Origin of the sequence: Maribacter algarum (ex Zhang et al. 2020) (assembly GCF_005885635.1) — a bacterium.
GTDB lineage: Bacteria > Bacteroidota > Bacteroidia > Flavobacteriales > Flavobacteriaceae > Maribacter_C > Maribacter_C algarum.
The window spans coordinates 1-115,343 of record NZ_VATY01000006.1 but is presented as its reverse complement, the minus strand read 5'-3'; the positions used below and the strand labels follow the sequence as shown (position 1 = coordinate 115,343).

Sequence of the window (115,343 nt, the reverse complement as noted above, 5' to 3'; positions counted from 1 at the left end):
CGAGATATCATTAGTTTTCGGAATTTCCCGTGACAGTTTTAAATGTTTCTTGCTAACTTCGATTTCCTTTAATTGAATATCATTCAATTTTAATATTTCAAAATTGGGAAGTTGAAGAGGATCAAGCCCGACAGAGTTTAGCTCAGTAGCAATTTTATCCGAGATTAAAGCCTCTTTGTTTAATAATTCTGAAATATGTTTCGAGGACATTAAAAAGGATAATCTCGAAGTAATTATAATCTTAGACTTATGAGTAAATAATTTAGATATTTCTCCAAAAACACTAATAAAGTCTTTAATATCAAATTTATCAAAAACCTCGTCTAACCCGTCAAAAATTAGAATAAGTCTGCCGTAGTTATTTAAAAAATAAATAACATCAAATATTTCATTTGCCTGCAGGTCAAAATAGTTTGATGTATTACGAATTATGAAATCTTCTATTTTTTCGCCCAATGTCATTAAAGAAACATCGAAATAAATAGAATATTTGCTATCATTATGATTTGAACTGATTTTTTTTAATATGGATCTACAAATGAAGCTTTTTCCTCCCCCAGGTTTAGATAAGACAAATAAATTACCTCTTTCGGAATTTAAAAATTCTTCAAGTATGAGATTAATATCCGATGTAGATACAATTTTAAATTCTTGTTTGTCAGTGATATATGATAATAGTTCGCCAGAAAGTTCAACAAACTTTTCATCACCTAAGTTATAGTCTATTATTCTTAAATTTTCTAAATAACGATTATAGTCTAAATACTTGCTGACAAAGGAATCTAGGGTGAACACGTCCTTAGGAATTTGTTGAGCAATAGAATAATTATCCGTCAAGATAAAACTTGTTTTTAATGGGTAAGTAGTTTCTAAAATACTCTGTTTACTAGTTTGAATTCCTTCTAATACACGTAAATTATCAGAAATAACAACTTCAATATACTCGTGTTTGAGACCAGTCTTCTTTTCAAAAAGTAGGTAGGCTGATTCTTGATTAAATTCGATGAATTTAAATAGCCGAAATTTCAAAATTTCAAAAAATTCTACAAGAAAAAGTGTTTTTTTAGTTACGTTTTCATTTAGTCTAAAACTATCAGATTCTATAAGATTATTCTCAGATTTAGAAATCCATTTCAAAATTTCGATAAATTCAGAAAATACATCAATCGCTCCATCAACATCAATATTACCCCAATCCCCCTTTTTTTCGAGTATCTTCTTTTGAGTTTTTTCGAAAGATTTAATTATTGACTCAAAAGATGGGTATTTCTTGATTAAAACCGATGCGTTTTCTAATTGAAAATCATTAGGTAGTTCAAGGTTATTCTCAAATGTCCAATAGTCGAATAGTTTATTCAGAACATCATTGATCCAACCTACTGCGAACTCCGGATAACCATCCTTTATACTAGAAATAGGTCGTTGAAAGGATTGCCCTAAAACATCTTCTATTTTTTTATGCTTGGCTAACTCAATTTGCAAAGATTGTAATAGGTGGTTTGGTTTACTCATTATTCGTTTTTCTTCCTTTGACTACAACAAATATATCATTGAACTTAAGAATGTTTTCATTCTTATATTTACTTTCCATTTCATTAATTCCATTTTCTATTTCCGAATCAGTAAATTCTGATAACAGTGACATATATCTATTTCTAACCATAGCAAAATATTTTCCTTTTTCAATTTCTAATGGATACTCAACGAAACTTACTTCCGTAAGAAACCCAGATGTTTTCATTCCTTTTTCTATTTCTGAATAATGAGGTTGATTCTCTTCGTAATATTTGATTGCTTCTGTAAAAAGAGGGTATTCAATTTTGGGAGGTAAGAGTAAGATGATAAAAATGCCACTTTTATTTAAATTATTATAAATGTTATCATACAGCCTTTGCCTACCTCTTTTTACATGATGAATCATTTCCTTTATAAAAACTTTATCATATTGGAGTTTTAATTCTGAAAATTGAATGGCACCTTTATGAAATAAAGTATAAGACGGTCCATCATTAATTTTAGATAACATTTTTTCAGATATGTCCGTGCAAATAATAGGTTTTTTAAGGCTAACTTGCTGCCTTATTGCTTTCGAATATATGCCTGTTCCACATCCGAAATCCACAATAACATCAGTTTCCTTAATTTCTAAAAGAGAAATTATGTTTTTAGTAATTTCAGTGACAAAATCCTTGGAATAAGTCCATAATTCGTCATAATTATCTGATATACTGTCATAATGTTTTTTAGTTTTTCTGGTTAATTCGGGAGGGTAATCTTCAATGAAAATTAAGTCTTTTTCGATTTTAACAACATATGTTGCCAAATTTTTATCTGACTTTAAATCAGAAACAAACCGGATTTTATCTCCTATCTCTAATGTTCGAAAACCTTCCGTAAGAATGTGCGAGTAATTGCAGTAATATGTATTTTCATCTTCCCCTTTGATAGTATATTGGCTACCTTCATTATCCCTTAAATCGCGATTGACCACCTTACCATACATATATGGTGTATTGATTTTTTTTTCATTTTCTATTCTTTCCTGATTTTGCGTCTTCGATTTCTCCTTTAACAAGTCAAAAATCATATCAGTTGATATTTCATTTGGTTGAAAATCCTCCTTTTTAGAGTAATTTACTTTTGCTTGATAGATTTTTTTGATGATTCTATTTAGTTCATTTTCATATTTTTCCAACTCATCTTCCAAATCTTTAATTTTCCTTTTGCAAAGCTTTTTCTTATCCGGGGTATTCGCGATACTAAGCTCAACCCTCCAATCCTTTAGGTGAATGCTTAAATCATCCAATTCATGTTCGATACTCGCTTTTCTTCTTTCCCAATAATCCATTTAGTTATATTTTCCAATTCTTTGTTCGACTTCTAATATCATTTGATTTAATCTTTGAATTTCGAGTTTACAATGTTTTTTTTCACTTGGAATTTGGGAAATCGATAATTTTTGCTTCCATTCTGAAACAAGCTCTTCCAACTCTATCAATTCCTTATATGCAATTTCCTTTCTCCGAAGCTCACTTTTTGATTCTGATTTAGAAGTATTGGTTTCTGTTGGTACGTCTTTATATTTGGTAACAATTTCTCCTACGTCACTATTAGTAGCTGATTTCCTAGGTTTTTTTTCCTTGAATTTTTTCCGCTCCCATATGGGCCTCCATATTACTCCTTTTTGTTTTTCATTAAAGGTACTAGCCCAGATAATTGGTAATGTGTTATTAGGAGCATTGTGAGGAAAAACAAGTAGAGATTGCGAATTGTCATATCCCAATGGATGTTTCGGAAACAATATCGAGCCATATTTTTCACATAAGTTCTCTAACCTATTTCTTGTTTTTAGATCTTTAAAAACATAAGAATTACTTCCAAAAGCCATTTCTTCATCAGACAGAATTTTTGCTGAAAGTACTAGTTCAAAATTAGCATTAAGATTCAAGTATTCGAGCCCAGATTCAAAACCAAAAAGGGTGAAGTAATAGCATTTTGCTTTTTTATTGATAAGAAATTCGTTAAAAAATTTTGTTGCTTGACGTCCCGATCCGATAATATCGTCAATAAAAACAATTGAAATATCAGTATCTAAATAACTGATAAAACTGTCTTGTTTAAAGTTTTTAGACGTTAATCCAAGCGTTTTATAGTACTCATATAAATACATACTTCCGCTCGAGGCTGAAAAAGAGCCTAATGGAAAGAAAAGTACATTGTCAAAGTCCTTCCCAAATATATGGTCAATTTCGTTTGAAACAATTTCAATTAGGCCTTTGATTTTATGATACTGAATGTATTGTATTTTAGAGAGTATTAAAAGGGCATCCTTTAATTCCGATGGTTTAAAATTATCAAACCAAATAATAACCTCACTTATCCTAGAATTATATAAATCAGTTTTTTTTTGAAAGCCCCAGCTTCGAACAATTTGGCCAATTTGTTTTAAATTATTTCCTATGAATTCCTGATGTGGTGTCATTCGATTTAATTGAAAATTTTAACAAGTTAATTTTTTTCCCTCTTTTAAGAGTTAGGAATTTTTAAAATTGTTAACCCAACTATTTAATTCTACTGGAAATCTTAACCTTTTTAATTTAAAACTTGTTCATGATTTCTTGCATCAAATTTGACAATGCCGCTACTACGCTTTTTTGAAATAGACAGTAAATTTCATAATTCATTTAATTTTAGTATGTTCTGGAGTTTTTTTATCTCGTCTATGTTTTTGATTCCCCTTTCTAGGCTTACCCCGGTCATTAAATCAATCATGTTTGGTTTAACAAGATTAACGGAATGGAGAACATTATTCGTTGTTAAGCCGCCTGCAAGTACTACTGGGATTTTTAAAGAATGTAAATACCCAACCACTTCTTTACTAATATTCCAATTATGGGTTTTTCCTGATCCTCCTCTTGCGGAATCAAGCAAAAACGCATCTACCATTTTGGTAAATGGAAGTGCATTTAAAAGAATGGAATTAACATTATCTGTTTCCTGTATTTTAATTGTTTTAATAAATTCTACTTTGGTATAAGTGTGGAATAAAAATTTTAATGTTTCAGAAGAAATTAATGGATTTTGAAGCTGAATTGCATTTGGCTCTGTCTTTTCTATTATACTAATAATTTCTTCCTTATCAACTGATTTAATCAAGACCACCGAAGTCATATCATTTGGAACCAAATTAATCAGATTAGCTACCTCCATTAAGCTCAGTTTATCAGATGGATATCTTCCAAATCTATCTCCAAGCAAGAAACCAACTGCATCTATACCAAGATTGCTACAAGAAATTATATCTTGTGGACGGGTCACACCACAAATCTTAACCTTTAATTTATTGTTCCCCGCTTCGAATAAACCCACTTCTATAAATATTTACTTCAATTGTTTTTGATATTATTTTGCTTTAGGTCCGCTCTGCAATATTCGTAATAGCCCAATTTTCATATAACTTAACCTTTAGTTATTAACTCTTTACAAAAGGTGCAATTTGTAAAGAGTTGCCTTTTTTTAAAAGCCCCTTAATACTTCAAATTTTTATGTTTCCATTATACATAATGTAGAGGTCAGCTACAGAGTTATTTTAATCTAAACATTGCAACTTGCTTATAATCAAAATACAAAGTCAATTCTTTTGCTCGCTTAATGTTCTTCAGTTCGATTTCAAATTCCAGTTTATAATCTATACATTTTAAATCGCCTAACGGGTTTTGTTTCCTATCAATATCGTAGTCGACAGTATATGTCCCCGATTTACAACCAAAACTGAATTTTACAGTTTCTTGGCTTTTTTGTATGATGCCTTCCATAGGAGATATTAGCGAAAAGTCAGTTTCATATACAAGCGGAGCATTCAAAAAACTTTCTTTGCTAATTTTGTATTTTAGTAGGGCATCCTCATATTTTAAGGGATAATGGCGTTTAATAAACACATCAGGAGGTGTTAAATAAAATGAATTATCAAGGCCTTTTCTATATCCTCCATTGCCATATGTTCCAGCACCCCATGTAACATCAACTAAATACTGTTTTTTGTCAATTTCTACAATATTCCATGCATGGTCGGGATAAAATCGCTTTCCTATGTCTTTAAAAGTGGTTTTTGATACTCCTGAAACCACCTTAGAGTAAATGCCCAATTCAGTACAAACTTCTGAAAACAAGGTAGAATATCCTTCGCAAACGGCAATACCTTTCGAAATAACCCTTTTAGAAAGTCTATCATCATACTTTTTTTGCTTTCGAAGATATTCCTCCTTATCTGCATATTCGTAAGTGAACTTACCATATTCTTTTGAGTCGTATTCAACATTATCAGCAATCCAAAAAAACACGGCTCTTGCCTTATCCGAATCGGTTTTAAAATCATTAGAGATTTGATTGGCTAATTTTGCTGCCGAACTAAAGCGATTGGGATACTTTGAAACAATTTCATCAACTTTTTGATAGTCTTGCGCATAGATTACGCTCCCTGAGTAAAACAGAAGCAGCAAGACTATTCTTTTTACAATTAGCATTGGAGTTTGGTTTTCTATACTTATTCAAATATAATACCAAGTGTGAATAAAGTGTCTTTTCTTTTTTTCTTGATACGGCAAAGTATACTTTGAGCGAGCGGATGCAGCTGCGAAACAAAAAAATCAAGGCTTACAGATAATTTTGGAAACAATGTACGGCTCAGTCGCTATATTTTAGGATCCATTGTAACTCTTAAGACTGCTCTAAGGTTTAAATACTAATTCAACTGCAAAGAAAAATAGTAACCAGCCCCTTAAAATATGGCCGCTCCCCTCGCCTATTGTTTCACCAAAATTCTCTGAGGCCGAATTCCTTAATTAATATTTTTAGCATAAATATTTAAACTTCTATTATTGTTATTCTGAATGGCTCAATTAATTTATTAGTAGTCATTTTCCTATATTTATCATTTTGAAATTAAATGAGAATAGTACACCTATCCGACATACACCTTTCTGAAAACAACTTCGATGAGTTTCATGATAATTATCGTGACGCCTTGATAGATGACCTTATAGAGTTTAATTCACCAGATAAAATTGATTTGATTGTAATAACGGGGGATTTGGTTGATAGAGGAGGTCACTCATTAATGCAGATGTCAGAATTTACTGGTTTCAGTTCTCCATATGAAGTTTTTGAAGAAGTTTTTATCAAGCCTATTTCCGCGAAACTTGGTCTATCTAATAAGAATTTTCTATTTGTTCCGGGCAATCATGATATTGACGAGAACGACATTCTCTGGGTTGATGAAAAATCATTAAAACAAAATGTAAATAAGGATACCATAAAAGACCATTTAGAATCAAACCAATTCAATTTTAATTCAGCGAATTCACGAATAAAGCCATTCAAAAAGTTTGAAGAGAAATTTCATAAGGATACAGTAAATTATGACTGTACAAATAATGAATCCATATATATTTATCACAATGATTCAGATAAGAAGGTGGGTTTTATTTTGATCAACGATTCTTGGAGGTGCTCAACCTGTAGATTAGAAGAAAAGAATCTGAATAATCATTATTTCGGCGCAAAACAGTTTTATTGGGCAATTCAAAAACTTCAAGTTCTCGATGATAATCTAGATTTAACCGTTTGTCTTTTTCATCACTCGATTGATGATTTTACTGAACAAGAAGAAGTAAAGAAATTCTTGATTAACAAGGATGTAGATATGTTTTTATTTGGTCATCATCATAGTGTGAAATCGGAAAAAATTTTTAACCCCGTAGGAAGCTGTTACGGTTTTCGAGGAAGAGCTGCATTGAATAAGCCCGATGAAATTGAATCAAAATTCCAACCAGGTTATCAAATTATTGATATTGATTTATTGTCAAATAGGATACGCCAGATTCACCATAGAAAATATAATATTGAAGCACCACAATTTGTTCCCGATACGATTTCAGCTCCCCCTAAAGGAATTGACAACAATTTGCCTTTTGGGGGAAATGGTTATGAATTTCCAGGTAAGAAGAGTGAATCTAATTTAATTAAGGGCCTTAATGTAGATGATTTTAAACGAGACTAGATGGAGTTTTACGAAGAAAGACATATAACCAAATATAGCGGTACCGATATTGATTCTTACAATGATAATGAGAACGATATTACTTTGAGGAAGGCTATCATGTCTTTTGATAAAATAATTCTCCTTGGAAATCCTGGTGTAGGTAAAACTACTGAATTAAACGTGCTTTTTGACTTGCTTTGGAAAGAAAAAGAAGGCACAGGTATTATACCATTTTTAATCAATTTAAAATATTATAGAAAGAACATTTCTTTTGAAGAACTAATAAACAACGATGATTGGATAATATTTCCTCAGGTTATCTTTATACTTGATGGGCTTGATGAAATTGCGGACATTCAAGATTTCATATCTGGGTTCGAAAATTTTATTTCAAAGAATAAAAATAGAAGTATCAAATATGTAGTGAGTTGTAGAACAAATATTTATAGTAAGTATTTAGCTCAAATAACAGATTTTCAACCTTTTATATTAAAATCCATAAATATTAGGCAAGCTAGGTCAATCTTAGAAAAAAAGTTTGGTATAAAGAATTTAGAGGAGAAGTTCTTCGAGAATATTGATACTCCTTTTTTTCTTAACCTATTCGCTGAGTACTATGGCGATAACGGTAAGTTGCCACAGAATATATCTCAAATTTGGGAATTATATGTGTCCAAAGCTTTAGATAATCATAAGTCTAAAGTTATTAAAAGGACAGTTCTTAACAAACCAAAATCAATTAAGCTATTAAAGATGCTTTCATTGATTAATGAGTTGATGCAAAAGAATTATACGACAGATGAGGAACTTTACAGTGCAATTGGGGATGAATATGACAACTTTATCGAAAACCCTTTTATCATTAAGAATGAAGATTCTAATTATTGGGGATTCATACATAGACAAATACAGGAATATTTTGTTGCAAAATCATTAGTAGATAAGGATTTTACTGAGATACTCGATTTTATTAGAATTGAAGAGACAAATTTTATTCATCCTTCATTATTTAATTCTCTCACCTTTTTACTTGATATTATGGATGTCAATGATTCAGATTATGAGGAGCTATTGAATTGGATTAAGGCAAATCAAATAGAGCTATTATTTAAATCTGATTCCAATAGACTATCTAAAGAAGTTAGAATTAGAGCTTTTCAAGAATATTTCGAGGAAGAATGTATTAAAAAAACATTATGGATTAGTACAAATAGAGCCTTTGAAGTAAGTGAGATAGCCGATTTTGGAGATTTCAAGGAAAATGTTGATTACTTATTAGATAAAATATCCACCTATCCAATTTATCATGAGAGAGTTTTATTCTCAGCTTTGAAATTGCTGAACTTCTTTTCAGAATCTTCTTTTGACCGAGGAAAGCTAAAGTTATTTCTTTTGAGACATCTGAAATTAGAAGATTTCCCTATGAGTGCGAAATCTGAAATTATCCGAATTATACAAAAGCACAACTTGGTCTCCGATGATGAATCATTAATGACGGACATTTATAATCTTTTTAAAAAAGAAACACATAAGCAATTGAATAACAGCTTGTTATATCTTATTTCTGAAAAAACTGATATTGATAAGTATTATGAATTCATAAAACATGAGTATCTGTTGATTAACAATTTAAAAGAAAGAGTTGTTCCTGACGAAGTTCTAAGAGGTAATAGGTTTGTCTTAAACAAACTTATTTTACGTCTCAAAGATTCTAACAATTTTATCGATATAATATCTTGCTATTTTAATAATGAAATAAGGCCAGCCTATTCAAATGATTTTGAACCAGGATTACTTGATAAATGTGTAAACTTCATTAAAGACGAGCAAAGTTTTTTAATTAATCTACTTTCAAGGATAAAGGACAATTACCGTTTCTTAAGACATGATTCTATTGTTAAAAAAATAATTATTGCTAGTAACAAAGAAAAAGATGCTATAGATTATTTAATAAATAGTACTGAACCCGGAGACAGTAGATATTTTATATCACAATTTATTCAAGAAGATAATATCTCGGACCTAGTTAATCTATTATTGAAAAAAAACATATCCCATCAAGAAATTGAGTATTATCGCAATAACATTGGCAATGCAGGTAAAAGAAAACTAGCCGTCATGTTTAATAATTTAATGGAAGATAGAGGTGTTAAATTTAAAGAACCAGTTGTTACAGAAGAACAGTTTGTTCAATATCAAGAAGAATACAAACAACATACTCAAGATAATTTTGATATCCTTTTTGACAAAAAAAGACTTATCAAAAATATAGAAAGAATTTTCAAACTCAACGAAAATAGACTTACCAGAGCAAGACTAAATGAACTAAGAAGAGATTGGTATGACCAAAATGGACATGGAAATGAAATTGATGTCTCACTAAGTATTCTAGATAATATTTCCTATTCTCGAAATGAAAGTGTTTTATCTTTTGAAGAGGTTAAGGAAATCATTTTGAGGGATAACTTCAATATTGTTGATAGAATTAGAAAGACAATAGAAAAATACCAGAATAATGGTAGAAAGCTTATAATTTCTGATAAACAGAAAAATTTTATCTATGATTGGTCTCTTTCATCAGCAGAAAATACTGATTTTGATGCTATTGCAAAATCTTCAGGCCCAACCTCATTTCACTTCATAAAAAACAATTATAAGAAGGTTGACGTGATATTTTATTTTCAAAAAGTATTTGGATTTAAATTGCCGCAAGATTTTTTATTGAAAAGTATCGAATTTTATGAGATGGATAAAAGTGGTGTATTGGATGATAGCTTTAACTATCTAAAAGAGCTGATTGGTAATGATGAATTGTTTGATAAACAAATTGTTGATAATATAAATGATAGCAAGCTTTTAGGCTTATCAAAAATCAAGCATTTTGAATACGCATTGAAATATAATTTAAAAGACTCTTATCAAAGTATTCGAAAGTATCTTTTAACAGGGGAGTCTTTTTTTAATGAAAGGACTAGTCTTGAAGAATATGTAATCAAGGCCAACGATAAAGAGATTTTATTAGAATTATGTGTTGATGACGAAAGTTATATCTATTGGGCTTCTATACACCTAATGCTTAAACTTGATTTTGAAAAGGAATTTGGCACTCAAAAGGCTCTTCAATATTTGGAAAACAAAAAAGAACGGTTTAGAACTGATGCGTTCGCAATTTTAATAGAACAAAACCACGTTATGGCTTATAAATATATGATTGAGGGTTTAGCTGCTAACAAACCTTATCCAATGCATTCCATTAAGTTTTCTAATTATAAAGGAGTAAAACCTTTTAAAGATTTATTTAATATTTATTATTTGATATACAATGAAGAACTTGACGAGTTTGAATCTAGTTATTATAAAGAATTTTATAGAAGCCTCATAATGAATCTATCTTCAGGGGAAACTGATTTTAAGAAAGTACAGAAAGTGTTATTGGATATTAAAAAATCACTTGAGAAAAGTAAATCGGATTTGTTCTTTATTAATTTACTAATTGATGATTCTAAAGGTGCATATATTAGCTCAAAATCAACACCTTTTAACTTTAGAGAAGCAAAGAAAGTAGCATTGGAGTTTATTGAATAAATCCATTCCACACACATTACACTCCCCTCCTACCGTCGTATCGCATAATAAGTGTTCCATTATTCTTGTAGAAGAAGCTTTTAAGAAGAAGAATTTAAAGGAGATTAGGGCCAAATACTTTGCTTTACCCAAGCAAAGTGTTATAATCCAAGACATTATAGTACACATTACAATATGAAAAACTCCGGTAAGCTTTTCATATTGCCAAAGAGAAACTATGCAGCCGAGTAAACTGGTTAGGTTTTATACAAAACGAATGGTCACAACTCATTATCAATACGTTTTAATTCACTTTCAAGATTTTTAAGCTTATCCTCTTTAGTTTTAACACTCTGCCTATATAGTGCAATCAGATAATCGTCAATAGTCCGATTTTTATCTTTAAGTTTCGACTCAATAGCTTCTTTCTCTTCTGTAAGTATTTGTATTTCTTGTGATATTTTTCCCACATCAAATACCACGGGTTCTTTTCCATCATTATGTCTGGAAAAAGTTAATAATTCACGCGTTGGAATTATACTTTGACCTCTATCTAATCTTCTTTGGTTCATAAAAGCAGGAGATACAATTTCAATATTCTCCCTGTGAAGTTCATCAATTACACTTTCATTGAGTACGGATGTCATTTTACCCAGCTCCATATTATCATCCCAAAGTCCAAGAATCTTATACGAAATAGAGTAATCCCCAAGTTCGACAATGCGGACAAAAGGATCTTTCAGTCCTACGTTGAACGCCGCCATTTTCAATGTTTCCTTTACTTTGTCTTTATAGACATCATAACCTAAGGAAACTATTGTATCAACATGAATGTTTGTTTTTCGAACACGCTTTATGGGGTTTCTTATAATCTGAAGATTAGGTACCGTAACAAAATTACTGTCATCCGTTTGAATGGTTACATGAAATGGTTTTAACTCAGTAACTATCCCTTGGTATTGTTTATCAATAATCACATAATCTCCTTTTTTAAATCGTTTCATAGATGAATTAACTATTCCTGCTATTAGATTGCCTAAAATGCTTGTAGAACTAATCGTTATTCCAGCGGTGACAATTAAAGTCAAGTATTGTAATATTTGCTCTTCATTTGTAAGTTCGAGCGAAGCAACAAATAACATAACGCCTCCAATAGCTATTATAATTGATATAATGTACTTCACGGACCCCGGCCATAATTTTCTTCTTTCTATCCAAGAAAAACAATAGTAAGTTGCCATAATAACTATTACAGTAATAGCGAGTATTAAAGTTGGCTTTAGTGCATTAAGGTCTATATCCATGACGTTTAAATAAGTCTTTTCTATTTGTTATATTACTGATTATTTTGCTTTAGTATTAAGGCCCAAAGCCCTATTTTAATTCATTATATGGGTTTGCGGGGGCAAGTGGGAAATTGGTTTATCAAGAAAAGCTTTAACGGTCATTATCGACTTATCTTTTTCTTTATTCTTAAAGTTAAATAAAATACCCTTTCCTGAGTATTTTTACCATTGGGGAATTAAATGGTAAGAAGCAAACTTTTGAGGTAATTAAATGTAGTAAAAATTAACAAGAATCCAATTACGGTTTTCCGTAACTGATTTGTATTTGTAGTAAAATACCATTCCACACACATTGCCCTCCCTCCTGCCGTCGGTAAGTTAATAAGTGTTCCATTACCTTTTTTGAAGAAACTTTTTAGAAGAAAAATTTAAAGGAGCTGTAGTACCAAATACTTTGCTTTACCCAAGCAAAGTGTCATAATGCAAGACATTATGATTCAGAAAAAGAATCATAATTTGACGTTATATCAAATAGCAATAAGTTATTGGGTATTTAAACCAATTCATAGCCTAATTGTATGTAAGCTAGCGTCGTTTTGGGTATCTGGTCTTTTTAGAGGCCTCCAAGAACAATTTTATTTCGGAATCACTCAAATAGTCTTTCTCTTTTTCATGAGCGTTAGTTGACTTATTTTCAGTACTCTTTACATTACGCCTTTTGACCATGTTTTAAAAATTAGGGTTGACCTCCCTAGAATATACATCAAAAAAAGCAGCACTCTTTACAAAATCCGCTTTTTGTAAAGAGTTGAAATCTCTAACTGCATTTATCCCACCACACTACTCAGCTTAAACATCGGCAGATACATAGAAACCAATATCACCCCAACAAAAAGACCAATAACCACAATAATCAAGGGTTCCATAAGGGTAGAAAGCAGTTTTGATTTCTGTTGTACCTCAATCGCATACTGTTGATTGAGCCTTTCGAAGATATATTCCGTCTGATTGGTTTCTTCAGCTACTTTGACGAGGGATATCATTTTGTTGTCAAAGATTTTACTTTCCTTCATACTGGCGTTTAAGCTTGTTCCTGATAGGACACCTTTTTCAACCTTGTCCAGAGCCTCGTTCAACGGATAGAAATCAATCATTTTTCTAACCATCTGAATACTATTTAGCATCGGCACTTTTGAGGCGGTCAATAATGCCACTGCTTGTGTGAATTGCGCTAAGTAAACGGAACTAATAAAACTTCCTATGTAAGGTATTTTCAATAGCAGCTTATCCTTGCCTTGTTTGAACCATTGTTTTTGAGAAAAGGTTTTTCGAAGTGCAATGATTGTTCCCAAAGAGATTAAAACCAACCATCCGTAGTTTTTGATGAAATCGGAGGCATTGATTACCATTCTAGTAATTGCTGGTAACTCCACACCATTTTGATTAAAAATATCTTCAAACATAGGTACTACCATTCGTAGCATAAATACGACTACAAGAACGGCTGTACATAAAATAATAATCGGATAGGTCAATGCATTTGTCAGACTTCTTCGTTGCTCGTTCTTTCGCTCATAGAACTTTCCAAGTTCTTCCACGATTCGCGTTAGTGTTCCTGTTTCTTCGCCAATTTTTACCGAGTAGTATTCGTATTCTGAAAACTCAGGTCGTTCTTGTAGAAGTTCAAAAAAGCTACGACCAGATACCAGGGCTTCTACCATTTCACCATAGAAGGCTTTTTGTTTGTCTTTCTTTTGGTTTTCCTGTATCAGAGCCAAGGCATCCTTTAAATTGATTCCCGCTTTTAAAAGTACACCTAATTCGGAATAGAAATCTTCCTTCTTTTTGTTTCCGAAGGACTTCCCGAACGAAATTTCCTTTTGTAAAAGTTCGGATACCCAATCCTTTTCAGAATTGGCCTTCTGTTTTTGTTGGGGCAAGGTTTGTTCTAGTTTGAATCCGCTCATGGCTTATGATTTATATAGGTTGCTGGCGCGTTATCCTTAAAAACAAATATTTGTTGGTGCCCCGATTCTTTACTTGTTTTTAATTCAATAGCATCTATTTCGCCAATTTTCTTCTCATGATTTTTAAAGTAAAATGCCTTATGTTCCAATTGAACATTGAAGGTGTCCTTCTCTGTGAAAATCATGTCTTCAATGATTGTATAATTCTTTTCTTCCAACTCATTGCTGAAATATAATTGCCCTTTTCGTTCATCAAAATTGACATAGGAATACCGATTGAAATCAATCCAAAGGGATTGCCTCAATTTGTTAGCCTCCAACTTCACTTCATAGATATCTTCAATGCTACCCATCTGTCTCTGGACTAAATTCAAAACGGAAAAAGCCATCCCCACAACAATAGCGGTAATCGCAAGAACCACCATCATTTCTTGAATGGCAAAGCCTGGTATTTTTCCTCTTTTAGTCTTCACTGGTCATATAGTTCGTTACTGTAGCTTTTGTAACTGTGTGTTCAGCTTCTAAAGTCACTAATGAATATTGCCCTTGTTTTTGCTCGAAAATGGATATTTCCCATGATTCAAAATCTTCGTAATACGGTAGTTTGATTCCCTTATTCAGTACTTGATATTCTAAGGCATTTAGACGTTCTTCCGCGAGTTCAGTATTCTGCTTTATGTTATTGGCCAAAAGGTTGTTCATAATCATACTGGAAATCATGAAAATGACCACTATCAATACAGTAGCCACCAAAGTTTCCATCAAAGTGGATGCCTTTATTTTCTTCAATAGAGCCATTTCATCACCTTTTTGTTTTGCTCACGAGATTCCAATAAAAGTCCTGCATAAGAAGTATCCAGATTTTTACTATTAATTTGCCCATTGTACAAGTGGTTTTGATAGACACTTCCTTCTTCCAGAGCTATAAAACCATCTGTGCTCACATTTCCAGTTACTACTCCCTTAAGCTCTAAATTCTTATTGCAGTAAACTTCTCCAACTACTTTGGCATCCGGGTCTATTTTAATAAGCGGGGCATATTGTTGTTTTGTGGAAGCATCTAGTGCCATTACTATACCACCAACCCAAGAATAAGAGTCCATATAAATAGCCGGTTGGGTATTCAAAGTACCTGAAGAACTGTTATTTTCCGAATTGTTCAACGCTGCTTTTTTGTTCACAACCAAAACCGACGGATACGCCAACTCACATTTCTTTCCGACAGTTATTGATTTTGTTGCTATTGCCTGAAATTGTCCTTTTACCCAATTTTCAATACTAATTTCGGGAGCCAATAAGATGACATCCTGAAGGTTAGCATCCGCCTCGACAATGATTTTATAGGATGCGGAAACAATTATATTTCCAATTAAATTGGTGTTCTTTAAGCGAATAACTCTATCCTTTATAATTAAAGTTGGAGATTGAAATGAATTCTTTATTCCCTCTTTGGGAATGTTATCTATGATTTCACCTTCAGGTCGGAAATCATAACGCGTCAGTTTTGTTATTTGTGATTCAAGTTCTCTACTTAATTTTGGTAATAGTGAATCACTCTTTCTTTGCCTACCATACAAAAGTGAAGATCGATTATACATTAGACCCATAATATTTCCCATTTTCATGCCCTGAGCTGGCAAAAAGGCATCCCCAGTTATCTTTGCATTACCTGCCATAATTACTGGGCGTTGCTTATCATTTACATAAAGAGCAGGCATTTCTACTTCATCTTTTCCACCAATAAGGGCTGTTTTTACATATTTAGAATTTCCATGGGATGTAGTAACCGTTCGCTTTTCAAAAACACCCCACAAATCCCGTTGTACGGTAATGCCAATGTTTAGGTCATTTTCATTTGAAATTTCAATAGAACCACCCAAAGGAATTTCTTTTTTCAGTGAAGATTCCAAGCCAAAATCTGCACTTTTGATGACAGAAATTAGGACATCCGTTTTTTTGTCAAAATGGGTATGCGTAAAAGACAGCAACATAAAAGAAGCCAATAAAACAGCTACGACTGCACCTATAAAAAGTACAAACTGGAGTGCTCCCGCTTGTATTTTTTTAGTAATTATCATTCGGTTAGGGAGATGTTTTGCGTACGTCCGTCGTACTTCACTCGAATAGAAGATTTAGTTCCTCGAATCAATTTAACCTCTTGAAAAGTGTCATTGAGGGACATCATTTGTTGTTTACCATCAACTGTCACGAAGAAGATTTTTTGTTTTGAACTTTTGTCCGTTATAAAACCAGTATACTGTATCGATTTTGTAGGTACTACTTCTTTTTTTATGGTCGGCACCGATTTTCTTTTGACCACCTTTTTTTTTGGTGCTTGTACAGTTCCTAAAAAGGGATCTCTATAATCGGCCACAATTGAAAAAGTCTCTCGTTCTTTAATTTTCTTGGGAATGAAAGTTTGCTCAGAAGTAACCTGTGCAATTTCCTGTGTGGATGGATTCACGGCACTTAAGAATTTAAATCCTATGATGCCCCAAATACCAAGGACAACGGCCAACAACAGGTATGTTTTATGGTTTTTTTTCACCTAGAAAATTTTTTATTTTTCATTCCCGCAAAGGCGGGAATCTCTTAGTTGCCCGACGTATCAACACTGAATTTATGCATTGTAAATTCTGTCTCATACCCACTATTCTGGGCTCTAACACGCCATTCATAGTCGCTATCAGTCAGAACTCTATTAAAGCGTGGGCTTGCGAAAGTACTATCAACCACTATAAGTGTATCAACCACGATTTGAGCGGCATTTTCAAAACTTGGGGCAGCCACTTGCACATGGTATTGGCTCGCTTCATAAACCTCATCCCATGTAAAGTTCACGTTTGATTGTACAACCGTGGTGCTATCCGAAGGAGCTAAAAGTTGAACTGTTTCCATAGAAATATCCGGTACTTCCAAAAGGTCTTCACAACTTGAAAATAAAATCAGAACCGTAAGTATTAGCAACGTTTGTAGCTTTTTCATGATTATAATTTTAAAAACGATGTGGAATTGTCAAGTTTGTAGGCTTTTTTCTCCGTACCTCTTGGACAACTTTCACCGTTGGAGGACAATGCCTCTATTTGTTTTTTACCGTACTTGGTCTCACCCCAACAAAATCCAGAAACTTCATAATCGAAGACTTCCATTGTGGAAAGATTTATGAAGCTCCTATCTTGTCCCTTTAAGACTTCAAGAGTAATATTTCCATTCCTGTTATCAATCAAGGAAATCGCATCTGATTTCGTAAGCGCTGTCATGGTAGCTTTATCTGATGTTACCGCTATTTTTGTGATAATTGTATACTGATCATCATTTTCCAAATAGGTTTTCACTCCATTATTATGCGCGTAATTCAGGGCTTCTTTTATTCCAATTTTATCGGCGATTTCGACACAGAGGTATTTTGGTTTATTTGGTAGGGAATCTACGTAAGTTAATCGCGGTTTTTTTCCTTTGGCCGTTTCCATTTCCAAGTACTTTTTGAATTTCGATTTGGTGAAGGGAAATTCCATTACAGAAAGTGCAATAGGATCCTTCAAAGAAGGGGTTCCAACTTTGTGAAATGTGGAATGTACCAGTGATTTGGAATGCTTGCCTATGTCCCCAATCGAGGGCATGTGCTTCTCTTTGTTGCTCATTTCCCTAACGGGAGCGCAAGATACTATCAGCCAAGCAGATAGCAATAAGTATAGTCTAGTTTGCATAAGTAGGTTTCTTATCCTATTTAAACGAAAATAAGCCTCAAGTGTTGTATAAAAACGGTAAAAAATGGTGCTTTTTTAACGTTTCAGAGTGAAGTGTCCGGTGAAGACTTTTCCATTATCAAAAACATAACGAAACCAGTAGTCGGTGGAGGGTAATCTAAGCCCATTATAAGTGCCATTCCAGCCTCTATCGAGAGGCGAAATCTGCGCTAATAATTTACCTTGGCGATCATAGATGAACAACTGGGATTCTGGGTAGTTCTCAGCACCGATAATATTCCAAAATTCATGTCTTCCATCTCCATTTGGAGTGAAGAATTTTTGGTAGCCTAATGCGATAATATCTTTGGATAAAGTTCTGCATAAAAAGGCATCGCGCACATAAACGGTATATGCTCCAGGAAATACCTCAATTCGATTGTTATTTTGAAAATTCTCGCCGTCTACTGAATATTCGAAATCACCTGTTCCCTCCACATTTACTTCTATAATCACATTATCTGAAAAACCTTTGATCTCTGTTGTGAAATCTTCAGGTGCACCTGAGGATACCACTTGGAAATCAACCATCTTTTCGCAAACTGCTCCATTCAAGGTTTCCGTAACTGTTAGTGTATAATCTCCTAAAGCTACAATGTTGATATTTCTATTTGTAGAAAGTTCGCTTCCATTTTCATCCCGCCATGACCAACTTTCAAAATCGCCACCATCAATATCTAGTTGGGGCGTATCTGGACAAATAACATAGGTTTCATCCAACAAAGGTTGTGGTAAAGGATTTAATATGATGGAAAAAGAAGTAGTATCATAACAATCGGTTAGCCCGTTATTTTGAATTCGGGCATAAATAACTTCCTGGGGCAATGAATTGCTATGATCTTGTTTTTGTAATGGGTTTTGGTTGGCCACAGCATCGGCATCACTAGAAAAATAGGTAACCGAAAAAGTATTCGGGTCTTGTCCATTCAAAATCTCGATATCCTTGGTAGACAAATCAAAACTTAGGATTCCGGTTTCATGGATATCGCAAAGAACCATGTCCGTTGGAACATTTGCAATAGGTGTATCGAATACCTCCAAATCAAAACTATCAGTCAAAAAACAGCTTGGATTTCCAATATTCTCTATGCGATAAAAAACCGTTTGTGGACTACTGTTATTTTGAAAAATGCCAGTAATCGGGTTGATATTACCATCCGCATCGACTTGGTTTAAATAATATGATATATTGAACTGAGTTGCCGATTGACTTCCTAAAACTTCGGTGTCTTTTTGCGACAAGTCAAAACTTTGAATGCCATCATTGTTATCATCACAAACTTGCCAATCGGTTACGGTTTGTGATAGAGGTGAATCGTAAACCCGAAGACTGAAGGAGACGGTATTAAAACAGTTGGTATTACTATTGTTTTCTACTCTGGCGTAAATCGTCTCCGAATATGCCGTTGTGTTGGTATAGTTTGTTTTGTTCAAGCTATTTGAACCATTATCTGCATCTAATTGCGTGGTATGGTAACTGACACTAAAGTTAGATGGGTTCTGTGTTCCCAAAATGATAGCATCTTGAGTGGAAAGGTCAAAAGAGACGATTCCGTCATTGTCATCGTCGCAGATTTCTAAATCTGGAGGGTCTAAAGCCAAGACAGCGGCAATAACTTCTAAATTGAAACTGCCTGTTTCAAAACATTCTGGGTAGGTTGTATTTTCGATGCGAAAGAAAATTTGCTCTGGTGAAACAGTGTTTGTATAGTTTGGGCCTATGGCATTGATGTCTGCATTGGCGTCTGCTTGATTTAAATAGTACTTGACCGAAAAAGTAGTCGCACTCTGCCCATTCAATACTTCATTGTCTTTTTGGGTCAAATCAAAATCGAAAAAACCATCACCATCCGTATCACAGGCTACCCAATCTGTTACTGCGTTCAAAACTGGAGCTTCTTTGACTATCAAATCAAAGGAAGTGGTATCAAAACAGCTCGGGTTGTTCGCATTTGAAATACGGGCAAAAATGGTCTCAGTTGAATTCGTGTTGGTGTAAAGATTCAGCAATAAGTTCGTACCATTTTGCGCATCAGTCAAAGTCGGATAGTAACCAATTGAATAATCAGTCGCCAGTTGTGTACCTAGTACTTCAGTATCTTTAGTGGACAGATCAAATTCAGAGAAAGCGTTTTTGCTGCATACCTCAAAATCGCTGACGGTGTTGGCTGTTGGCACTGCATAAATCGTGATATCCTTACTTTCTGTTTTTGTCTCCAACGCAGTGGTAGCAGTTACACTCACGGTATAGGTGCCAGGAGTCGCATAGGTATGCGTTGGGTGCTCCAAAATAGAGGTGTTGCCATCACCAAAGTCCCAATTAATACTTGTTACTGCCCCACTTGTGGTCACTGAAAATTCGGTGGCGTCGCCATGGCAAAAGTTGTTTGCCAAAAGTCCTACTACGAAATAAGATTGTATAAAAGGCGGTAACCCCAGGCGGGAAAGTCTGCCCGATAATGAAACCCCATTTTGCACATAATTTGCTCCTATCCCTGCAACATTGGGGTTATTGATTACCCCCAAATGAGTTTGTTCATATTGATTTACATAAATTTTACCATCAATGCCTAATTGCAAGCCGCCCATCTGAATGGGTTGACTAGACAACATGACGGCAGAAGCTTCTATGGCAAGAGCATTGAAATTGGTCAAGTCAAACTGATATAATCTATTGTCTAAAACAGGGTAATTGACTACAATGGTACTTGCCACATATAGCTTACTACTATCTGACGAAAACTCTACTCCATATACCGAGGTGATTTTGGTTCCTGCTAATGTCGAATAGAAGCTTGATAGGTCTAAAAAATTACTGATGATACCAGTAGCCGTATCGAAATTATATAGCTGAAGATAATTTCCTGATGAACTTGCAGTAGCCAAAAACCTGCCATCGGGTGACAACTTGAGATATCCAACTGTATGTGAAGGTTGGGTTGCATTAAGCCCAATTGAAGAAACTACTGGTGCGGCGCTCACTCCAGTAGCCGTAACCAAATAGGCCACATACTCATTACCTGGGTAGCGATGGGCCAAAACCCAAATATCATTTCCATTGGCATGTACAACTGCCGTTAGCTTTTCCAAAAGTGGCGTCTCTAAAAGTATATTCTTAGTAGTTACATCACCCAAACCTCCATCCAAGGTCATATCAACAACACTATATTGAAGACCATCTGTCTCAGTGCCTTCATCTACAGTAAAAACGTAGTATACATCTGGGTTTCCTGGAGAAGGTACTATGATACCCGATTGTGTACTAGACGTATGTCCATTTAGCCCCATGCCATTTGGCATTGGGTTGTGGGCTCGATTCCAAATGGTAACACCATCTGTATAGAACAAGAGATTACCATTTACATCTGAAATCGTTGAGCACCCTTCTTGAGTCCAGAGTTGGCCATCGGTAAGCGGGACGGGTGCACCCCCATTAAAATCAAGGCCCGCATATTGACCAAAATACCAGTTTGCCGCTTCGTTTTGGGCATTCATATTGCCAATGCTAAAAAGTAGCACTAGTATAAGGCAGGTATTTTTCAAAGTTTGGGACATTGAAAATCAGGTATAGTTCAATACAGATATTATGGTTTATCTTTTCTACAAAATGAATTTTAGAACCTGACCCCAACGCCCACTTTAACGAGGCTGCCACGGTTGTTAAAATTTTCATTATTCACAAAACTGCTGCTACGATCAATATTGGCCCAATCATACTGGGCAATTACGAAAATAGAACTGGTGATGTCATAAGACGCCCCGATGTTTAGTATAAGGCCCTCATAATTTCGCTTTATTGTATCAAAACCGGCACCGGTAGTATCTAATGTGGAATTGAATTTGTTAATACCATAGCCAAGACCAGCTATAGGTCTAAAGGTCCCATCTCGGCCAAGTAAAAATTCGCCAAAAACTCTTGGGTAAATTAATGTTCCACTATACTTCTCTCCTTCAATTCCTGGGTTTGGTATTCCTATGAAACTGGCATTCGCCGAAACACCGAACCGTACGACCTCGAGATTCACAAAACTATATTGAAGACCAACATCAATGTAGCCGGTATAGTCGTTAAGAAAATTGTCTCCAATGGTCAAAGGATAGGAAAGGGTTGCGCTCAATTTTGAGTCTTGAGCAAGAATATTTGAGCCAACAAAAAGTAACACTAATACAAGGGCTAATTTTTTCATGATTTTAGAAATTTGGTTTGTAGTTATTTTCGTATTAATACAACGCTTTTTGAAAGAAAACCTTGCCTCAAACCAGCTGTTTTTTGATGTGTTTGGGTTATTCTCTGTGGTTTTTGAAAACAAAAATTGGGTGATAGCAAATAGTAAGATTATTTGTAGGGGTTGACCAATACTTAAAAATGTAAAACCCAAAGAAAATCTAAGGTGATTTTAAATGCGTTATATTTTCTAGGAATTTTCATAATGATAACCATTATAATAATTCATGTTTGCAGGCAATTCCAAATGACTGTTAACGAAGAATCAGTGCATTTAAGTAAATACTAAATTTTGGTAACACATAAATTATCAAAGTCATTTTTGTTTACTCGGATATAATAGTTTGCAGATGTTGCTTTGGAATAACCTTTGTATAATAAGTATTTTTTCCTCTGTTTAACAAAAGAAAAATCATTCATATTATAATTAAACAATTTTAATCTTAAAAACTGAATGAACGAATCTGGGTTATTCATATCCAAGTCGAAATCATTACTTATTTTTGTTAGGTAAAAATACCCGGATACATAAATAATACTCTTTTCTTTTCTATTAATACCTATTAACATTCTTCTAGATAATTGATCGACCTTCGGTTTGGAGTCAAAATATTCTTTACTGTTATTCACAATCTCTATTTCTCCATCGCTCCCAATACGTGAAAATTCGTAGTTGAAATTTGTTACTTCAAACAGATCTATATTAGGATTAGGATACCTTAATGGTATATTTGAAACATCCAATAACAAATCTTCACCTTTTTCAGGAAAAAGACGTAAAAGTTCAGTTTTAATTCTTGTAGAATTATCACCATGTTCTACTAATTTGAAATCTGTTCTTATTCGATAAGCTAAAACATTTTTCTTTAACTCAGAAATAAGCACGCTATCTGGTATCTTTTGAGAGAAAATTGCATTTGACACTATACCAAACCAAATTATTAACAAAATCGTTTTCATATTAAAAATCTCTAGGGCTGATGACCGTAGTCGGTGTGGCATCGTTACCTTGTTCTCTAAATATTGCATGTTCACCATTCGGGTTTCCTCTGGAGTGACCTCTCCAATAAAAATCCTCCGGTTCGATTAATGACCAAAGAAAGCCCAACCAGTCATTATCAATGCCAAATTCAATATGACCGAGTTCATGTGCAAGTATTTGCATTGTCATTCCAAAATTCTCGTCCAAGGTAAGCTCTGCACTTGTAATTAAAGATTCTGGGTCGTTGTCAAAAATTTTCTTTGCGTCCGCTGTTGAAATTCGCTGTCCTATGGCATGCTTTCCGCTCTTTTTATAATACATGAAATCTGGCTCTGTAGGGATTTTGGTAAAAACTATATTGCCATATCGATTTCGATACATATGGTCTTTAGTCTTTCTATGAAATGGCATAATTCGGTATCTATCTTTAACATTTGACTTCCCAAAATTTCTTTCAAGAGAAGATTCTCCTTGCTTTCTTAATGTACCCGCAGCTCCTAAATTCAAATCATCTACTTTAATACTTATTACAATCGAACTACTATGTAATTTCTGATAGAGAACTGGATAGGCAATCATGAATTGATTTACCACCGCCTGGGCTCTTGCATCAGTTACTATAATAATATCTCCCTTTTTATCTACATGATTTATTGGATTATTTCCAATTCCAAGATACGGAGAATAAAATTCATCCTCAGGGTCAGGGCTAATCCATCTTCCTATACTGCTATCCCACAACCTTAAATCGAAGGACTCTTTACCAGTTTCAATATCTTTTTCTTGTCCTTGAAAGGAATATCTATAATCACTAATTAAATTTCGCCCAGGCATCGAACCTCCAAAGGGATAATAATCAGAAGCAGAACGGGGAATGGCATCTGTATTTGATTTCATAAATGTAGCACGTACATTACCCAAATAATCCTTTATTTCATAAACGCTGGTATCATCTTGCTTATAATAAACACCAATTCGGTTATTCCCGTAAATAGGTTGTTCAACGAGTGTGTTTTCCGTATAAATGGCTAAAATTGAACCCGCAATATCTCGAACATAATTTGTAGTTTTGGCTATATCAAAACCATTGGGCAAATAAGATTCTTTTCTAACCCTTTGAAATCTATCGTTGTAATAAAACTTTACCAAATTTAAGTTATTCCTTTTAATTCCTATCAGAAGCCTATTTGAGTTATATTGATATGTTAGGTTTGCTGCTTTATTTTCTATTAATTGTCCAATACTATTGTAAACATAGTTTTGAGAATCTAACTGTGTTTCGAAGTCTTCTGCATTTGGCACATCACCATCGATATCAACAACCTGTTCTAGTTGATTAGTTTTTGTCTTATAATTGTAACTTAAGTCGTCCATCGCGTTTCCAGCACCATCGGAGCCTTTCTTCCTTCTCAGACTTAAGATATTGCCGTTGGCATCATAAGTCAGATTGGAGACATCATAATCACCTTCCATAATAGTAGTACCTCCTGCATCTTGCGTGATTCTAGCCGAAAACATACTGCCATCTTTGGCATGAAAACCTTCTCCTCCGTCATCTGCTAAAAGTGTGATGCTTTGACTCGCCTTTAAATCAAGAGTTTGATTATTTTCAACTACGGCAATTGATGTAACTATAGGCTCAGTTGTATCGCCCAAATCGCCATTACCATCAAAATCAGCACTTAGCAGCCAATTATTACGATTGTACTCGTATGCATACATTAGTTCGTTAGTCATACCTGGTATCGCGTCATTTTTCCAACGTACACCCTTAATATCACCATTCAACCTATCTGTGCCATATGTAGGAGAGGTTACGCTAGATACATCTCGTTTGTAATCATCGGAATGGTAATCGATTTGCATCCCGAATAAGTCGTTGGAATCTTTTGAAGGGTCATTATTGGAATCTAAGCTTGGATGGTTTATGCCCTTAATTAATCCGTTTAAATTATATATGTAATCAACACCTTGCACACCGTCAGCAAGCTCAGTGCGTTTGAGAGACCCATTTTCATAATATGAGTGATTAGCGTTTAAAATAAAAGTGCTATCATCCGTGGATGTTTCAACGGTGACGAGCTTGTCTGCCTCATTATAATTGTATCGGTGGATAAACCTTTCTGACGGGACATGCTTCTGATAGTAAATCTTGTAAATTTGTCCAGATATTGGATAATATTCATAATCAATTGTTTTGACCCCTAAGCCATCAATTTGTTGAATCACCCATTCTATCCGCCCATATATGTCATAACTATACCATGTACTGGAACTTGCATTTGTTTGAACTGTGTAAGTTTTACTTACATTACCGCTAAGAAACTTTTGAACAGGATAATTACTAGTTCCTATACCTTCAACAGACAAGGCATTGTGGAGTGCAGACGTATCGAGCTTATCATAAAGGGTAAATTTTTGCTCTTTACAACTAGCATTTGCTAGACCGTCCGTATCAAGGTTAATATCATCTAATTCGTTTTCTATTATGGAGTTTGAATTAACAAATGTGATTGAATCCTCAATGTAGACTCCACTTTCGACAAGACGCCCTGCAGAATCATAATTGAAATATGAAAATTCAGAATCGCTATAATCACCATCATCGTTTGGGTCTTTTTGCTTACTATCTTGAGAAAATCGGATTTGTCCATTCTCTCGGTATTTAAACTGGGTACTACCTTCATCTGGACTTGAAATCTCAATTAATTGGCCGAGAGCATCATAAATATATGTAGATACTGGTTTTTCAGCTATTATTGATGCTAACGGTTGGTAGGATTTAACTAGACGATCCGCTTCATCATAGACATTCAAGCTATAATCATAATAATTAACCTTATAACTGACATATATGCTGCCTTTGATAAAGTTAATCATATCATTGACTGCGACTCGATAAAAACCATTACTTAAATTTACAGTACCGTCAGTTTCTTTCTGCTCAGTAATTAAATTATAAATAGTTACCTCGCTAGGATTACTTACAGTAAAACCTGTAATTCCTTCCGGAATATGTATATCTATAAATCCCTGCTCTGGAATGTCGACATTTAACAAAGGTGATTCAGCACCCTCAGGTCCACTTCTTGCGGTTGCTAACAGTTTACCATCGGAATCGGTAAACTCAACATTTTCTACTCCATGAACATCACGAGAAATAGTTTTAGTAATTTCAAAGTCGCTGTATTTAACATCTCCGAATGCAGGTGTAAGCGACAATTCGTCCGAAGCTTTCATTGAGAAGGCATACTTTTGAGACCATTCTCCATTAATCTTATTACCGCCAACAATTCTCAACATCTTTCCTGGATTAAGGTCGCTATAAATACTCTTTGTGAATGGAAAATTCGTTACATCTTGAAACCCTTCACGAATGTTATTTTCACTGTAGTACCACCCCAAAGTTGCACTGGCTATGTTGTTAGGTACTTCATCGGCATCACCTACTGGTAAAGGTTCTTCTCTGTTGACCCCGTCGTAGTCGTCTAAAGCATAATCAGTAACATTATCAGCTTTTTTGATAAAACCTTCCTTAAACTCAAAATTACTACCTGGCTTTATCGGTGCCGAAAGTGTCTGCAAAGCAACAAATCCAAATTCATCATATAAGGTGGCAGAAGTCCAAATAGAATCTGACTTAATATCCCAGGCTTGAACCTGTTCTAATTTTCCAATTTCATCAAAGTAAAACTTGCTCCCTACAGTCAAATTTTCCCCTATATCATATGTCAAAGTCGTTACTGTATTCCTATTCTCTGGTGCCGTACCCGGTGGGCAACCCTGATTTTCCAAAGTTCCTGCCTCAAACGGACATAAATCGTTATTGTTTTTTACAAAACTGTAAGTTTCATCTGTTGGGGCATCACAACCACCTCTTGGCACTGCAGTGGCATCGCCTTGACCATCGCCATCTTGATCAGGGTACCATTCCATATCCAAACATGATGTCTGACTTATTCTAAACAAACCTAAGAATTCATCATTATCCAGTTTATAAATACCGATATAGGCAATTCGTGATTGTCCCGTATTATTATCTTGTGTGGTAAAATTGAACGTACTATTACCTACAGGTGCGTAGCTAAGCCAAGTTGACCATTCGGGAGTATCATTAGGGTTATTATAGTCTTTTAAGGTTATTTCACCAGCACAACCCAGCGGATCAAAAACGATTTGAATAGCCTTTGTATCGCTAGAAATTGGATAGTCAATATCAGTAGCTAAAGGTATATCAGTACCATCAACTCTAATTGTAGTCAAATCACATGTCGGAAATACGGGTGGGCCTGTCTGGTTAGCTCCTAGTATTCCTACCTGAATGCCATTAATAGCTACTCTACTTCCGGTTCCTCTGGAGCTACTACCATTGACCGAAACGAATTGCTCTACTTCAATGGCCATACTATTGGTTGCCGAATTGAAGGTGAATGTGGCCCACTCGTCAATAGGGTCTAAAAAGGTGATTTCATAAGGCTGTGTACAACTACCATTGGGAAAAACCAATTCGGCGTATGCGATGCCTCCAGCTTCTTGAAAAGAAAACTCTACTGGAACGTAATTGCCTGCTGGCGGTGGGTCATTGCTACCTGAAGGCCTAAAATATCCATCAGCACAATCTGGATCACAACCATTGGTTCCTGTTCCTGGAGCCGGTTGCAGCGGACACTGATCTGGTCCTTGAGGGGTGTTGGTCCAATTTCCAGCAGGCTGGGTACAAGATTGTTGTGTTGCCCCTCCTGGGTCTTCGTAGTTATCACCGTCAGTATCGGCATACCAGATGTCTGGCTCAGTCACCACTATAAGTCTTGATAGGGTTGTAGTAGTGCCACATTCGCTGGTAATCTCTACTGCTGCAATAGCGGTACCTGAAAAACTGGCAGGCCAATTAATGGTGGCCGAAGTACCGGAACCGTTAATCGTTGAGCTACCCGCATTGGTAAGCGTCCAACTATAGGTGTTGGCACTAGAACCTCCAGTCACATTGAGTGTGGAGGTACCTGTTTGTCTACATCTTGTACCAGGGTCGCTCAATACAGGATTACCAAGATTTGCTTTCTCGATTATAGGTAATGACCCATAAGTAATTGAGCAGTTGAGACCTGTCGATTTTGTGGCCCGAACCGAGTATGTACCACCCGAACTGACGTCCCAAGAAGTTCCACCTGGTTGCCCATTGGAGTCAGTAGTAACTTCAAATCCAGTGAAGATTCCATCTTTGAGTAGCTCATATCGCACACTGCTTTGCAATGGCCCTAAGCTTAGCATGACCTGATCCCCTGTACAGAATTCATTCATATTTGCTTGTAGGCCCGGGGTTGAAATCAAATCAAAACTTACACTTTTATTAATATTCGTCGTAGTTCCACACTCGGAAGTTGCTGTCAATCGAATGGTCGCAGTGCTAGTGGATCCATTCCAGGTCACAAGACCGGTGCTTGAATTTATGGTAGCAGGTCCTCCATTTAATATTGACCAGACATAGGTATTTGTACCATTGTTGCCTGAAATATTGAAATCGGTTTGAGCGGTACCTGAGCATAATTGGCTCGGCCCATTAATTGAAGGGTTCCCTAGCCCTGCATTCTCGTCAATGACCAAAGTTCCCCAAGTGTTAGAACAACCTAGACCACCTAACTGTGTCCCGCGAACAGAATAAGTCCCTCCAGAAAAAACATCCCAAGAGATTCCTCCAGGTTGTCCGTTGGAATTGGTAGTAACCTCTTGACCTGTTACTGTTCCATTTCTAAGCAACTGATATCTGACGCTACTTTGCAATGGTCCCATGGTAAGCGTTGCTTGTTCCCCGCTACAGATTTCATTGAGATTGGTCTGCAGGCTTGGGGTTGAAACCCCTACCACCGAGACGTTTCTTGAAGCTGTTGAGGTACTATTATTCGGCCCGTTTGCTGTAACTTGTACAATGGCAGTACCAATATAACTACTGTTCCATGTGACAGTTCCACTACTATTTATAGTTCCCGCGCCTGGTGTAAGGGTCCACGAATAACTCGATGCATTCGTTGCCGAGGCATTAAAATCCGAGGTGCCACTTCCACTACATCTTTGAGTTGGACCAGAGGTAATACTTACCTGACCTACAGTCACTTGTCCTGCTGCTTGGGAAACTGAAAATACACCTATTTGAGAACCATTTTTAACCAATTGAACGGTACCGGTACGAGCTCCTTGGGTATTTGCAGAAGCTATTACGGTAACAGATGTTGTTCCATTTGCAAAAGCTGAAACCCAAGATGGTTTTGATCCTATTTGCCACTCGTAGGTGGATCCATCGGAACAGCCTCCTTGAACCGCTGAATTTTGCGTGCCTCCTGAAGCTGGGAATGACAAGTTTGTCCCAGCTGCAAAACAACCACCTCCTTGTGCATTTATTTCACTCGAAATTCCGAGAAACATAGCAAGGACTATGATGATTCTTATTTTGGTGTGATTAGATAACTTCATCGTTTATTGGTATTTGTAGGAATACTTATTTTCACTAATTCTTTTAAAACCTCCAGAGCCAGGGCCATTAAAGTCCTCAACTTCCGTGTATGTTTTTGATAATCGGCCCGCTTGGTCGTACTCGTATCGCGTTGACATATTGTTGCCTCCGAGAATATGTGTCAATTCGTCCCATTCATTATAGACATAGGAAGTCATGGTAGAAGCGACGGGGTGCAATCTAAAGTCATCAACAAAAGCAGCACCGTTTTCAGAAGTCACATTGACTGTTTGTTGCCCATTGATATCAAAATAGAAGTTCAATTGTACCCATTCACCCGCACGCACTATTTCATTTGTATTAAAGGATATTGGTGCTCCACTATCAATTTGAAGGCGTACATTTTGATGCCCAGCAAATTTTGCCCAAAGGGATGCCTTATAGTTGTTTCGTTTACCCTCGGTAACCGAAACAAGGTACCCTGTTTGTCCTGAGCCTATCTCTAATGAAGCTTTTCCACTATGAACGTTGGATAAATTGGTTTCATGAGTTGCAGTACCTAAGCCTACTTCTCCACCAAAGACGCTGCCGTCAAGGTCTTCGGCACCAGAATAGAACAGTTCTTTGTAACCAGCATTGCCAGTTGCAAACACTTTTTCATTATTGTCTCCCATTTTCGTGGCCAAATAATTGTCATTGATATCCTTGACTTCCAAAGGTGATGACCAATGATTGTATCGTGTAGTTTCGGAAATTTTTTGCCACTGTGTATTCGGCTGCGAATCTCCATACCCCCAACTGAAATCACCACCATTTATAAGACTGCCGAAAGTACCATCAGCCGCTACATCATCTTTCCAAATAAAGGTTTGATGCTTTCTCCAGATGTTATCATCAGTCAATACATCAGAATCATCATAAAAGGTTCTTGGGCTCCATGTATTTACCGAAGCTGCTATTGTCTGCCAGCCAGAAGTCATATTTACATCGCTAATAGTCATGGCGGTTTGTGTCAACATGTGTTTGTTGTTGATATTGTCCGCTTTGCTGCCCATGTCGGTGTACTCTGTATACGCAGGCACTTGTCTTGTTCGGACTTCAGTACCATCCGCTCTTTTTGTTTTTGTAACTCTAAAAGCACCCGTTTGAGGGTCGGCATCTTCGTAAACTTCTGTATCGATAAAGCCACCTATTGTCGTTCTAACCTCAGATACTACACTTGTATAGTCTTCCTTTGTAGATACTGAAACCAGTCTATTTTTCAATACAGGGTTGGCATCATTGCCATCGGTTGAGAAAATAGATTTCATACTTTGGAAGGACTCCGTAACCGAACCTCGACCAGTAATGGCTTTTGCTTCTTCCCCACTCTTATAGAATTTCTGGGTTTTTGACATTAAATGGTTTTCCACATTAAAGGTTTCAATAGATCTAAATTGTCCCACCAATGAGGTGTTCACCTTCAAGTCAATCGACTTAGCATAAGTCTTATTTGCTGTGTCAAAATAATCACCATTACCAGGATCATTGACGTTAGATTCAAATATGGTAATCTCCTCATCTTCTACTTGACCCGTAGCCTGATTCACCTTTTCGGACATGTACTTTAATTTGAGGTTTGGATCAAAAATGTTAAATACAGCATCCAATGTATGAAAGCGATATCTCGTACTTCCCAATTCATTCCCGTTCGTAGATTCCGGTACCATTGTCACATATTCGTACATTACACCAGGACTAGGTAGTTCTGATTGATATGGAACATATTTGACCCCGCTTTCAGGTGCAAAAGATGTTATACCTGACGAAACATAATTTGGGTCATTCTTCTCTCTAGCAGTTCCAGGGTTGTTGTAGTAATATTTAGTCTTATATTCCCGGCCGTTTTCATCAGAAACAATAATACTTTTAGCACGAAGTCCACCACCCTGAATATCTTTGGGGACTTTGTTAGCAAGTAGCTTGTAATTCATTGAAAAACCAAATTGGTTTCCAGAAACCGATGGACATTCTCCTCTTGGTCTTGAAATGAATTGGCTTGAACTCTTGTCAAATTTTAAAAAAGAATGTGTTGGCTGATATGGTATTTCGTTATAAACTACTCTCCAATCATTAGTGTTTGAAAAAAATTCATTATTAATATTTTGAAAGCTCGTACTGAGGATTAGATTCTGTTGTCCCCCAATATTTCTTATATCTTTTACAATAAATCCAGCGTCAAAACCTCCCGGAATATCTATGCTTCCCAATTGATTACTTCCTTGCATGAAGCATAGAGAAAAATCAAAGAATACCCTTTGACCAATTTCAAAAAATTCATTAAAGTCTACAATTAATTCTGACCTTAAATCTTGTGAGTTTTCTATGTAAACTTCGTATTCACAAATACTGGATGAATTGTTACAATTAAAATCAGCTTGTGCAAAACTAATATTCAGATTACTCTGCCATAATTTTCTAGAAAATGCTTCTTGCTCATAGTCGTCTTCTTCATATTCTAATTTTATCTTTCCTCCTGTAGGCGTGGTAATTTCAGTAAGACTCCAATTATCCGGGCCATACTTTTCATAATCGGTTGATCCGTAAATTTGTTCGGCTACCTCTTTTTCATTAATAAAGCCCCAACCGTCTTTTGCTTGGTCTATTTGATAATTCGTTTCCGTAAATTTCTGAGTTCGAAGACCCGCTGGGTAATCCATTTCGTTTTTATAAGCAAAACGATACGGAGGCATATATCCATAATCTCCCTTACCTCTAAAGGCAACCCCAGTTAAAGTCAATTTGCCGCCACCGTAAGCCTCACAGAACAGGGAACTTGGCGTATTTCGAGCAAGTGAATAATTATAGCTAAAGTCAATTACTTTTTGTGCATTTGCGTAATCATAATTTTCAAAATCGGTGATATCATATACATTGCTTTCTTGATGAAGGTCATATCTATAAGAGGTACCGTAGGCACCAGCAAAACCCCCTGCTGAGTTAAACATGGGATTCCAGTTATTCGTATCATCATCATAACCTGGGAAACAGGACCCATCATCCAAGGCAAGAGCAGCATTCTCATTTCGATTAACTTGTACATTTTCGTTTGGCACTATTACTATCTTGTCCAACATGAGTTGATACTCCCTTTTATAACTTAAATTTTCCCCAACTCTTTCAGGATTCCCAGTGATGTCATTTTCAACAAAATCGGTAGAAAATGTATAATTATATGTAGTTTGATTTGTTGAACTGAGTTCATTTGTGCCGTGGGCACCAGTACTATCATAACGAAGATCCTTGACGAAGTAAGCAGTATGACTTCTAGAGACAATCTTATCTAAATAGTACAATTGTTTTCTACCAAATTGATAGTTTCCAAAATCTTTGGTTTCGATATCACCTGCCAAATTCGTGTTGTATTTTTTACCCCCGTAAGGAGAGCGCCATACATAACCATCAGACCATTTACCATGTTCTAAACTTATCCAATACCCATAATCATCATCATCAACTTTATTATCATTATCAACATCGACATAATCAGGTCCTGTTATTGCGGTTAATAGCCAGTGTGTTGCATATTCGGTGTATTGTCGTTTCTCATTTACGTGGTTCTGAGAATTATCTTTTAAAAGGTTTCGTTCAACATGTTCATAGTGGTATACCGGCAAGGAATAATGATAGGTTTTCCCATCAGGCGCCGTTATTTTATATGCACCGATACCATCTGCTGGCCAATTAGCATAATCTGCGTTGTGGGGTCTAGCTATTTTTACCGTAGTACCATCGGCAAGTTGTTGGTTGGTAAAAACTTCTACAAAATTACCCGAACGTTGACGGCCAATATTTGCATTCGTAGCCGACAAGTAATCTCCAAAATCATTAGCCGCACCAGCAGTCAATAGCCTTGAAGGTGTAGCTACATTATCGGTAAATTGTCCATTGAAGTAAAACTTAATGTCATTTGGACCATCTGTTGTAGAGGTCCCAAAGGTCTTTCCACTAGAATCAGCATTATGATAATAGACTCTCATATTTCTACTAGCGTCATCGGTATCATCCCCGGCATAACCTAAACCATATAAGGTCGCATTTTCAAATAGCTTTGGTTGCACCAAACCAGAGATTCCCGCAGCATTTACTGAGTATGAATCATAACTGGCAAAAGAAAAATTGACTTTTTCTCTTTCTTGCGCATAATCTTCTACAAATTCTTCTTCTTTTGCTGGAATTGCCTCTTCATACATATCCGTATAGCGATATCTATTTTGAAAGTCATTGAAAGCATCACCGCCTAAGTCCATATCTGGAGTATTCCCAAATGCATTGTTTGCGTATAGTCCACCATACCCGAGTTTCGGATATGCTTTATCAAGCTTGTAGGTTACTTTACGATATCCAAAAGACAAATTGAATATCCAAATTTGAACAGGGATGAAAAACCCTTTACTATCAATATCATAATCTCCGGAAGAGTAGCTTCCTAAAGAAAGTCCACCACCAGCACCGGCTTGACCCTTGTCAAAGGCAGTATTGTTGGCATAACCTCCAGAAAAAGAAAAAGATCCTCCAGATTCTGAAATACTATATCCCAGACTTGCACGAGCACCACTACTATGACCAAGTCCTACCCCAATATTTGTTGAAGTTGGCCCTCCATTTACATTACCTGACACTCCAATACCTAGTGAGCCTCCAAAATTTCCACCTCCAGCACTTAATCCAACACCAGCGCTATACGCGCCGTCTGTGGCAATACTAGCGTTTACGAACATAAAACTGCCGTAAACCGATCCCGAAAGACTTTTGTTCGATCCCCATGATATACCAACACCTACTTCAGCAGCTTGTGATATACCAACACCAACATTGATATTATAAAATTCCTCAGAGTCTTGGAAATAGATAAAATCTAACGATTTTCCATCGTTCCAGTCATCTGGGGTGCCGCTCACGCTTCGGCTAATAGCCCCCGCATTGACATTCCAACCTAGACCGGTCCAACTTGACTCCATATCAAGAGGAACACCTGCATGGTATGAAAGTGTTAATGGAAAACCTTGCATATCCATTAGTGGCAGAACGTAACTGACATCTCCACTCAATAGGTTTACCATATCCGTGGCGTCTACTGGCTCAAAAGAGGCCGCTTCAGGGGCGTTGGGTCCATTATTCGATGCAAACAAATAGTTTACAGGAAACATACTTGGCATGAACGTAAGGACTAAAAAAATCGCCATTACCTTATGTGAAAATTTGGTCTTTCTCATCTTTAATCGTTGGTTATTTTATTTGCATTCTTTATTGTAGAATGCCACTATTTGTTGAATATCTTTTTTTTTGTATTCCTTGTTTTCAATCTTTTGAACCAAAACCGGACAGTCTTTAAAAAACTCTGATACCGCCTTTTTGAAGTTCTTTGTAAATAATTGATTTGATCCCAAATGCGTAGGTAATTCATCATCTATAGATTTTACAAAAAGATGATTTATATTATTGGTATGGCCCATTGTCATTACCCCTCCACCACTTCCGGGCATTGTTGAAGGCGCATAGTAGGTTCTTACCAAACTATATAGGTTTACCTTACCTTTCTCCAATTGCCTAACGACTTGATAAAGGTTTTCCTCAAGTAATAAATACACATAAACCGCATTAATATTATCTTTCGACAAATCAAGTTTTTCCAATTCTGAAAAATGATATTTGACTTTTTTATCGTCTTTCGAGGTTCTGTACTTTATGATCTCGGTTCCATTGAATTTAATCTGGCCTTTTTTTACCTCTCCATTCTTAAAGTAAAGAGTTCCACTATTCCACTGAGCATTTGCTCCGAAATAGGAAAACATAAATACTACCAATGCTATTTGAGCTAGACGAGATTTCATCCTATTTAAAAACTTAATTGAGGTTCATTTTTAAGTATATCAGAAGGAATTTTAAAGCCAACTTCACCAGTCCTCATACCGATATCCTCAATGGTAAAATGAACATATTCACCAGTCAACAGTTTTTCATCCTTTGGATAAACGAACATGATATTAGTGGCTCCACCCATGCCATATTCTCGAGGGTAGATATAGTCCAAAAGCTCTACGCTATCCTTTTTCTGACTGAGTAGGTGTACTTTATCACTCATTCCAAAAGCCAATTGATTGACCATTGCTCCAAATTCAGCACGACTATTCGACATGCTACTCAACACTTCTTTGTTATTTTTGGACAACGATAAATTGAAATACAGGTATTGCTCATATCTCTGGCGTAAACTGTCAATTTCAGCCTTTGACATTTCCTCAGTCAGTTCTTGACTGACCAACATATCGGTTGGGCGATAGCTTATTGAAAAATCTATACCGTTGACCGATTTGTGTTGTGTATACCCATTATCAGTATCGGCTACATAAGCCATCAGTCCTTCTCTTGAATCGAAAGTTCTATTCGCGCATGATCCAAGAATCAACGAAAATCCAATACCAAGGAAGATGTGTTTGATATAGCTCATATTAATTTCCTGCGTATTGTGCGTTTAAACCAATCAACACTTCTGAAGTTAAATCAGATGCATCTTCAGCATACATGATGTTACCGCTACCACCTGCACCAAAAATGATTGGGTAGCCATGGTTTTTGCCATATTCTTTTACATAGTCATTAATATCATTGACAACCGTTTGGGTCATCTTTTGATCTTCTTCTTGAATTTGCTTTTGAATGGCTTGTTGGTAGTTGTTCAACTGCTGTTGCTTGTTATTTAATAACTCCTGTTTTAGTTCAACTTCTTTCTTTGACATCGAAGCCCTTTCCTTTTCATAAGCTTTCAATTCTGACTGCCAGTTGGTGACTAAACTATCTACATTCGCTTTTAAGACTTTAGTTTTTTTGGCAAAGGCTTCCCTTTCGGCCATAGTTCGGTTGTATCCTTCCAAAAGCTTGTTTACATCAACATAAACTAGTTCAGAATTTGATTGTAAAAGAAAATAAGATGCAACACTGGCTATTAGAGCCAATACCGCAATGGGTAATGCTAATTTGCTCATTTGAAATAAAAGTTTAGTTAGTAATTCGTAGTTAGTTAGAGACTACTGTTGGTTTTCCAATTCGAGAATTCTGGTTTCGAGTTCTTTCTGGTCTTTATTCTGTTGGATGATATACAGGGTCAATTCTTCAATTTTCTCTAAGAGCAATTTGTTCATTTCACCTAATTGCACTCCATTGGATTCTATTGCTTCAGCTGAAGGAATATTTATCAAATGACCCTTTTCTTTAATATGTCTTTCAACTTCTTCCAAAGAAGGCAAAACATAATCATCGGCAAAAACATAGTCAGCCCACCCTGTTTCTACTTTAATTTCTTTTGCACGAATGTTTCCGTTTACTGCCAGTTTCCAAGCACCAGGATTTCCTGTTCCAATACCTACATTTCCGTCTACATAATTCAAATCGCTTCCATCAACGTTCCAAACGGTATTTGCTGTGCTGACAGGGCTTAGAATCGAAGTAATCGATGGCATTTGGCTATTGATTTCATAAAGTGTGGGGGCGTAGAAAAAAATTTCATCTGCTGCATTCGCATTCTGTACTTGTATGTTTAAAATTCGCATTCGAACCGCGTTCGGGTCAAATTTGAAGTCAGTCAAACTTAGGCTTGTGACAGCATTACCAAATTGGTCATATACCATACTTTGGGTAGGGTTATTTGCTAAGTCATACGTACTTTCGTGAATAAAGCCAACAAAGAGATACCACTCATCCAAACTTGGTAAATCACCATTTACACAATAGGGTGCAGCTACCGTATTTCCGTTGGCATCCAAAACCATTTTGTTTGTGCCTGCGTCATATACCTGGGGGCCAAGTAAAACTTTTCCGTCAAACGAGTTTTGCTTTTTTACCCATACGGTAAAACGATATGATTTGGAAATATCAGGATTAAAGAATGCACTAATAGGTCCACCATCTTGGTTTTCACCCTGCCCAGTATTGAGATTAGCAACCCCTTTCCATAAAGTGACCATATTATTATGTGGCCCCATACCGATTTCAACGGTATTGACCGCACCAAAATTTGCACCGTAGGGAGCAAAATATCGAGGTAAGTTGGTACTAGGATTAATATCTCCCCAAGAGGAATTCTGTATTAGATTAGTTTGCCCAAATGAAAATAGGGTACATAAAAAGAGTGCTAATACCGCCAAAAGGCCGCTTAGATTTTTCATAATTCTGGTTTTAAAGTTGAAATTGAAGTTGGCGACAGCACCCAAAGTATTGGCTGCTAGATTGTTAAATAAGGACATTAGTTATTAGAATTTGGTTGATTGAAATATTTGAAATAATTCAAAAACAGATTTTCTTAATATTTACATAGTTAGGACGAAAAATCTGTAATTCAATTCAGCAATACTACGTTCTACTTTCAGAATTAGTATAAAAATGTTGTCAGCTAAGACGACTTTGTTGTGAAATCATAATTATTTGATGCGAACGAAAAATCGATAAACAGTACATAATATTCGATAAAATAAACAGTTATTATATGACTTAATTTAACCGAATTAAAGTCAAAAATATGAAGAAAGTCCCTTCTCTAAATTTACAGGAAACCCTTATCGCTCTCGCTATTGTCGGTATTCTATTGCTTCTAGCGCTTCCTAATTTAATGCCATTGATTACCAAAGCAAAAGCAGTTGAAGCTCAAACACAGCTAAAAGCAATTTATAATGCGCAAACCACGCATAACTATATGTATAGTAAATACTCGGTTGATTTTAACGAGTTGGACTTTGTTGCTCCCAAGACCGTAAAGGAAAATGGTACTGCGAATTATCGCTATGAAATTGTAAGTGCAGATAATGCTACTTTCAAGGCAAGGGCAGAAGCCGTTACCGACTTTGATGGCGATGGTGTACTGAACGTTTGGGAGATAGACGAACAGGGCAGCCCCAAGCAAATTATCAAAGATTGATACTCCTACTAAAAATAACATTGGTGCTTGTATGTGCCCTAATAGCATTCCAAGATTTTAAGGAACGAATGGTTTCTTGGATACTCTTCCCTGTGATTGGATTCTTACTTGGTTTGTTATATATATGGAATACGTCATTCGAACAATTCTACCCTTTCGTATTTACCAACATGCTTTTGATTACAGGAATTGTTTTGGCGCTTTTTGTATACACCAAGTATGTAGCACAAATGAAATTTCTTAACGTTAGTTTTGGTCTTGGCGACTTGTTGTTCTTCTATGCATTTGCCTTAGGTTTCCCTACCATAACCTTTCTCATCTTGTTTGTGGGAGCAATATTATTTTCATTAATCGTATTTCTAGTTTCTAAAGGAAAACAGGAAAAAGATACTATCCCCTTAGCAGGTCTCATGGGATCCTTTTTGATTGTTGTGACCCTAGTGAGTTTTTTTCCTAATACCCCATCTTTATACATAGTGTAGCCATGCAATTAGAAACCTACAACATACCTACTGACCTTCAACAAAAAATAACCGCTGAACAAGCGTTTCATTATCGCATCGTACCTATTATGGATACCGACGGAGGAATTATACTAAAAACGGATAGTGACGCACTTAAGGAATTATTGGCGGAATTAAAGATTGTTTTGGACACGCCAGTCGTTTTAGAAAAATGTGATAAGGAAGAATTGCAACGGTACTTGTCGTCTAATTATAGACAAACGAAACAAAAGACCAATACCCAGCTTACCTATACAAATGATTTTTTAGAAAAAATATTAATCGATGCCAAACAAGTAGGAAGCAGTGATATCCATTTTGAGCCCTATGAGAAGAGATGTCGTGTTCGTTTTCGATTGGATGGCAAGTTGATTGAACAGTTTACCATTCCACAAGAGGAATATCCTATGATAGTCAATAAGGTTAAGATCAAAGCAGATCTTGATATTGCCGAAAAGCGCCTTCCACAAGATGGCCGTATTTCGATAAATACAAATGGTAATGAGTTTGACATAAGAGTATCTACCTTGCCTATTCTTCATGGGGAAAAACTGGTACTACGTATTCTTAGTAAAGACAGTACCATCATTGACTTAGAACGAGTGGGGCTTTCCGAAAAGGAATTGCTGAACTATCGTGAGGGCTTGAAACAGCCCAGCGGAATTATCTTGATATCGGGACCTACGGGTTCAGGAAAGACCACCACACTATATGCAACATTAAAAGAACTCAATACTGAAGGGGACAATATCCTCACCTTGGAAGATCCTATCGAATATACTTTGGATGGCATCAATCAAGTTCAACTTAAAGAAAATATAGGTTTGGATTTTGTCCGAACCTTGAAGACTTTTTTACGCCAAGATCCCGACACCATTATGATTGGGGAGATTCGGGATGCCGATACTGCGAATGTCGCCATTCGAGCAGCTCAGACAGGGCATCTTGTTTTGTCCACTATACATACGAATTCTTCTTGGGGCACAATTTCCAGATTAATCGATATGGGTGTTCCATCGTTTTTAATTGCCAGCACACTTAACATGAGCATAGCGCAACGTTTGGTACGAAAGCTCTGCAATGATTGTAAAAAGGAAAGTGTGATTGACACCAAATTGTTTCCACAGGGTTTTGAAATTCCTAAGGACTTAAAATCTCATTACGCCGCCGTGGGATGCAATACTTGTCACCATACCGGCTACCATGGTCGAAAAGCGATTTATGAAATATTACCGATTAGCAAAGACCTTATGGTTCCTATTCGGGACAATCATTTGGAGATTGATAATCAGTTAAAAGAAAAAGGGATAATGACCCTAAAGGACAATGCCCTAAATCTTATAAAATCTGGGCTCACTTCTATTGAAGAAGTGTATTCATTACTAACCAACTAGGCCCAGAAAGGGTTTAAAATAATCGACCTGTTCACCAACAGACCCAACCAAAAATGAAAAACCTATTATTAATAATAAGCCTTCTGATAACCTTTAGCATCACTGCTCAGGAATCGCAACGCATTCAACAGATTCAAAACAATTTGGAACTATTGTCTGTTGAAAATTCAGAGTTAAAGGAAAATCTGAAGTTGGAAATCAACGTGAGCAATGTGACGTTACCAAACTTTTTGTTGGCTGTTTCTAAGGTCCATCAGCTCAACATGTCCGTTTCACCAGATATTGCAAACATTAGTATTGTCAACAATTTTTCAAATGTCACGGTTAGCGATTTATTGGTTTACCTCTGCAAAGAGTATCAGCTTGATATAGAATTTACAGGAAATATATTGTCCATAAAACAATTTTCACCTCCAATAGAAATTCCAAAGGAAAAGGAAATCTTGGTTACTTACCAACCAAGCGGGGAACTTATTTCTTTAGATATTCAGAACGACCCCTTAGAAAAGGTGTTTCGAAAAATAATGGATGTTACAGGAAAAAACTTGTTGTATTCCAACGGGCTTGAAATGAATTCCCTTAACGCTTATCTCTCCGGAGTTCCTTTCGATGTTGCCATGGAAAAATTAGCTTCCACAAATGGAATGGTTTTTTCAAAATCGAAAGATGGTTTCTATTTGTTCGATAGCTTTCAAGGGAGCTCGCAAAACTCCTCAAAATCTCAACGTAGACTTACAAGAAATAACACAGGTTATCAAGTACTGGATACTTTAAGAAAGGTATTGGATGTAGATTTTAAAAACAAACCGATAGCATCTATTATCAATGATTTACGATATGATTTGAAACTCGATATCTATACCGCTACTCCATTAGAACAGGCAGGAAATGTGACTTTTAACGCCCAAGGCATCTATTTCGATGACTTATTAGAACATATTTTTGCTGGGAAAGGGGCAAGTATACAAGCTCCTCAGAATAACGGTGGAAATAACTCAAATCGAAACTCCCGTCCAAATAATGCTCCAATAGCGCAAAGTTTACCAAGTAATTTCACTTATAAAAAGGAAAACAATATCTATTTCTTCGGTACTGCGGATCAACTTAGTCTTCGCAAAATAGAGGTCGTACAAATGATGCACCGCTCCGTAGAACTATTAGGTGATCCTTCTCAATCAGGGGGGACCCGAACATCAGGTAGAACCTCATCAGGTGGGGTGAATTACTTCGGAAATGGCTCACAAGGTGGGCAGCAAGGTGGCGTTGGAAATAATAGAAGATCAATAAATACCCAGTCATCGAATGGTTTTGGTGATTATCAGGATAATGCAGAAGCAATAGTAAGCATACTACCCGATGAGATTAAATCGGAACTAGATATCCGGGTAGATTATGAACTGAACAGTTTCTTTGTCAGTGGGCCTTCAGCCAACATCAATCGATTCAAGAAGTTCATAGAAAAAATTGATAAACCTGTACCTGTCGTGCTAATCGAGGTAATGATTATCGAAGTTAAAAAATCAGCTACGGTTGAAACCGGAATCAGCTGGGGTATCGGAGATGCACCGGTAAACACTTCTGGAAAGTTATTTCCCGATGCCAATGTCAATCTAGGTGCCAGCACAGTAAACAAAATAATAGGTGGATTTGATGGTTTTGGTTCTTTCAACATGGGTAGGGTAATTCCCGAGTTTTTTGCCAATATCAAGGCCATGGAGGAAAATGGAAATCTTAAAATCCGTTCTTCTCCCAAATTGTCAACTTTGAATGGACATAGAGCGAACCTATCCATCGGTGAGACCACTTATTATGTGGTGACCAATCAGAACTTTTTCGGTTCGCAGATTCCAACAACTTCTGAGGTCCGAAACTACCAGCCCATTGATGCCGAGCTTGCCATCAGCATAAAACCCCTAGTATCCGGTGACGGGCAAGTGACTTTAGACATCAATGTAATACAATCTGATTTTAATGGCGAACGTATCGAAGATGATGCCCCTCCGGGATTGACCTCTCGAGAGTTTAGTTCTATTATACGAATGCAAAACCAAGACCTAGCCATTCTAGGTGGGTTGGAAGAAAAAGTAAAAAACGACTCTGGGAATGGAGTACCCTTGTTAGCGAGAGTACCCGTTATTAAGTGGTTGTTTAGCAAAAGAAAGCGGGAAGATTCTAAGCAAAAATTGACAATCCTTATCAAACCCACTGTTATTTATTAATGGTAAAAAAACTACGTACATATCTAAAAGAAGGGTTTACTTATTCAGGTCTGGAGATTTCCGAATCTGAAAAAGGTGAAGCCTATTACCTTTTGGAACTTAAAAAAAGTAAAGGCGAACTGTTGATTACCAACAAAAAGGAGCTGGAATCCTTGGATGCACTTCCTTCCTCCATTCAAAAGAAATATCCCATATTTTTATGCATTAACACCTCAGATATTCTAATGAAAAAAGTAGACTTCAACAACAACACGAATGTTGAGGCGATTGTATATCAAGCATTTCCAAATATTGATTTAAACAACTTTTACTATGAAGTTATTCAGAAAGAAAAATCACCGGTTGTTACATTATCGAGAAGGGAATCTGTTGATTCCATTCTTAGGCAATTGCAAGAGTTAAAAGTCAAAATCTCTACCTTCTCTTTAGGAGTCTCAGCTTTGACAAATGTCATACCATATTTGGAAGAAGAAACCATGATTGTTTCTAACCATGAAATAAACATAATAAACAAGACGATTGAAAGCTTAACTCTCGCCAAAGCGGAAAACAAAAGACTTTATAAAATCAATGGTCTAGAACTATCAAGTTCCTATCTTTTATCTTTTTCCCAAATTCTTGGTAATTTGAATCAAAGTGCAAGAAGCACGAATTTTATTGAAGTTACTGAGAACCTCAAATGGGAGTTTAGGAACTTCCGGATATTTAATCAGGTTTTAAAATTTTCTCTGGTATTCTTTATTGTCTTGCTGTTAGGAAACTTCTTTGCATACAATTCCTATCATGAAGAAGTCGGCCATTTGAATGCCGCTATGGAAGCGACCAGTTCAAAAAAAGACGAATTGACGTTTTTGGACGCCTCGGTAAAAAGAAAACAAGAACGCGTTGAAACTTTAAGTAAATCTTCAAATTCTAAGGCGACTTATTATTTGGATTTATTCGCACAACGTATTCCGACTTCCATTTTATTAAGTGATATCAAATACCAACCCTTGGCCAAACCCGTCCGGGAAAACAAACCTATTTTGCTGGAAGAAGGAACTATGCTAGTATCCGGTATTTCAAAAGACGTAAATGCTTTTTCATTTTGGGTGGAAGAACTTGAAAAAGAAGAATGGATAAATTCCGTAGAGACCCTGGATTATGATTATGCAGGAAAGAGCACCTCGAATTTTTTAATCGAAATAGGATTCCATGAAGATAGATAATCGAAATAAGTTATTGTTTATCGGCATAGTGGTCTTGTTATTTGCAAGCTATTATCTTGCAATTAATAAAACCGTTTTGTTACGCAACGAATCGAAACGCCTCGATACGCAAGTGGAGCAGTTCAAGGATATTCCAAATAAGTTGGCAATACTAAGCCAAAAGGATGTACACTATGACTCCATACTAGGTAAAATGGATTTGGTTGATACTTCTATTCAGAACAACTTACTTCGTACCATTAACCAAGAAGCAAGCAAAAACAACATCAAAGTAATGGACTTCAACCAACCTCATCTTTATGAAATGGGAGAAAATAGCCTATATACTTATAGTTTCAATCTCAATGGGAACTATACCGACATCTTGAAGGTCATTCATACCATAGAACAAAAAGGTAACTTTGGGGAAATCGTTCATATTGACTTTCAGAAGAAAAAAAACTATAGATCCAACAAATACAATTTGGGCGCTACTGTTTTTGTACAGCAGGTGAAGTGATTTCGCAAACCTTTCTAATTCGAATTTTAATCGGTATTTTTGATTAAATAAGTTGTTCAATCAGCGTATACGATACCGTATACGGTTTTAATAAAAAAAGCGTCGAAAAGGCCTAAAACAGGGAGTTTTTTCAAACTCATAACCCGAAGGTCGCTGGTTCGAGTCCAGTCCCCGCTACTAATAAAGCTTCAAGGAAACTTGGAGCTTTTTTTGTTTGGTTCTAATCCGACTAACTTTGAATTGCAAAAAGTACTGTTAAACTTTTCGACCGTCCAAAAGATTAATAATCCTTGAACCATACGCCGCGTTTTGCTCAGAGTGTGTCACCTGAATAATTGTGACACCATCTTCCTCATTGAGTTTTTTGAAAAGCTGCATAATTTCCTCACTCTGCTGCGAATTTAGATTCCCTGTTGGTTCATCTGCCAATATAAGTTTAGGGTTTGCTACTAGCGCTCTTGCAACACCAACTAATTGCTGTTGCCCACCACTTAACTGCGAAGGAAAAAGATCCTTTTTGCCTACGATATTGAATCTATCAAGCATATCGGCCACTATAGCTTTTCGTTCTGAGCCTTTGAACTTTTTGTATAATAATGGCATTTCAAGATTCTCCTTTACGGTAAGATCATCTAACAAATGATAGGATTGAAATACAAATCCGATATATTCTTTATACAAATTTGCACGATGTTTTTCTTTAAGAGTGTGTACTGATTCGTGCAAGAAATTGTATTCTCCCTCATCAAATGTATCTAGCATTCCAATAACATTGAGCAGTGTAGATTTTCCAGAACCAGAGGGGCCCATAACTGAGATAAATTCTCCTTCTTCAACTTCAAGGTTAATGTCCTTTAAAAGGAAGATTCGTTGACCTCCTGAATTGACCCATTTGAAAATATTGTTTAGTTGTAGTAGCATTGTATTTTGGTATTAATTTCTGGAAACATTTCCAGATCCAGAAGTTTTTGTATTTATTTTTTTTGGATTTCCTTTATATCTAATATTACCGGAGCCTGAGACCCTTGACACAAGAGATTCGTTTACTGTAGTCTCCACATCAGAAGAACCAGATAGTTCAAAGGTGGCTTTATTTACCTCTAAATCAAAAGCTTTTACATTGGAAGATCCTGAAGAGCGTACCCTGAGTTCTTCGGAGTTACCCTTTACTCGAATATTGCTCGAACCCGATGTCTGAACCGATACATATTCAGTTTCTACTGTCAAATCTATATTTCGCGCACCTGATACCTGGATATCTAGTCTGTTAGTTCTTAGCGTTTTTTTTCCAATAAAATTTCCGGATCCCGAAAGCCGAATCAAATCTATTTCATCAACGGGAATAGTGATAAAAACCCCTTCTCCACGTGAAGGAATAAGCGTTTTATTTCTTATCGATTTTATATACAGTGTACCACTTTTGACCTCGGTTTCGATGTGGTCCAAAATGTTGTTTTCCCCTCTTAGGGTTAAATTTCCTTCTTGACCATTGACCAATTCTACCTCGTAAAAACCAGATACGGCAATACCGTCATAATCATTTGTGGTTCTTTCAATAGTCACGACGTTGCCGTTGCCCTTGATTCTTTTTTGGGCAAAGGTCGCTGTTATAAAGAGTAATGTCAGCAGTACCGCTGTTGCTTTTTTCATATCGTTCTCATTTATTTTTCCTTATTCATCTCTTAATGATTCTACCGGATTGGTAACTGCTGCTCTAAAACTCTGCCAGCTAACCGTTATCAAAGCGATAACTAAAGCTGTTGCTCCCGCAAGGGCAAACACCCACCAACTCATCGCTGTTTTATAGGCAAAGCCCTCCAACCATTTGTTCATGGCAAACCATGATATTGGGATTGCGATGATGAAAGCGATTCCGACCCATTTGACAAAATCTACATTGAGAAGGGATAGTATTTGAATAATACTGGCACCATTAACCTTACGCACCCCTATCTCTTTTTTTCTTTGAATGCAGCTATACGATGTTAAACCGAATAGGCCCATTGAGGCTATGAGAATGGCCATGATTGTAAAAATTTGGAAGGCCGAACCAAAAGCCCTGTCTTCATTATATTGAGCTTCGAAATTTTGATCTAAGAACGTATAGTTGAAGGTGCTTTTAGGGAAAATTTCTTTCCATTTACTTTCAATCTGTGAAATTGCGTTTGAAATATTTGCGGTTGACAAATTGCTTTGGTTGAGTTTTACAAGAAGATTGTCTCCGTTGGATTCATAACGCAAGAGCATGGGCTCTATATCAGTCTTTAATCCGAAATGGTGATAATCTTTCACAACGCCGGAAATGACCCAATCCGAATTAAAAAATTTTACCGTTTTATTAACCGCTTCCTCCATCTTGGAAATTCCCATGAACCGAACAAATTTTTCGTTCATGACAATCTGATTGCTATTACCTTTTGAATTTACTTTAAATGGTTCGCCAGCTACGAATTCCATATTCATCAATTCAAAATAATTTGGGTCAACGCTATAGTTATAGGTTATTCTCTTTTCATCTCGTCTTCCATCAGGGAACGTTATACCCACACTTGAGTTTAAATCATCGTATCCCCCACCAGGGTATGTTCTTGCACCTGCGGTACTTTCTACAAAAGGAAATTTTTCCAATTCATTTTTGAATGTTTTTAGCTTGCCAGCAAATAAGGAATCTGGCATAGTGTTCAATACCTGACCGCTTAGTGCAACAACTTGGTTCAGGTCGGCTCCAATAGGTTGGTCTTGTAAAAATTTGATTTGCTTTGTAACGATAATTGTGCTTATGAGTAGAACAATCGTGGCCAAAAATTGACCCATTATGAGTGTTTTTCTAATTGTAATACCGCTTCTTGAAGTACGTATTTTTCCTTTCAACGCTCTTGCGGGGGAGTAACCACTTAAAATGAATGCGGGGTATATTCCTGATAAAACGGTTCCGAATAAGATAAAACCTGCCATGGGAAGAAATTCTTTTACACTAACAAAACCCAATGACAAGGTTTTGTCAACATAACTGCTAAAAATGGGTAAAACCATAACCACAATAAAAATGGCAATAGTAATGGCTACTAAATTGAGTAATAAAGATTCTAGCAGTGATTGCAGAACTATTTGGGGTTTTTGCGCACCCGCTACTTTTCGAATTCCGGTTTCCTTGGCTCTTTCCAAAGACTTAGCTGTTGAAAGATTAACATAATTCAACCAAGAAAGAACAATAATAATCAACGCAATAGCTAAGAGAAAATTTATCCTACTTGCACTTCCGTTGGACTCAGCCTCATAAGGTTTGTCTGAATAGAGGTGAATGTCTTCTAGAGGTTCAATATTGTGTCTTTCAAATTGGAGACCATCTACTTTGAAGTCCATTATTTTCTTCTTCAAGAGATTGGCATCAGCCAAGGGGTCAAGTTGTAAGTATGTGAAATAGATATTCTGGTTCCAGGTGTAATCCCAATCACCTTCAAATGATTTCCATGTATAAAAAGTTTTAAAAGAGATTAAAAAATCATTTTTGATATGTGTATTCCGTAAGTCATCTTCTAGGATTCCGGTAACCGTAAATGCCGGACTGTCATTATCAAATACCTTCAAAGATTTGCCCATAGGTACTTCGGACCCAAATATTTTTTTTGCCAAAGACTTTGTCAGTACTATTGAGTAAGGTTCGGACAGGGCTTGATTAACATCTCCTTTTTCCAATTCACGATCGAAAATTTCAAAATAACTAGGATCCGACAAGGATCCTTTGTTTTCATCAAAAACAATGTTGTCACGCATAAGAACAACCCCGTTCATATGTCTTAGCCGTACAAAATCCAATACTTCCGGAAACTCCTCCTTGAGTGTAGGTGCACTTACGATATATGCGTTTGCGTCACCTTCTACCCATTCACCACCTTCCAAATAGTCCATATAAAGACGATGCACATTCTCAGAACCTTCGAACTTGTCATAGCTTTTTTCATGATTCACATATAGCATAATTAGAACAAAGGATGCAATTCCAATTGCCAATCCGAAGATATTGATGAAGGAATATAACTTGTTCTTGAGTAAATAGCGAGTAGCGATTTTTAAGAAGAGTTTATACATAGCATTATTTATTTATCTATTCCGTTCGTAAACTTTTGACCGGGTTCATTTTGGCCGCTCTTATTGCTTGATAGCTCACGGTAAGAAAAGCGACTCCCAATGCAAGAATGCCCGCAAGAGCGAAAATCCACCAAGAAATATCAATTCTATAAGCAAATTCTTGTAACCATTGGCTCATCGCATACCATGAAATGGGTATTGCAATACATAGTGAGATGAGTACTAATTTTAGGAAATCCTTTGAAAGCAGTGTTGTTATTCCACTCACGGTCGCGCCTAGAACTTTTCGAATACCGATTTCTTTAATTCTGTTTTCCGCCATATAACTGGCGAGACCAAATAAGCCCAAACAAGAAATAAAAATGGTCAACAAGGTAAATAGACTTACTAATTGCCCTGTTCTTTTTTCATCATCAAACTTCTTGGCGTATTCTTGGTCAACGAATTCATAATTGAAAGGGTATTCAGGATTGTATTTCTTAAAAATAATCTCGGTTTGCGCTAGACTTTCTTTTGTACTAGCATCTTGATTTAACTTGATATGAATTACATTGAACCAAGCCTTTGCTCCTTCAATAACCATAGGGTCCACTTTTTGAAAAGGTGAGTTCATAACAAAATCCTTTACTACACCAATAATTCGCCATTCGATACCATTGTCTTTAACCGTTTGTCCAATTGGTTCCTCAAAATTCATGAGTTCAACCATCGATTCGTTTACAATAGCAGCGGTTGAATCAGTCGGGTAGGCATTCAAATTGAAGTCTCGACCATTGATGATTTCAAGACCCAGGGTTTTTGTAACCGCATCGTCAGCAATAAGTCTGTGTACTAAAGTCATATTATCCTCACTCTTGCCTTTCCATTCAAAACCCCATGTATTACTCCAAGATTCTGTTATTGGAGAATTTGTCTTGGTCACTGACTCGGCTATTCCGGCAGCTAAAAGTTCTTCCTTGATTAGCATATAGTTTTTTTCAATATCACCTTCCATCATGGAATAAATCAAATTATTTTTTGAATACCCCGTTTGCCTATCTTGAACTTTATTTAATTGTTGTGTTACTATCAGACTTGCAGTAATTAAAATTATAGCAGATGAAAATTGAAGTACTACCAAAACTTTTCTGGGAGTCACAGGACTTTTCATCTTCATAAAGGTTCCCTTTAGAACTGCGGAAGGCCTAAAACCTGAAAGATATAATGCGGGGTAACTTCCTGCTAAAACTCCTGTAAACAATATCGTTCCTAAAGCCAGTATCCAAAATCGAATATCCATGATATTTAAAGACAAGGGTTTGTCAATAAGCATGCTAAAAGAAGGTAAGGCAAGTAAAACAATTAGTAAGGCCAAAATCGCGGCCAGGAATGAAATCAAAATGGACTCCCCCAAAAACTGTCCAACAAGTGCTTGTCTTTCAGCCCCAATAACTTTTCGAATACCTACTTCTTTAGCACGTTTTTCGCTTCGGGCGGTGCTCAGATTCATAAAGTTAATACAAGCTATTATCAAAATAATAATAGCGATGATACCGAACAAACGTATTACATCAATATGGCCTCCAACTTCTTTCCCGTTTTCGAATTCGGAGTATAAATGTCCTCTTGTATATGGATAAAGAAAAGTTACCATATCTGGTGAGTCTTTATCATAAGCACTGCGTAGCGTCTTTATTTTCTTGGAAAAATCTCCATAATTGATTCCTTCCTTTAGCATTACATAGGTAGCAATAGAATTGTTGCCCCAATTCTTATCATTCCAGCCTTTTTGTTGTAAGTAGGACCAAGGCATCAAAAATTCAAAATCAAAACCTGTATTATTTGGGAGGTCTTTTAATATTCCAGTAACCTTAAATGAATCTGCATTATCTACCTTAACCAATTTACCCACAGCCGGTTCATTACCAAATAATTTCTTTGCAAAAGTTTCGGTAATAACAACTGAATTTACATCTTCCAACACGGTATTGATATTCCCTTCAATTAATGGGAAACTAAACATATTTAAAAAATCAGGATCTACAATTGTACCTGTAGATTTTATCCTTTTGTCATCTACTGAAAACAAAAAAGTATCCTCATAATTATATCTTGAAACCCCTTCCACTTCAGGATAATCCTTTTTAATGGTAGGGCCCATTATCTTAGGTGTGGAGTTCCAAGTCCATATCTCACCATCGATTGGGTATTCATTATACACCTGATAAATCCGGTCTTTCTTTTCATGAAATTGGTCAAAACCAATTTCAAAGTTGATCCATATTAAAATAAGAGCTGTTACGGCCAGACCAATGGAAAGACCCACAATATTTAATAGAGAAAAACTCTTATTACGGAGTAAATTTCTCCAGGCGATTTTAAGATAGTTTTTGAACATGATTCTTTAGCTTTGATTGATGATGAACTATTCCGTTCGTATACTTTTTACTGGGTTTTGTAAGGCGGCTTTTATGGTTCTACTACCTACCGTCAATAAGGCAATGACAATCGCCAAAAGACCTGCAGCCACAAAAAACCAAACACCCAAGTCAATTTTATTGGCATAATTCTCCAACCATTGTCTAAGAAACCACCAAGCTATTGGAGTGGCAATAAGAAAAGCTACTATCACTAATTTCAAAAAGTCTTTTGTCAAGAGTACGGTAATTGAAGTAACACTTGCCCCTAACACTTTTCGAACGCCAATTTCCTTCGTGCGTTGTGCTACGATTAATAATGACATGGCAAATAGTCCAATACAACTCAAGGCAATTGCGACAATCGAGCCTGAAGTAATCATGGTTGCCATCTTCTTCTCCCTTCCGAATGTGTTATCGATGTTCTCATCTAAAAACGAGCCGAGAAATGCGGAGTTCGGTTCTATCTTTTTCCATGCGTTTTCTATTGCATCAAAAGAACGTGCCATGTTTACCGGCGCCACCTTGACGAAAGCATATGATAAACCAGATTCCCTATCCAAGAAAAAAGTCAATGGTTCAATTGCTCTTGAAATATCCTGAAAATTATAATCCTTTACTACGCCAATAATCGGAGAACGAAGACTATCGCCCATTGGAAGAAAGGCCGTAAGCGGGTCCGATTCTCCCAATTCTTTTGCCATGCTTTCGTTGATAATTACACTTTGGGTATCCCCGGTATTGCTTCTATCAAAAGACCGTCCTAGGATGAGTTCAAGACCCAAAGCCTCAAAGTAATCATAATCGACTGTCAAAGCATTAGTTCGGATACCCCTACCCTTGTAATCAAAACCCCAAACACTGGTTGACTGACTTCCATCTTTTCCCCGACCAAGGTTACTGTCTGAAGCTGTAACTGCTAAAATATCAGGGTTTCCAGCAAGTTCTTCTCTCAACAATTGAACAGCTTGATAACTGTTCTTCTTTCCATCTACAGGAAAGGAAAGCACTTGTTCCTTATCGAATCCTAAGTCCTTATTTCGCATATAATCTACTTGGCTCCACATCACCAATGTGCCACTTATCAACAAAATTGCAATACCAAACTGAAGAACCATTAGGGCATTTCGAACACGATTGCTCCCCGAACTTTCCAACTTTCCCTTAAGGGATTGAATTGTTCCCAACCGACTTAATAATAAAGCGGGATATCCTCCTACTAACAGTGTTATCAAAAATGTAGCTATAAAAATTCCGAAGAGCGCCAATGGGGATGTCAACATTTCTAAAGAAATACTCGTTCGAAAAATCGTTCTAAATTCATCGATTAACAATGAACTCAAAAGTATACCAATACCTAGTGACGCTGTAAATACAAAGAGGCTTTCGCTCCAAAACTGAAAGAACAAATGCTTTTTCTGAGCTCCAAGAGTCTTTCGCATACCTATTTCTTTCAAACGTTGCGAGCTTTTAGCTATGCTCATATTAATGAAGTTCACACCAGCAATCAACAAAATCAGAAATGCTACCCCGAGAATCAGATAAGGGGCAGCCCTAGTGACTTCTGCATATCCTTTTCTAAAACTGGTAAAACGAATATCCTTGAGCGGTAATAAGCCAATTTGAAAATATCTTCCATCAGCATCAACTGCAGCCCCATCCCTTTTAAGGTTTTCAATACTTTCTTGGTAGTGCAGGTCAACAAAAGAGCGTGTATTTTGTTCGAATTGTTGTGCAGCAACTCCATCTTCTAATTGCAAATAGACCTCGTGGTACTGTGCATTCCAAGTTTCTTTACTTTCTGCATAACCGGCATGATTTTCAAAGGGAATCGCCATTTCAAACTCTAAGCTGTTTTGTGTATTATGATTTCCTACCATAGATGCTACGGTAAAAGGCTCTTCCTTCCCATCAATTAAAATAGTAATGGTTTGACCAATGGCATCGGTATTACCAAAAAGTTTCTTCGCCGTCTCTTTAGTAACGACCACTGAGGATTTATCAGCCAAAGGGTTGTTTTTGATACCCTCTAGCGATGGAAAAGTGAACATCTCGAAAAAAGCAGCATCGACCCATACCGCATCGAAATTGATATCTTTCTCGCCATAACTTGTCAAGGCTTCATCTTCTAGATAACGGGTGATTCTTTCAACTCCGGGAACCTCAGTTCTCAATGCTTCCGCAAAGGGTGCCGCCTGACTAGTTCCTGCTTCGGGACCCTTAGAAGTTTGTTGGGTATTATACACTTGATAAATGCTATCTCCATTTTCATGAAAGTTATTATATGAAAGGTCAAAGAAAGCAGCCATAGACAACAAGATGGCAACTCCAAACGCAACTGAGAGTCCAACTACATTTAATCCAGTGAAAACTTTATCTTTCATTAGGTTTCTCCAGGCGATTTTGATATAATTCTTTAACATGATTGATGAATTTGGTCCCACCTCAAAAGGGAGGGGATTTATTTTTTACTTATTACTCGGTTCTTAAACTTTTTACAGGATTCACGGAAGCTGATTTCACGGCTTGAATACCCAAGGTAAAGCTGGTAATTAAAAAAGCAATTAGACCACTTAGAGCGAACATCCACCACTGTATCGAAATGCTGTAGGCAAAACTGCCTAACCAGGCATTCATGAGATACCATGCCATGGGAAAAGCAATCAAAGCGGCGATACCTACCAAAATGATATAATCTTTGGATAACAAGACAACTATTTTGAGTACTCCGGCCCCAAGAACTTTACGAATACCTATTTCTTTAATTCGTCTTTTTGCCATAAACGAAATCAGCCCGAACATGCCCAAACACGAGATGAAAATGGTCAACAAAGCCACTACATTCACCGTGGTCAGCATTCCTTCAATCAAACGATACTGACCGCTTACTTTCGTACTTAGATAAGCTTGCTCATAATTTCTACGGGAATCTATTTTTTCAAAAGCTGAAGCAATCATATTTTCAACCACTTTTTCCTGGCCTTCTATAACACGAACTGATAGAAAACGATGAGCACCCAAATCATTCTTTTCACGATAAAAATGTACCAAAGGTTCTACGGCATTCTGCAAATCTTGATAGTGAAAATCTTCCATCACTCCAACTATCGGATAACCTTCAAAGTCATCATTTTTAAACTTCAAACGCTTTCCTTCTATAGAATTCCAACCGAAAGCCTTCATCGCACTGCGGTTTATGATAACCGGATTATTCTCTTGATTGTCTAAGTTTTCATCAAAATTCCTTCCAGCTACTATAGGCACTTTCAGTGTTTCTAAATAGCCAGCATCAGCATGGGAGCGTCGAACACGTACATCTTTGCCCGTTTCAGTATCGTAGTGCGTAGTATAATTAAAAAAATAGTCGGATGGAATTGACTCACTTGTCGCAACGCTTTTAACGTATGGACTGGCTTTTAGATCATTCAATAAGGCTTCAAACTTAGAACTGGCCACCTTGAGGTTTTTATATTCCAAATCGATATTTCCAACGATTACGTTTTCACGTTCAAAACCTACATCGGCATTCTTCATGTAGCCGATTTGACTATTCAAGATAATTGCAATACAAATGAATAGAATAGCTATAGTAAATTGGAGAATGATAAAAGAATTCTTTAAAAAGAAATTACTCTTGATATCTTCTATTTTCCCTTTGATTCCCGTTAAAACCGGAACTGAAATAAAGCGTAGGGTGGGGAGTATCCCTATTACCAATGTTACCAGAAAACCCAGGGCAATAGCACCTATCACTACTGGATAATCATTTGCAAACGAAAAAGAAATCTTACCAAATTCAGCACCAAAAATATCATTTAGTTTGGGGCCTAAAATTCCTAGAAATAAAATACCGGAAATACATATCGAAGCAAAGACCAAAATGCCGTTTTCCAAACAAAATTGTGCAATGACATTCTGTTTAGTACCCCCCAATACCTTACGAACAGCAATATCTTTAGTTCGACGGAACATCGTCGAAGTATTCAAGTTCAACAAATTGACCAAAACTATAAGCAACACAAAAAATGAGGTAGCGATACAGCCGTTGATGATAATCTTGACCACGGGTATCATATCCATCCGTAATTCAGCATAGGGCATCGCTTGCAACTTGGAGATTATCGTAGGGTCAGCGTAATTTTCGCGCATCAGTTGATTGACATGGTTTTCCAATTGGGCGATGTCGGTATCTGGACTAAGTTTTAAAAAATTTGGTGAAAAACTATTTGACCAATTGATTTGCGAGACAAAATTTGGATCTTCTTTTAATAATTCGTTGGGCAAGACTACTCCCAATCGAAAAGAAGAGTACGGACTAATAGGCTCAAAAACCCCGGTTACAGTAAGGTTCAAAGAATCAGCTCCTATAAGCTTTTCTCCAACCGGATTCTTATCTCCGAAAATCTTTTGACTAACCCGATCTGTAAGGATGATAGAATATTTTTTTTCTAAAGCACTTTCAGAATCGCCATATTTTAATGGTAACGAAAAAACCTCGAAAAATTCTTGGTCCACATAGTGTGTTTGTTCTTGTAGTTCCTTATCACCCCGTTCCAACCAGATATTGTCCCATCCATGCAAATGAGTGCCTGCAATTACCTGAGGAGACGTCTCAACTATCTTGTCCATAAAAGGGTACGGACTCGATCTATAACTATCACCTCCGGAGGTAATTGTCTTGAAGTAATAAATATTCTCTTGGTCTTCAATATTAGCATCCGCAATGTAATAGGCATAAACTGAAAACATCAACGTCAGAACACTCCCAACTCCAATGCTCAATCCGAGAAGATTGAGCATTGACAGCAATCGATTTTTCCAAAGATTGCGAAGGGATAGCTTTAGGTGGTTTTTTAACATGACTGATAGCCTTTTGATTGATGTCATTCTTAACTAAGCGATTACCTTAGTAGACATTCGTCCCAGTTCTAATTCCATGCCACATATTTAACTATTTTACAATCAGATACTTATGCTGTTTTTGTTAAAATATATACACCTCAACTGTAAAATATTTTTACAAAAAGTGTCCATTATTTATACAGCAGTATTCATATAAATTAGACTTATTCTGTTCGTAAGCTTTTAACAGGATTGACAATAGCTGCTTTAATACTTTGATAGCTAACCGTAACTATTGCAATTCCAATGGCTAATAAACCTGCCAACGCTAAAACCCACCAACTAATTTCTATTCGATATGAAAAATCTTCCAGCCATTTATTCATGGCATACCACCCCAGAGGTAACGAGATTAGTATTGCTATGCCCACAAGTTTTAGAAAGTCCATTGTAAGACGATATGAAATTTGACTTACACTTGCCCCAAGCACCTTTCTTACCCCGATTTCCTTGGTTCTTTTTTCTGCATTGAAAGCAGCCAAACCAAATAAACCGAGACATGCAATAAATATTGACAGAAGCGTAAATACAATGAAAATACGCCCAAGTCTTTGTTCTGCTTGATACGTATTATTAAAAGAATCTTCCATAAAGCTGTAGGCAAAAGGTTGTTCTGGTATGTTCTTTTTCCATACTGATTCAATTCCCGCTACGGCACTCGAAAAATCACCTGCATTTAGACGTATTGCCATGTTGCCCGTTGAACTCCCTAGTCTTAGACTAAGCGCACCTATATCATCTCGTAGTGTTTCGAAATGAAAATTTTCAATAACACCAATAACGGTAAAAAATTCTCCATTTTCATCTCCTAGGTCACTTGAAACTCTCAATCCCAAAGCGTCTTCGGGACTCAATCCAAGAAGAGAAGCAGCAGTTTCATTTATGATTACAGCGGTTGAATCCGTAATTCGTTGTTTGCTGAATTCACGTCCCGCTTTCAGTTTTATATCTAAGGTTTTCAAGTAGTTATAATCGACAAGCCATCGTTGCATATTAACCGCATCTTCTTGATTCGGAAATCCCTCCTTAAAGTATGTATAGTCTGACCTTGAAGATGGGGTCGGCAGAAAACTGCTTATCGTAGCACTCTCGACCTGCGCTAACTTTTGCACTTCTTGCTGAAGTGCCTGACCTTTTTCTCCCGCTCCATAAAAATCTTGAACTACCAAAACCTGGTCTTTGGAGAAACCCAAGTCTTTACTTTGAATATAGTCAAGTTGTTTAAAAACAACCAGCGTGCCTACGATTAAGAAAACCGAGATAGCGAACTGAAAAACAACTAAGGAATTTCGAATATTACCACCTCCCACACTTCCTTTACCCAATCCTTTGAGAACCTTTACCGGAATAAATCGAGACATAAAAAATGCTGGATACCATCCTGAAAACAGACTAAGTACCAAGGCAGCGACAAGAAGAGCCAACCAAAATATTGGATTTGCGAAAGGAACGCCAATCTCCGTTCCAGCAAGCTCATTGAAGAAGGGCATGGCAACAATTGCTATTACAACCGCAACTATGAGTGACATAAAGGAAATAAGCCCAGATTCCGTAAGGAACTGCTTTACCAATCCAGATTTATTAGACCCCAAAGTTTTCCGAATACCTACTTCCTTTGCCCTTTTTAGCGAATGAGCGGTAGACAAATTCATGAAATTAACACTGGCCAATAATATCAGAAAGAGCCCAATAAATGAAAGAATATAAATATTCTGAATATCACCGTTGGCACTCAGTTCAATTCTTGCTTCCGAATATAAATGAATATCGGTAAGGGGTATTGAGTAATAGTTCACATAATTTCCTGTTTCTCTAAATGCCTCCTCTGTAATTCCTGGGTAAATATTTTGCACCCATGGTATCAAATAGTCTCCAACGATCCCTTGTAACGGTTCTTGAAAATCCTCAATTTGCGCACTGGGAATGAGCTTAATGAAAGTAAAGTAATTATGACTGCCCCATTCACTTTGCTGAGCATCTTCATATCCTGACATTGCCATTAGAACACTATGGTTTCTCAATAAAGAATTTTTAGGAAAATCGTCAATAATGCCTGTAACGGTATAGGTGTCTGAATTATCAAGTAATACCTCTTGCCCAACAGCATTGCTTACTCCAAAGTGTTTTTCAGCCGCAGTTTTAGTTAGTATCAAAGTGTTGGGTTCTTTTAAGGCCGTTTCAGGATCGCCAGCCAATAGGTCTAAACCGAACATTTCAAAGAAGTTGGCATCAGCAAAAGCAGAATTTAGTTCTTTGGTGTTGTTGTTTGTATTACTTCTTCGGATAAGTATGCTCCCTAGATTTCTAATTCGGGTAGCCATTTCCACCTGAGAAAAATCATTTTCCAATACTGCCGCCATTGGCGCAGCCGTTTCTGCAGATTTACTTTCATCTCCACCAAACTTTACGTCCGCATTTACCCTATGAATGCGCTCTGCATCGGCGAACATTTTATCATAACTCAATTCATTATGAATGTAAAGTGCGATGATTAATCCGCCCGCCATACCAATGGCAAGTCCGAATATATTCAGGAATGTAAAAAATGGTTGTCTTTTAAGACTTCTCCAAGCGATTTTGATGTGATTTTTAAACATGATTGATGATTTTGATTGATCTCTATCCGTATATTACTCTTTAGTAACTCTTAAATTTTTAAACTCCCCTTCTGAATTACTTCCTACCAAAAGTCCTATCCAACCGCTTCTACGTTTACTTAGTTGTTCGACTTCCAGAGAGGGTTCATCTGAATTATTTATATAAACCTGAACTGTAGGATGATTCACCACAATAGTTGCATGAAACCAGTCATTCGGGTCTAGAGTTGGATTTGGCTCATTTTCATATACTGCCGGATGTTCTTGACGTAACTTTTGCCAAGTGAATTCAGGAAGTGAAACATATTGGACCGAGTTACCCTTCTTCTCTGGACTCTTAAAATTGAAAGGTCGGAAGTAAACCAATTCAAAATTATTTCTGTTTAATCCGTGGAAAGCCATTCCAACAAAGCTTTGACCTCTTACATCTCTTCCTTTTATATCAAGGTCGATTGTTCCATTTTCAAAGCTTAGCGATTTCAACCATAGAATGCCATCTCCCTCACCTTTACTCAAATGTACTGGAGTAGTATTGATTATATCCCTATCATCAAGATTCCATAAAGTAGTGTCGTTTACTTTGGTTAAATCTGGAATAATTTCATTTTGCTGGGCAATTAAAACCCCTGTACTTATTAAGAAGACAAATAAAAATCTAATCGTTTTCATATCACAGGTTTTTAATACGTTCTATTATTCTGTTCGCAAACTTTTTACGGGGTTTTTAAGTATGACTTTTACTGTTTGAAAACTGGCTGTAAGTAGCGTAATACCCAATGCCAGCACCAGCGATATTGCAGGTATCCACCATTTTACAGAAGTTCTATAATCATAATTTTCAAGCCAATTTCCCATGTAAAAAATTCCTAATGGAATGGCAATACAAGCAGCAACACAAACCAATATCAAAAAGTCTTTTGACAATAAACTCAGAAGCTGATAATAAGACGCTCCTAACACCTTTCGAATACCGATTTCTTTTGTGCGTTGCTCCGCCATAAAGGCAGCGAGTCCGAAAATACCAAGACAGCTTATAAGAATTGCCATAAAAGAAAATATACTAGCCAAAGAGCCAATTTTCTCTTCTTCAACAAAGTTATTCGCGTAATCATCTTGGAGAAATCTATAATCAAAAATGCTTTGTGGATCATACTTCCCAAAGACATTTTCTATTTGGGCAATAGTTGAATTAGTGTCATTACTTGCCTTAAGTTTGATATTTACAAAATTTAAAAACCGCCCATAATGAAGGATCATCATACTCGGTTTCGCTTGTTCGTAAGGGGAAATCGTAACCATATCTTTAACCACACCGATAACCTTGAACAGCTCATGGTCTTCATCGTCTCCCCATTGAATTATTTCACCTATGGGATCTTTCAATCCCATGTAAGCAACGGCTGTCTCATTGAGAATCATTGCCAAAGAATCGCTTTTGAAATCGCGAGAGAAGTTACGGCCTCGCAAAATTTCCCAATCAACCATCTCTCCAAATCCATATGTTGCTCTCAACGTTCTAAATTCTTCGCTCATGTTGGGGTCTTTTCCTTTCCAGTTGAAGCCACCATTCGTTGTATAGGTTCCAGTAATTCTAACATCAGAAGCTGCCACCTCTTCAACACCATTTAACCCAACTAATTCTTCCCGTAGAGAACCAAAACTATTGATTACCTCAGCCGTATTGATTGGTACATAAAGCATTCTTTCGGTATTATAGCCTAAGGGTCTTTCCTTAGCATACTGAATTTGTTGATTAACAGTAATAGTCGCGATAATCAGCGCTATGGAAATTGCAAATTGAAAGACTACCAGCGACTTTCGAAAATTACCAGCCTTGGTACTGCGGGTTATTTCCCCTTTGAGCACTTTGGCTGGTTTGAATGAGGAAAGGTAGATGGCAGGATAAATTCCTGAAACAATGGCTGTAACAAGGATAAAAGCCATTGATAACAACCAAAAGTAAGAATTGGTCCAAGGTAGTCCCAAACTCTTTTCAATTAAGGTGTTGAAAAAAGGAAGCACGACTATAGTCAAAACAACTGATAGTATAAACGCCAGAAGAACAATGAGCAGAGATTCTCCGAAAAACTGAAATACTAGTTGTTTTCTTTGTGAACCAATTGTCTTGCGAATCCCTACTTCTTTGCTTCTCTTTACACTACGTGCTGTGGCCAAATTCATAAAATTGATGCAGGCCAGAAGCAAAATAAAAATACCAATAATGCTGAACAACCAAATCATTTCTATTCTTCCTCCAACAACAATTCCATTTTCAAATTCTGTATGAAGGTGCCATTGATCCATTGGATGTAAAAAAACCTCTGGTTTAGTACGCTGATAACTTGCATCAATGTTATCAAATTTTGCATTTTTTATTATCGCAGATATTTCTTTCATTGAACTTCCATTCTGAGTCTCTACAAAGGTTTGGAACCAATTATTACCCCAACCAAGTCGTTCCTCATAATTTTGGGTTGTTTTCAACAAATGCCATGGAGCAATGAAAGTAAGATCTCTAAAATCACTATTCATTGGTAAATCATCATATATGCCAGCAACTGTAGCTTTCATTGTCGTTCCTAGTTCTATGGTTTTACCAATAGGGTTTTCATCACCAAACAAGGCTTCCGAAGTTGATTTAGATAAGATTATAGAGCTAGGATCCTCGAGAGCTGTGTAGCTACCTTCCAGCATATTCAGACCGAGCATATCGGTAATACCTGGTTCCATAAAGTTGCCCGGTCTAGATATTTTATTCTCATTATAAGAAAGCAATCTATTGTTAGTAAAGGAACTAGTAACAACATGTTTAAAGTGGTCTCCGTATTTGTCTCTCAAAACAGGGGCAAGTTGCATTGGTTGATTATTACTAGTATTTATTTCCCCTGCAAAAGTTTGGTTCTGCATCACTTGGGCAATACTCTTGTAATTTGTAATTTCTTGATTATAGCTCAACTCATTGTAAACCCACATGCCGATTAAAAGCGTTGCGGCAATACCCAGACTTAACCCACCAATGTTTATGAACGAGTTGGACTGGTCTCTTTTTAGATTTCTCCAGGCTATTTTTAAATAGTTTTTAAACATGATTGAGAATTTTTGAACTCCTCCCTAGCCCTCCCCCAAGGGCAGGGAACTTGTTCGGAGTTATTTTTTATTCCGTTCGCAAGCTTTTTACTGGGTTGGCTTTGGCCGCTTTGATTGCCTGAAAACTTACCGTCAAAACAGTAACACCCATTGCCCCTACTACTGCGAGCAAGAAAATCCACCACTCTAAGATTACCCGATATGGATAGTCTTGCAACCAGCCATTCATTATATAATAAGATATGGGTATCGCGATAAAACAAGAAATAGTCACCAGTTTTAGAAAATCTTTCGAGAGCATGTTCCAGACATTGAACACAGATGCGCCTAATACTTTTCGTACCCCGATTTCCTTGGTGCGCTGTTCGGCTACAAAAGATGTGAGTCCAAATAAGCCAAGACAACTAATTAAGATAGCTAAGGCTGTGAAAATTCCTGATAAGCTGCCGATACGTTCTTCAGAAGCAAATTTTTCGCCATATTCCTCATCTATAAAATCATACTCAAAGGGTATATCTGGAAAATGTTCTTTGAATACCCGCTCAACAACCGCGATATTCTCGCTTGAGCTTTTCTCCGGATTCAACCTAAGGTTATAATAGCTAGAATTATTAAATCGGTCATATACATAAACCCCTTGTTTTACCGGCTCATAGGGAGATTGTGTAATCATATCTTGAACCACACCGATAATTTTTAACGGCGGACCCGGGTCTTCCTCATCATCATCTTTCAAAAATTTACCTACAGGATTTTGCATGCCCAAATACTTCTTCGCAGTTTCGTTGATGAGCACTCCCAAAGAATCGGTAGCGAATTCTCTAGAAAAATCCCTTCCTTCTACAATCTTTAAATTCAATGATTTTGCATATTCCGGAGAAACTTCGGTCCAAGCTAAATCTTCTTGAAAGCCTTCCGGTTTACCTTCCCAGGTAAAACCTCCTCGGTTCGACCAAATTCGCGTAGTCGGACTACTGGAAGATGACATCTCAACAACCGCATTGGAACTTAAAAACTCGGTACGCATCAAATCGTACTTTCCACTAAAATCTTGGCTAAAGGTAGGAATCTGTATTAATCCCTCCTTATCATATCCTACAGGTCTATTCTTGGCATGATTAATCTGTTCCATTACGATGACCGTACCAATAATAAAAGCGACAGATACCGTAAATTGAAGCACTACCAGTATTTTTCTTGGCAGACCAGCATAACGGCCAGTTTTAAAAGTTCCTTTGAGAACATCCACCGGTTTAAATGAGGATAAATACAAGGCTGGATAACTGCCCGCCAACAAAGCTGTAAAAAGGACGAAAAACAAAGAAATACCCCAAAAAACAGGGTTTGACCATGGAAAGGCAATCTCTTTTCGGGCCAACTCATTAAATCCGTTTAGGGATAGTAATACAATCACCAAGGCAATGAAGAAAGCAAATAGGACAACCAAGAACGATTCGCTTAAAAACTGATAAATCAATTGACCTCTTTGTGAGCCGATTGACTTGCGAATTCCAACTTCTTTGCTTCTTTTTTCGGATCGTGCTGTGCTCAAATTCATAAAGTTGATACATGCCAATAGAAGTACAAAAGCACCTATAAATCCGAATAGCCAAACGTATTTGATGCGACCACCCGTCTGTTTCCCATTTTCAAAATTGCCACGGAGATACCACTCTTCCATAGGGAAAAGGAAAATCTGTGGATTAAATTCCGCCGTATCCTCGTTCAAATCTTTCTTTACATTACGGATAGACTCGCTTGTTCTATCCATATTTGCATTGTCGGCCATTTGAACGAACATTTGAAAAGAATTGTTGCCCCAGCTATCCTCAGCATTTCTTACCCATTCTGTGGTGGCCAAATATTGTTCCCAAGGAATCAGATAATCGGTATCATTAAATGAATTATTTACCGGAATATCTTTGTATACGCTAGTGACCATCAAATCATATTGGTTACTTACCTGAACTGTCTTTCCAATCGGTTCTTCGTCGCCAAATAGCGCTTTGGCGGTGGATTCGGATAGCATAATCGAGTTGATTTCTCGAAGCCCATCTTTTTCTCCCTTAATAATTTGAAGATCCAATAGTTCAGGTGTTTCTCTTTGAGCACAATTACCTGTTCTTGAAAGATTGGTTTCTTTATATTTCAGGTAACGGTCACCTGTCCAAGTAACCATGACCAAATGCTTGAAATTATCACCGTATCCTTCTCGTAATGCTTTTTCCAAAGGTCTCGGAATAGCTGGTCCTGTTCCGGTTTCATTATTAAAGGTTTGCGATTGAAATACCTGTGCAATTTTGGTTTTGTTTTGGAAATAGCTGTTATAGGTAAGCTCATCTTGAATCCAAAGACCAATGATTAAGGTTACCGCCATTCCCAAGGCAAGTCCGCCAACATTTATAAGAGTATAACCCTTGTTCTTAACTAGGTTCCTCCAAGCGATTTTTAGATAGTTCTTAAACATGATTGACGATTTTGATTGATAATGATTTAAGTTGTTAGTCCGTTCTTATATAAAGAGTCATTTTATGCTCAATTGTTTCACTCCGTTCGTAAACTTTTTACTGGGTTGGCTAGTGCAGATTTTATCGATTGAAAGCCTACGGTAAGCAAGGTTATAACCAAAGCAAAGCTACCTGCCATAGCAAAAACCCACCATTGAATATCGATACGATAGGTGTATCCCTCCAACCAAAGTTGCATAAAATAATACGCGACAGGGGCAGCGATTAAAAAGGCAATACCAACGAGTTTAAGAAAGTCCTTCGTAAGTAATTTTATTACGGAATTAATGCTTGCTCCCAATACTTTTCGAATTCCGATTTCTTTTTTCTTCTGTTCTGCAACGTAGGAAATAAGACCAAACAAACCGAGGCAGCTAATTAGAATCGCCAAAAACGTAAATACTGCTGAAATTTTTCCCAGTCGTATTTCTTCTTCATAAAGTTTACCGACTTCTTGATCAACAAAGGCATAGGTAAAAGGAGTGTCCTTTACTATATTGTTCCAAGTATTTTCAAGGCTATTTAGTAGTTGTTGATAGTTGTCAGTTTTAGATTGTACGACCAGCCAGCCAGGATCATTATTTTTCGCCAGCATTAAGGGAGCTATTTTTTCTTTTAACGAAGTATAGTGATAATCCCCAACTAAGCCTACAATTTCAAATTCCTGTGTCTGCTGTTCATATGTAGATAATAGTTTGGATCCAACGGCATTTTCTTCGGATATGTTGAAGGCCTTTAGCAATGCTTGATTTACGATAATTTGATTATTGTCAGCTTCCCTTAGGTCACGTCCTTGAAGCAATGTAATATCCATAGTTTCAAAATAACCCTCAGTAATTAGATTAAGCTTTACCAAGGTTTTGTTTTCGGGGTTTTTTCCCGGTAAATGCAAACCCCGATCCATTAATATCATCTCAGATGGAGCATATAACGTCCCAGCAACTTTTGTAACCCCTGGAATGGTTAAAAACTGGGATTTCAAGGCACTAAAAGCGCTGGTTTCCTCGAAACGGTTTAACCGAACCGTTAAAAGGTTTTCTTTACTGAAGCCAAGGTCTTTGTTTTGGGTATAGCGAAACTGTTGGGTAACGATAATGACCGCAGTTATCAAGGCAATTGATATTACGAATTGAAAAATAACTAGTGCCTTTCTAAAATTACCACTTCCAGACTGCAAATTAATTGTGCTCTTAAGAACTTTAATAGGTTTTATTGAGGAAAGTACTAAGGCTGGATAAATGCCCGAGACAAAGCCAGTAAAAATTCCGAGGCCAAACAAAAGAGTACCTATTTTCCAATTCAATACATCGGTATAAATTATCTCTCCCTGTGTTATTTCATTTACAAAAGGCAGCAATAACATTGTAATGGGAATACTAAGTAGTACACTAAATAATGAAAGAAGAAGTGATTCTCCTAAAAATTGCCTTATCAAAGAACTTTTACCTGCACCTACCACTTTTCGAATTCCTATTTCCTTAGCTCTTTTACTAGCACGTGCCGTACTCAAATTAATGAAATTGATACAAGCTACTAGCTGAATAAACAAAGCTAAAGTCAATAAGAAATAAAGGTATTGGATATCCGATACTAAGTCTATTTGATTCCTTATTCCTTTGGAGTAAAGATGAATATTTGCAATACTTTGTAAAGTCAAAACTTTCTTGATTCCACTATCATCAAGATCTTTGCCTCCTCTAGCCCCTAAAAACCCAGCTAATTTTTGTTCCACTTCTTTACCATCGATGTTAGGTTTTAGTTTTACATAGCTGTAGGCAAAGTTCTCGGTCGCAAAGTTTGTTATTCCCCTCACATACCCTCCAAAACCTGCAGTATTTATACCAACAATGTAATTAGGGTTCAAATGTGATTTTTTATAATTTTCATCAAAAACCCCAGAAACTGTAAACGTCATAGGATTCTCACCAGCACCCCATAAAATGGTTTTACCCAAAGCCTTTTCATTTCCAAAAAGTTTATTTGCCAAGCCTGATGAAAGAACTAAATCTGCTGGTTCATCCAAAGCTGTTTCAGCATTACCTTCTAAAAATTTGTAGTTAAAAACATTGAAAAAAGTGGAGTCAGCCATATAAGCCCTAGGTTCGTAAGATCCCTCTTTGCTAGTGGCTGAGCGCAAAAGATTCGTAAAAAACAGATCCAACTGAATAACCCGGGTGACTTCCTCAACTTCAGGGAAATCCTCTTTCATTGCAAATGCTATAGGAGGCGAAGAAGTCGCAGTCACTATATCATCGGTATTTTGCTGCGACCCATCGAAAGAGGAAGTTATTCGATAAATAGACGATACATTCTCATGATGGTCATCGTAACCCGTTTGATTAAAAACATATAGTAAAATTGTAAGACAACTTACAGTACCCACTGTAAGCCCAAACAAATTGATTATGGTCTGTTGTTTGTTTTTTGTTAAGTTCCGCCAAGCGATTTTTAAATAGTTTTTAATCATGATTGATGATTTTTTTGATTGATGAATTATTCAGTACGTAGACTCTTGACAGGATTGGCAACTGCCGCTTTAACAGCCTGAAAGCTTACTGTCAGCATAGCAATGCAAATAGCTGCAAAACCCGCAACTGCAAATACCGACCAATTGATTTCTATACGGTACGCGAAACTTTCCAACCAATTTTGCATACCCCACCATGCTAGTGGAATCGCTACTAAGAGGGCAATCAATACCAGACGAATAAAATCTTTTGATAAAAGTTGTACAATCCCAGCCACGCTAGACCCTAGTACTTTGCGAACCCCTATTTCTTTTCTGCGTTGCTCTGCAGTGAAAGCGGAAAGGCCAAACAAGCCCAAACATGAAATGATTATGGCGAGCAAGGCAAAAATTTTCGAAAGGTTACCAATAAGTTTTTCACTTCTGAACATGGAATTAAAAGAATCATTTACAAAATCATATTCAAAGGGAAAAGCAGGGTTGTGCTTTTTCATCACTCCTTTCATGATGGGTAGAATTTCCGCTAATGCAATGTCTGGTTTAACTTTTACGTATACATGGTAGGTGTACTTAGGGTTATTGTAGAACATGACTGGGTCGCTTGTACCATACATGTCACCATATAAATAATCCTTCACCACTCCGATCACTGTGTAGGTGTCTTCGTCGTTACGAATGATTTTACCAAGGGCACTTCCTGGACCCATTAGCTTTGCAAAAGACTGCGTAACCAGCACGTTTGTGCTATCCACCCTAAAATTTTCATTAAATCCATGGCCCTCAATAATTTCTATCCCAGCCGTATCAAAAAAATCAGAACTAATATACCTTTGTGAAACGAGCACTTCCTCGGTATTTTTACCACCTTCCCATTCCAGACCCGATCTATTGTTGCCTCCATCAAGAATATTGCTATTCATTAGGGCAACTTTTTCAATCACGCCCGAAGCAATCATTTCCTGTCTAATAGGCTTGATATTTTTGATGATATCTCCATTTACATCCATTCTGAGGAGATTCTCTTTTTGATATCCTAAATCACGATTTTTAACATGTTGTAGCTGTTGATAGATAATGATAGTACTTATGATAAATATGATGGAAACAACAAATTGTGCGACAACCAGTCCTTTTCGAATTATGGTAGCACTTCCCCCTTTGGCTTTTACTCCTTTGATTACTGCTATGGGTTTGAACGAGGATAGGTAAAAGGCGGGATACCAACCCGCAAGTAGACCACATATTAGGGTAATTCCTAAAAGTGAAAGTAAATGTATTGGGTCAAAAAGCCGAAATTCTAATTGTTTTTCAATAAGGGTATTAAATTGAGGCAGCAAAATTGTCAGTAAAACTACGCTTACTATTGTCGCCATAGCTGCAGTAATCATTGCTTCAGCAATGAATTGTGTAATCAATCTTTTTTTGCCAGAGCCCAAAACTTTTCGCACGCCCACTTCTTTTCCTCTTTTTTCGCTTCTCGCTGTGGAAAGATTCATAAAGTTGATACAGGCAATGAGTAGAATGATAATTCCAATTAGGGCAAATAAACGTACGTTGGTAATTTGACCACCTACTTTTTTTCCATTCTTAAAACTAGACCGCAGATGCCAATCTTTCATTGGGTGCAAAAAGGCATATCTTTCACTAGGATCGTTTTCAACTTTTGAGGGAATAAGTTTTTGTACTTTGGAATCAACCGTTTCGAAATCGGCTTCCGGCGAAAGCTCCACAAATGTATCGGCAAAACCATTTCGATAATCTTTCATCCACTCTTTACCTATTGCATGTCTTTCAAATGGAGCGACCCAATTGAAACCAAAAGACACATTACTCGGTAAGTCTTCAAAAACCCCTGTAATACGGTAATTTGTATCGTTATTGACCAGAATTACCTTGCCTAAAGCACTCGTGTTTTGGCCATAAAGTTGAGCTGCCATTTTACTAGAAATAACAATAGCATCAAAATCTTTAAACGCGTTGGCCAAACTTCCTTCAACAAAAGAAAGACTGAATATGCTTAAAAAATCTGGGTCTACAAATCGTCCGTATCTATTAATCCCTTTATCGCCCATAGTAAACAAAAGACTTTCCCCCATTGTTCTGGAACTGCCAACAATTCCAGGAATCTCATCTTTCATTGCTTTTGCAAGGGGTCCAGGAGAAGACTCATAAAACGTACGCCATTCGCCATCAAATTGATTGTTTGTCGGTACATAGTATACTTGGTCATACTTAGGAAAAACACTATCAAAACTCACTTCGTCTTCAACCCATAACAATATCAAACTGGCACAGGTTATGCCTATAGCCAGTCCGAAAATATTAAGTGCACTATATCCTTTGTTCTTCCAGAGGTTTCGCCAAGCGATTTTTAAATAGTTTTTAAACATGATTGATGATTTTGATTGATTTTTTACGTATTATTTCATTCTGTTCGGAGGCTTTTTACTGGGCTCGTAAATGCAACTTTTAAGGTTTGGTAACTTATGGTAATCATTGTAATCAACATTATCAGAAGAACCGCGATGGCGAAGTACCACCAGTGAATTTCCGTTCTATAGGTATATTCTTGCAGCCACTCATTCATAAAATACCAGGTAACCGGAGTTGCAATTAAACCAGCTATCAATACCAGCTTTAAAAAATCAATGGAGAACAGGGCCAGTATACTACTTACGTTACTGCCCAAGACTTTTCGAATTCCAATTTCTTTTGTTCGCTGCCCAACAAAGAACAAAATCAGTCCGTATAGCCCCAAGCAACCTATGAGTATAGCAAGACCCGAAAATACTTTGGAAAGGGACAAATACCGCTGCTCTCGTTCATATTGCTCTGCAACACGGTCATCTAAGAAACGATATTCGAAAATGTAGCCATCAAAAGTTTCGGACCAACGTTCATCTATTTTGGATAGGGTTTGTTTTCTATTTAGAGGGTTCATTTTAACCGCAATCTCACCATAGGCATTGGTATATGGAGCGATGAAAATAGGGTTGATATCACTGGTAAAGTTTTGGTCATGAAAGTCTTTAACTACTCCAACAATAGTAGCCTTTATCGTTTCTCCATTAACTGCAATTTGCTTACCTAACATTTCTTCAGATGAATCAAGTCCTAACTTTTTCGCCAATTTTTCGTTGACCAAAACTTCATCCAATGTATCTTTTTTGAAAAAATTTCTTCCTGCAACTAGTTCTAGACCAAACGTTTCGATATAGTCCTCATCGGCAAGTTTTGCCTGAATATTGAACTCTTCGACCTCCGGTTTTGTATGAAATCGTATCCCTGTTCCCCAATTATTCTCGGCAGCACCCGGACTACTCAAACATCCGGAAACATTTTCTACTCCGGCGATTTGTTTCATCCTGTTCTTAAGGCTGTATAAATTTTCTTCTTCAATATCACTGGGAATGGGCAACATTACTATGGACTCCTTATTAAAGCCTAAATCTGAATTGACCGCATAATCAATTTGCTTTGATATTATTATAGTGGAAGCAATTAAAACAATGGATATCACAAATTGGGCTATTACTAAAAATTTCCGGGTGGAAGAACTTCCTGTGTCATTATGACTTAACTTGCCCTTTAGCGCCAATACCGGAACGATACGACTCATTAATAATCCGGGGTAACTTCCTGATAAAAATGAAACTACAACCAAGATTGTCAATATGTAAGAGAAGAATTGTACGCTTAACAAATCGCTTAGCTCGAGCTGAATTCTAAAAAGGTCGTTAAACATAGGTAGAAACAAAGCGGCAAATACCAATCCCAATCCAAGAGCAAAAAGACTTATTACAAAAGTTTCCGTTAAAAACTGCCAGAATAGATGCGTTTTAAAACTCCCTAATACTTTTCGTATCCCTATTTCTTTAGACCGATAAAAGGCTTGCGCGCTAGAAATGTTGATGAAATTAATTCCGGCGATTACAATAAGAAACAGTCCGACGATTCCAAAAATCCACAATAAATTAGGGTCAAGGCCACCATAATCAGGGCTAAAGTGAATATCACTTAAATTTTGCAACTTATAAAGATGCCTAGTTTTACTATTTGGACGGTGTTTTTTGGGAAGCTGCAATAAAGCCGTCTCGATATTCGCAATATTCTGATTTGGTTTTAATAGCGTATAGGTTTCCAAATTCGATGTAATACCTCCCCAATTTTCTCCTGCAGCAAATTCGAATATATCTATAAGGTTTTCAAAAGAAACAAACAATTCGTCTGTGAAATGAGAGGTCCTTGGAAAGTTCTTTAAAACACCCGTAATAGTAATCGTTTTGTCCTTTTCCAAAACGAATGTTTTACCAACCACATCCGATTGACCGAACATCTTGATAGCCATTGCTTCGGTAAGAACAGCCGTATTTGGTTCAGATAAAGAAACTTCTGTGCCCCCGTAAATTAATGGAAAACTGAATATGTTAAAGAAATCTTCTTCAGCATAGGCAACATCTTGTTTTAGTTTTTTTTGATATCCATTGTCATCGATATCAATTAGTAATCCACCTTGAAAAGCAATTTTTGCTACCCTTTCGGAATAATCATACTCCTCACGAAAAACATTGGCAAAAGCTGGTGGTACACTGGGATCATACTCAATATCATCTCTATGTTGCTCGGTATTTATGCGATATATTCTATCTCCATTGACATGAAAATTATCAAAGGATAGGTTATAATTCAAAAACAGATAAATCAATATGCTACTGCCAAAACCAATGGCCAATCCTACAACATTGATAAAGGTGAAAACCTTTCTTTTTAAAAGGTTCCGCCAAGCGATTTTTATATAGTTTTTAAACATGATACTTTTTTCTTAAATTATTCATCCCTGAGAATTTTCGAAGGATTGGTATTTACTGCCTTTATAGTCTGAGATCCTATCATTAGAAAAGCCAATATCAAAATAGCAAAGAAACCAATTGTCAATTCACTTAGTGCAATGGCTTTCGGATAAGCTATATTTGTCAAAATAAGTTTGTCGAAGATGATATAAGTAATGGGTATAGCAAGCAATGCCGCTATTGTAAGTAAAATCAAATAACTTTTACCCAGCAAATAGACAAGACTGCCTCCAGCGGCACCAAGCACCTTTCTAATACCGATTTCTTTAAGCCTAGTTTCCGTTGTAAATACGACCATGCCTAATAGGCCTAAAGATGATATGCAGATGGCCAAAAATGCCAGAAAACCAATTATCTTAATGAGCATTGATACCGCGCTAAAAGCCTTTTCTATGGAATCGGTATATAGTTTTGCTTCTAATGGGCGAACTTCATCCAACTCTTTCCACGCACTTTCAATTTGAGCTAGTGTTTCAGGTACATTATCAGTAATTATCTTGGCATTAATGTATCCCTTTGGCATCGAGGAAAAACGAAGGATAGTCGGTTTTATATGGCTTTCAGCTCTTTCATAATGAAAGTCTTCAAGAACACCGGTTATTACATGTTCTTTACCATTAACTATTACCGTTTCGCCAATGGCTTCGTTAGGATCATTTTCAAATATGCTGAACCTCTTTAATAGCTTTTCATTTACTATTACCTCGCTACCACTCGTTTCTTTAAAATTACTTCCAGCCAAAAAATTATGCCCGTGTAATGTTAAGTAGTTTTCATTTACCGTATTCTCCAATACCTCAGAAGAGTCATTCGGGTCATTATACTTTAAAAGAACCCTATTTTGTCGACCAAGACTTGTAACTATACTGGATCTTGACAAATCTTGGATAGCAGGTATCCTCTGGAGCTTTTCTGCCAAAAGATCCCCATTATTACCCTGCAATTCAATATTTAGGATATTTTCCGTATCAAAACCAAGATCAAATGAAATAAAGTTCTTGTACTGCGCGTAACCGATTACCGTGGTGGTTATGAATATAAGCGAAAAGACATATTGCACAACAATCAGTGTTTTTCTAAGGTTTACTCGCTTAAACAACTGTAAAGATGCTGATCCTTTTAGAACTTGTAGCACTTTTATTTTTGAGAAGAACAAAGCTGGAAATACTCCAGCAATAATTCCTATGATAATTGCCAAACACACAAATGACACTATCAATTTTGGCGATAATTCCATGACAGCCAGCTGATCTATATATGCATGTAACGCGATAAACTGCTCTCGCAAAAAAACAAATAGTACCACGGCTAAAACCAAGGATAAAAGGGAAATTACTACGGATTCAATAATGAATTGGGTTACTACCTGACTACGTTTTGCTCCGATTACTTTTCGAACACCAACCTCTTTAGAGCGTTTTAATGCTCGAGCGATAGATAGATTTGTATAGTTGAAACATGCCGAAACTATTACGACAAAAGCCAATCCGATTAAAACCCAAATAGCAAAACTATCGATTGTGGGACCTATTTCATTTGAAATGGAATCCGCAATAGAAATTTTGGTTAAAGGTTGTAGGGAAAGTGAAATATTTCGGTCATTAAGCTTGGCATTTTCAATTCTTGAAAGCTGGTCAAGACTACTCTGAAGAGTCATAGGATCGTATCCTTCTGGGAGCAAAACATATGTATAGCTTCCATAAAAATTATTCCAGTTAAAAAAATTACCATCTGTATGGGAAAATTGAACTTCAGCTGTCGAAAAGGAAACCAACACTTCAAAATTTAGATAGGAAAGTTTTGGAATGTCCTTTAGTATTCCGGTAACGGTATAAATATCATCGCCAAACTTTATGGTATTTCCCATTGCATTCTGCTTTCCAAACAGTTTGTTAGCTGATTTTTCGGTCAATACTATAGAATATGGATCTTTTAAAGCCGAAATAGAACTGCCTTCTATCAAAGGAAATGTGAAAACATTCAGAAAAGAGTTATCCGCCCAATAGGCCTGAACTGGTAATTTTTTATCTTCTATTTCAGCAACACCGTTGAAGCCCAGACTTAGTGTTGTGACATCTTCAACTTCATCAAGAGACTCTCTAATAAATTGGCCAGTCTTCACCGAAGTTGAAGCAAGTGTAAACAAAGGTTCATTTGGTTTTTGATCTGATGTAAGAACTCTATAAATATTGTCTTTGTTCTCATGGAAGTTGTCATAAGAAACCAAATCTGAAACAAAAGTGATTATCAAAAGACCAACAGACATGCTAATTGCAAGGCCAATCAGGTTGATTGCCGTAAACAATCTACTACGTACCATACCTCGTACTGCTATTTTGACATAATTCTTAAACATGATTTTCGTTTCTTGATTTGATTGAATTCTTCTCCTATCTCATTCTGTACGTAAACTTTTTACTGGGTTAACGGTTGCCGCCTTGATGGCTTGAAAACTTACCGTGAACATGGCAATACAAATGGCAATAAGACCTGCCAAAGCAAAATACCACCACTGCAAATCAATTGAGTATCCAAAATTTTCCAGCCATCTTAAGCTAGCCCAGTATCCAATGGGTATAGCTACTACTATTGCTATGAATACCATTTTCATGAATTCACTTGAAAACATTGTAACAATTCCCATTATAGATGAACCTAGGATTTTTCGAATTCCAATTTCCTTAGCTCTTCGTTCAGCGGTAAAGGTGGCCAGTCCAAAAAGTCCCAAACAGGATATGAGTATAGCCAAAATCCCAAAATAGTTCGATAAATCGGCGACCCTACTTTCTGCTTTATACAAAGCCTGATAATCTTTGTCTAAGAATGAATAATCAAAGGGGTAACCAGGATTAAACTCAGCGAATAAATCTTCCAATTTTGCCAAAGTTTCCTGTTCGGTACCACTAGCTATTTTTACCATAATATCTCTACCGTACTCCCTGAATCGGATAATGAGTGGCTCGACCTTTTTATGAATAGAACCATATTGAAAGTCTTTCACAACTCCAATTATTTCATGTTTTTGGGTATCACCCTTATCAAGTATTTTGCCAATCGGGTTTTCCAATCCCATTAATTTCAAAGCCGATTCATTGATTATGATTTTGTTGAAATCATCGTTGCGCTCTTTGGAAAAAGTCCGTCCTGCTAGCAATTCCATGCCAAGTGTTTCGATAGCGTTATAACTAAGTCGGGGTGCTTGAAACAAGATTCCTTTGTTGGATTCCTGCCCGTCCCATGACCAGCCGCCATTATTGTCAAGACCATCTAAAAAGTCTCCATTCATGGCACCAACATTAACTACACCAGCAATATTCTTAATTTCAGACAAGAAGGTTTCCGGGTGCTTATTATTACTTCCTAGTGTAAATCGTACCACATTACTCCTTTCATAACCGAGGTTTTTTTTCTGGGTAAATTCTATTTGTTTATTGACAACAACAATTCCAATAATGAAAATAATAGACAATGTAAATTGAAAAACCACTAGACCCTTTCTCATCCAAAACTCTCCAAAAGAGGTAGGTAATTTCCCTTTTAAAACCTCCACTGGCTTAAAACTCGAAAGACGGAATGCAGGGTAACTACCCGCAATTAACCCGGTAGCCAACACGATAGAAACCAAACCTATTATTTCGGGCCATTCCAAAGTAAATTCAATTGATTTTTGAGTCAATGCATTGAATTGTGGCAATAGTAGAATTACAAGAATCAAAGCCAAAATCAATGACATAAAGGACAATAGAACCGATTCGCTTAAATATTGAATGATCAGCGAGCCTCTATTTGCACCAACTGCCTTCTTTACCCCAACTTCCTTCATTTTTCTACTCGCTTGAGCTGTAGCCAAATTCATGAAGTTGATGCATGCGATCAATAAAATGAACAGGGCTATAATTACGAATAGGTTCACATATTCGATACGCCCGCCAACTTGTATGCCATTTTCGTATGGATTCTTTAAATATCGATCTGAAAATTTTTGTAGAAAAGAACTAAAAGTGAACTTACCTGCTGTTCTCTTGCTAACTAAATATCCTTCTATTTTTTTATTAAAATTATCAATGTCAGTACCTTCTTTGAGCAGTATAAATGATTTCGCATAATGCCCGTTCCAATCCCCTGCATTACGATCATCATCGATAAGCAAATCAGAATGTACCACATATTCAAATTGTAAGGTGGAGTTTTTAGGTGGAGTTTTGAAAACACCTGATACAGTAAGCTTGACATCGCCGCCACCATCCGACCATTCATAATTCCAATCCAACGACTTACCAATTGCATTTTTATTTGACCCAAACAGCTTGGTAGCCAAGTTTTCAGAAATGGCAAGACCATATTTATTCGATAATACCTGCTCTTTACTCCCTTCGAGTAACTGGAATGAAAAAACTTCAAAGAAATTTGGAGTCGCAAAAATGCCAGTTGCAGCCTGACTTACATCTCCATCAGAAAAAATACCCTTAGGGGTACAGAAATCAGCTCCTATTCCTGCAGCATCTTCTACTTCTGGGAATTCCTTGGTTATATTTTCAGAAACTAAAAACGGACTATTTTCTAAAGTCAATAGTTGATTATCCAAAGGCATATTTGTTATTAACTGAAACAACTGCCCTTCATTTTTATGAAACTTGTCAAAACTTGTCTCATCTTTTACCCAAAGCAGAATAAAAAGCACACAGGTAAGTCCGGAAGAAAGCCCAATGATATTTATCAAAAAGCTACTCTTATACTTCTTGAAATTTCGGAAGGCTATTAAAAGATTGTGCTTTAACATGAGTTGTGAATTTAGTTGATGACCTTAAGTTCCTCATTATCTAGGGTTCCTCTATCGCTATCCCCAGACTTTCTAATTTGCTGATCATTGGTTTTTCCTGAAATCTGCAAATCACCACCATTCATGTAAATAGATACCTTTTTTACATCTACTTCAAGGGTAGCCGCACCAAAATCACTCACTGTAATTTCTAGTTTTTCTTCAGTAATGCTTTTTGTGACATAAAATTCGGCTCTGTCAGCTACCACAATAGATGCTAGGTTTGGATTACTCACATAAAGCTCGACAACCTCATTTCTAGCCTCTCCTTCGGTATAGATTTCTAATCTCCCATTTGTAACCTTTCTTATTACTTGAGGAAAAGGATCACCTGAAAGTTTCATTGTGATCTCCTTGGCTTCCTCTTGTGTAAAAAATACTTTGGCTACTCCTGAGACAAATATTGAGTTGAATTCGGGTATTTCACCCAAACCTACTTTACTCTCCGAATCTTGATGAAGTGTAAAAGAGGAGAGCACTACGATAAGTAGGAGCAGAACTGCACTTTTGAACCCTGCCTTTTTATTAGCGATTCGATTTTTTAGATTTACCATGACTTAGATTTTTGATTGATGAATAAACTCTAAACCTTCTCCCTAAAGGGATTATCCGTCTACATTGTAGCACCGATTGCCCTATTCTGGCTTTCGGTAACAATTTGACCATCGAACAAATTCACTACTCGATGTGCATAATGCGAATCTCGATCGGAGTGTGTCACCATTACAATCGTTGTTCCTTCTTGATTAAGCTCGGTCAATAAATTCATAACTTCAATTCCGTTTTTGGAATCCAAATTACCCGTTGGCTCATCCGCGAGTATCAATTTAGGATTGGTTACCACTGCTCTTGAAATAGCAACACGTTGCTGTTGACCTCCTGAAAGTTGCTGTGGAAAGTGTTTTTCGCGATGTGCTATTTTCATTCGTTCCAATACTTTCATGACTTTTTCCTTACGCTCTGCCTTGCCCATTTTTAAGTAAATCAAAGGCAGTTCAACATTTTCAAAAACTGTTAATTCGTCAATTAGGTTAAAGCTTTGGAATACAAAACCTAGATTCCCTTTGCGCAGTTGTGTGCGTTGGCTTTCTTTGAGTCCGCCGACTTCATTGCCTGCAAAATTGTAACTACCTTCAGTTGGGTTATCCAGCATTCCTATGATATTCAAAAGGGTAGATTTACCACAACCAGAAGGCCCCATGATTGCGGTAAATTCCCCTTCCTCAACAGTTAGATTGACATTGTTCAGTGCCAAGGTTTCTACCTCCTCGGTTCTAAAGCTCTTTTTAAGGTTTTTAATTGTTATCATTTCTTGATTGATTTTACGTATTTATAATAATGACATCCGAACTTCGCCCGGTGTGACAGTTTTTAGAAATTTTATTTAAGTACTATCCTTTCTGCTTCACCAAAGGAATCATAATTGCTGGTAATTACTTGTTCTCCTGCATCCAATCCTTCTAAAACCTCATAGTATTTTGAGTTTTGCTTCCCGATTCTTATTGGTCTCTTTAATGCTTCATCACTACCTGGGGTGACAACGAAAATCCATTGGCCACCTGTACTTTGAAAGAAGCTTCCTTTTGGGAGTAACAGGGCGTCACTTGACTCACCGAGCTGTAACTTGATGTTATAGCTTTGACCAGTACGAATCGTTTCAGGTTTATTTTCAGTAAATACAAGATCTACACGAAACCTTCCATTTCTTACCTCAGGATATACTTTCCTCACCCTTAATGGGAATTCATTTCCATTTCGTTCTAAGACTGCAACTAAATCCCTTTTCACGCGATCGATATAATGCTCATCGATATCAGCTTCGATTTTATAATCAGTCAAAACATTTACTTGCCCTATACGCTGGCCTTGGGTAATATTCTGTCCAATTTCCGCATCTAAGAACCCTAATTGCCCATCTGCCGGGGCCCTAACATTCAAATGATCAAGGCGTTGATACACCATACCGAGCGTCTTTTGCATTCTGGCCAAATCGGTGTCAAGTCCAGTCAATGAAGTTTTTCGAAGTTCATCATCGGTTTCCGTTTGTGCTTTCACAATATCATATTGTTGTTGCGATAGCTCATAATTCTCTTTTGACAATTGATATACCTCCTTCGAAATCAATTCTTCATCAAAAAGAGCTTGATTCTGTTCATAATTTCTTTTTAAGCGCTGTAAATCAGTACTGGCTGTAGCTAATGAACGACGCCCTTCTACTTGTCTCGAATCGAAATTTAATCTAGTTGATCGAAGATCATTTTGCTTAAGGGCCAAATTACTTTCGCTGTTTAAAATCTGCTCATAAAGGTTAATGTTCTCTAGTTTGAGAATAATATCACCTTTCTTGACCATGGTTCCTTCTTCAATCAATTTCTCAGTTACACGGCCACCTTCGTAAGCATCCATATAAATGGTTGTAATTGGGGCAACATTTCCTGTAATGGTAATGTAGTCGTCAAACTTGCCAGCTGTTACGGCTGCTATTGAAAGCTTTTCCTTTTCTGTTCTAAAAGTGGAAACGGAAGTGTTAAAAAGCAATTGATAACCCACAAACAGAACCAACACGCCTAAAGCGATATAACCATAATGCTTAGGTCTTAGTCCTTTTTTCTTTTCGAGTTGTATGTCCATCTTTTGTATTATTCTTTATTAGTATAGGTTCTTTTGAACTTTTTTGTTCTTAAGCCCTAGAATTATATCTTTTATTAATTCTGGTATTGCACAATCTCAATTCAAATTTCATATTTTGAATTTCATATCTCTCTGCAATATCATTCCGTAGTATAGTTCTTGCCTCTTTCATTTCTAGTTTATATTAAAAACAGGTAGTCCTCGATAAAAGTCCAAAGTACACTTATTCACTTCTGACCGCAACTGTACCTGTAGGTTCGAATTCTGCGCATTTGCAAAAAGATTTTTTGCTGTAAATAATTCGATTCCATTGATCATCCCTTTCTCATATCGCTTTTGAGCAATGGTGAATGCCAAACGTTGCGCTTCCATATTTTGGTTGCTCTGATTGATTTCCACCTGCAACGAATTATATTCTTGAACCAATTGTTGAATGGTTTGAAAAAGTACCTGCTCCTGTACTTTCAAATTATTTTCTGCTCGAAGCTTTTCAATTTTTGCTTGCTTTACTTGAGAACGTGCAGACCATCCATTACTAATAGGAACATTTAATCGAACTCCTATAAACCGGGAAGTGTTATCTCTGAACTGCTCGCGGAAGGGAAGCGTATTATTAAGTGAATCTCGTGTGGTCTCAAAATAACCGGTTCCAATTCCTGCAAACATTGATAATGACGGATATAACCTTCCTCGAGAAACTGCAACTTGTTTTTTAGCAGCTTTTGCCCGAAGTTCCTGTGCCATGATTAGGGGTAAAAATTCCCTTGCTTTAGAATATACTGAATCCGATTTCATCTCCATTTCATTTTCAACCATCTGTATTTCTTCCAGCTCAGACTGAATGGCTATATCTGATACGTTTTCTAAATTCATCTCCTGGATCAAAGCCAATTTAGCGGCTGCCAATTGATTTTCACTTTGTGTCAGGTTTAGTTCATCTCCTAACAAAGCCGACTTTGCTTCGTATAAATCTGCCCCAGCCATTAATCCTAATTCAATTTGTTTTTCGACTAGCTGATAATTAGTTTTTGAAACTTCCAATTGCTCTTTGGAAATTTTTACCAGTCCTTCAAAAAACCGTATGTTGTTAAATGCTTCCATTACCCGAAAAGCCAAAAGATATTTTTGCTGCAACGTTTCTTCACTAAGCGCTTTATACAAAAACTTCGATGCTTTAATAGAATTCATTTTTTGAAAGCCTTGGAATAAATCTATAAATCCGTCAAGTGAAAATGGATTAGAGAAAAACTCTGTGGTCACAACGTCATTTGTAAAAGGGTCAGTACTTCGCCCAAAATTGACAGTGTAGCTAGTGCCTGCGTTCACATTGGGCAATAGATTTCGAATAGATTGTCTATAAGTCTCCCTACCAGAATCGGAAGTATACTTAAAATCCTTTAGTTGAAGGTTATGCTCAATCGCATGGGCAACGCATTCATCTAAGGTCCATTTCTCTTGCGAAAAAAGACTTGACCCTAAAAGGGAAAAGAAAATAAGTTGAAATGTCAATTTTAAATTCATGATATATTGATATGCCAAACTGTTTGCGATTTACATGCCAAGAATATAACTATTTGATTTTCATTGCTTTAAAAATAATCGTCTTTGTCAATGAGTGTGTAAGTGTAAAATAGTTATACATATATTGTCAAAAAAATGGACACTTGTTAAAATTTAATCTTTTCTTGTTGTAGTTTTAAAAACCAGTTTGAACCCACTGAATTCGGCATCTTTTGTCAACAATGATTTCAAATGCTATTCGTGGAATATTTTTTGTTACCGACAGATAACTACAATTCAATTTTATGTTAGACTCAAAAATTCTGGTCATCGATGACAACAAAAGTGTATTAAGCGCACTAGAAATTCTGTTGCAATTTGAGTACAAGACTGTTAAAACGATTTCCAATCCTAATCAGATTTCTTCTTTTCCTGATTTGACTGATTTTGACATTGTACTTTTAGACATGAATTTCTCAGCCGGGGTGAATACGGGTAATGAAGGCCTTTTTTGGTTAAGGGAAATTCGAAAAAAAGCACCTCAGATTTCTGTAATAATGATGACTGCCTACGGTGCCGTTGACCTTGCCGTTAAAGCTTTAAAGGAAGGAGCGACCGACTTTGTACTAAAACCTTGGAATAATGATAAATTGCTCGCGACTGTAAAATCTGCTTATGAGTTACGCAAATCACGAAAGGAAATCAAAAAACTAAAACAGAAGGAAGATAATCTGAAACAGGTTATCAATCAGAATAAAAATTACATCGTAGGGAATTCAAAAGCACTGAATTCCGTTCTTAAATTGGTAAGTAAAGTAGCTAAAACTGATGTCAATGTACTGGTAACTGGAGAAAACGGGACAGGAAAAGAGCTGATTGCCAGAGAGCTTCATGGTTCTTCCATCCGGAAAAATGAGGTTTTTATCCCAGTTGATATGGGTTCCATTTCAGAAAACCTTTTTGAAAGTGAGCTATTCGGACATTCCAAAGGTTCATTTACTGATGCCAAAGAAGATCGTGCTGGTAAGTTTGAGGCGGCAAATGGAGGAACTTTGTTTTTGGATGAAATCGGTAATTTGTCTTTACAGACTCAGGCAAAACTATTATCCGCTATTCAAAATAAAACCATTGTTCGTGTTGGTTCGAATAAATCTATTCCTGTCGACATTCGTCTCATTTGTGCAACAAATGAAAATTTGGATAAAATGGTTGCCGACGGACTTTTCCGTGAAGATTTGTTGTACCGAATAAATACGATTCAAGTTGAGGTGCCCCCTTTGCGTGAACGCGAAGGGGATATTCTAGTATTGGCAGATTTTTACTTGAACAAGTTTGTAAATAAATATGGTAAACAAGGACTTCGAATGAATCAAGCGGCCCAAGAGAAATTAATGGGATATAAATGGCCAGGTAACATACGGGAATTGCTTCATACTATGGAACGAGCCGTTATACTTTCCGAAGGAAATGTGTTGAAACCAACCGACTTTCTTTTAGAGGTAAAAGGTACAATCGTCTCAGAAAAAGGCCCAAGTACATTGGAGGAAATGGAATTATTGATGATAACAAAAGCGCTAAATCAAAATGACGGCAATTATAGTGCTGCAGCTGAACAATTGGGCATATCACGACAAACACTTTACAATAAACTCAAGAAAATAGGGAAATAATGGTAAGTAGAAACATTTATTTACAAATGGTACTTCGTATCATTTTTATTACCGTTTCGGCCGTCGCAGCGGTTTATTTCTTTTTTGAAAAACAGTATATAGCAACAGGTATTGCAACTATCTTGCTCATCGCCCAAACTTCTTCCTTAATATACTTTGTCAACCAAACCAATAGAAAAATCGCTTATTTCTTTGATGCTATTAAAAATGAAGATTTCACCCTACGCTTTCCTGAAAAACTAAGTGTAAAATCATTAGAAGAATTAAATCATAGTCTGAATATGCTCAATGCAATGATTCAAGATATTTATGTAAAAAAACAAGCTCAGGAACAGTATTATCAAGAAATATTAAGACAAGCTGACATTGGAATTTTCACGGTAAACCCTAAGGGACACATTCTTTATGCTAATCCTACAGTACAAGATCTTTTGAATTACCGCCCTCTAAATCATGTAAAACAACTCAAGATGATCGACAATGAGCTTTATGCGCTTTTCGCTGATTTAGCTCCTTTTGAGAATACTATTTACAAATTAGGAAACGAGAGAGGTAATCGAGAATTGAGTATAAAGTGTACTCCAATTAATATCGAAGAGAATACACTCTTACTAGTTGTTGTTCATGATATTCATAAAGAATTGGATGAGAAGGAAACAGATTCTTGGGTAAAACTCATTCGAGTACTGACACATGAAATCATGAATACCATTACGCCTATTACATCAATATCGGAATCTATATTGAGCTACTTTAAATCAGGTTCCAAATTAATCGAGCCTGAAAATTTTTCACAAGACCAGATTAATACCACAGCAAAGGGGCTAGAGGTTATTAAGAATCAAGGAAGTGACCTTATGAGTTTTGTTCAGTCTTATAGAACATTTTTAAGTATGCCGGAACCCGATAAAGAGTTAGTATCTGCTCTATCCCTTTTGGAAAAAATAAAGATTTTGTTAGATGAGCAAAAGGATTTGAAAAAAGTGAAAATTGAAATTTTAGTAAAGCCCGTAGAACTTGAGCTTTATTTGGACGAAAAGCAAATTACACAGGTATTGCTGAACCTAGGGAAAAATGCCCAGCAATCTTTAGAAAATCAAGAAAATGGAACCATTCAACTTATAGCCGGCATTAACTCCAACGATAAAAAGTACCTGAAAGTTCAGGATAATGGCCCAGGAATATCATCTGAACTTATGGATGAAATATTTGTGCCGTTTTTTACCACTAAGAACACTGGAACAGGAATAGGGCTTAGTTTGTCAAAACAGATTATGCGTTTGCATGGCGGTACAATAAAAGTTCAGTCGATTCCCACTGTCAAAACTTCTTTTGTTTTGGTTTTTTGACATTTTTTTATTCGATCTAATGTCGTTTATTTATTTTTAATTCAGCTTGAACTTGTTTGGTACCATGAATCTCCTTGCCATATTTCAATTCTATTTCATAATTGATATTATACAAATCTAGCACTTCGTCAAGTTTATCTTTGTTCCCTTTTGTGATTGAAAAATCATTTCTGAATTTGTTCAGGGGTCCAAATGCGAAAACCAGAACTACTAACCCAACAGCAATTACAATTAAAGGTGCAGTAGATATTACTCCCCCATCCCATGCGTATTTTCCAAGATAATACCCCGCAAATATGACTGCCAAGCTTATTACAGTGTAAATCAAAACATGGCCGTAAGTATCCGTCTTAGTTCTTTTTACGTTCTCAAATTCAATATTTATTTTTTTTATTTTTTGCTCAAATTTTTCATTCAATTCAATTTTCGGGCAGGTTCTGTCGAATACGGGTTTTTTATTGGTTAACCTACAAGTTGTTCCATCTTTCAAGTCAACTACTTGGTAATCGCATAACGCGCAATGTCTGGCTAAATCCATTTCTATTTTTATTAAACTCACCCTTATTAACGTGTTTCAAATACCATTTATTTGAACTTTAGTAAACTTAACTAGGGATGACCTGTCTCCTATCCTACTCTCTCGTCAAGGTATTGGCTTCACCCGCATCTGGTTCGTATTGTATTGCGGTATAGGATATGATTTCCCAATCGTTTGATTTTTTTACAAGGGTAACTGTTGCTTTTGCCAAACTTTCATCTCCTGAATTCGTAGTCCACTTCTGATCGAATGCCGCCCATGCCAGTTCAGAGTCACAGAAAATAAGGTAATTTGAGTTCTCAAAAGTGGAAGTAATTGGCTCAGGGTTTTCCACAAAAAAAGTTTCTATGTGAGCACCATTTTTCTCCCAACCTCTTGTTTGTGAAAAGCCTGAATCTGAAATATCCAATCGCAAGACCTCATCACTATGGTTCCAAAAAGAACTCCATTTTTGATAGTTTTTTTCCATATAGGCGAGAGTTTCTTGTGTCACTATTTCCTTGATTAGTTCTTTCTCAGCTTCTGAGGTCATTACTTGTTCCTCCATGCAAGAAAACAACAGAAAGACACAAAACCCGGATATATATTTCTTCATACTCCAAAAATATTTTATCAAAATTTACAATTTTTAAAAAGAACTGCTTAAAACGATTGCCGTTAGTAATTGATTAGCTTTGTATACATGAATATAAACCCAACCGAAATTGTAGGCTACCTCGCAAGTCTATTTGTATTACTTTCATTTTTCAACAAGGATATTCGTAAACTAAGAATCATTAATTCAATCGGATGCGCTCTTTTTGTAGCTTACGGAGTTATGCTTCCCAGCATTCCCGTGATTATTACAAATGTGGCCATTCTTTTGGTGAATGGATATTATTTATTTTGGAAGAAACCTCAGATAGAAGATTCAAAACTATAAGGTAACCTGCTGGCCCTTTTCTGAAGAACGATAGATTGCAGCAATGACTTCCACAGATTTCCTTGCCTCTTTACCATCTACCATAGGAGGCCTATTTTCTTTGATGGCATCAATCATATCTTGTATCACAATTTTATGATTTAAATGACCAATGCTTGTTGGGTCTGAAGCACCAGTTGTGGAATTAACGTTATGGACTATTTCCGGAGGAGATACACTTTCAACATTCCATTGCTTGATTTTTCCCGCCTCCAGAATTACGCTCCCTCTTTCACCGTAAATTTCCAACCTTTCAGGATACCCAGGATAAAGTGAAGTGCCAGCGGTAATGGTTCCGATAGCACCATTTTTAAAATTTAGTATTCCAGCACCTACATCTTCCCCCTCTATGTCATGAACCATGGTTTGCACATTGCCAAAAACGGAATGTACAGGGCCCATAACATTCAAAAGTAAATCTATCGTATGTATGCCTTGATTAATAAAGGCTGCTCCACCATCAAATTGTTTGGTTCCTCTCCATTCGCTTAGGGCATAGTAGTCTTTATTTCGATACCAATTGATATGGGCATTTCCCATTAAGAGTTTGCCCAAAGTTCCTTCTTTTACAACCTTGTACAAGGCTTGATAGTCAGAAGTGCAACGGTTTTGAAATACGCAGCCTAATATGACATTTTGGGCTTTGCAAATTTCAATAACCTCATCGACTTTTTCAGGAGTAACCTCTAATGGCTTTTCGCACAGAACATGTTTACCAGCCATAGCAGATTGCTTAATTGCTTCACCGTGGTTTCCACTTTCGTTGCAAACACATACAAGACTCATTTCTGAGTTATCAAGAAAAGTGGCCATATCAGAAAAAACAGTCACTCCAAACTGCTGTTCTATTTCACCGATACGATTGGAAGATTTAGTGAGAAGGGCAATCAAATCGACATGCTCTAACTCAGAGATACACTTTGCAAAAGTCTTTGCTATTGAACCCGTTCCTATAATTCCGATACCTATATTAGCCATACTATGATGCATTGTAGCTGACTAAATATACGGTGAAGATTTTAGAATTCTATATTCAACAACTGCCCCGTTAACTGAAGTAATTGTAATTCCGCCAGCTTAGCATCGTATTTAGCTAAATTCTTATTTGTCTGAGCATTTAAAAGGTTTACCTGGGCCTGACGGAATTCAATAGATGTAATGCGGCCCAACTGAAACTGTTCTTTTGAACGTTCAAAGTTGTTCAGATTGGTCAAAACATTTTGCTCCTGAATATTAAAAATGTTCAATCGATTATCATATATGGCAAGTGCATTTTGAATATCCCTATTAACTTCCAACTCTACTTGCTGTTTCAACAATTCCTGGTTTTCGTAGGCGATTTTTGCATTTTTGACTCGTACGGTAGTTCCTCCTCCATCAAATAAATTCCATGTTAGACTGGCTCCTAAACCAAAATTCCATGTTGTATTATTTGTTCCTGGAAAGAAGGCCGATGCAGCACTTTGATTTAAATTCCAACCATAGGATCCATTTAAGCCAATATTAGGTAGATATCCTGATTTATTAACCTTAATGTCGTATGCATTGATTGCTAAATTCCGCTCCGTCTGCAGTAGTGCCACATTATTTAACTTGGCTTGCTCCACAAACTCTTCCAATTGTAGTTTCGGAATGAAAGCAACCAGCGTATCCACCTGAAACTTCTCATTCAAATCTTGGTTCAAAACAACGTTCAAATCACGCTTGGTGTTGGCCAATTGCTGTTTTGTATTCAATAAATTGATGCTGTCATTGGTTACATCCACTTGAGCGTTTAAAATATCCAGTTTGGTATTCTGTCCATATTCAAATGCGTACTCGGCTCTTTTAATTCTTTGTGTAGAAATCTCGAGTGCTTGTTGCAATACATTTTGGTTCTCAGTTATCCGAGCAACCTCAAAATAGACACTAAAAAGTTGAAGCATTGTATTCTCTATGGTTTCCCTTGCCTGAAGCTCGCTTAATTGATATTGTTCTTTTAATCGCTTATAATTATAAAAACGACCCATACCATCAAAAAGCGTGTAATTCGCATTCAAGGTAGAGTTGTACCGCTGTGCTTCTGCTTTGTATATATCGACATCAGGTCTTGGACTACCATCATCACGGAATACACCTGGGAATTCAATTACGGAATCATCCCGATTGTAATTGGCAGTGGTCGAATTGGTCAAAGTTGGAAGGTAACCCGAGTTCAGTACACTCTTATTATTCTTTGCAATCTCAACTTGATTTCTTGCAACTTTGATTCCGAAATTATTTTCCAAAGCCAGCCTAACCGCATCTTGCTTCGCTAACAACTTATCTTGTGCAGAAAGCGAGGTGAATGCAAATATGAAAAGGATTGGGATAATACGTTTATTTTTCATTCTATCTTACCTTCTAAATTCTCATGAAGTTTCTTGAAGTGTTTTTGAGCTTTGGGAAATGTTATCCTGTAAACCATTTTGAGGTTTATTAATTTCTCCTTGTAAATTCAACTCCTCTTTTTGTTCTTTTATGGCCCTTTCTACTTCTTCCCTTGTAATTATATTACCAGTAGCTAGCCATTTGACTCCTACCTTCACTTTATTGCTGAAAGACAAAAATATAGGCATCATTATCAAGGTCAGTACGGTTGCAAAACCGATACCGTAGGCAATAGAAACTGCCATTGGTATTAAGAACTGAGCTTGCCTACTAGTCTCCAACATTAAGGGTGCTAGTCCGGCTATTGTGGTAATAGAAGTCAAAAAAATGGCCCTAAACCTTGACCGACCAGCCTCATATATGGCATTCTCAAAGGTCATTCCGTCCCTAAGGTTGATATTAAATTTACCAACAAGCACTAAGCCATCATTGACCATAATACCAATTAGGGCAATTATACCCAATAGCGAAAAAATATTAAGGGGTAGTCCATGTAACCAATGCCCCCAGCCCACTGCAGTAAGACTAAACGGGACCAATAAAATCAACAAAAGTGGTTGGCTAAAACTACGGAAGGCAAAAGCTATCGTGATATAAATCAAAGCCAAGACAGATAGCCCTACAAATTTTAAGGACTTTTGCAGTTTAATCAACTCGCGGTTTTGACCTTCATAGGAAGCAGAAACAGTTGGATACTTGGCTTGTATTTTGGGCATCACCTCTGTACGAAGCTCGGTCATAACATCTGTAGCGCTAACTACTTTTTCATTTTTAACGTCAGCAGAAATTTGAATCTCGCGTTGCCCGTCTAAGTGATTGACCGCAACATCACCGCGCTCAATAGAATAACTTGCTATTTCCTTCAAAGGAACTCTAATACCATTCGGAGCTAAGATGCGCATCTCATCCAAATCGTTGATTGAAGAACGATTTTCCCGGTCGTATCTTACCCATACCCGAATCTCGTCTTGCCCCCTTTGAAAACGCTGCGCTTGAGAACCGAAGAAACCTGCACGAACTTGGTTCATTACTGCTCTTAAGTCTAAACCCAGTAGGTATGCATTTTCCTTAAGTTGTAAGCGTATCTCCTTGATCCCAGCAGGGTCGTTATCAGCAATATCTTTTAGACCGGCATTGTTTAACATGTTATCCTTGAGCTCCTTTTTGGCGGCCTTGAGTTCAGTGATATCATTACCTAATAAAGAAACTGAAACGGGAGAACCTCCAAAATTTCCACCTGATCCATAGATAATACTTTCAACCCCTATAATTGGGCCAACCAATTCACGCAGTCGATTAGAAACAATGTCGGATCGCAAATCATTCGGGCGTTCTTCACCCGGTAATAGATTTATTGTCAAAGTAGCCGCCGAAGATCCAGGACCTACATTTCTGATGACGTTTTTGAAAAGGTTTTTATCATATCCTTTCATATATTCCTCGGTCAACTCCTGGTTTACTTTTTCTGCTTTCTCCTCAATTACGGTTATTATGGAATCTGTCACTTTTTCGTTGGTTCCATTTGGCATCAAGAGTTCTACTTGTATTCTGTCGCTTGCCAATCTAGGAAAGAATGCCCCACGAATAATACCGCCACCGGCGGCAGCCATAGTTAACATCAATGCAACAACGAAAAAAGAAAAAGTAAGAAATTTATATCTCAAGGCAAATCGTAAAACTGGGCTATATACCATGTCACGTAACCATACCATAATTCGTTCACCAAGTTTGTTAATTAAACGAAGCTTTCCGAATACTTTTGCAATTCCCGTTTTCGGACCTTCTTTAACAGGTTTAAGGGCTTTGGAATGTGCTAAGTGAGCTGGTAAGATAATTAAAGCTTCCACCAGAGAAACGACCAAGGTTAGAATTACAATTACAGAGACTTCTCCAAAAAATTCACCTATTCGGCCATCTAAAAACAGGAAAATTGAAAAGGCCAAAATTGTAGTCATAATGGCTGAAAGAATGGGTGGAAGAACTTCCATAGTACCATCAATCGCTGCTTGTATCGGAGACTTTCCTTTTTCATAATGCTGATAGATATTTTCCGCAATAACGATGCCGTCATCTACTAAAATTCCTATTACGATAATCATTCCGAATAGGGAAAGTACATTGATGGTTACATCAAAAAATCCGGCAAAAACAAACATCCCGAGAAAAGCTATTGGGAGCCCAAAAGCTACCCAAAAAGCCAAACGCGTATTTAAGAACAGTGATAAGAAAATAAGAACTAAAACCATTCCCATCCAACCATTTTTAACCAAAAGCTCTGTTCGTTGCGTTAATACTGTTGATTGATCACTGACAATGGTTAGCTGCACATTGTTATATTTCTGATTGAATTCCTCAATGTATTCCTTCACCTTTTCGGCCGAGCCAATTAAATCTTCTGTATTTGTACTTGAGATACCAATGTTAACTGCCAAATTGCCATTCAAATACGAGGCGTTCGGCGACTCGGAAAACCGATCTCTTATTTCTGCCACATCTTTCAATCGCACTGTTCTTCCCGAGGCGTCAGCACGAATAATTAAGTTCGAAAGTTCATCACCATAATAGGATCTATTGTTGGCCCGAATAAGATACTCTTCGGCACTCGTTTTAATGTTTCCTCCAGTCACTAATATATTGGCATTAGAGACGGCTTGGGAAACCTCAGTGAAAGACATTCCGTAGGCCAAAAGAGTATTTTCGTTTACGGCTATTTCAATTTCCTCATCGGGATAGCCAGTAATCGTAATTTGAGATATTCCCTCTATCGCCCTGATGTCATTTTCGACTTTTCTACCAACCTGTTTCAAAGTAGCAAGAGGAACCTCATCTCCACTTATTGCAAAATTTATAGTTTGACGAACAAATACAAATTTAGAAACGACGAGCGGCTCCATTCCAGTTGGGAAAGTAGGCACCCGATCCACGGCATTCTTTACTTGTAACAACATAAAGTCTATATCTCTTCCCTTCTCGATTTCAACATTGATACTACCGCTATTTTCACGAGATGTAGAGGTTACGCGCTCAACTCCTTCCAGACCCTTTAGGTTATCCTCAATTTTCAACACAACTCCTTCTTCTATCTCTAATGGAGAGGCACCAGGATAGACGATGTTAATAGAAATATTCTTAGAATCGCTCAATGGGAAAAAAGAAGATTTCAATGAAATCATACCCACTATGCCAAAGACAGCAAATGCTAGGATAATAACGTTTACCGCAACATGATACTTTATGAAATATGCTATGACATTTCTCATTATTTAGTTGTTTTAGCGGGAGTTTCACCAAAAATCTCTACCAACATACCGGCATAGGCGCCTACAACTGGCTTGGTGATTATTATAGTACCATCTGGCACTTCTTTTAGAACCACTTTCTTATCTGAAAAATACACCGGCTTTACATCAATAACATCTAAAATAGAATCTCGAACTATAAAGATTTTATCACTCTCTAAAAGTAAGGCTCTATCTATTTCAATAGCATCTGATTCCTCCTTAGCATCTAAATTTGCCTCTAAATACATACCTTCTCTCAAGCTGCTATCGTTCACTTCAATAAATGCCTTTATAGTTTGCGAAGCTTGATCCACACTCCCATTTATTCTTGATACCTTACCTGAATATGTTTTTGTCTTATCGAGATTTGATAGGGCTACCTTTTCACCTACTTTCAGCAAATCACTATAGACTTTGCTAACGGCGACCTCAAGTTCATAGTTATCTATATTTATAAACTCACCTAGTTTTTGACCAGAACGAACTAAGGTGCCTTCTGTAACCAAAGCTTCAGTAAGTACTCCTTTAAAGGGAGCAGAAATTCGATATTTGGATAAACGCTGTTCTAGGTTTTTAACGTTGTAGAAACTTGTTAAGATACCGCGACCGGAAATAAAGAACTTTTCCTTTTCGGTGGGCATTTCCGGAAGTTTTGGTGTAATCTTGTCCATATCAAATCCACTCAAATATGCCTGCCATTTAGGGAAAATATCAGGATAATCTAGTCGCAAATCGGGCATAATGGAAGTCAATTGATTGTAGAGGTTACTTTTTGCAGATTGTACACTTGCTGCATACTCCGAAGCATTGATTCGAATAATAGTCTCCCCTTTATTATATGATGTACCTGTCTTAAAAAGTTTTGAACCCCCTTGAAAAACTCCTTGCACTTCTGAATAGAGCTCTACGCGTCTTTTGGCCCTAAGATTTCCATTTGCTGGCACTACTATGTTGATAGTGCCGTTTTTTACATTTTCTGCAAAAACAGTTTTAACTACTTTTTCAGCTCTAGGTTTTCGCTTTGTTTTACTGTCGATAATCATTTTAGAGACAAAAACTGCCCCTATTATCAAAAGAATACCTAAAACGGATAAAATTATTTTTCTCATAATATGGTTATAACGATGCTACCTTTGCAGTAATACTGAATTGTACCTTCTTTAAGATTCCTATAATTTGTTGCTTTTCTTTCTTGGAGATATCTTGTTCCATAACATCCATAATCGACTTGATAACAGGACGTGTTCTCTTAAACATTTCTCGCCCTTCTTTGGTTAAAAAAACCTCGTTACTTCTTTTATCCTCTGCACTTTGCTTTCGAACGACATATTTTTTTGATTCCATCTTTGCCAATAATCTTGCAAGGGACGATTTATCCCGGTAGGTTAAAAAAGCAAGTTCATTTTGATTGAGTCCATCCTTTTCGTGCAACTTCTTTAGCACTATCATTTGTTCCTTCGTCAAATCTAGACCAGCATTTTGAAAAGCCTCCTGTAAATAATAGTCAACTATCTTAACCGTCTTTCCCAACCATGGACCAATAGACTTTTCAAAATCGATTAAATCAAACTCTTTCTTCACTCGGCGAAACTAGATAAAAAACAAATAGTTGCATATGCAACTATTGTTAAATAATTCTTAATTTTTGTTTAACTTAATAAAGCATTTTATTAAACATAAAAACACCACCTTTTATGGACTGTAGTGAATTCAATGTAAAAAGCCTCCCAGACTGGGGGGCTTTTTACCTATACTAATGAATTTACTTAATACTATAAATTCAACCTAAAAATGTTTTTACAAAACTCCGAAGACTGCCAGTCCGGTTCCAAATGCCACAACTACAAGTGTAGCTTTTAAAGCAAATACCGTAACTGAAAGAACTGCATCTAAAATTCCTGTTTCAAAATAGAAATCGTTCATAACTATAGTTTTTAATATTATATAATCTAATTTATAAATTGTAAGTAATATATTACTTTTTTTGTTGTTAAATTCGATGAAACTGTGGTTTTGGTCAATTATTTGTGCAGTTCATCGACAAAACCAGTAATTTATTTTAAAAAACACACAAAATTAAATCCCATTAGCTCCTTCTATTGATCCGACTAAAAAAAGTACCAAGTTGTTTTAATTAGACAATTTCTCACTGAAACGATTCGGAAAATACCCTTCTTATATTTCCTTCCAATTGTCCCACCTTTTTTAAACGATTAATACCACTATATTATCGAAAACACTTACAAAAACCCTAGAATACTTTCTCCCTTTTTTATCTTTGTGCAATGAAAAATCTAATAGTCCTCCCATTCCTATTTTTCTATCTACTTAATTTCGCTCAAGAAAAAATTGAATTTATCGATTATGATTCGGTTTACGAAGGTGTAAATGAAAGCTCCGAAAAAGGAGAGTACGAAAATGCTCTGAAATATCTAGATAAAATTAGCAAAAATGATTCTACCTATTGCTCTGTATTAGTTTCCAAATCGTATTACTTAATGCAGCTTAAGAGATATGATGAGACTATTGTAGTTACCGACCAAGGCCTCGATTCTGCATGTTATGATACACATTCCTCATTTTTTATAAATAAAACCGTTGCATTATTAAATCAAAAAAAGTTCCAAGAAGCCATTTCAGTTTGTGATGAAGGATTAAAGAGCTTTCCTCAGAACAAAACTCTATTGTACAATAAGGGTGTTTCTTTGGAAGAAACAGGTCAAATAGAAGAGGCGGTAAAAATCTACCAGAATGTAATTACAATTGATCCTTTTTATAGAAAACCGTATTTTCAACTAGGCAACATTTGCTACAAGCAAGAATTAATAAGTCAGGCCCTTATGTGTTTTAATATGTACTTATTAATTGAGCCAGATGCCGACAATGCATTTGCCATATTGAAATCATTAAATTCTACGGTTCAAAGTAAAAATCAAAATTCAAAAAACCCCGATATTAAAGTCTCTGTCGATGACGATTCATTCGAAGAAATAGACTTGATTCTTAATAACAAGATTGCGCTCAATGAAAAATATGATACGGGTAATGAAATAAATATTGCACTTACCAAACAAAATCATGTTCTATTAGAGTCTTTAAAGGACTATTCAGGTAATAGAGGTTTTTGGGGAGATAAGTTTGCCAAATATTATGAATGGATCAATGCAAATAATTTTTTCGACATTTTCACCTATACCATATCCTACTCAATTGAGAACGATGCGTACAAAAAAATAGTAACGAAGAAAGAAAAAGAAATTATAGAATTTTTTCAGTTATCTAATGAAAAATGGTCTGAGATCGTTAGAACTAAGAGCATTCAGAATAAAGAAAGCAAAGAAGATCTAACTTATTTTTATGAGGATGGATATGTAAAAGGTATTGGGAAAATGGAAGGTGATTCGTTCCTCGGACCATGGCAATTGTATAATGAACAGGGTAGATTGACTGGAAGAGGCATATTCAATTCAAATGGAAATAGGGATGGAAACTGGAGTCTTTATAACAATCAGGGGGGGATTCGAGAATCGGCTCAATACTTAGATGGGAAGCTAAACGGAGCTAATATTTATTACTATAACAACGGTAGGCAAAAAATTGTTTCGAATTACAAGAGTGATAATCTTGAAGGGGAATATCTATCTTATAACAAAAATGGAGCTTTACAGGAAAAGAAGTACTTCAAGGATGGAAAATTAGATGGTCCATATCAGGCTTATCATAATGTTGGCGAGCAGTTGATAAAGTCCCAAGCCGACTATAGCAAAGGAAACATAAAAGAAAGATATCAAAATTATGCGCCTACAGGTAAAATAAGTTCCATAGTAAACTTCAAAGATGGAAAAGCTAATGGTCAAGAGAAGCAATACTATTTAAATGAAGAATTGAGCTCAGATTTAAATAGCAAAAATGGATTAGTTGATGGGTATTACAAAAAGTTTCATTCAAATGGCAATCTAAAAGAGATAGGACAAACGTTAGTAGGAAACTATGTTGGTAGCTGGAAAACCTATTACAGCAATAATACCCTTGAAAGTGATTTTAAATATAGTGATAAAGGGAAGGTTGATGGTGAATATAAATATTATGATATTGACGGAAAATTGAACTACATTTTCGAATATCGAAAAGGCGAATTCATTGCCTACAAATACTATAATAAAGCTGGTGAGGTAATTCATGAAAATCGCAAAAAAGGAGGAGAATTTTATTATAAAGGGTTTTCCCCGTATGGGAAAATAGCTTCGGAAGGTTTATATGACATAAAAGGAGGCAAAAAGGGGAAATGGAAATACTATTCTTCTTATGGCACTATAACAGATGAAGGAGTTTATGAAAACAATATCTTGCAAGGTGATTATAAAACCTATTATGCAAATGGGCAATTGGAGTCAATATCGAAATACAAAAACGATACCTTGAATGGATACTATGTTGATTATCACAAAAACGGCCAGATGAAAAGGCAGGGCTGGCATAAGAACAATGATGCCCATGGAGAGTGGAGGGGTTATAACCCCGGAGGAACATTAATTTCAATAAACTTTTTTCATAAAGGACTGCTTCATGGTGAACAATCTACCTTTTCAGGCAAAGGAATTAGAATCAAAACAAGTGACTATAAATATGGAGATGAAGTAAAAGAAAGCTTTTACGACGGGGATGGAAATATTCTATATAGTATCAGTTATCAAAGCGATAAGAAAAAATATGAAATCACATTTGAGCACAATAATAAAAAACCAAGTACTTCAATAACGTATGTCAATGGTGTTAAACATGGCCCTTACACCTTTCACGATTTCTATGGTAAAAAACGAACTGCCGGACAATATTTAAATGGGAACTTACATGGTGAATGGACGTGGTATCATGATAACGGTACTGCCGAAACCAAAGCAAACTATATCTATGGAGAGCTAGAAGGCGATTACGTTTACTATTTTGAAGACGGAACTATTGACAGTAAGTATTTCTACTCTTTAGGAAAACTCCAAAAAGATGCAATTTCTTATCACGAAAATGGAACTATTAGAACTAAGTCGGGATACTATGATAATAAATTAAATGGCAGAAGAGAGTCTTACAGTTCAGATGGTAAATTACAACTTGTACGATTTTATGAATATGGAAGACTAGTTGGCTATAGTTACTTGGATACAAATTCAGAGGAGTTGCCCATGATTCCAATTGAGAATGAAACTGGTAAAATAATAGCCTATTATGATAATAAAAAAGTTTCAAGAGAGTTGGAGTATAAGCACGGTGAATTAATCGATGTTTATAAAGAATATTATGATTCCGGACAATTACGAGAAGTAATTCACTATGCCAATGGTGAATATGATGGAAAAAGAACCGTGTACTTTCCAGATGGTACCCTAAAAAAAGAACAAATCTATGAATTAGGTAATCTAAATGGTATTGCCAAAGAGTACTTTGAGAATGGAAACTTGAAAAAAGAGGAAACCTTCCTACATGACATCAAAGAAGGAGTTTCCAAGAAATATGATATTAACGGAAATTTAATAATTGAAGAAACTTACTCTAATGGTGACATTATCCACTCCGAGTCGAAATGAAAAGGGGTTGAAATTTTTATTTCTATTCTTACTTATCATAGGGCATATCTCTCATGCACAAATTTCATCTAATTACAAAAAATATATAGAGCAATATCCTAATTCACAAGCGGTAAGGCTAAATCAAGAGACCGTTTTGAATATTGGTTTAGAAGATGGTCAGTTTGTCATATCTAAAGAGGCATTTGAAGAAGACTTATATCTGTATGAAACGGCTAAATATGACGCTAAACAATCTTTAAGTTACTCTACTTTTTATGAGTTAGATGAAATAGAAGCTTCTTCCTTAATCATTAAGAATGATAAATATGAAGAAATAAAAGTTTCAGACTTTAAAGAAAAGGATGAATTAGATGGTTCATTTTATGACGATGTCAAATCAGTTAATTTCATATTTCCAGGTCTGGGTAAGGGAGCAAAAACAAAGTTAAAATACAAGCAGACCATAAAAAACCCTCGCTTCTTAAGCGCCTTTTATTTTGGGAATTTTTATCCCATTGAAAACAACAAATTCACCATTGTTGTAGATAAGAACATTCAACTAAGATTTCAAGAATTTAATATGGAAGGTGGCTCGGTGGAGTTTACTGAAAAAAATACGAGAAGAAATAACATCTACACTTGGCAAATCAAAAACGTGGATGAGTATAAGTATGAGGATAGATCCCCTGATTACAAAAGTATTTTACCTCACATAATACCCATTATAGTTTCATACGAACATAATGGAGAAACTGTAAAACTATTAGATAAGGTATCAGACTTATATAAATGGTATTATTCATTGGTCGAGAATTTGAATGGAGAACCAGCTTCAAAAGAATTGATTCAACTTGTTGATGAACTCACTTCCAATAAAGAAAATGAGCTGGAAAAAGTGAGGTCAATTTATTATTGGGTACAGGAAAATGTAAAGTATATCGCATTTGAATATGCTTTAGGCGGCTTTGTACCTAGAGAAGCGAATGAAGTATTTTATAAAAAGTATGGCGATTGTAAAGACAATTCAAGTCTACTACTAAAAATGCTTGAAATAGCTGGTATTAAAGGGAACTTAACTTGGATTGGTACTAGAAGTATTCCATATAGTTATACTGATGTTCCAACACCCGCGGTTGATAATCATATGATTCTACATTATGAATATCAAGGTAAATCTTACTTCTTAGATGCGACAGGAAGGTTCAACCCAATAGAAATGCCTTCATCATTCATTCAAGGAAAAGAGGCATTGGTTTCAATCGACCGTGATTCCTTTATGATAAAAAAAGTTCCAGTAATTGAGCCTTCTAAAAACTTCCTTAAAGACTATGCGGTTTTAGAGTTGAGAGAAAATAATATAAGGGGGAAAGGTAGGGTCGAATTATCTGGTTATGGAAAAATAGACCTGTTATACCGATTAGAAAAAAAAGAAACAAAAACAAAACTCATTGATTTATATAACTCTGTTTTTCAAAAAGGAGACAATAGTTTTCAAATCACAGAATTCGAAGAAATAAACAAATATGACTACGACAAAAATTTGATTGTTAATCATGACTTCCACATCCCTAATTATGCTAAAACCCTAGGGGATGAAATTTACATTAATTTGAACCTGAATAAGACTATTGCCTCCAACCTCAAAACGGATAAAGATCGTGCGGTTGCCCTTGAGCATAAATATTTGGATTCCGTATTATACGAATTCAAACTAATCATTCCTGAGGATTATGTAGTTGATTATCTGCCAAAAGGCATTAATTTTTCAAGCGAGTATTTTGATAGTAGTATTACCTATGAGCTAAAAGAAAATCAAATCCAATATACGCATGACTTTAAACTTAATACCATGATCTTTGATTCTAAAGAACTAAAAACAATAAATCAATTTGTTAAAAAAATTGAGGGGCAATACAAAGAAGTCGTTGTTCTAAAGAAAAAATAATTCAATTTGTTAATCATTATGAAAAATTTATATTTTCTAGTCATTGTTCTTTCATCAATTGTAATTCATGGACAGGCAGATCTTGTCGTATCAACTTATAATTGGGATGAATCTCCAAATTATGAATTGGCCGCTAACAGCGGTGACCCTATGATGGCTTTAAAAGAAAAGTACGTTGTTGAATTTGCTTTTTCAGATGACAACAGTTTCACAGAGCATTATCTTGAACACAAGGCCTTGTGGCTCAATAGTAATGACAAAATAGAGGACTATAATAAAATATATCTACCCTATTCCTCTAGTTCCGAATTGATTGAAAATAAAGCTAGGGTTATAACCAAAGAAGGGAAAATCATCAATTTAGATGATTCAAAAATCTTAACTGCCAAAGATGAAGAAACCGGAAAATCGTATAAGTATTTTGCCTTTGAAGGAGTTGAGAAAGGTAGCATCATCGAATATTTTTATATAGAAAAAACTAAGCCTAGCTATAGCGGGACAGCGTTTCGTTTGCAATCTGACTTTGATAAAAAAAATGTTGATTTCGACCTTTATTCACCATCCAATTTAGTTTTTCAGTTTAAAACCTATAATGGGCTACCAGATATGGTAAAAGATACTTTGTCAAAGGATAAATTGCATTGGAAACTAGCATTAAAAGACCTAAAAGGTTTACCAAAGGAAGAACAGGCACCTTACACAGCTTCTCGCAGTTATCTAGTTTATAAGCTTGATAAAAACTTAAGGACTAATAAAAGTGATCTTTCTTCCTATGGGAAAGTCGCTCAAAATATTTATAACTACTATTATACCGAACCAAGTAAGAAGGCGAAAGCACTAATTCAGGAGTTTGTGAATAATACCGCTAAAAAAAGCGATAGTATAGAGACAAAAATTAGAAGTGTCGATAATTTGATTAAATCAAGCTTTATTTTATCAGAATCAGGTGGTGATAATCTAAAAGATCTAGAGGAAATTCTAGAAAAAAAGGTGAGTAATTCAACAGGGCTAATCAAGCTATATGTTGCGCTCTTAAGACATCTTGAAATAAACCATGAAATTGTCATAACTACAGATAGAGAAAAACTAGTATTCGACAAAGACTTTGAAGCACATAATTTTCTGAACAACTTCTTGATTTATTTTCCAAAGCTCGAAACATATCTTTCACCTAACGATATGGAGACTAGGTATGGATACCCGCCTGTTGCTCTTACCGACAATTATGGACTTTTCATAAAAGAAGTAAGTGTTGGAGACTTTAAATCAGGGATTGGCAAGGTTAAGTATATCAAGTCTTTGGAGGCTGACAAAACTGTTGACAAAATGGTAATTGATGTTCAATTTGATGAAGAAAACATTACTTCAAACTCGATAAAACTTGAACGATCTTTCACCGGTTATTATGCCATGCCTTTTCATCCTTACATGAATTTGATTGTTGGTGACGACAGGGATAATATTATTAAAGGCTTGGCAAAAACCATGAACCAAAATGTAGAGGTACAGAAAATGGAAATTGTAGATGAAGACCCAAAATTGTTTGGAATCAAACCTATAAAATTCGTCGTAGACGTGAAGTCTGATGCATTTGTCGAAAAGGCTGGAAACAAATACCTATTTAAGGTTGGTGAGGTAATTGGACGTCAAATAGAAATGTATCAAGATAAGAAGCGTACATTACCTCTGATTGATGATTATAAAAGAAGTTACTATCGTACTATAAATATTAAACTTCCAAATGGTTATAAAGTTGCCAATTTGAAGGATATAAATATTGACAATACATACATCAAGGATGGTGAAGAACTTTTGTCTTTCAAATCTTATTATACAATGAAAGATAACCTTATAAGTATTACTGCCGATGAACACTATAGAATTAATACCATAAGTCCGTCAATATTTGAAGACTACAGAAAAGTAATTAATAGTGCAGCAGATTTCAACAAAATTACATTGGTTTTAGAGCCAGCAGACTAATTTTGCTCACCGCATAATAATGCATATGTTTTACGTCTTATGTCAAAAGTAAAAGTCATTTATGGCATAGCTTTATTAGAATTATGTATCCTAACGTCCTTTGTCTTCACAAATAAGAAACTAGAGGCCTTGCTTAATTCCTTATTTTTCCAAGATTCTAAACAAGTTCGACCTTTGCATAAAATAAAGAACCACGCCGAAATAGGCGTGGTTTCTTGAGTGAAGTGATGGCACTAGGATTCGAACCTAGGACCGCCTGCTTAGAAGCTTTTTCAAATGGGGTTCTTCAAAACATAAAACTCATTGTAATTTATTGATTTTAAGACACTTAAATGAGTTTTGATTTTAAATGATATCGTTTGATATCATTCATTTGTTTGCAAATTGTTTGCAAATTGTTTGCAAATTTTTTTATTATCTTGAAGAATATGAGGACTTATATAACCCTTTTATTGGACACTAGGAGAGCGAAAAAAGATGGTTCATTCCCTATCATTTTTCGTCTTACACACTTGCGAAAAACCACTTCGATTTCGACGGGCTATTCAATATTAGAAAAATATTGGGATTATAGAAAATGTTCAGTAAAGAAAACCTACACCAAAGTGGCTTCAATTGCAACATTAAATACTTTGCTACTTAAAGAAGAAGCCAACGCAAATGATATCATCAACAAACTTAACGATAAAGGGCAGTTAAATTTTATGTCCATTACGCAAATCAAGAATAGAATTACCCGAAAAAGTAATTATGATTCATTTTATGAATACGGAGAATCTTTGGCTGAGGATTTAAAAGTAGCGCAACGTTTTGGTACTGCACGGAGTTACAGAGGAATCGTATCCATTTTGAAAACTTTTACCAAAGGAAAGGACTTGAAGTTTAATGAGCTTAATTACGATTTTATCAAAAAATTTGAAAAATACCATCTTGCCAAAGGGAATAGTATCAATAGCCTTTCGGTATACCTAAGGGCCATCAAGGCAATTTACAACAAGGGTATAAAGGCAGGATTGGTGGAAAGAGAAGCTTATCCCTTTGCTTACTATTCCATACGTCAAACACCGACGGAAAAGCGCGCATTGAAGATTGAGGATATTAGAAAAATAATGATATTGAAACTTCCAAAAGATATGGCGATATTCCGTTATCGTAACTACTTCATATGTTCATATCTATTATATGGTATGAATTTTACCGACATGTGCTATCTAAAGTTAGAAAACATTATCGATGGTAGAATTAAATTTCGAAGAAGAAAAACTTCTAAACTCTATGATATTAAGATAACAGAGCAACTTGCTCAAATACTTGATATCTACTTGGAAGGAAAGGCAAAAAACGACTATATCTTTCCTGTTATTAAAAGAGAAGATCCTGCAATTCAGGAACGAGAGATTTCTTGGGAGCGTAAACGTTATAATAGAGGGCTAAAAAAAATTGGAGAATTATGTGGTATTGAGCAAAAACTAACTACATACGTCTCTCGACACAGTTTTGCTACTCAGGCTATGTTAAATGATGTCCCCCTCCAAGCCATTTCTGCCATGCTTGGTCATACTAAACTGAATACAACTCAGATTTATCTGAAATCACTACCAACCAACATCTTGGATAGTTATAATCAAAAGCTGATTGCGGCGATTTAGTTTTAAACTTCTATATCTAATACTAAGAAGAAGTATCCCATAAAAGGTGAATTAACGAAACTACTAAAAGAGACCATGTTTGGGACACTTTGAAAAAGATTCTATGATTTGCAAAAGCGGTAATGTAAAACGGCCGTTTTATGAAACTTAATGTCTGCAAAAGCATTTTCAGGATGCCAAATCTTTTTATCGAATCTCCTAGAATAACTTTGCATCCGGCCTAAATCCTTCAGGTTAGTTTCCGAATAATTCCTAGTTTAAAAAGGTTCTTTATGCGTTTTTCGCCTTACAATTGAATTGAGAATCAGTGAGGTAGTCAATTCCCCATAAACAGCTAGTCTAGCATTTAAATTCTCTAGATGCTTTGGGTCACGCACAAAGCCTTTCATGAGCATACAATCATGACCCGTCAGTTTATGGCATTCACAAATCTCAGGAACCAAGCCAATGAATTCCTCAAAACGTTGTACCTGACCAAATCTTATTTTGATGGAGATATATACACCTAATGGATATCCAGCCCTATCCATATTTAAGTGAGTAGTATAGCTTTCAATCACGCCAGCTTCTTCCATTTTCTGAATACGCTCAGCTACGGTAGGAGATGATAGGCCGACTTCGGCGGCGATATCCTTTAACGCACTTCTAGAATTATCTTGAAGTATTTCTAAAATCTTCCAGCTAATTTCATCTATTTTCATTTATTAGGATTTAAATAATAAAAACATTCAAAAATAAAATATAAAGTACTATATACCTAATTATATAAATACAATCTATTGTTATGTGTTATAATTTTGGATGTAGAAACTTAAAACTATGACAATCAAAGACCTAAATGAAAATGAGTTTGATCCGTATTACGGAAGATATATCCATAAGTTATCCGAACATATTGAATTGACCGAAGGCTTTCAGAATGGCAAAACTAAAGTCTTTCAATTTTTTAATTCCATGCCCGAGAACAAGCTTTCCCATCGTTACGCATCTGGAAAATGGAGCATCAAAGAAATTCTACAACACTTAGTAGATACCGAACGTATTTTCATGTATCGCTGTTTTCGAATAGCGCGAAATGACAAAACCCCCTTGGCTGGTTTTGATCAAAACATTTATATGAGTCCTTCCGGGGCAGATAATAAACCAATAGACCTTTTACTTAATGAATTTACTGCGACAAGGTATGCTTCAATCGCCCTATTGGATAGTTTATCAGCGGAAGATTTAAACTGTATCGGTAAATCAAATGGGGGAGCTATGTCAGCTAGAGCAGCGGCCTTCACCATAATCGGACATGATATCTGGCATATGGATACCATAAAGGAAAAATATTTGTGATGCTAGAGCTAAGACCAAGTTGCGAGCAGTGTGGTAAAAAATTACCGAATACATCTACCGAAGCAATGATTTGCTCTTTCGAGTGCACATATTGTAGAGACTGTTCGCAGAACTTGTTCAGGAATGTATGCCCAAGTTGCGGGGGCAATTTTGTGGAAAGACCCGTAAGACCCAAAGCAATGATTCGGAAGTATCCAGCTTCGACACTTGATGTGATAAAGCACAAAGACATTACGGCAATCAATAAGATGAAAGATAGATATAAAGACCTAAAACCAGAAGACAGATGACAGCGGTATTTGAAAAATACAAATCTCGGAAAATCAAGTTCTCAGAGTTATTGAATATTAATGACTGGTCAGTAAAGCTCTATTCCATAACAAATAAAGACGATTTCCATTCTTTTGAAATCCTAGAGAACATCAAAGAAGCATTGCCCGTTTGGTTGTCAGACGTGGAACATTCTCGTCTTACAATCTATAGGAAATCTTTTTTAATCGTGCATGAGGCCAGAGAGGGTGTTTGGGTGTTGTTGAATTGGTGGACAGGCGGTGAAATGATACAAACAGAGGTGTTTCTGATTGAATATGATAAACCGGATTTTATCAAGAAATCTCCCTACACAAAAGGGTCATTGCTATGTGTTTGGGAATTGGAAGTTTTCGCCCATGAAAGAATGTCATGGATAAAACATGTCTTGAAAAAGTCAGAAGCGCCGAAGTTTGATGATTACCTAAAGGATGTTTTGAAAAATGACTGAAGAAATCTTACAACAATTTGCAAAGGCTTGGCAAGAAAAAAACCTGGAAGAAGTGATTTCTTTTTTTACTCATGATTGCCACTATTGTTCATCTGTGGGAATGGAACCTGGAACCTCATTCCTTGGCAGAACAGAAGTACGAAAAGGAATCCAAGAGATGATGTCACATGATATGGTAAAAGATGTTTCACTTAGCAATATAAAAATTGATGGAGATTTTGGGTTTTGGGAATGGACCTATTTTTTGAAAAATGGAAAAATAGAGCTTGGGTGCGATGTTTTTGAATTTCAAAATAATAAGATAAAATCAAAGAATGCCTTTAGAAAAGTACTGCTGAACAATTAAAATGATGTTGGATGATGAATAGATTTAAGTCTTGTATAGTTTTGTGTTTGTTTTTTTGCCCCTGTTTGATGTTTGCTCAGGATACTATCGCAAAAAGAATCTACAATACACAATTCATTGGAGAAATGGAATCCCCAAAAATTGACGGAATCATAAATGATAAGGCATGGGATAAGGTGGAATGGAGTGGAAACTACATAGAATGGAGTCCCGAAGAAAATACAGAGCCAATTGAACAAACACAGCTTAAGGTTTTGTACGATGAAAAAAACCTTTTTGTCGCCTTTAGATGTTTTGATAAAGACCCTAAGGGTATCGTAAAACGACTTTCTCGTAGAGATGGTTTTGATGGGGATTGGGTCGAAATCAATATTGACAGCTTTCACGATTTACGAACAGCGTTTTCGTTTACCACCTCCGTGTCGGGAGTAAAAGGCGATGAATTTATCTCTAATGATGGCGCTACCTGGGACAATACGTGGAACCCCATCTGGTACACCAAAACGAATATTGATGAAGCAGGATGGACTGCAGAAGTTAGAATACCCTTAAGCCAATTGCGATTTAGTAAAGACGAGGGTCAAGTTTGGGGCATTCAGTCAACACGTAGATACTTCCGGGACGAAGAGCGGTCGGTATGGCAGCGAAGCCCTATCAACGCGCCCGGTTGGGTAAGCAGTTTTGGAGAACTGCACGGACTATCTGAACTAAAACCGCAAAAACAATTGGAAATTCAGCCTTATGTGGTTTCATCCTTGACCCGATATGAAAGCGAAGATGGCAATCCATTTAGAGATGGTAGTGATTTCAAGTTAAATGCAGGTCTAGATGGAAAAATCGGAGTGACAAATGATTTAACGGTTGATTTTACGATAAATCCAGATTTTGGGCAGGTTGAAGCGGACCCATCGGCCATTGCTTTGGACGGATTTCAAATTTTCTTTCCGGAACAACGTCCATTCTTTATTGAGAACAAGAATATTTACGATTACTCTTTTTCGTCAACAAAAGCTTTTTTACCAACCGGTGGTATAGACAATCTGTTCTATTCTAGGCGAGTCGGAAGATCTCCCCAAGGATTTGCTCCTACCAACGCTGAAGAATTTTCTACTCAACCGTCCATCTCCACGATATTGGGAGCGGCCAAGTTTAGTGGCAAAACCAGAGACGGTTGGTCGATAGGGGTTTTAGAGAGCGTTACTTCGGAAGAGGTGGCAGACATCTCAGATGGAACCAATGAGCGAAATGTGGTTGTAGAGCCCTTGACCAATTATTTCGTCAGTCGGGTACAAAAAGACTTTAACAACAATAATACGTTTGTAGGTGGAATTTTTACAGGAGTGAACAGAAATCTTTCCGAGAACGTTGATTTTTTACACAAATCTGTGTACACCGGAGGATTGGATATCACACATCAATGGAAAAGCAGGGCATATTATTTAAAAGGGAACTTGGTTTTCAGTACAATTAACGGAAACCAAGATGCCATTGCCAGAACGCAGCAATCCATAACGCATTTGTTTCAAAGGGAAGATGCCGACCACGTAGCTGTGGATACTTCAAGAACGAATTTGACGGGAACCGGCGGCACATTTATGCTTGGAAAGGCATCGGGGAATTGGAGATTTGAAACCGGCGGAACTTGGCGGTCTCCAGAGTTGGAACTCAATGACATTGGTTTTCAGCTAGTAGCAGATGATATCAAGCACTTTACTTGGGTACAATACAGAACTACCAAGCCGAAGGAAGAAGTGCGTTCTTATGCCATAAATTATACCCATGTTGGCACATATGATTTTCAGGGTAACTTCAACGACCTGACCTTTCGAGTCAATGGTTGGGTAAATTTGAATAACAACTGGTGGATAAATGGTGGTACCATAATAAGTCCACATCGGTATTCAAATGCGGCGTTAAGGGGAGGCCCAAGGCTTAGACGTCAACCTTGGTTCGATTATCAGGTAGGATTGATTTCCGATAGTCGTAAAAAAATGAGGTTCAATATGAATTTCAGGGATTTATATGACATCAACGCCGATAATAATTATAGGGAAATCAATGCTACCTTAACATACCAACCCACAAATGCTTTACAAGTTTCTTTGGCCCCTTTTTATTCCAAAAATAGCAAACAATTACAGTATGTTTCCACCACCGATTTTGGGAACGCATCAAGATATATCAATGGAACTATTAGCCAGCAAACCCTACGCTTTCCGTTGCGGATAGACTATACCATTACTCCTAATTTGAGCTTGCAGTATTGGGGGCAGCCTTTTATTTCCAAAGGGGTTTACAAAGATTTTAAGTACATAACTGATGCCAAGGCTGAAAAATTCGAAGACAGATTTTCAACATTTACGACACCCCAACTGAATCTAACGGAAGGTACATTTAATGTTGATGAAGATTTAGATGGCAACATGGATTATAGTTTCTTAGATCCTGATTTTTCCTTTGTCCAATGGCGTTCGAATATGGTATTGCGATGGGAGTATATACCAGGATCGGAACTTTATTTGGTTTGGTCACAAGACATTGCCCAGTTCGGCGACGTTAATGATGGACTTTTTGAGGGCCTGAACAATAATATCTTGAATAAAAAGCCTGAGAATATATTTCTCATCAAGGCCACATATCGATTTGCTAAATGAGAATAAATTCAAAAATACGCATCGCTGGTCCTGACGATATTCCACAGATTATGGAATTATGCTGCCTACACGCTGAATATGAAAAGGCTGCATATTCCATAAAGAATAAAAAAGAAAGACTCTTAAGAGACCTATTTGCAACCGATCCAAAATTATATTGTTTGGTAGTTGAAAGTAATGCTGAATTAATAGGATATGCGACATACATGAAACAATATTCCACATGGGATGCCGAAGAGTACCTCTATTTGGATTGCATCTATATTAAAGAATTCGCCCGAGGTCTGGGAATCGGTGAAAAATTGGTGAAGACCATTGAAAAACAAGGAAGAAAATTGGGATGCAGTTTAATCCAGTGGCAAACACCCGATTTCAATATCAGGGCGATAAAATTTTACAGGCGTATTGGGGCAGTATCAAAAAACAAGGAACGCTTCTTTCTAAAAATTTAAACGATGAAATCAAAAATGTACAAACCATTGTCTACGGTTTTCCTAGCTGTATATCCTTTCATATTTATGTTTTTTTCGTGCAAAGACAAAAAGGAGATATCGTTAGCTGTAAGTGAAAGGGTAAATCAAGAACGAATACGGAAAATCGATATGAAACACCAAATACTGGATTTGGAATTCGATTGGAACCAAAAACAAGTAAAAGGTTCAACCAGCATAACATTCTCGAATCTTACAACCTCTGATACCCTCTATCTCGATTCAGGATTGCTTTCTATTCATACTGTTCAACTTGCAAATGGAACAAAATTGGATTTTGAGTACGATGGTTCGGACGAAGAGAATGGATTAAAAATCGTCTTGAATAAACCATACCCCCCAGATGAAGACCTTACGGTGGAAATAGACTATCACTCCAATTGGGTAAATCAGTCCGACCCCAGCAATATCTGGGGAAGTTTTGGAAAAGGTATTCGTTTTTTTGAACCCAGTCTAACTGAAAAAGAAAGAAGAAGGCAAATTTGGGCCGTCGGAGAGGCACGAACTAATAAATATTGGTACCCCTGTTATGATGCCCCGAATGACTTTCGAACTACCGAGTTCATCGCTACTGTTGCTAAACCCCTTATGGCCATATCCAATGGAAAATTAATTGACACTAAAGATAATGAAGATGGAACCAGAACCTTCTATTGGAAAACCGATACCCCTCACGCGAACCATCTGACCTCCTTTGTAATCGGGGAATATCAAAACTACCAACAAACCTATGGGAATATTGAATTAAATAATTATGGCTACCCTGACGAATATATTGGAACTAAGGAAAGTGTAATAAGATTACCAGATATGATGGAGTTCTTTTCGAATCTTACCGACCGAGAATACCCGTTTGAGAGCTATTCTCAAATTTTTGTTCAAGATTTTGGAGGGTGGAAAGGCAATATGATGACTTCCACAATTACAGAGAACATGATCGACGATAAAACCACACATGAAGATTTTCTATATCTGTGGGATATTACCGAAAGTGAAGCCCTGGCACATCAATGGTTTGGAAATCTTATTACCGTTAAGGATTGGAGCCATTCCTGGCTCAGCAAAGGGTTTTCGCGACATCTTGCTGCTATGTACAATGAACATAAGAATGGGCGAGAGGAATTTTTGCTCTACCAGCAATCCCCAGATATGAATACATACCTCAATGATTGGAATTCGAATACGAGAAATCCAATCGTCACAGATGACTATGATGATGTCGAAGCTTTTGTAAATGGTAATTCTCCATATATCAAAGGAGCTCTGGTCTTAAACATGTTACGTTCAGAATTGGGAGAAGAAAAATGGAAAAGGGTAATCAAAGAATATGTCAGTACGTATGCCGGAAAACTAGTTTCCACGCAAGACTTCATTGCCATCGTAAATCAGGTCAATAACCAACAATTGGATTGGTTTTTTAATCAATGGGTTTACGGTATAGGACATCCGGTTTTTAAAGTGGAGCACGTGTTCGATAAAGAACAAAAGCAACTTAAATTACATGTTGACCAAATCCAGAAAATGGATTCCGTTTCACACTATAAACAAACAGAATTTTTTCAAGGCAAAATGAAGATAGAGATTGATGGAAAAGTTGAAGAAATCCAACTTCAACCTATAAAACGGAATAGTTATGTCTATAATCTTGAGAAAAAACCAAGGTTCGTCAATTTTGATTTTGAGGATGTTTGGATAAAACAAGTAAGGTCAAAACCATCGCAAGAAGAATTGATCGCCGAACTTAAGGGTAGTAAGGACGTATTGGGCAAGGTTGCAGCTATGGGAAAATTATCGACCATTGCTAAAGGTTCGACTATCTCTAAAGAATTGAGAACGAAAATTAAGAATGAGCTTCGAAAAGTCATTTTAAGCAAGCAATATTGGCGGACAAGGTTGAACGCTTTATGGCAGTTTCAAGGTCTTCTCCCATTGACATCCACTGACGGGGTCATTGCAATGGAAAATGAAACCATTGAAATGCTTAAAAAATTGATAAAAGAGGAGAAGTCTTGGTTGAAATCCAACGCCATAAATGTACTTGGCCTGACTCGCGATTCAACTTATAATCCAATATATTTAGAAGCATTACACGACTATAGTGACAGGGTCGTAAATACGGCCGCTATTGCCATTGGCAAGACCAAGAATTCAAAAGCCTTTGACGCTTTGATACGGCTCAAGGATAAACCGTCATGGAAAAATCAAAGCTTAATCAGTGCACTCTATGGTTTGAAAGAGCTTGAAGATCCAAGAGCCTATGATTTGGCCATTCAATCACTAATTGATTCGCACAATCCACATTGGAACTTGGGAACGCCCATCTGGGATCATCGTTTGGCTGCAGCACACACCTTAGTTGCCATTGATAAGGCAGATAAGGGATACCCTGCAATTTATGCACAATTTCAAGATGCTTTAAAAAATGAAAACGTAAACGATATTTTTTACAACGCCTTGCAAGTGTCAATTCTAGGTGACCCACGAGGGCAGGTGGTATTTGAAGAACTTTATAAGAAATTCAGTAATAATAAGAATGCGCTAAAAGCAATAGAACAACTGGAAAACACCTTTAACAATTCCATTAAAAATTAAAAATCATGAAAAACATAACCTTATTCTTAGTCGCGGCATTTTTCAGCATTCATCTTGTTAATGCTCAAAGTAGTAATAAACGGACTGAAATAGAAAAAATCACGGAGACTTTGATCGATTACATTGAAGGCTCAACAAATGGACAACCGAATCGATTAAAAAAAGCTTTTCATCCCGATCTTAAATTGTACTACATAAAAGATGGGGAATTGGCAACATGGGGAGGTAAGGATTATATTAAAGACACAAAGGAAGGAGAACCTACTGGCGAAACGGGAAAAATAATTTCAATTGATTATGAAAATGATATTGCCGTTGCTAAGGTTCAAATATCACAACATCAGAATAAAGCTCCTTATATAGATTATTTTATGCTAACCAAAATAAAGGACAAATGGAAAATAATTCACAAGATGTTTACGAAAAGGGTGAATGGTTAATACGAGTATTTAAAGAAAATAATACTTGCCAACCTATACAATGGTCAAACTCAATTCATTAAAATCATAACACTAACTAAAGGACAAAATATGAAGTCAAGATTTTTTATCCTAGCATTTATTTGTTGTACACAATTCCATGCTCAAACGGATATTGAGGTCGAGGCGATTGTCTCAAAATACAGGAATAGTTATAAAGTACCAGCAATTGTAGCTTCGGTAATCAAATATGATACGATTTTCTATGGTACTTCTGGAGTCAAAAAAGTAGACTCGAACGATGAAATTCAGCTAGATAGCAAATTTCACTTAGGTTCCAATACAAAGGCTATTACTAGTATGGTGGCGGCTAAACTGGTTGATGATGGTATCCTAGATTGGGATATCAGGTTGTTGGATGCCGTTCCTGAATTAAAGAATAGAATAAATGATACCTACTTAAATATCACACTGGAACAGTTGCTTTCACACCGAGCTATGATACATCCTTTTGAAGATGATAGTAGTAAGGAGTGGCGAAAAATGCCTGTTGAATCGATCAAGTCATCTCAAGACCAAAAAATGGCATTCGCCAAATATGCGCTCAATTTAAGTCCAGCGAAAAACATAAAAACGAACCATTTATATTCCAACGGAGGATATATCATCGCAGGTTTGTTATTGGAACACCGAACGGGCAAAACTTGGGAACATCTGGTTTCCGAGCTATTCGAGGATGTTGGAATCGGACATTATATAGGCTTCCCAAGTCAAAATGAAATTAATGATACTCACGGTCATGTAAAAAAAGGCAAAAGCTATAAATCCGTTGCTCCGGATAAGGAATATGCCACTGGAAAGTATTTTGGTCCCGCGGGCAACCTTTCGACCAGCATAACCGATTTTTCGAAGCTTATGCGCTTGCATTTAAGAGGATTAATGGGAGAAGACAATCTGCTAAAACCTGCAACGTATCAAACAATGCATTTCGGATTAGATAAATATTCCTTAGGATGGTACAATGGCAATATTGGCGAGACGGAGCAAAAGTTCAGCTATCATGGAGGAAGTCTAGGAACCTTTTCCTCAGCTGTAATCATAAGTGCCGATAGAAAAATAGCGATTGTAATTTTGATCAATGCGGATAACAAAGATGTAGACCAACTTAAGAATGAACTTCGTGTCGAGCTCTGGGACAAATATGGCGAGCGGGACCAATAAGCGTTTAATAGTAATCTACATTTATTAACGCAATAGTAAAACAAGAAAAACACCATAAAAATGAAAACAAAATTAATAACGCTTTTGGGGATAGTGGCTTGGCACATTATACCTCTCAATGCCCAAATAGATTCAAAGCCTAACCAAGAATTAATTCAAAGACTGGAAGAAATCCATAATTCAGATCAGGAAAGCAGGGATGAACTGATGACCGTTTTAGAGCAAAAGGGAAAGGACTCAGGTGAGTTCAGGGCAATGAACAAAAAAGTAAGTCAAATAGATTCAGTTAATACAATCGAAGTAACCCAAATATTGGATCAGAATGGCTGGTTAGGGGAAAGCACTATTGGAAAACAAGGTAATATCACCCTGTTTCTGGTTATCCAACATGCAAGTTTACAAATACAAAAGAAATACCTACCTATGCTTGAAGAGGCAGTTAAGTCCGGCAACGCGAAACCGAGTTTTCTAGCCATGCTCCAAGATCGTATAGCCATGCTGGATGGAGAAAAACAGATTTATGGTAGTCAATTGAACACAAACCAGGAAACAGATCAACTATATGTCCATCCCATCCTAGATTCCGAAAATGTAGATAAAAGAAGAGCGGAAGTAGGCTTGGGCAAAATATCCGATTACCTCGCTATGTTTGGCATTAAATGGGATATCGAGGAACATAAACGAAGGGTTATAGAATTTGAAAAAAACAATGATAAGTGAACTTTAGATAAATGAAAATCACGAAGACTTTTTGCAACATATTAAAGATATACCTGTTCATTAGACGTCTCAAATCGTATTTGAGACCATTAAATAAGAATTTGAGCCTTTAAAGATTCATTAATATAGGAGCTTTGTCCTATTGAAAATATTAAATATGAAAACTAAATTACATACATTATTATTCGCATTTTTAAGCATAGTTTGTTTTGCCCAAAAAGAAGTAACCTTTGAAGTTTCCGATATTCCTGCAGAAGGTTCACAATATATAGGTATACGAGGGGATACTACTCCTTTAAGTTGGGAGAAAACAATATTTCTTAACAAGAAAGACACAAACTACGCGAAAGTTTTAAAGTTCGATACAGGGATTGAAAGCATTGAATATAAGTTCGTTTTGGACAATGGTAAGGATGTTCAATGGGAAGGTATTCAAAATCGTAACGAAAGTATAAGAACGGGGAATCATTTCTTTAAAAGTAAATGGAACCAAGAAAAGTTTATCGATCCGAGTACCTTACCGAAATTGCCGGTAAAAGACTTAATGGAAGATTTTGAAGTGATTCGCAATACAATACTAAAAGTGCATCCCGGATTATATCGATATAATGATACTGTAACGCTTAATAAAAACTTGGCTGTTCTGAAAAATAGTTTTCAAAAACCACTTACGTATGATGAAACCTTTCTGGCAATGTCAAAGTTTATCGCAACTATTCAATGCGACCACACTTTGGTTTCAGCGTATAACCAAGAGGGAATTATTACATCTCTCATCCATCGGCAAAAAGATAAAGTCCCATTTGCGTTTAAGTGGATAGACAATCGAATGATAATAACCCATAACGCTTCTGATTCCGATAAAATAAGGAAAGGTTCCGAAGTACTTTCAATGAATGGAATACCAAGCTCCGATATTCTGGAAACATTATTGCCATACATTACCGCTGACGGTGCGACAGTTCAAAACAAGATTACTAAGGCGCAAGTGGATGGATACCTGTTTCGATATAATGCGTTCGATGTTTTGTATCCCCTTATATTTCCGATTCAAAATAATGAAATCAAGTTGGTAATTAAGAATCCAGACCAACAAAATACTTTTGAGGTTTCGTTAAAATCAGTAACAAGAAAAGAGCGAAATGAACGACTTGTGAAACGAAATAAAGATTTTCCAAGAACACCCGAAGATTTATGGAAGTTTGAAATATTGGAAAATAATATAGGATATCTAAAAATCGGAAGCTTTGCCACAGACGATTTCAAGACCGATTGGAAATTTATGCTCAAGGATGCTTTCAAAGAGATGAAAAAAAAGAAAGTAGAAAACTTAGTATTGGACATCAGAGAGAACCAAGGAGGTTTGGATGATGCTTCCTACGAGTTGGAAAAGTATATCTATCAAAAAAATGTTGTTGCCGACGGCTTGGAAAGTCGGTCAAGGTTTTTGGAATTTCCAGAAGAAGTAAAACCTCACATTCAAACATGGGACTATTGGTTCTATAATCTAAAGGAAGATGAAAATTATAAAAAAGGTATATATTATGTCTTTCCAAGAAATAGAACTAAAAAGAGCATCAAACCCTCCAATACTACATTCAAAGGCAATATTTACATGTTGACCAGCGCCAATAATGTTTCTGGAGCCTTTTATTTAGCTAGGTTGTTTAAGAAAAGTAAAGGTGGTATATTAATTGGTCAGGAGACTGGAGGTAATCAAAATGGCATAAATGGTGGGGCAATTCTGTTTTTTAAACCACCTAATTCGCGTATCAACATTAATTTACCGGTAATGGGTTCTTTTTCGACTGAGCCACTTTCTAATAGCGGTATCATCCCCGATGTTATTGTTGATGGAACAGTTGAAGATTTAATAAACAATATAGATTCAGAATTGGAAAAAGCGATTGAATTAATTAACAAAAATTGAAAAGTTCCAATCGCTGGATGTTCACATATATAAATGAAAAAACCCTCAACGAATTGAATCAGAAAATGAATAGAATTTTTATAGCATTTAGTATCATCCTAATGGTTTCCTGCTATTCAGAAAAATCAGATTCAGATTTTAAGATTACTTACAAAAATGATAACGAAGGAAATTCCATAATAGGGAGTAAAGAAGAGTTGATTAATCACGTTAGAGGGGGAGCTACAATAAAAATTGGATGGGGTTCTAAGGGAAAAACTCATAGTATCGAGCATTTATCCGAGCCCATTTGGATTGCTGTATTGGATGAATCAGAAGTAATTGCACATTTGGATGCTCAGGTACTTTCAAAAATAGATTGGGTTAGCTTAAGTGCAAATTATGCTGACAGCACATTGTTAAACCAAGAATGGAGAGTTGTAATTACCACTAAAGGGGAATTCGATGCAGTTTGGTACGACAGAAAAAATAATGAAATATTAAAAAGAAGACCGCAGAATCATGTAATAACATGGTTTGTAAAAAACAGTAGCAAAGATAATAGTCCATTGTTTAAAACAAATTGAAACCAAATTGCCTTACTCCTTTTACCGCCGCAATTCCTATAAGGTTAATGTTAATTTCTATCCAAACCAGTTTTAGCACCGCCCGAATTGGTCGTTCTAAACGATAACGAATATGACATTCGTCGGTTTAAGAGAAGTAAATTAAAATTGAAGGTGTCATAGAACTAACGTTTTTTAGGACAATGGATGCTGGAATCTCTAACGTCGCCCCAAATCTTACCCAAAACTTTGCGCAAGGTCCCTGTCCTGTTTTTGTAGTGTTCAGATAGATAAGCGTTAAGCAAAAACAGGATAGGGCGCATCCTACTATTTGTTCTTTAAAATATCCTTTAGGGCGTATTCAAAACTTGGGAGTGAAACGGAGAAGATTTGAATAGCAAGAGGGCAACACGCTAAAGCGATGTTGCTAGTTTAGATACTTCATTCATATGACTGAAAATGAGTGGTTTACGCCTTTAAATTATTGCATTTTTAAAATGTGTCGTTAAAAAGTTTACTGTAAAAACGCTGGAAACCCCAGTAAACATTGAAAAAGTTTGCTGTAAAACCTATAATTTTCCATTAAAATAGTTATCACTCGTAAG

77 protein-coding genes (1 of these 77 running past the window's edge) are annotated in these 115,343 nt (G+C 36.4%); 27 read left to right on the top strand and 50 right to left on the bottom strand.

Annotated elements, in window-relative coordinates; translation table 11 throughout:
- The 5 genes from FEE95_RS21030 to FEE95_RS21010 all read right to left on the bottom strand — a co-directional run.
- Window positions 1-1,137, bottom strand: the start of a protein-coding gene (locus FEE95_RS21030) for an SUMF1/EgtB/PvdO family nonheme iron enzyme (RefSeq protein ID WP_171037108.1). 1,227 nt of this gene lie to the left of the window's left edge; the window shows 1,137 of its 2,364 coding nt (coding positions 1-1,137); it begins with the start codon at window positions 1,135-1,137; its stop codon lies off the left edge, out of view.
- A gap of 367 nt (window positions 1,138-1,504) precedes the next feature.
- Window positions 1,505-2,848: a class I SAM-dependent DNA methyltransferase gene (locus FEE95_RS21025; RefSeq protein ID WP_138660015.1), complete on the bottom strand. Its 1,344-nt coding sequence runs from the start codon at window positions 2,846-2,848 to the stop codon at window positions 1,505-1,507.
- Window positions 2,849-3,982: a phosphoribosyltransferase-like protein gene (locus FEE95_RS21020; RefSeq protein ID WP_138660014.1), complete on the bottom strand. Its 1,134-nt coding sequence runs from the start codon at window positions 3,980-3,982 to the stop codon at window positions 2,849-2,851.
- Window positions 3,983-4,173: 191 nt separating this feature from the next.
- On the bottom strand, window positions 4,174-4,869 hold the full coding sequence (locus FEE95_RS21015; RefSeq protein WP_171037107.1) for a phosphoribosylanthranilate isomerase: 696 nt from the start codon (window positions 4,867-4,869) through the stop codon (window positions 4,174-4,176).
- A gap of 215 nt (window positions 4,870-5,084) precedes the next feature.
- Window positions 5,085-6,023: a transglutaminase domain-containing protein gene (locus FEE95_RS21010; RefSeq protein WP_138660012.1), complete on the bottom strand. Its 939-nt coding sequence runs from the start codon at window positions 6,021-6,023 to the stop codon at window positions 5,085-5,087.
- Window positions 6,024-6,445: 422 nt separating this feature from the next.
- Here FEE95_RS21010 and FEE95_RS21005 point away from each other — a divergent pair, with 422 nt between their 5' ends.
- Both FEE95_RS21005 and FEE95_RS21000 read left to right on the top strand, forming a co-directional pair.
- Window positions 6,446-7,558, top strand: coding sequence for a metallophosphoesterase (locus FEE95_RS21005; protein WP_138660011.1), 1,113 nt, complete (start codon window positions 6,446-6,448; stop codon window positions 7,556-7,558).
- Entirely contained in the window at window positions 7,559-11,125 is a 3,567-nt protein-coding gene (locus FEE95_RS21000; RefSeq protein WP_138660010.1) for an NACHT domain-containing protein, read from the top strand.
- A gap of 260 nt (window positions 11,126-11,385) precedes the next feature.
- Here FEE95_RS21000 and FEE95_RS20995 read toward each other — a convergent pair whose 3' ends face one another.
- From FEE95_RS20995 to FEE95_RS20915, 17 genes are all read right to left on the bottom strand, one after another.
- Entirely contained in the window at window positions 11,386-12,408 is a 1,023-nt protein-coding gene (locus FEE95_RS20995) for a mechanosensitive ion channel domain-containing protein (RefSeq protein WP_138660009.1), read from the bottom strand.
- 809 nt (window positions 12,409-13,217) lie between these two features.
- Window positions 13,218-14,357: a type II secretion system F family protein gene (locus FEE95_RS20990; protein ID WP_138660008.1), complete on the bottom strand. Its 1,140-nt coding sequence runs from the start codon at window positions 14,355-14,357 to the stop codon at window positions 13,218-13,220.
- Window positions 14,354-14,830 carry a PulJ/GspJ family protein gene (locus FEE95_RS20985; protein WP_138660007.1) on the bottom strand — a complete coding sequence of 159 codons (477 nt, stop codon included), beginning with the start codon at window positions 14,828-14,830 and terminating at the stop codon, window positions 14,354-14,356. Before FEE95_RS20985 ends, FEE95_RS20990 begins: the two co-directional genes overlap by 4 nt.
- Entirely contained in the window at window positions 14,820-15,155 is a 336-nt protein-coding gene (locus FEE95_RS20980) for a hypothetical protein (RefSeq protein WP_138660006.1), read from the bottom strand. The genes FEE95_RS20985 and FEE95_RS20980 overlap by 11 nt, the downstream gene beginning before the upstream one ends.
- Window positions 15,143-16,435, bottom strand: coding sequence for a hypothetical protein (locus FEE95_RS20975; RefSeq protein ID WP_138660005.1), 1,293 nt, complete (start codon window positions 16,433-16,435; stop codon window positions 15,143-15,145). The genes FEE95_RS20980 and FEE95_RS20975 overlap by 13 nt, the downstream gene beginning before the upstream one ends.
- Window positions 16,432-16,905: a hypothetical protein gene (locus FEE95_RS20970; RefSeq protein WP_138660004.1), complete on the bottom strand. Its 474-nt coding sequence runs from the start codon at window positions 16,903-16,905 to the stop codon at window positions 16,432-16,434. Before FEE95_RS20970 ends, FEE95_RS20975 begins: the two co-directional genes overlap by 4 nt.
- Window positions 16,906-16,949: 44 nt before the next feature.
- The gene (locus FEE95_RS20965; RefSeq protein ID WP_138660003.1) at window positions 16,950-17,342 is read right to left on the bottom strand and encodes a hypothetical protein; all 393 of its coding nucleotides are present in this window, start codon (window positions 17,340-17,342) and stop codon (window positions 16,950-16,952) included.
- 2 nt (window positions 17,343-17,344) lie between these two features.
- Window positions 17,345-18,064 carry a hypothetical protein gene (locus FEE95_RS20960; RefSeq protein ID WP_138660002.1) on the bottom strand — a complete coding sequence of 240 codons (720 nt, stop codon included), beginning with the start codon at window positions 18,062-18,064 and terminating at the stop codon, window positions 17,345-17,347.
- Between the two features lie 75 nt (window positions 18,065-18,139).
- Entirely contained in the window at window positions 18,140-21,598 is a 3,459-nt protein-coding gene (locus FEE95_RS20955) for a T9SS type B sorting domain-containing protein (protein WP_171037106.1), read from the bottom strand.
- A 119-nt stretch (window positions 21,599-21,717) separates the two neighbouring features.
- Complete coding sequence (locus tag FEE95_RS20950) at window positions 21,718-22,290, bottom strand: outer membrane protein (RefSeq protein WP_138660000.1); 573 nt, start codon at window positions 22,288-22,290, stop codon at window positions 21,718-21,720.
- Between the two features lie 323 nt (window positions 22,291-22,613).
- Window positions 22,614-23,288: a hypothetical protein gene (locus FEE95_RS20945; protein ID WP_138659999.1), complete on the bottom strand. Its 675-nt coding sequence runs from the start codon at window positions 23,286-23,288 to the stop codon at window positions 22,614-22,616.
- 1 nt (window position 23,289) lies between these two features.
- The gene (locus tag FEE95_RS20940; protein ID WP_138659998.1) at window positions 23,290-29,775 is read right to left on the bottom strand and encodes an RHS repeat-associated core domain-containing protein; all 6,486 of its coding nucleotides are present in this window, start codon (window positions 29,773-29,775) and stop codon (window positions 23,290-23,292) included.
- Between the two features lie 3 nt (window positions 29,776-29,778).
- Window positions 29,779-35,010 carry a hypothetical protein gene (locus FEE95_RS20935; RefSeq protein WP_138659997.1) on the bottom strand — a complete coding sequence of 1,744 codons (5,232 nt, stop codon included), beginning with the start codon at window positions 35,008-35,010 and terminating at the stop codon, window positions 29,779-29,781.
- 18 nt (window positions 35,011-35,028) lie between these two features.
- Complete coding sequence (locus FEE95_RS20930) at window positions 35,029-35,628, bottom strand: hypothetical protein (protein WP_138659996.1); 600 nt, start codon at window positions 35,626-35,628, stop codon at window positions 35,029-35,031.
- A 5-nt stretch (window positions 35,629-35,633) separates the two neighbouring features.
- Window positions 35,634-36,245 carry a hypothetical protein gene (locus FEE95_RS20925; RefSeq protein WP_138659995.1) on the bottom strand — a complete coding sequence of 204 codons (612 nt, stop codon included), beginning with the start codon at window positions 36,243-36,245 and terminating at the stop codon, window positions 35,634-35,636.
- Between the two features lies 1 nt (window position 36,246).
- Window positions 36,247-36,780, bottom strand: a complete 534-nt coding sequence (locus tag FEE95_RS20920) for an OmpH/Skp family outer membrane protein (protein WP_138659994.1) — start codon at window positions 36,778-36,780, stop codon at window positions 36,247-36,249.
- A gap of 42 nt (window positions 36,781-36,822) precedes the next feature.
- The gene (locus FEE95_RS20915; RefSeq protein WP_138659993.1) at window positions 36,823-37,959 is read right to left on the bottom strand and encodes a hypothetical protein; all 1,137 of its coding nucleotides are present in this window, start codon (window positions 37,957-37,959) and stop codon (window positions 36,823-36,825) included.
- Window positions 37,960-38,309: 350 nt separating this feature from the next.
- On the opposite strand from FEE95_RS20915, the gene FEE95_RS20910 reads away from it, so the two are divergent.
- The 6 genes from FEE95_RS20910 to FEE95_RS20885 are packed head-to-tail and all read left to right on the top strand — an operon-like array spanning window position 38,310 to window position 44,528.
- A complete protein-coding gene (locus FEE95_RS20910; protein WP_138659992.1) occupies window positions 38,310-38,705 on the top strand; it encodes a general secretion pathway protein GspG in 396 nt (131 codons plus the stop codon).
- Complete coding sequence (locus FEE95_RS20905) at window positions 38,702-39,187, top strand: hypothetical protein (RefSeq protein WP_138659991.1); 486 nt, start codon at window positions 38,702-38,704, stop codon at window positions 39,185-39,187. Before FEE95_RS20910 ends, FEE95_RS20905 begins: the two co-directional genes overlap by 4 nt.
- A gap of 2 nt (window positions 39,188-39,189) precedes the next feature.
- Complete coding sequence (locus FEE95_RS20900) at window positions 39,190-40,602, top strand: GspE/PulE family protein (RefSeq protein ID WP_138659990.1); 1,413 nt, start codon at window positions 39,190-39,192, stop codon at window positions 40,600-40,602.
- A 53-nt stretch (window positions 40,603-40,655) separates the two neighbouring features.
- Window positions 40,656-42,821 (top strand): type II secretion system protein GspD, encoded by a 2,166-nt coding sequence (locus FEE95_RS20895; RefSeq protein ID WP_138659989.1) that lies wholly within the window; start codon window positions 40,656-40,658, stop codon window positions 42,819-42,821.
- Window positions 42,821-44,029, top strand: a complete 1,209-nt coding sequence (locus tag FEE95_RS20890) for a hypothetical protein (RefSeq protein ID WP_138659988.1) — start codon at window positions 42,821-42,823, stop codon at window positions 44,027-44,029. The genes FEE95_RS20895 and FEE95_RS20890 overlap by 1 nt, the downstream gene beginning before the upstream one ends.
- Window positions 44,016-44,528, top strand: a complete 513-nt coding sequence (locus tag FEE95_RS20885) for a hypothetical protein (protein ID WP_138659987.1) — start codon at window positions 44,016-44,018, stop codon at window positions 44,526-44,528. Before FEE95_RS20890 ends, FEE95_RS20885 begins: the two co-directional genes overlap by 14 nt.
- Window positions 44,529-44,783: 255 nt before the next feature.
- Here the strand turns inward: FEE95_RS20885 and FEE95_RS20880 are convergent, their stop codons facing one another.
- The 19 genes from FEE95_RS20880 to FEE95_RS20790 all read right to left on the bottom strand — a co-directional run bounded on the left by FEE95_RS20880 (window position 44,784) and on the right by FEE95_RS20790 (window position 80,394).
- Window positions 44,784-45,449, bottom strand: coding sequence for an ABC transporter ATP-binding protein (locus tag FEE95_RS20880; protein ID WP_138659986.1), 666 nt, complete (start codon window positions 45,447-45,449; stop codon window positions 44,784-44,786).
- Window positions 45,450-45,461: 12 nt separating this feature from the next.
- Window positions 45,462-46,178 carry a head GIN domain-containing protein gene (locus FEE95_RS20875; RefSeq protein ID WP_138659985.1) on the bottom strand — a complete coding sequence of 239 codons (717 nt, stop codon included), beginning with the start codon at window positions 46,176-46,178 and terminating at the stop codon, window positions 45,462-45,464.
- Between the two features lie 21 nt (window positions 46,179-46,199).
- Window positions 46,200-48,617 (bottom strand): ABC transporter permease, encoded by a 2,418-nt coding sequence (locus FEE95_RS20870; RefSeq protein WP_138659984.1) that lies wholly within the window; start codon window positions 48,615-48,617, stop codon window positions 46,200-46,202.
- A gap of 16 nt (window positions 48,618-48,633) precedes the next feature.
- Entirely contained in the window at window positions 48,634-50,994 is a 2,361-nt protein-coding gene (locus FEE95_RS20865) for an ABC transporter permease (protein WP_138659983.1), read from the bottom strand.
- 27 nt (window positions 50,995-51,021) lie between these two features.
- A complete protein-coding gene (locus FEE95_RS20860) occupies window positions 51,022-53,436 on the bottom strand; it encodes an ABC transporter permease (protein ID WP_138659982.1) in 2,415 nt (804 codons plus the stop codon).
- A gap of 52 nt (window positions 53,437-53,488) precedes the next feature.
- Entirely contained in the window at window positions 53,489-55,873 is a 2,385-nt protein-coding gene (locus tag FEE95_RS20855; protein WP_138659981.1) for an ABC transporter permease, read from the bottom strand.
- 206 nt (window positions 55,874-56,079) lie between these two features.
- A complete protein-coding gene (locus FEE95_RS20850) occupies window positions 56,080-58,512 on the bottom strand; it encodes an ABC transporter permease (protein ID WP_138659980.1) in 2,433 nt (810 codons plus the stop codon).
- A gap of 33 nt (window positions 58,513-58,545) precedes the next feature.
- Entirely contained in the window at window positions 58,546-59,181 is a 636-nt protein-coding gene (locus tag FEE95_RS20845) for a 3-keto-alpha-glucoside-1,2-lyase-like domain-containing protein (RefSeq protein ID WP_138659979.1), read from the bottom strand.
- 24 nt (window positions 59,182-59,205) lie between these two features.
- Complete coding sequence (locus tag FEE95_RS20840) at window positions 59,206-61,599, bottom strand: ABC transporter permease (RefSeq protein WP_138659978.1); 2,394 nt, start codon at window positions 61,597-61,599, stop codon at window positions 59,206-59,208.
- Window positions 61,600-61,666: 67 nt separating this feature from the next.
- Complete coding sequence (locus FEE95_RS20835) at window positions 61,667-64,066, bottom strand: ABC transporter permease (protein WP_138659977.1); 2,400 nt, start codon at window positions 64,064-64,066, stop codon at window positions 61,667-61,669.
- A gap of 77 nt (window positions 64,067-64,143) precedes the next feature.
- Entirely contained in the window at window positions 64,144-66,573 is a 2,430-nt protein-coding gene (locus FEE95_RS20830) for an ABC transporter permease (protein ID WP_138659976.1), read from the bottom strand.
- 26 nt (window positions 66,574-66,599) lie between these two features.
- Window positions 66,600-68,963: an ABC transporter permease gene (locus FEE95_RS20825; protein ID WP_138659975.1), complete on the bottom strand. Its 2,364-nt coding sequence runs from the start codon at window positions 68,961-68,963 to the stop codon at window positions 66,600-66,602.
- A gap of 35 nt (window positions 68,964-68,998) precedes the next feature.
- Entirely contained in the window at window positions 68,999-71,383 is a 2,385-nt protein-coding gene (locus FEE95_RS20820; RefSeq protein ID WP_138659974.1) for an ABC transporter permease, read from the bottom strand.
- A gap of 17 nt (window positions 71,384-71,400) precedes the next feature.
- Window positions 71,401-73,779, bottom strand: coding sequence for an ABC transporter permease (locus FEE95_RS20815; protein ID WP_138659973.1), 2,379 nt, complete (start codon window positions 73,777-73,779; stop codon window positions 71,401-71,403).
- A gap of 39 nt (window positions 73,780-73,818) precedes the next feature.
- The gene (locus tag FEE95_RS20810; RefSeq protein ID WP_138659972.1) at window positions 73,819-76,203 is read right to left on the bottom strand and encodes an ABC transporter permease; all 2,385 of its coding nucleotides are present in this window, start codon (window positions 76,201-76,203) and stop codon (window positions 73,819-73,821) included.
- 11 nt (window positions 76,204-76,214) lie between these two features.
- The gene (locus FEE95_RS20805) at window positions 76,215-76,796 is read right to left on the bottom strand and encodes a GIN domain-containing protein (RefSeq protein ID WP_138659971.1); all 582 of its coding nucleotides are present in this window, start codon (window positions 76,794-76,796) and stop codon (window positions 76,215-76,217) included.
- A gap of 59 nt (window positions 76,797-76,855) precedes the next feature.
- Window positions 76,856-77,551 (bottom strand): ABC transporter ATP-binding protein, encoded by a 696-nt coding sequence (locus tag FEE95_RS20800; RefSeq protein WP_138659970.1) that lies wholly within the window; start codon window positions 77,549-77,551, stop codon window positions 76,856-76,858.
- Between the two features lie 71 nt (window positions 77,552-77,622).
- Window positions 77,623-78,873 carry an efflux RND transporter periplasmic adaptor subunit gene (locus FEE95_RS20795; protein WP_138659969.1) on the bottom strand — a complete coding sequence of 417 codons (1,251 nt, stop codon included), beginning with the start codon at window positions 78,871-78,873 and terminating at the stop codon, window positions 77,623-77,625.
- A gap of 174 nt (window positions 78,874-79,047) precedes the next feature.
- A complete protein-coding gene (locus tag FEE95_RS20790; RefSeq protein ID WP_138659968.1) occupies window positions 79,048-80,394 on the bottom strand; it encodes a TolC family protein in 1,347 nt (448 codons plus the stop codon).
- Window positions 80,395-80,678: 284 nt separating this feature from the next.
- Between FEE95_RS20790 and FEE95_RS20785 the strand changes: the two genes are divergently transcribed.
- Window positions 80,679-82,043, top strand: a complete 1,365-nt coding sequence (locus FEE95_RS20785) for a sigma-54-dependent transcriptional regulator (RefSeq protein ID WP_138659967.1) — start codon at window positions 80,679-80,681, stop codon at window positions 82,041-82,043.
- A complete protein-coding gene (locus FEE95_RS20780; protein ID WP_138659966.1) occupies window positions 82,043-83,392 on the top strand; it encodes a sensor histidine kinase in 1,350 nt (449 codons plus the stop codon). The genes FEE95_RS20785 and FEE95_RS20780 overlap by 1 nt, the downstream gene beginning before the upstream one ends.
- A gap of 16 nt (window positions 83,393-83,408) precedes the next feature.
- Here the strand turns inward: FEE95_RS20780 and FEE95_RS20775 are convergent, their stop codons facing one another.
- Together FEE95_RS20775 and FEE95_RS20770 are read right to left on the bottom strand one after the other, a co-directional pair.
- On the bottom strand, window positions 83,409-83,882 hold the full coding sequence (locus tag FEE95_RS20775; RefSeq protein WP_171037105.1) for a hypothetical protein: 474 nt from the start codon (window positions 83,880-83,882) through the stop codon (window positions 83,409-83,411).
- Window positions 83,883-84,024: 142 nt separating this feature from the next.
- A complete protein-coding gene (locus FEE95_RS20770; RefSeq protein ID WP_138659964.1) occupies window positions 84,025-84,525 on the bottom strand; it encodes a hypothetical protein in 501 nt (166 codons plus the stop codon).
- 87 nt (window positions 84,526-84,612) lie between these two features.
- Here FEE95_RS20770 and FEE95_RS20765 point away from each other — a divergent pair, with 87 nt between their 5' ends.
- Complete coding sequence (locus tag FEE95_RS20765; RefSeq protein ID WP_171037104.1) at window positions 84,613-84,852, top strand: YgjV family protein; 240 nt, start codon at window positions 84,613-84,615, stop codon at window positions 84,850-84,852.
- On the opposite strand, the gene FEE95_RS20760 is transcribed toward FEE95_RS20765, so the two are convergent.
- The 6 genes from FEE95_RS20760 to FEE95_RS22440 all read right to left on the bottom strand — a co-directional run bounded on the left by FEE95_RS20760 (window position 84,847) and on the right by FEE95_RS22440 (window position 92,504).
- Window positions 84,847-85,869, bottom strand: coding sequence for a Gfo/Idh/MocA family protein (locus FEE95_RS20760; protein WP_138659963.1), 1,023 nt, complete (start codon window positions 85,867-85,869; stop codon window positions 84,847-84,849). The two genes, FEE95_RS20765 and FEE95_RS20760, sit on opposite strands and share 6 nt — an antisense overlap.
- Before the next feature lie 41 nt (window positions 85,870-85,910).
- Window positions 85,911-87,260, bottom strand: a complete 1,350-nt coding sequence (locus FEE95_RS20755) for a TolC family protein (protein ID WP_138659962.1) — start codon at window positions 87,258-87,260, stop codon at window positions 85,911-85,913.
- 21 nt (window positions 87,261-87,281) lie between these two features.
- A complete protein-coding gene (locus FEE95_RS20750; RefSeq protein ID WP_138659961.1) occupies window positions 87,282-90,560 on the bottom strand; it encodes an efflux RND transporter permease subunit in 3,279 nt (1,092 codons plus the stop codon).
- On the bottom strand, window positions 90,560-91,690 hold the full coding sequence (locus tag FEE95_RS20745; protein WP_138659960.1) for an efflux RND transporter periplasmic adaptor subunit: 1,131 nt from the start codon (window positions 91,688-91,690) through the stop codon (window positions 90,560-90,562). The genes FEE95_RS20750 and FEE95_RS20745 overlap by 1 nt, the downstream gene beginning before the upstream one ends.
- A 7-nt stretch (window positions 91,691-91,697) precedes the next feature.
- Window positions 91,698-92,162: a MarR family winged helix-turn-helix transcriptional regulator gene (locus FEE95_RS20740; RefSeq protein WP_138659959.1), complete on the bottom strand. Its 465-nt coding sequence runs from the start codon at window positions 92,160-92,162 to the stop codon at window positions 91,698-91,700.
- 216 nt (window positions 92,163-92,378) lie between these two features.
- Window positions 92,379-92,504: a hypothetical protein gene (locus FEE95_RS22440; protein ID WP_262710916.1), complete on the bottom strand. Its 126-nt coding sequence runs from the start codon at window positions 92,502-92,504 to the stop codon at window positions 92,379-92,381.
- Between the two features lie 362 nt (window positions 92,505-92,866).
- Between FEE95_RS22440 and FEE95_RS20735 the strand changes: the two genes are divergently transcribed.
- The 4 genes from FEE95_RS20735 (at window position 92,867) to FEE95_RS20720 (ending at window position 101,722) form a co-directional block, all read left to right on the top strand.
- The gene (locus tag FEE95_RS20735) at window positions 92,867-96,163 is read left to right on the top strand and encodes a toxin-antitoxin system YwqK family antitoxin (protein ID WP_138659958.1); all 3,297 of its coding nucleotides are present in this window, start codon (window positions 92,867-92,869) and stop codon (window positions 96,161-96,163) included.
- Window positions 96,132-98,090, top strand: coding sequence for a DUF3857 domain-containing protein (locus FEE95_RS20730; RefSeq protein WP_138659957.1), 1,959 nt, complete (start codon window positions 96,132-96,134; stop codon window positions 98,088-98,090). Before FEE95_RS20735 ends, FEE95_RS20730 begins: the two co-directional genes overlap by 32 nt.
- An 18-nt stretch (window positions 98,091-98,108) precedes the next feature.
- Window positions 98,109-100,073, top strand: a complete 1,965-nt coding sequence (locus tag FEE95_RS20725; protein WP_238474635.1) for a DUF3857 domain-containing protein — start codon at window positions 98,109-98,111, stop codon at window positions 100,071-100,073.
- A gap of 428 nt (window positions 100,074-100,501) precedes the next feature.
- A complete protein-coding gene (locus FEE95_RS20720; RefSeq protein WP_138659956.1) occupies window positions 100,502-101,722 on the top strand; it encodes a site-specific integrase in 1,221 nt (406 codons plus the stop codon).
- 257 nt (window positions 101,723-101,979) lie between these two features.
- Here FEE95_RS20720 and FEE95_RS20715 read toward each other — a convergent pair whose 3' ends face one another.
- Complete coding sequence (locus FEE95_RS20715; RefSeq protein ID WP_138659955.1) at window positions 101,980-102,423, bottom strand: Lrp/AsnC family transcriptional regulator; 444 nt, start codon at window positions 102,421-102,423, stop codon at window positions 101,980-101,982.
- 118 nt (window positions 102,424-102,541) lie between these two features.
- Between FEE95_RS20715 and FEE95_RS20710 the strand changes: the two genes are divergently transcribed.
- The 12 genes from FEE95_RS20710 (at window position 102,542) to FEE95_RS20655 (ending at window position 114,759) form a co-directional block, all read left to right on the top strand.
- Window positions 102,542-103,060: a DinB family protein gene (locus FEE95_RS20710; RefSeq protein ID WP_138659954.1), complete on the top strand. Its 519-nt coding sequence runs from the start codon at window positions 102,542-102,544 to the stop codon at window positions 103,058-103,060.
- The gene (locus FEE95_RS20705; RefSeq protein ID WP_138659953.1) at window positions 103,060-103,350 is read left to right on the top strand and encodes a DUF1272 domain-containing protein; all 291 of its coding nucleotides are present in this window, start codon (window positions 103,060-103,062) and stop codon (window positions 103,348-103,350) included. Before FEE95_RS20710 ends, FEE95_RS20705 begins: the two co-directional genes overlap by 1 nt.
- On the top strand, window positions 103,347-103,820 hold the full coding sequence (locus FEE95_RS20700) for a hypothetical protein (protein WP_138659952.1): 474 nt from the start codon (window positions 103,347-103,349) through the stop codon (window positions 103,818-103,820). Before FEE95_RS20705 ends, FEE95_RS20700 begins: the two co-directional genes overlap by 4 nt.
- On the top strand, window positions 103,813-104,166 hold the full coding sequence (locus tag FEE95_RS20695; RefSeq protein WP_138659951.1) for a nuclear transport factor 2 family protein: 354 nt from the start codon (window positions 103,813-103,815) through the stop codon (window positions 104,164-104,166). Before FEE95_RS20700 ends, FEE95_RS20695 begins: the two co-directional genes overlap by 8 nt.
- Before the next feature lie 125 nt (window positions 104,167-104,291).
- Entirely contained in the window at window positions 104,292-106,820 is a 2,529-nt protein-coding gene (locus FEE95_RS20690) for a DUF5916 domain-containing protein (RefSeq protein WP_238474634.1), read from the top strand.
- Window positions 106,817-107,272: a GNAT family N-acetyltransferase gene (locus FEE95_RS20685; RefSeq protein ID WP_138659950.1), complete on the top strand. Its 456-nt coding sequence runs from the start codon at window positions 106,817-106,819 to the stop codon at window positions 107,270-107,272. The genes FEE95_RS20690 and FEE95_RS20685 overlap by 4 nt, the downstream gene beginning before the upstream one ends.
- 3 nt (window positions 107,273-107,275) lie before the next feature.
- Window positions 107,276-109,903 carry a M1 family aminopeptidase gene (locus tag FEE95_RS20680; RefSeq protein ID WP_138659949.1) on the top strand — a complete coding sequence of 876 codons (2,628 nt, stop codon included), beginning with the start codon at window positions 107,276-107,278 and terminating at the stop codon, window positions 109,901-109,903.
- Window positions 109,904-109,908: 5 nt separating this feature from the next.
- Window positions 109,909-110,343 (top strand): nuclear transport factor 2 family protein, encoded by a 435-nt coding sequence (locus FEE95_RS20675; RefSeq protein ID WP_138659948.1) that lies wholly within the window; start codon window positions 109,909-109,911, stop codon window positions 110,341-110,343.
- A gap of 90 nt (window positions 110,344-110,433) precedes the next feature.
- Window positions 110,434-111,543, top strand: coding sequence for a serine hydrolase domain-containing protein (locus FEE95_RS20670; protein ID WP_138659947.1), 1,110 nt, complete (start codon window positions 110,434-110,436; stop codon window positions 111,541-111,543).
- A gap of 60 nt (window positions 111,544-111,603) precedes the next feature.
- Window positions 111,604-112,263: a DUF6624 domain-containing protein gene (locus FEE95_RS20665; protein WP_138659946.1), complete on the top strand. Its 660-nt coding sequence runs from the start codon at window positions 111,604-111,606 to the stop codon at window positions 112,261-112,263.
- 157 nt (window positions 112,264-112,420) lie between these two features.
- The gene (locus FEE95_RS20660) at window positions 112,421-114,193 is read left to right on the top strand and encodes a S41 family peptidase (RefSeq protein WP_138659945.1); all 1,773 of its coding nucleotides are present in this window, start codon (window positions 112,421-112,423) and stop codon (window positions 114,191-114,193) included.
- Between the two features lie 65 nt (window positions 114,194-114,258).
- The gene (locus tag FEE95_RS20655; protein WP_138659944.1) at window positions 114,259-114,759 is read left to right on the top strand and encodes a hypothetical protein; all 501 of its coding nucleotides are present in this window, start codon (window positions 114,259-114,261) and stop codon (window positions 114,757-114,759) included.
- Window positions 114,760-115,343 lie beyond the last annotated feature (584 nt).

Bases quoted from the DNA above. Each gene is read 5' to 3' on its own strand.
- FEE95_RS20845 (WP_138659979.1), bottom strand. From the start codon at position 59,181: ATGAAAACGATTAGATTTTTATTTGTCTTCTTAATAAGTACAGGGGTT.
- FEE95_RS20685 (WP_138659950.1), top strand. From the start codon at position 106,817: ATGAGAATAAATTCAAAAATACGCATCGCTGGTCCTGACGATATTCCA.
- FEE95_RS20780 (WP_138659966.1), top strand. From the start codon at position 82,043: ATGGTAAGTAGAAACATTTATTTACAAATGGTACTTCGTATCATTTTT.
- FEE95_RS20990 (WP_138660008.1), bottom strand. From the start codon at position 14,357: ATGAGCGGATTCAAACTAGAACAAACCTTGCCCCAACAAAAACAGAAG.
- FEE95_RS21010 (WP_138660012.1), bottom strand. From the start codon at position 6,023: ATGCTAATTGTAAAAAGAATAGTCTTGCTGCTTCTGTTTTACTCAGGG.
- FEE95_RS21000 (WP_138660010.1), top strand. From the start codon at position 7,559: ATGGAGTTTTACGAAGAAAGACATATAACCAAATATAGCGGTACCGAT.
- FEE95_RS20840 (WP_138659978.1), bottom strand. From the start codon at position 61,599: ATGTTTAAAAACTATTTAAAAATAGCCTGGAGAAATCTAAAAAGAGAC.
- FEE95_RS20860 (WP_138659982.1), bottom strand. From the start codon at position 53,436: ATGTTAAAGAATTATATCAAAATCGCCTGGAGAAACCTAATGAAAGAT.
- FEE95_RS20725 (WP_238474635.1), top strand. From the start codon at position 98,109: ATGAAAAATTTATATTTTCTAGTCATTGTTCTTTCATCAATTGTAATT.
- FEE95_RS21005 (WP_138660011.1), top strand. From the start codon at position 6,446: ATGAGAATAGTACACCTATCCGACATACACCTTTCTGAAAACAACTTC.
- FEE95_RS20805 (WP_138659971.1), bottom strand. From the start codon at position 76,796: ATGGTAAATCTAAAAAATCGAATCGCTAATAAAAAGGCAGGGTTCAAA.
- FEE95_RS20770 (WP_138659964.1), bottom strand. From the start codon at position 84,525: ATGAAGAAATATATATCCGGGTTTTGTGTCTTTCTGTTGTTTTCTTGC.
- FEE95_RS20710 (WP_138659954.1), top strand. From the start codon at position 102,542: ATGACAATCAAAGACCTAAATGAAAATGAGTTTGATCCGTATTACGGA.
- FEE95_RS20885 (WP_138659987.1), top strand. From the start codon at position 44,016: ATGAAGATAGATAATCGAAATAAGTTATTGTTTATCGGCATAGTGGTC.
- FEE95_RS20785 (WP_138659967.1), top strand. From the start codon at position 80,679: ATGTTAGACTCAAAAATTCTGGTCATCGATGACAACAAAAGTGTATTA.
- FEE95_RS21020 (WP_138660014.1), bottom strand. From the start codon at position 3,982: ATGACACCACATCAGGAATTCATAGGAAATAATTTAAAACAAATTGGC.
- FEE95_RS20950 (WP_138660000.1), bottom strand. From the start codon at position 22,290: ATGAAAAAATTAGCCCTTGTATTAGTGTTACTTTTTGTTGGCTCAAAT.
- FEE95_RS20690 (WP_238474634.1), top strand. From the start codon at position 104,292: ATGGAATCCCCAAAAATTGACGGAATCATAAATGATAAGGCATGGGAT.
- FEE95_RS20810 (WP_138659972.1), bottom strand. From the start codon at position 76,203: ATGTTAAAGCACAATCTTTTAATAGCCTTCCGAAATTTCAAGAAGTAT.
- FEE95_RS21025 (WP_138660015.1), bottom strand. From the start codon at position 2,848: ATGGATTATTGGGAAAGAAGAAAAGCGAGTATCGAACATGAATTGGAT.
- FEE95_RS20695 (WP_138659951.1), top strand. From the start codon at position 103,813: ATGACTGAAGAAATCTTACAACAATTTGCAAAGGCTTGGCAAGAAAAA.
- FEE95_RS20945 (WP_138659999.1), bottom strand. From the start codon at position 23,288: ATGAAAACGATTTTGTTAATAATTTGGTTTGGTATAGTGTCAAATGCA.
- FEE95_RS20745 (WP_138659960.1), bottom strand. From the start codon at position 91,690: ATGAGAAAAATAATTTTATCCGTTTTAGGTATTCTTTTGATAATAGGG.
- FEE95_RS20930 (WP_138659996.1), bottom strand. From the start codon at position 35,628: ATGAAATCTCGTCTAGCTCAAATAGCATTGGTAGTATTTATGTTTTCC.
- FEE95_RS20665 (WP_138659946.1), top strand. From the start codon at position 111,604: ATGAAAACAAAATTAATAACGCTTTTGGGGATAGTGGCTTGGCACATT.
- FEE95_RS20700 (WP_138659952.1), top strand. From the start codon at position 103,347: ATGACAGCGGTATTTGAAAAATACAAATCTCGGAAAATCAAGTTCTCA.
- FEE95_RS20720 (WP_138659956.1), top strand. From the start codon at position 100,502: ATGAGGACTTATATAACCCTTTTATTGGACACTAGGAGAGCGAAAAAA.
- FEE95_RS20940 (WP_138659998.1), bottom strand. From the start codon at position 29,775: ATGAAGTTATCTAATCACACCAAAATAAGAATCATCATAGTCCTTGCT.
- FEE95_RS20850 (WP_138659980.1), bottom strand. From the start codon at position 58,512: ATGTTTAAAAATCACATCAAAATCGCTTGGAGAAGTCTTAAAAGACAA.
- FEE95_RS20715 (WP_138659955.1), bottom strand. From the start codon at position 102,423: ATGAAAATAGATGAAATTAGCTGGAAGATTTTAGAAATACTTCAAGAT.
- FEE95_RS20910 (WP_138659992.1), top strand. From the start codon at position 38,310: ATGAAGAAAGTCCCTTCTCTAAATTTACAGGAAACCCTTATCGCTCTC.
- FEE95_RS20865 (WP_138659983.1), bottom strand. From the start codon at position 50,994: ATGTTCAAAAACTATCTTAAAATCGCCTGGAGAAATTTACTCCGTAAT.
- FEE95_RS20800 (WP_138659970.1), bottom strand. From the start codon at position 77,551: ATGATAACAATTAAAAACCTTAAAAAGAGCTTTAGAACCGAGGAGGTA.
- FEE95_RS20900 (WP_138659990.1), top strand. From the start codon at position 39,190: ATGCAATTAGAAACCTACAACATACCTACTGACCTTCAACAAAAAATA.
- FEE95_RS20755 (WP_138659962.1), bottom strand. From the start codon at position 87,260: ATGAAAAATAAACGTATTATCCCAATCCTTTTCATATTTGCATTCACC.
- FEE95_RS20660 (WP_138659945.1), top strand. From the start codon at position 112,421: ATGAAAACTAAATTACATACATTATTATTCGCATTTTTAAGCATAGTT.
- FEE95_RS20855 (WP_138659981.1), bottom strand. From the start codon at position 55,873: ATGTTAAAAAACCACCTAAAGCTATCCCTTCGCAATCTTTGGAAAAAT.
- FEE95_RS20980 (WP_138660006.1), bottom strand. From the start codon at position 15,155: ATGGCTCTATTGAAGAAAATAAAGGCATCCACTTTGATGGAAACTTTG.
- FEE95_RS20965 (WP_138660003.1), bottom strand. From the start codon at position 17,342: ATGAAAAAGCTACAAACGTTGCTAATACTTACGGTTCTGATTTTATTT.
- FEE95_RS20935 (WP_138659997.1), bottom strand. From the start codon at position 35,010: ATGAGAAAGACCAAATTTTCACATAAGGTAATGGCGATTTTTTTAGTC.
- FEE95_RS22440 (WP_262710916.1), bottom strand. From the start codon at position 92,504: ATGAACGATTTCTATTTTGAAACAGGAATTTTAGATGCAGTTCTTTCA.
- FEE95_RS20825 (WP_138659975.1), bottom strand. From the start codon at position 68,963: ATGTTTAAAAACTATTTAAAAATCGCTTGGCGAAACCTCTGGAAGAAC.
- FEE95_RS20670 (WP_138659947.1), top strand. From the start codon at position 110,434: ATGAAGTCAAGATTTTTTATCCTAGCATTTATTTGTTGTACACAATTC.
- FEE95_RS20955 (WP_171037106.1), bottom strand. From the start codon at position 21,598: ATGAATGCCCAAAACGAAGCGGCAAACTGGTATTTTGGTCAATATGCG.
- FEE95_RS20875 (WP_138659985.1), bottom strand. From the start codon at position 46,178: ATGAAAAAAGCAACAGCGGTACTGCTGACATTACTCTTTATAACAGCG.
- FEE95_RS20790 (WP_138659968.1), bottom strand. From the start codon at position 80,394: ATGAATTTAAAATTGACATTTCAACTTATTTTCTTTTCCCTTTTAGGG.
- FEE95_RS20820 (WP_138659974.1), bottom strand. From the start codon at position 71,383: ATGTTTAAAAACTATATAAAAATCGCTTGGCGGAACCTTTTAAAAAGA.
- FEE95_RS20995 (WP_138660009.1), bottom strand. From the start codon at position 12,408: ATGGATATAGACCTTAATGCACTAAAGCCAACTTTAATACTCGCTATT.
- FEE95_RS20890 (WP_138659988.1), top strand. From the start codon at position 42,821: ATGGTAAAAAAACTACGTACATATCTAAAAGAAGGGTTTACTTATTCA.
- FEE95_RS20830 (WP_138659976.1), bottom strand. From the start codon at position 66,573: ATGATTAAAAACTATTTAAAAATCGCTTGGCGGAACTTAACAAAAAAC.
- FEE95_RS20795 (WP_138659969.1), bottom strand. From the start codon at position 78,873: ATGGACATACAACTCGAAAAGAAAAAAGGACTAAGACCTAAGCATTAT.
- FEE95_RS20925 (WP_138659995.1), bottom strand. From the start codon at position 36,245: ATGAGCTATATCAAACACATCTTCCTTGGTATTGGATTTTCGTTGATT.
- FEE95_RS20915 (WP_138659993.1), bottom strand. From the start codon at position 37,959: ATGAAAAATCTAAGCGGCCTTTTGGCGGTATTAGCACTCTTTTTATGT.
- FEE95_RS20760 (WP_138659963.1), bottom strand. From the start codon at position 85,869: ATGGCTAATATAGGTATCGGAATTATAGGAACGGGTTCAATAGCAAAG.
- FEE95_RS20675 (WP_138659948.1), top strand. From the start codon at position 109,909: ATGAAAAACATAACCTTATTCTTAGTCGCGGCATTTTTCAGCATTCAT.
- FEE95_RS20975 (WP_138660005.1), bottom strand. From the start codon at position 16,435: ATGATAATTACTAAAAAAATACAAGCGGGAGCACTCCAGTTTGTACTT.
- FEE95_RS20920 (WP_138659994.1), bottom strand. From the start codon at position 36,780: ATGAGCAAATTAGCATTACCCATTGCGGTATTGGCTCTAATAGCCAGT.
- FEE95_RS20765 (WP_171037104.1), top strand. From the start codon at position 84,613: ATGAATATAAACCCAACCGAAATTGTAGGCTACCTCGCAAGTCTATTT.
- FEE95_RS20730 (WP_138659957.1), top strand. From the start codon at position 96,132: ATGGTGACATTATCCACTCCGAGTCGAAATGAAAAGGGGTTGAAATTT.
- FEE95_RS20705 (WP_138659953.1), top strand. From the start codon at position 103,060: ATGCTAGAGCTAAGACCAAGTTGCGAGCAGTGTGGTAAAAAATTACCG.
- FEE95_RS20750 (WP_138659961.1), bottom strand. From the start codon at position 90,560: ATGAGAAATGTCATAGCATATTTCATAAAGTATCATGTTGCGGTAAAC.
- FEE95_RS20835 (WP_138659977.1), bottom strand. From the start codon at position 64,066: ATGTTTAAGAACTATCTAAAAATCGCTTGGAGGAACCTAGTTAAGAAC.
- FEE95_RS20895 (WP_138659989.1), top strand. From the start codon at position 40,656: ATGAAAAACCTATTATTAATAATAAGCCTTCTGATAACCTTTAGCATC.
- FEE95_RS20880 (WP_138659986.1), bottom strand. From the start codon at position 45,449: ATGCTACTACAACTAAACAATATTTTCAAATGGGTCAATTCAGGAGGT.
- FEE95_RS20655 (WP_138659944.1), top strand. From the start codon at position 114,259: ATGAATAGAATTTTTATAGCATTTAGTATCATCCTAATGGTTTCCTGC.
- FEE95_RS20815 (WP_138659973.1), bottom strand. From the start codon at position 73,779: ATGTTTAAGAATTATGTCAAAATAGCAGTACGAGGTATGGTACGTAGT.
- FEE95_RS20960 (WP_138660002.1), bottom strand. From the start codon at position 18,064: ATGCAAACTAGACTATACTTATTGCTATCTGCTTGGCTGATAGTATCT.
- FEE95_RS20680 (WP_138659949.1), top strand. From the start codon at position 107,276: ATGAAATCAAAAATGTACAAACCATTGTCTACGGTTTTCCTAGCTGTA.
- FEE95_RS20735 (WP_138659958.1), top strand. From the start codon at position 92,867: ATGAAAAATCTAATAGTCCTCCCATTCCTATTTTTCTATCTACTTAAT.
- FEE95_RS20870 (WP_138659984.1), bottom strand. From the start codon at position 48,617: ATGTATAAACTCTTCTTAAAAATCGCTACTCGCTATTTACTCAAGAAC.